This window comes from Acinetobacter sp. TR11 (assembly GCF_027105035.1).
Taxonomy (GTDB): Bacteria; Pseudomonadota; Gammaproteobacteria; order Pseudomonadales; family Moraxellaceae; genus Acinetobacter.
In genome coordinates, this window is record NZ_CP114256.1 from 632,667 (window position 1) to 748,009 (window position 115,343).

The 115,343-nt window shown below is 38.6% G+C and carries 102 protein-coding genes, 4 tRNA genes and 4 pseudogenes (2 of these 110 cut by a window edge); 78 read left to right on the forward strand and 32 right to left on the reverse strand.

The annotated features are described in order from the left end of the window. The 6 genes from tsaB to O1450_RS03060 all read left to right on the forward strand — a co-directional run. Positions 1 to 214, forward strand: the 3' end of a protein-coding gene (gene tsaB, locus O1450_RS03035) for a tRNA (adenosine(37)-N6)-threonylcarbamoyltransferase complex dimerization subunit type 1 TsaB (protein ID WP_269229649.1). The gene continues 485 nt to the left of window position 1, outside the view; 214 of the gene's 699 nt are visible here — the last part of the coding sequence; the start codon falls outside the window, past its left edge; its stop codon occupies positions 212 to 214. A gap of 8 nt (positions 215 to 222) precedes the next feature. Next, a complete protein-coding gene (locus O1450_RS03040) occupies positions 223 to 1,044 on the forward strand; it encodes an undecaprenyl-diphosphate phosphatase (RefSeq protein WP_087536804.1) in 822 nt (273 codons plus the stop codon). Continuing rightward, entirely contained in the window at positions 1,044 to 1,853 is an 810-nt protein-coding gene (locus O1450_RS03045; protein WP_269229650.1) for a class I SAM-dependent methyltransferase, read from the forward strand. The genes O1450_RS03040 and O1450_RS03045 overlap by 1 nt, the downstream gene beginning before the upstream one ends. A 202-nt stretch (positions 1,854 to 2,055) precedes the next feature. Continuing rightward, entirely contained in the window at positions 2,056 to 3,501 is a 1,446-nt protein-coding gene (locus O1450_RS03050) for a C13 family peptidase (protein WP_269229651.1), read from the forward strand. After that, positions 3,470 to 4,309, forward strand: coding sequence for an S-formylglutathione hydrolase (gene fghA, locus O1450_RS03055; protein WP_269229652.1), 840 nt, complete (start codon positions 3,470 to 3,472; stop codon positions 4,307 to 4,309). The genes O1450_RS03050 and fghA overlap by 32 nt, the downstream gene beginning before the upstream one ends. Before the next feature lie 135 nt (positions 4,310 to 4,444). Further along, positions 4,445 to 4,867 (forward strand): hypothetical protein, encoded by a 423-nt coding sequence (locus O1450_RS03060; protein ID WP_269229653.1) that lies wholly within the window; start codon positions 4,445 to 4,447, stop codon positions 4,865 to 4,867. 199 nt (positions 4,868 to 5,066) lie between these two features. Here O1450_RS03060 and O1450_RS03065 read toward each other — a convergent pair whose 3' ends face one another. Then, positions 5,067 to 5,342, reverse strand: a complete 276-nt coding sequence (locus tag O1450_RS03065) for a DUF2218 domain-containing protein (RefSeq protein WP_269229654.1) — start codon at positions 5,340 to 5,342, stop codon at positions 5,067 to 5,069. Positions 5,343 to 5,525: 183 nt separating this feature from the next. Between O1450_RS03065 and rpe the strand changes: the two genes are divergently transcribed. The 17 genes from rpe to O1450_RS03150 all read left to right on the forward strand — a co-directional run bounded on the left by rpe (position 5,526) and on the right by O1450_RS03150 (position 18,604). After that, entirely contained in the window at positions 5,526 to 6,212 is a 687-nt protein-coding gene (gene rpe / locus O1450_RS03070) for a ribulose-phosphate 3-epimerase (RefSeq protein ID WP_269229655.1), read from the forward strand. Positions 6,213 to 6,577: 365 nt separating this feature from the next. Further along, the gene (locus O1450_RS03075) at positions 6,578 to 6,997 is read left to right on the forward strand and encodes a hypothetical protein (RefSeq protein WP_269229656.1); all 420 of its coding nucleotides are present in this window, start codon (positions 6,578 to 6,580) and stop codon (positions 6,995 to 6,997) included. A 68-nt stretch (positions 6,998 to 7,065) separates the two neighbouring features. Continuing rightward, entirely contained in the window at positions 7,066 to 8,946 is a 1,881-nt protein-coding gene (locus O1450_RS03080; protein WP_269229657.1) for a copper resistance system multicopper oxidase, read from the forward strand. Next, the gene (locus O1450_RS03085) at positions 8,933 to 9,829 is read left to right on the forward strand and encodes a copper resistance protein B (protein ID WP_269229658.1); all 897 of its coding nucleotides are present in this window, start codon (positions 8,933 to 8,935) and stop codon (positions 9,827 to 9,829) included. Before O1450_RS03080 ends, O1450_RS03085 begins: the two co-directional genes overlap by 14 nt. 82 nt (positions 9,830 to 9,911) lie before the next feature. Beyond that, positions 9,912 to 10,415, forward strand: coding sequence for a cobalt transporter (locus O1450_RS03090; RefSeq protein ID WP_269229659.1), 504 nt, complete (start codon positions 9,912 to 9,914; stop codon positions 10,413 to 10,415). 2 nt (positions 10,416 to 10,417) lie between these two features. Continuing rightward, the gene (locus tag O1450_RS03095; RefSeq protein ID WP_269229660.1) at positions 10,418 to 10,963 is read left to right on the forward strand and encodes a hypothetical protein; all 546 of its coding nucleotides are present in this window, start codon (positions 10,418 to 10,420) and stop codon (positions 10,961 to 10,963) included. A gap of 172 nt (positions 10,964 to 11,135) precedes the next feature. Continuing rightward, on the forward strand, positions 11,136 to 11,453 hold the full coding sequence (locus tag O1450_RS03100) for a DMT family transporter (RefSeq protein ID WP_004663797.1): 318 nt from the start codon (positions 11,136 to 11,138) through the stop codon (positions 11,451 to 11,453). An 18-nt stretch (positions 11,454 to 11,471) separates the two neighbouring features. Further along, the gene (locus tag O1450_RS03105; RefSeq protein ID WP_269229661.1) at positions 11,472 to 11,954 is read left to right on the forward strand and encodes a methylated-DNA--[protein]-cysteine S-methyltransferase; all 483 of its coding nucleotides are present in this window, start codon (positions 11,472 to 11,474) and stop codon (positions 11,952 to 11,954) included. A gap of 343 nt (positions 11,955 to 12,297) precedes the next feature. Next, a complete protein-coding gene (argJ, locus tag O1450_RS03110) occupies positions 12,298 to 13,518 on the forward strand; it encodes a bifunctional glutamate N-acetyltransferase/amino-acid acetyltransferase ArgJ (RefSeq protein WP_269229662.1) in 1,221 nt (406 codons plus the stop codon). 143 nt (positions 13,519 to 13,661) lie between these two features. Then, complete coding sequence (gene nadA, locus O1450_RS03115; protein ID WP_005218157.1) at positions 13,662 to 14,726, forward strand: quinolinate synthase NadA; 1,065 nt, start codon at positions 13,662 to 13,664, stop codon at positions 14,724 to 14,726. 143 nt (positions 14,727 to 14,869) lie between these two features. Then, positions 14,870 to 14,946: transfer RNA gene (locus O1450_RS03120), tRNA-Pro, on the forward strand. A gap of 68 nt (positions 14,947 to 15,014) precedes the next feature. Continuing rightward, positions 15,015 to 15,091, forward strand: a tRNA-Arg gene (locus O1450_RS03125). 36 nt (positions 15,092 to 15,127) lie between these two features. After that, positions 15,128 to 15,203, forward strand: a tRNA-His gene (locus O1450_RS03130). 4 nt (positions 15,204 to 15,207) lie between these two features. Further along, a tRNA-Pro gene (locus tag O1450_RS03135) sits at positions 15,208 to 15,284 on the forward strand. A gap of 313 nt (positions 15,285 to 15,597) precedes the next feature. Continuing rightward, on the forward strand, positions 15,598 to 16,065 hold the full coding sequence (locus O1450_RS03140) for a DMT family transporter (protein WP_269229663.1): 468 nt from the start codon (positions 15,598 to 15,600) through the stop codon (positions 16,063 to 16,065). Positions 16,066 to 16,178: 113 nt separating this feature from the next. Continuing rightward, a complete protein-coding gene (locus O1450_RS03145) occupies positions 16,179 to 16,814 on the forward strand; it encodes a nuclease-related domain-containing protein (protein WP_269229664.1) in 636 nt (211 codons plus the stop codon). A gap of 185 nt (positions 16,815 to 16,999) precedes the next feature. Then, positions 17,000 to 18,604, forward strand: a complete 1,605-nt coding sequence (locus O1450_RS03150) for a GMC family oxidoreductase (protein WP_269229665.1) — start codon at positions 17,000 to 17,002, stop codon at positions 18,602 to 18,604. Positions 18,605 to 18,627: 23 nt separating this feature from the next. On the opposite strand, the gene ntrR is transcribed toward O1450_RS03150, so the two are convergent. From ntrR to O1450_RS03165, 3 genes are all read right to left on the reverse strand, one after another. Further along, positions 18,628 to 19,383, reverse strand: a complete 756-nt coding sequence (gene ntrR / locus O1450_RS03155) for an ADPR responsive transcriptional repressor NtrR (protein WP_269229666.1) — start codon at positions 19,381 to 19,383, stop codon at positions 18,628 to 18,630. Positions 19,384 to 19,574: 191 nt separating this feature from the next. Then, complete coding sequence (locus tag O1450_RS03160; RefSeq protein ID WP_269229667.1) at positions 19,575 to 21,062, reverse strand: nicotinate phosphoribosyltransferase; 1,488 nt, start codon at positions 21,060 to 21,062, stop codon at positions 19,575 to 19,577. A gap of 25 nt (positions 21,063 to 21,087) precedes the next feature. Beyond that, positions 21,088 to 21,966 (reverse strand): phosphoribosyltransferase family protein, encoded by an 879-nt coding sequence (locus O1450_RS03165; protein ID WP_269229668.1) that lies wholly within the window; start codon positions 21,964 to 21,966, stop codon positions 21,088 to 21,090. A gap of 342 nt (positions 21,967 to 22,308) precedes the next feature. On the opposite strand from O1450_RS03165, the gene O1450_RS03170 reads away from it, so the two are divergent. The 3 genes from O1450_RS03170 (at position 22,309) to O1450_RS03180 (ending at position 26,631) form a co-directional block, all read left to right on the forward strand. Beyond that, positions 22,309 to 23,481, forward strand: a complete 1,173-nt coding sequence (locus tag O1450_RS03170; RefSeq protein WP_269229669.1) for a zinc-binding dehydrogenase — start codon at positions 22,309 to 22,311, stop codon at positions 23,479 to 23,481. A gap of 165 nt (positions 23,482 to 23,646) precedes the next feature. Then, positions 23,647 to 24,630: an alpha/beta hydrolase gene (locus tag O1450_RS03175; RefSeq protein ID WP_269229670.1), complete on the forward strand. Its 984-nt coding sequence runs from the start codon at positions 23,647 to 23,649 to the stop codon at positions 24,628 to 24,630. Positions 24,631 to 24,987: 357 nt separating this feature from the next. Beyond that, entirely contained in the window at positions 24,988 to 26,631 is a 1,644-nt protein-coding gene (locus tag O1450_RS03180) for a WD40/YVTN/BNR-like repeat-containing protein (protein WP_269229671.1), read from the forward strand. Positions 26,632 to 26,710: 79 nt separating this feature from the next. Here the strand turns inward: O1450_RS03180 and O1450_RS03185 are convergent, their stop codons facing one another. The 4 genes from O1450_RS03185 to O1450_RS03200 all read right to left on the reverse strand — a co-directional run bounded on the left by O1450_RS03185 (position 26,711) and on the right by O1450_RS03200 (position 31,721). Next, entirely contained in the window at positions 26,711 to 27,994 is a 1,284-nt protein-coding gene (locus O1450_RS03185; protein WP_269229672.1) for a ribonucleotide-diphosphate reductase subunit beta, read from the reverse strand. Positions 27,995 to 28,102: 108 nt separating this feature from the next. Further along, positions 28,103 to 28,339 carry a CRISPR-associated protein Cas2 gene (locus tag O1450_RS03190; protein WP_178882861.1) on the reverse strand — a complete coding sequence of 79 codons (237 nt, stop codon included), beginning with the start codon at positions 28,337 to 28,339 and terminating at the stop codon, positions 28,103 to 28,105. Between the two features lie 347 nt (positions 28,340 to 28,686). After that, on the reverse strand, positions 28,687 to 28,815 hold the full coding sequence (locus O1450_RS03195) for a preprotein translocase subunit YajC (RefSeq protein ID WP_420001948.1): 129 nt from the start codon (positions 28,813 to 28,815) through the stop codon (positions 28,687 to 28,689). A gap of 71 nt (positions 28,816 to 28,886) precedes the next feature. Next, positions 28,887 to 31,721 (reverse strand): ribonucleoside-diphosphate reductase subunit alpha, encoded by a 2,835-nt coding sequence (locus O1450_RS03200; RefSeq protein WP_269229673.1) that lies wholly within the window; start codon positions 31,719 to 31,721, stop codon positions 28,887 to 28,889. A 545-nt stretch (positions 31,722 to 32,266) separates the two neighbouring features. On the opposite strand from O1450_RS03200, the gene bfmR reads away from it, so the two are divergent. Both bfmR and bfmS read left to right on the forward strand, forming a co-directional pair. Then, positions 32,267 to 32,983 carry a response regulator transcription factor BfmR gene (bfmR, locus tag O1450_RS03205; protein ID WP_004655457.1) on the forward strand — a complete coding sequence of 239 codons (717 nt, stop codon included), beginning with the start codon at positions 32,267 to 32,269 and terminating at the stop codon, positions 32,981 to 32,983. Positions 32,984 to 33,023: 40 nt separating this feature from the next. Beyond that, complete coding sequence (gene bfmS / locus O1450_RS03210; RefSeq protein ID WP_269229674.1) at positions 33,024 to 34,664, forward strand: sensor histidine kinase BfmS; 1,641 nt, start codon at positions 33,024 to 33,026, stop codon at positions 34,662 to 34,664. Positions 34,665 to 34,752: 88 nt separating this feature from the next. On the opposite strand, the gene O1450_RS03215 is transcribed toward bfmS, so the two are convergent. Both O1450_RS03215 and O1450_RS03220 read right to left on the reverse strand, forming a co-directional pair. Continuing rightward, positions 34,753 to 35,109 carry a hypothetical protein gene (locus tag O1450_RS03215; RefSeq protein ID WP_213072473.1) on the reverse strand — a complete coding sequence of 119 codons (357 nt, stop codon included), beginning with the start codon at positions 35,107 to 35,109 and terminating at the stop codon, positions 34,753 to 34,755. Positions 35,110 to 35,231: 122 nt separating this feature from the next. After that, positions 35,232 to 35,407 (reverse strand): annotated as a pseudogene (locus O1450_RS03220) (GGDEF domain-containing protein); the annotation flags it as partial. Positions 35,408 to 35,820: 413 nt separating this feature from the next. On the opposite strand from O1450_RS03220, the gene ndhC reads away from it, so the two are divergent. From ndhC to O1450_RS03300, 16 genes are all read left to right on the forward strand, one after another. Continuing rightward, a complete protein-coding gene (gene ndhC, locus O1450_RS03225) occupies positions 35,821 to 36,372 on the forward strand; it encodes an NADH-quinone oxidoreductase subunit A (RefSeq protein ID WP_004663758.1) in 552 nt (183 codons plus the stop codon). Positions 36,373 to 36,378: 6 nt separating this feature from the next. Then, complete coding sequence (locus O1450_RS03230) at positions 36,379 to 37,056, forward strand: NuoB/complex I 20 kDa subunit family protein (RefSeq protein WP_004638049.1); 678 nt, start codon at positions 36,379 to 36,381, stop codon at positions 37,054 to 37,056. An 85-nt stretch (positions 37,057 to 37,141) separates the two neighbouring features. Next, a complete protein-coding gene (nuoC, locus tag O1450_RS03235) occupies positions 37,142 to 38,929 on the forward strand; it encodes an NADH-quinone oxidoreductase subunit C/D (RefSeq protein WP_046740048.1) in 1,788 nt (595 codons plus the stop codon). A gap of 12 nt (positions 38,930 to 38,941) precedes the next feature. Beyond that, complete coding sequence (gene nuoE / locus O1450_RS03240; protein WP_004675093.1) at positions 38,942 to 39,451, forward strand: NADH-quinone oxidoreductase subunit NuoE; 510 nt, start codon at positions 38,942 to 38,944, stop codon at positions 39,449 to 39,451. After that, on the forward strand, positions 39,448 to 40,773 hold the full coding sequence (nuoF, locus tag O1450_RS03245) for an NADH-quinone oxidoreductase subunit NuoF (protein ID WP_269229675.1): 1,326 nt from the start codon (positions 39,448 to 39,450) through the stop codon (positions 40,771 to 40,773). Before nuoE ends, nuoF begins: the two co-directional genes overlap by 4 nt. A gap of 11 nt (positions 40,774 to 40,784) precedes the next feature. Beyond that, positions 40,785 to 43,469: an NADH-quinone oxidoreductase subunit NuoG gene (gene nuoG / locus O1450_RS03250; RefSeq protein ID WP_269229676.1), complete on the forward strand. Its 2,685-nt coding sequence runs from the start codon at positions 40,785 to 40,787 to the stop codon at positions 43,467 to 43,469. Positions 43,470 to 43,472: 3 nt separating this feature from the next. After that, positions 43,473 to 44,489 (forward strand): NADH-quinone oxidoreductase subunit NuoH, encoded by a 1,017-nt coding sequence (nuoH, locus tag O1450_RS03255; protein WP_004663752.1) that lies wholly within the window; start codon positions 43,473 to 43,475, stop codon positions 44,487 to 44,489. 18 nt (positions 44,490 to 44,507) lie between these two features. Then, positions 44,508 to 45,050 (forward strand): NADH-quinone oxidoreductase subunit NuoI, encoded by a 543-nt coding sequence (gene nuoI, locus O1450_RS03260; protein WP_269229677.1) that lies wholly within the window; start codon positions 44,508 to 44,510, stop codon positions 45,048 to 45,050. Further along, positions 45,050 to 45,568, forward strand: coding sequence for an NADH-quinone oxidoreductase subunit J (gene nuoJ, locus O1450_RS03265; RefSeq protein ID WP_269230403.1), 519 nt, complete (start codon positions 45,050 to 45,052; stop codon positions 45,566 to 45,568). The genes nuoI and nuoJ overlap by 1 nt, the downstream gene beginning before the upstream one ends. Next, complete coding sequence (nuoK, locus tag O1450_RS03270; protein WP_004638057.1) at positions 45,568 to 45,876, forward strand: NADH-quinone oxidoreductase subunit NuoK; 309 nt, start codon at positions 45,568 to 45,570, stop codon at positions 45,874 to 45,876. Before nuoJ ends, nuoK begins: the two co-directional genes overlap by 1 nt. Beyond that, the gene (gene nuoL / locus O1450_RS03275) at positions 45,873 to 47,768 is read left to right on the forward strand and encodes an NADH-quinone oxidoreductase subunit L (protein WP_269229678.1); all 1,896 of its coding nucleotides are present in this window, start codon (positions 45,873 to 45,875) and stop codon (positions 47,766 to 47,768) included. Before nuoK ends, nuoL begins: the two co-directional genes overlap by 4 nt. A gap of 1 nt (position 47,769) precedes the next feature. Continuing rightward, positions 47,770 to 49,368: an NADH-quinone oxidoreductase subunit M gene (nuoM, locus tag O1450_RS03280; RefSeq protein WP_269229679.1), complete on the forward strand. Its 1,599-nt coding sequence runs from the start codon at positions 47,770 to 47,772 to the stop codon at positions 49,366 to 49,368. A gap of 3 nt (positions 49,369 to 49,371) precedes the next feature. Further along, complete coding sequence (gene nuoN / locus O1450_RS03285) at positions 49,372 to 50,868, forward strand: NADH-quinone oxidoreductase subunit NuoN (protein ID WP_269229680.1); 1,497 nt, start codon at positions 49,372 to 49,374, stop codon at positions 50,866 to 50,868. 107 nt (positions 50,869 to 50,975) lie between these two features. Continuing rightward, positions 50,976 to 51,611, forward strand: coding sequence for a uracil phosphoribosyltransferase (gene upp / locus O1450_RS03290; RefSeq protein WP_269229681.1), 636 nt, complete (start codon positions 50,976 to 50,978; stop codon positions 51,609 to 51,611). A gap of 117 nt (positions 51,612 to 51,728) precedes the next feature. Then, complete coding sequence (locus O1450_RS03295) at positions 51,729 to 52,022, forward strand: cold-shock protein (protein ID WP_241337006.1); 294 nt, start codon at positions 51,729 to 51,731, stop codon at positions 52,020 to 52,022. Positions 52,023 to 52,209: 187 nt separating this feature from the next. Further along, positions 52,210 to 52,917: an excalibur calcium-binding domain-containing protein gene (locus O1450_RS03300; protein WP_269229682.1), complete on the forward strand. Its 708-nt coding sequence runs from the start codon at positions 52,210 to 52,212 to the stop codon at positions 52,915 to 52,917. A 13-nt stretch (positions 52,918 to 52,930) separates the two neighbouring features. Here O1450_RS03300 and gigC read toward each other — a convergent pair whose 3' ends face one another. After that, the gene (gene gigC, locus O1450_RS03305) at positions 52,931 to 53,815 is read right to left on the reverse strand and encodes a LysR family transcriptional regulator GigC (protein WP_269229683.1); all 885 of its coding nucleotides are present in this window, start codon (positions 53,813 to 53,815) and stop codon (positions 52,931 to 52,933) included. An 84-nt stretch (positions 53,816 to 53,899) separates the two neighbouring features. On the opposite strand from gigC, the gene O1450_RS03310 reads away from it, so the two are divergent. Continuing rightward, positions 53,900 to 54,661 carry a ferredoxin--NADP reductase gene (locus O1450_RS03310; RefSeq protein WP_269229684.1) on the forward strand — a complete coding sequence of 254 codons (762 nt, stop codon included), beginning with the start codon at positions 53,900 to 53,902 and terminating at the stop codon, positions 54,659 to 54,661. A gap of 20 nt (positions 54,662 to 54,681) precedes the next feature. Here O1450_RS03310 and O1450_RS03315 read toward each other — a convergent pair whose 3' ends face one another. Beyond that, a complete protein-coding gene (locus O1450_RS03315; RefSeq protein ID WP_016652946.1) occupies positions 54,682 to 55,104 on the reverse strand; it encodes a hypothetical protein in 423 nt (140 codons plus the stop codon). Between the two features lie 206 nt (positions 55,105 to 55,310). On the opposite strand from O1450_RS03315, the gene O1450_RS03320 reads away from it, so the two are divergent. The 3 genes from O1450_RS03320 to O1450_RS03330 all read left to right on the forward strand — a co-directional run bounded on the left by O1450_RS03320 (position 55,311) and on the right by O1450_RS03330 (position 57,732). Continuing rightward, positions 55,311 to 55,511 carry a hypothetical protein gene (locus tag O1450_RS03320; RefSeq protein WP_269230404.1) on the forward strand — a complete coding sequence of 67 codons (201 nt, stop codon included), beginning with the start codon at positions 55,311 to 55,313 and terminating at the stop codon, positions 55,509 to 55,511. A gap of 222 nt (positions 55,512 to 55,733) precedes the next feature. Then, positions 55,734 to 57,296: a mechanosensitive ion channel gene (locus O1450_RS03325; protein WP_269229685.1), complete on the forward strand. Its 1,563-nt coding sequence runs from the start codon at positions 55,734 to 55,736 to the stop codon at positions 57,294 to 57,296. A 256-nt stretch (positions 57,297 to 57,552) separates the two neighbouring features. After that, the gene (locus O1450_RS03330; RefSeq protein ID WP_004663725.1) at positions 57,553 to 57,732 is read left to right on the forward strand and encodes a hypothetical protein; all 180 of its coding nucleotides are present in this window, start codon (positions 57,553 to 57,555) and stop codon (positions 57,730 to 57,732) included. A gap of 35 nt (positions 57,733 to 57,767) precedes the next feature. On the opposite strand, the gene O1450_RS03335 is transcribed toward O1450_RS03330, so the two are convergent. Beyond that, positions 57,768 to 58,964 (reverse strand): NAD(P)/FAD-dependent oxidoreductase, encoded by a 1,197-nt coding sequence (locus tag O1450_RS03335; protein ID WP_269229686.1) that lies wholly within the window; start codon positions 58,962 to 58,964, stop codon positions 57,768 to 57,770. A gap of 380 nt (positions 58,965 to 59,344) precedes the next feature. Here O1450_RS03335 and O1450_RS03340 point away from each other — a divergent pair, with 380 nt between their 5' ends. Continuing rightward, the gene (locus O1450_RS03340) at positions 59,345 to 63,448 is read left to right on the forward strand and encodes a beta strand repeat-containing protein (RefSeq protein WP_269229687.1); all 4,104 of its coding nucleotides are present in this window, start codon (positions 59,345 to 59,347) and stop codon (positions 63,446 to 63,448) included. Between the two features lie 39 nt (positions 63,449 to 63,487). Here O1450_RS03340 and O1450_RS03345 read toward each other — a convergent pair whose 3' ends face one another. Further along, positions 63,488 to 64,357 carry a 1-aminocyclopropane-1-carboxylate deaminase/D-cysteine desulfhydrase gene (locus O1450_RS03345; RefSeq protein WP_269229688.1) on the reverse strand — a complete coding sequence of 290 codons (870 nt, stop codon included), beginning with the start codon at positions 64,355 to 64,357 and terminating at the stop codon, positions 63,488 to 63,490. 301 nt (positions 64,358 to 64,658) lie between these two features. On the opposite strand from O1450_RS03345, the gene O1450_RS03350 reads away from it, so the two are divergent. Continuing rightward, positions 64,659 to 65,336 carry a DUF1345 domain-containing protein gene (locus tag O1450_RS03350; RefSeq protein WP_269229689.1) on the forward strand — a complete coding sequence of 226 codons (678 nt, stop codon included), beginning with the start codon at positions 64,659 to 64,661 and terminating at the stop codon, positions 65,334 to 65,336. A 100-nt stretch (positions 65,337 to 65,436) separates the two neighbouring features. Next, positions 65,437 to 66,195 carry a class I SAM-dependent methyltransferase gene (locus tag O1450_RS03355; RefSeq protein ID WP_269229690.1) on the forward strand — a complete coding sequence of 253 codons (759 nt, stop codon included), beginning with the start codon at positions 65,437 to 65,439 and terminating at the stop codon, positions 66,193 to 66,195. 46 nt (positions 66,196 to 66,241) lie between these two features. Here O1450_RS03355 and O1450_RS03360 read toward each other — a convergent pair whose 3' ends face one another. Beyond that, on the reverse strand, positions 66,242 to 67,864 hold the full coding sequence (locus tag O1450_RS03360; RefSeq protein ID WP_269229691.1) for an oleate hydratase: 1,623 nt from the start codon (positions 67,862 to 67,864) through the stop codon (positions 66,242 to 66,244). 354 nt (positions 67,865 to 68,218) lie between these two features. Here O1450_RS03360 and O1450_RS03365 point away from each other — a divergent pair, with 354 nt between their 5' ends. Then, positions 68,219 to 68,842 carry a LysE family translocator gene (locus tag O1450_RS03365; protein ID WP_269229692.1) on the forward strand — a complete coding sequence of 208 codons (624 nt, stop codon included), beginning with the start codon at positions 68,219 to 68,221 and terminating at the stop codon, positions 68,840 to 68,842. Between the two features lie 50 nt (positions 68,843 to 68,892). Here the strand turns inward: O1450_RS03365 and O1450_RS03370 are convergent. After that, positions 68,893 to 68,991, reverse strand: a pseudogene (locus O1450_RS03370) (MBL fold metallo-hydrolase); the annotation flags it as partial. A 112-nt stretch (positions 68,992 to 69,103) separates the two neighbouring features. Between O1450_RS03370 and O1450_RS03375 the strand changes: the two are divergent. Beyond that, complete coding sequence (locus O1450_RS03375; RefSeq protein ID WP_269229693.1) at positions 69,104 to 70,855, forward strand: hypothetical protein; 1,752 nt, start codon at positions 69,104 to 69,106, stop codon at positions 70,853 to 70,855. 107 nt (positions 70,856 to 70,962) lie between these two features. On the opposite strand, the gene metG is transcribed toward O1450_RS03375, so the two are convergent. Continuing rightward, complete coding sequence (metG, locus tag O1450_RS03380) at positions 70,963 to 73,020, reverse strand: methionine--tRNA ligase (protein WP_269229694.1); 2,058 nt, start codon at positions 73,018 to 73,020, stop codon at positions 70,963 to 70,965. Positions 73,021 to 73,222: 202 nt separating this feature from the next. On the opposite strand from metG, the gene O1450_RS03385 reads away from it, so the two are divergent. Further along, entirely contained in the window at positions 73,223 to 73,675 is a 453-nt protein-coding gene (locus tag O1450_RS03385) for a hypothetical protein (RefSeq protein WP_269229695.1), read from the forward strand. Here the strand turns inward: O1450_RS03385 and O1450_RS03390 are convergent, their stop codons facing one another. Beyond that, positions 73,676 to 74,134, reverse strand: coding sequence for a hypothetical protein (locus tag O1450_RS03390; RefSeq protein ID WP_269229696.1), 459 nt, complete (start codon positions 74,132 to 74,134; stop codon positions 73,676 to 73,678). It abuts the gene before it with no gap. Between the two features lie 72 nt (positions 74,135 to 74,206). Further along, positions 74,207 to 74,704: a hypothetical protein gene (locus O1450_RS03395; RefSeq protein ID WP_269229697.1), complete on the reverse strand. Its 498-nt coding sequence runs from the start codon at positions 74,702 to 74,704 to the stop codon at positions 74,207 to 74,209. A 107-nt stretch (positions 74,705 to 74,811) separates the two neighbouring features. Here O1450_RS03395 and O1450_RS03400 point away from each other — a divergent pair. The 3 genes and pseudogenes from O1450_RS03400 (at position 74,812) to apbC (ending at position 77,466) form a co-directional block, all read left to right on the forward strand. Then, positions 74,812 to 75,306, forward strand: a pseudogene (locus O1450_RS03400) (GNAT family N-acetyltransferase). Positions 75,307 to 75,538: 232 nt separating this feature from the next. Further along, positions 75,539 to 76,075, forward strand: coding sequence for a hypothetical protein (locus O1450_RS03405; RefSeq protein WP_269229698.1), 537 nt, complete (start codon positions 75,539 to 75,541; stop codon positions 76,073 to 76,075). A 161-nt stretch (positions 76,076 to 76,236) separates the two neighbouring features. Beyond that, on the forward strand, positions 76,237 to 77,466 hold the full coding sequence (gene apbC, locus O1450_RS03410) for an iron-sulfur cluster carrier protein ApbC (RefSeq protein ID WP_269229699.1): 1,230 nt from the start codon (positions 76,237 to 76,239) through the stop codon (positions 77,464 to 77,466). An 18-nt stretch (positions 77,467 to 77,484) separates the two neighbouring features. On the opposite strand, the gene O1450_RS03415 is transcribed toward apbC, so the two are convergent. Continuing rightward, entirely contained in the window at positions 77,485 to 78,057 is a 573-nt protein-coding gene (locus O1450_RS03415; RefSeq protein ID WP_269229700.1) for a DUF2062 domain-containing protein, read from the reverse strand. Between the two features lie 311 nt (positions 78,058 to 78,368). Here O1450_RS03415 and O1450_RS03420 point away from each other — a divergent pair, with 311 nt between their 5' ends. The 8 genes from O1450_RS03420 (at position 78,369) to O1450_RS03455 (ending at position 90,292) form a co-directional block, all read left to right on the forward strand. Next, positions 78,369 to 78,962, forward strand: a complete 594-nt coding sequence (locus tag O1450_RS03420; protein ID WP_269229701.1) for a LysE family translocator — start codon at positions 78,369 to 78,371, stop codon at positions 78,960 to 78,962. Between the two features lie 114 nt (positions 78,963 to 79,076). Then, positions 79,077 to 79,646, forward strand: a complete 570-nt coding sequence (dcd, locus tag O1450_RS03425) for a dCTP deaminase (RefSeq protein WP_004663684.1) — start codon at positions 79,077 to 79,079, stop codon at positions 79,644 to 79,646. Positions 79,647 to 79,903: 257 nt separating this feature from the next. Beyond that, a complete protein-coding gene (locus tag O1450_RS03430; protein WP_269229702.1) occupies positions 79,904 to 81,343 on the forward strand; it encodes a hypothetical protein in 1,440 nt (479 codons plus the stop codon). A 353-nt stretch (positions 81,344 to 81,696) separates the two neighbouring features. Next, the gene (locus O1450_RS03435) at positions 81,697 to 83,103 is read left to right on the forward strand and encodes a hypothetical protein (RefSeq protein WP_269229703.1); all 1,407 of its coding nucleotides are present in this window, start codon (positions 81,697 to 81,699) and stop codon (positions 83,101 to 83,103) included. A 241-nt stretch (positions 83,104 to 83,344) separates the two neighbouring features. After that, on the forward strand, positions 83,345 to 85,699 hold the full coding sequence (locus tag O1450_RS03440; RefSeq protein WP_269229704.1) for a hypothetical protein: 2,355 nt from the start codon (positions 83,345 to 83,347) through the stop codon (positions 85,697 to 85,699). 14 nt (positions 85,700 to 85,713) lie between these two features. Beyond that, positions 85,714 to 86,493, forward strand: coding sequence for a DUF6160 family protein (locus tag O1450_RS03445; protein WP_269229705.1), 780 nt, complete (start codon positions 85,714 to 85,716; stop codon positions 86,491 to 86,493). Between the two features lie 35 nt (positions 86,494 to 86,528). Further along, a complete protein-coding gene (locus tag O1450_RS03450; RefSeq protein WP_269229706.1) occupies positions 86,529 to 89,135 on the forward strand; it encodes a DUF6160 family protein in 2,607 nt (868 codons plus the stop codon). A 107-nt stretch (positions 89,136 to 89,242) separates the two neighbouring features. Then, positions 89,243 to 90,292 carry a DUF6160 family protein gene (locus tag O1450_RS03455; RefSeq protein WP_269229707.1) on the forward strand — a complete coding sequence of 350 codons (1,050 nt, stop codon included), beginning with the start codon at positions 89,243 to 89,245 and terminating at the stop codon, positions 90,290 to 90,292. Positions 90,293 to 90,337: 45 nt separating this feature from the next. Here O1450_RS03455 and O1450_RS03460 read toward each other — a convergent pair whose 3' ends face one another. The 3 genes from O1450_RS03460 to O1450_RS03470 all read right to left on the reverse strand — a co-directional run bounded on the left by O1450_RS03460 (position 90,338) and on the right by O1450_RS03470 (position 92,672). Beyond that, positions 90,338 to 91,261, reverse strand: a complete 924-nt coding sequence (locus O1450_RS03460; protein ID WP_269229708.1) for a tRNA-dihydrouridine synthase — start codon at positions 91,259 to 91,261, stop codon at positions 90,338 to 90,340. A gap of 78 nt (positions 91,262 to 91,339) precedes the next feature. Next, on the reverse strand, positions 91,340 to 91,831 hold the full coding sequence (locus O1450_RS03465; protein WP_087536746.1) for a hypothetical protein: 492 nt from the start codon (positions 91,829 to 91,831) through the stop codon (positions 91,340 to 91,342). Between the two features lie 31 nt (positions 91,832 to 91,862). After that, the gene (locus O1450_RS03470) at positions 91,863 to 92,672 is read right to left on the reverse strand and encodes a cytochrome C assembly family protein (protein ID WP_046740082.1); all 810 of its coding nucleotides are present in this window, start codon (positions 92,670 to 92,672) and stop codon (positions 91,863 to 91,865) included. Positions 92,673 to 92,819: 147 nt separating this feature from the next. On the opposite strand from O1450_RS03470, the gene ffh reads away from it, so the two are divergent. Continuing rightward, positions 92,820 to 94,226: a signal recognition particle protein gene (gene ffh, locus O1450_RS03475; RefSeq protein WP_004663664.1), complete on the forward strand. Its 1,407-nt coding sequence runs from the start codon at positions 92,820 to 92,822 to the stop codon at positions 94,224 to 94,226. A gap of 157 nt (positions 94,227 to 94,383) precedes the next feature. Then, positions 94,384 to 94,936: pseudogene (locus O1450_RS03480) on the forward strand (RBBP9/YdeN family alpha/beta hydrolase). Between the two features lie 5 nt (positions 94,937 to 94,941). Here the strand turns inward: O1450_RS03480 and O1450_RS03485 are convergent. Then, positions 94,942 to 95,685, reverse strand: coding sequence for a pantothenate kinase (locus tag O1450_RS03485; RefSeq protein WP_269229709.1), 744 nt, complete (start codon positions 95,683 to 95,685; stop codon positions 94,942 to 94,944). A gap of 14 nt (positions 95,686 to 95,699) precedes the next feature. After that, a complete protein-coding gene (locus O1450_RS03490) occupies positions 95,700 to 96,452 on the reverse strand; it encodes a biotin--[acetyl-CoA-carboxylase] ligase (RefSeq protein ID WP_269229710.1) in 753 nt (250 codons plus the stop codon). Positions 96,453 to 96,481: 29 nt separating this feature from the next. Here O1450_RS03490 and O1450_RS03495 point away from each other — a divergent pair, with 29 nt between their 5' ends. Further along, entirely contained in the window at positions 96,482 to 97,285 is an 804-nt protein-coding gene (locus O1450_RS03495; RefSeq protein ID WP_269229711.1) for a sulfite exporter TauE/SafE family protein, read from the forward strand. Between the two features lie 81 nt (positions 97,286 to 97,366). Here the strand turns inward: O1450_RS03495 and O1450_RS03500 are convergent, their stop codons facing one another. From O1450_RS03500 to O1450_RS03520, 5 genes are all read right to left on the reverse strand, one after another. Then, entirely contained in the window at positions 97,367 to 97,789 is a 423-nt protein-coding gene (locus O1450_RS03500) for a roadblock/LC7 domain-containing protein (protein ID WP_269229712.1), read from the reverse strand. Between the two features lie 14 nt (positions 97,790 to 97,803). Next, the gene (locus O1450_RS03505; RefSeq protein ID WP_269229713.1) at positions 97,804 to 98,346 is read right to left on the reverse strand and encodes a GTP-binding protein; all 543 of its coding nucleotides are present in this window, start codon (positions 98,344 to 98,346) and stop codon (positions 97,804 to 97,806) included. Positions 98,347 to 98,355: 9 nt separating this feature from the next. Beyond that, a complete protein-coding gene (locus O1450_RS03510) occupies positions 98,356 to 99,327 on the reverse strand; it encodes a hypothetical protein (RefSeq protein WP_269230405.1) in 972 nt (323 codons plus the stop codon). A 47-nt stretch (positions 99,328 to 99,374) separates the two neighbouring features. Then, positions 99,375 to 100,403: an IS701 family transposase gene (locus O1450_RS03515; protein WP_269230406.1), complete on the reverse strand. Its 1,029-nt coding sequence runs from the start codon at positions 100,401 to 100,403 to the stop codon at positions 99,375 to 99,377. Between the two features lie 115 nt (positions 100,404 to 100,518). Then, positions 100,519 to 100,878: a roadblock/LC7 domain-containing protein gene (locus O1450_RS03520; protein ID WP_269229714.1), complete on the reverse strand. Its 360-nt coding sequence runs from the start codon at positions 100,876 to 100,878 to the stop codon at positions 100,519 to 100,521. Positions 100,879 to 101,394: 516 nt separating this feature from the next. Between O1450_RS03520 and O1450_RS03525 the strand changes: the two genes are divergently transcribed. The 5 genes from O1450_RS03525 (at position 101,395) to O1450_RS03545 (ending at position 109,219) form a co-directional block, all read left to right on the forward strand. After that, complete coding sequence (locus tag O1450_RS03525; protein WP_269229715.1) at positions 101,395 to 102,090, forward strand: GntR family transcriptional regulator; 696 nt, start codon at positions 101,395 to 101,397, stop codon at positions 102,088 to 102,090. 10 nt (positions 102,091 to 102,100) lie between these two features. Next, positions 102,101 to 105,610, forward strand: a complete 3,510-nt coding sequence (gene smc / locus O1450_RS03530) for a chromosome segregation protein SMC (protein ID WP_269229716.1) — start codon at positions 102,101 to 102,103, stop codon at positions 105,608 to 105,610. A 1-nt stretch (position 105,611) separates the two neighbouring features. Further along, positions 105,612 to 106,598 (forward strand): cell division protein ZipA C-terminal FtsZ-binding domain-containing protein, encoded by a 987-nt coding sequence (locus O1450_RS03535; RefSeq protein WP_269229717.1) that lies wholly within the window; start codon positions 105,612 to 105,614, stop codon positions 106,596 to 106,598. Positions 106,599 to 106,670: 72 nt separating this feature from the next. Beyond that, positions 106,671 to 108,704: an NAD-dependent DNA ligase LigA gene (gene ligA, locus O1450_RS03540; RefSeq protein WP_269229718.1), complete on the forward strand. Its 2,034-nt coding sequence runs from the start codon at positions 106,671 to 106,673 to the stop codon at positions 108,702 to 108,704. After that, the gene (locus tag O1450_RS03545) at positions 108,701 to 109,219 is read left to right on the forward strand and encodes a DUF6155 family protein (protein ID WP_269229719.1); all 519 of its coding nucleotides are present in this window, start codon (positions 108,701 to 108,703) and stop codon (positions 109,217 to 109,219) included. Before ligA ends, O1450_RS03545 begins: the two co-directional genes overlap by 4 nt. Before the next feature lie 61 nt (positions 109,220 to 109,280). Here the strand turns inward: O1450_RS03545 and O1450_RS03550 are convergent, their stop codons facing one another. After that, positions 109,281 to 110,336: an SDR family oxidoreductase gene (locus O1450_RS03550; RefSeq protein ID WP_269229720.1), complete on the reverse strand. Its 1,056-nt coding sequence runs from the start codon at positions 110,334 to 110,336 to the stop codon at positions 109,281 to 109,283. Positions 110,337 to 110,689: 353 nt separating this feature from the next. Between O1450_RS03550 and ftn the strand changes: the two genes are divergently transcribed. Then, positions 110,690 to 111,154, forward strand: coding sequence for a heteropolymeric bacterioferritin subunit Ftn (gene ftn, locus O1450_RS03555; RefSeq protein ID WP_005056633.1), 465 nt, complete (start codon positions 110,690 to 110,692; stop codon positions 111,152 to 111,154). A gap of 52 nt (positions 111,155 to 111,206) precedes the next feature. On the opposite strand, the gene O1450_RS03560 is transcribed toward ftn, so the two are convergent. Further along, positions 111,207 to 111,785, reverse strand: coding sequence for a peroxiredoxin (locus O1450_RS03560; protein ID WP_269230407.1), 579 nt, complete (start codon positions 111,783 to 111,785; stop codon positions 111,207 to 111,209). Positions 111,786 to 111,917: 132 nt separating this feature from the next. Here O1450_RS03560 and O1450_RS03565 point away from each other — a divergent pair, with 132 nt between their 5' ends. The 4 genes from O1450_RS03565 to O1450_RS03580 all read left to right on the forward strand — a co-directional run. Continuing rightward, positions 111,918 to 112,247: a DUF6176 family protein gene (locus tag O1450_RS03565; RefSeq protein ID WP_269229721.1), complete on the forward strand. Its 330-nt coding sequence runs from the start codon at positions 111,918 to 111,920 to the stop codon at positions 112,245 to 112,247. A 42-nt stretch (positions 112,248 to 112,289) separates the two neighbouring features. Then, entirely contained in the window at positions 112,290 to 113,012 is a 723-nt protein-coding gene (locus O1450_RS03570; protein WP_442865389.1) for a hydrolase, read from the forward strand. A 311-nt stretch (positions 113,013 to 113,323) separates the two neighbouring features. Beyond that, positions 113,324 to 114,634 carry an adenosylmethionine--8-amino-7-oxononanoate transaminase gene (gene bioA, locus O1450_RS03575; protein WP_269229722.1) on the forward strand — a complete coding sequence of 437 codons (1,311 nt, stop codon included), beginning with the start codon at positions 113,324 to 113,326 and terminating at the stop codon, positions 114,632 to 114,634. Next, positions 114,621 to 115,343, forward strand: partial view of an 8-amino-7-oxononanoate synthase gene (locus O1450_RS03580; RefSeq protein WP_269229723.1) — the 5' portion only. 432 nt of this gene lie beyond the right edge of the window; only the first 723 of its 1,155 coding nucleotides appear in the window; the start codon lies at positions 114,621 to 114,623; the stop codon falls past the right edge of the window. Before bioA ends, O1450_RS03580 begins: the two co-directional genes overlap by 14 nt.

Genomic DNA, 115,343 nt, shown 5'->3' on the forward strand with positions numbered 1-115,343 from the left:
TTCAGAATTGATTAAGCCAAGTCAAATAGACTCGCAAGAGGCTTCCATTCTAAAAACGTCTGCAACAGAAATTCGAGCAACTGCGCAGGATATTGCAACCATTGCGCGAATTTATGCTGTACAAAAAAAATGGGTTGATGCTGAGCATGCACTACCTGTGTATTTACGTGATGATGCATGGAAAAAAATTCCAGAACAAAGTAAAGCGAATTAAGGTTAATTATGGATCTTTTATTGCTATTTAAAGCAGCAATTATGGGGTTGGTAGAAGGGATTACTGAATTTCTACCAATCTCAAGTACAGGACATCTGATTCTAGCTGGGCAGTTGCTAGATTTTTGGACGCTTGAAAAGCGAGAAATGTTTGCTGTTGCAGTACAAATTGGTGCAATTGCAGCGGTAATCTATGAATATTGGGGCAAGCTGTGGGGCGCATTAATCGGAGCACTCACAGGTCAAGAACAAGGTCGCCGTTTAAGCCTGAATTTAATTATTGCTTCTATTCCAATTGTGATTATTGGCTTGACCTTTGGCGATGTGGTAAAGGCTTATTTGTTTAATGCAGTTACGGTCGCAATTGCGCTCATTGTTGGTGGTTTCATTATTTTATGGGCTGAACGCCGTCAGCATAAAATTATAAGTCCTGAAGTCGAGGATTTGACCTTCAAGCAAGCAACGCTGATTGGTTTGATTCAATGTTTTGCTTTAATTCCAGGGACTTCACGTTCTGGTTCAACCATTATCGGCTCATTATTTTTAGGTATTTCACGTAAAGCAGCGGCTGAATTTTCATTCTTCCTTGGTATTCCTGTATTGATGGGTGCAGGCTTACTGGATATGTATAAAATGCGTCATGAATTACATAGTAATGATATGGCCATTTTAGCAGTTGGAATTATTGTTGCCTTTGTTTCAGCTTTAATTGTGATTCGTGCATTAATTCGTTATGTCTCTAAGCATGATTTCACCGCTTTTGCTTACTACCGTATAGTCTTTGGTTTATTTATTTTGGCGACATGGTGGACAGGTTGGGTGCATTGGTAATGCAGATGATCTGTTGGTATCAGACGGAGTATGCGGAGCAATTTCAAAAACTTCAAGCTCGTTTAGCGAGTTTGGATGTCGAACTAAAAGGTCAAATCGTTGAAAAAGTGAATGCACGTTTCCTTCGTCTGAATCCAGACATGGCCTTGGTTTTAGATGAGGATGGACTCAGTCTCGCTGCGAATGGGATGAAAATGCAACCGGATTGGCGTGCTGAGATTCCTCGTTTAAAGCGCGCTAGTCTGAAATCGGAAATGATTGCAAGAGCATGTCAATTAGGTGAAAAACCTAGCTTAATTGATGCAACCGCAGGCTTAGGTCATGATAGTTTATTGATGGCTTATCTCGGTGCTAATGTCCGTTTGGTTGAACGTCATCCGATCCTATTTGTGTTATTGGAATATACGAAAACTCAAGCGGAACACGATCCATTTTTGCAGTCTGTTATGCCACGGATTCAACTGATTTATGCTGATTCAACTGATTATTTAAATGGATTAAACCAGCGAGATGAACAGATCGATGTCGTTTATTTAGATCCGATGTTCCCACAGCGAGATCAAAACCACCAAGCACAGAAGAAACAGGCGCAGGTCAAAAAGCAAATGCAATTATTGCATATGTTATTACCTGAAGATGGTGAAATGGATTTAGGTGATGAATTACTGCATCTTGCCAGTAAAATCGCTAAGCGCGTTATTGTAAAACGACCCCGACATGCTGTTTATTTGGCTGATCAAGCTCCAGATCATCAATGGCTAGGTGATGCTTGTCGTTTTGATGCATATTTTCCCAAAAGTTCAACTTAACTTTTATCCAAGTGATTGTTTAGCTTAGGTGAATGCTCGGTAAAGATTTGTGATATAGTGCAAAAGCATGATTGATAAAAAATTCTTGTCGAGCTTAAATGAAGGAAAGACATTGTTCCTTTTAGGAAAAGTCATATTCATTTTATAAAAGATAGACCTATTCTCAATCTAAGCTTGAAAAGAGAAATACCCGAAGAACTTTATGATCGACCTCAAACCCTCCATTAATATCTGGCATGATTTTAAAAGTAACCAAATTGCTGGAATGTGGTTGTTCCTTGGGTCTAGACGTTCCTTACAGATTGTTCATCCATCAATTACGCAGCTCATTATTTGGGGTATTTTAGGTGGTTGTACCAACTCACTTTATAGCTGGTTGGTGGCAGGGCAAATTGGTGAGTTCAACCCTCAAGGTTTGATTGGTTATGCACTTTGGCCTTTTATTGCCTTAATTGTGGGGATTTTCCTTTCGCAACGCATGAATCAAGCCCGTTTAATGCTTGTACCCGCATTATTATGGTTAGTGCTTGATACCAATATCCTATTATTACAGTGCTTGATCCAATATTTAGGTTCAAATGGCTATCTAAATTTCATTCCCGATTCAATCTATAATGGTTTCTTACCGCCATTATTTGTTGGGCTATTTGTTTGGCAAAGTTTGGCTGTGATCTGGGTATTTTCACGGGCATTAAATTGGCCGTGGTGGGAGCGTGCTTTAGTTTTTATTGCGACTATTGCAACAATGGTGGTTTGGCAGCTTTCGGTAAAAGATCAACCGATTTGGAAAGTTGAAGAAACACCACCAAGTTTTGCTGAAGATGCTTTTTATGCGCAAAGCCATGTGTTGGACAAAGCTTTAGATCAAATCCAATATGGTGATATTGCGAAAAGCCATTGGTATTTTATGGGCGTAGCTGGGGATAGCTACGCTGATGTTTTCAAATCTGAAATTGAACGCATTAGAGAGCAATTTGATACTCGTTTTGGAACGTTTGGACGTTCCATTATGTTGATTAACAATCCTGCGACACGTTTAGATGTTCCAATTGCATCTAAAACCAGTATTGAATTAGCGTTGCGTCGGATTGGTCAGCAGATGAACCGTGATAGCGATGTATTATTTCTTTATATGACATCCCACGGTGAGCGTAATCATTTTGAAATCGAAAATGCACCATTAGAATTAGGGCAAGTCGATCCGAAATGGCTACGTGAAACGCTTGATAAATCAGGGATTCGTTGGCGAGTGATTGTAATTTCAGCTTGTTATTCAGGAAGTTTTATTCCAGCGTTACAGTCGCCTGAAACTTTAATTATTACTGCTTCAGCAGCAGATAAAACCTCTTTTGGTTGTAATAATGAAGCGGATTACACTTATTTTGGTCGTGCTTTCTTTGATTTGGCGATGCGTGAACAATCCTCAATGAAAAAAGCATTTGATCAGTCTAAACAAACTGTGACACAGTGGGAAACTGCGCAAGGATTTGAACCATCTGAACCGCAATGGGCCATTGGTCGTAACATGGAATTGATGTTGCCACAACTTGAGCCGTATTTATTCCCAACACAAAATATCACAACAACAGACATTACAAAAACACAGGATAATCAACATGCAGCTACTGCAAAAAAATCGTTGTTTTGAGGGTGAACAGCGTATTTATCAACTGGAATCACAGCATCTTAAAGGTCTAACCAAAGTTGGAGTGTATTTACCTCCTGCTGCTTTAGAAGGAAAGCCTTGTTCAGCATTATTCTATCTTGCAGGTTTGACTTGTACTGAAGACACCTTTGCGATTAAAGCACATGCACAGCGCATGGCTGCTCGACTGAGTCTGATTTTAATTAGCCCTGATACTTCTCCACGTGGAGAGGGCGTTGCACAGGGTGATCATTGGGATATTGGTCAGGGTGCAGGCTTTTATATCAATGCCATTCAACAACCTTGGGCTGAACATTACCAAATGGAGTCTTATTTGGTTGATGAACTCTACGCACATGTTTTACAAGCATTTCCAATTATCGAAAGTCAGATTGGAATTTTTGGACATTCAATGGGTGGACATGGTGCATTAACCTTGGCATTTAAATACCCAGAGCAATTTAAATCGGTTTCAGCTTTTGCTCCGATTTGCGCGCCAAGTATTTGTCCGTGGGGAGAAAAGGCATTTAGTCACTATTTAGGTACAGATCAACAGCAATGGTTAGCACATGATGCAACCGCCTTAGTTCAGCAAAAGGGTGGAATCTTTGAGGAAATTTTAATTGATCAAGGTCTAGAAGATCAGTTTTATGCTCAATTGAATCCTGAAAAGTTTAAGCAAGCTTGCTTGGATGCAGGGCAACATTTAACCCTACGCCAACACAAGGGCTATGATCATGGGTATTACTTTATTCAAAGTTTTATTGATGATCATTTGCAGTTTCATGCGATTCAGTTAGAAAAGCATTAATACTATTTTGTAGTCCATTTGATATGTGGGTTAAATTGTTAGATAGAGTAATGCCACGAAATGAGAAGAAAAATTGTGCAGTATACTTTTAATCATGTGGCAGTTATGCCATATACCTGTAGTTAGGTCTATTCAATGAAGATCATGTGCATACCAATCTTACTTTTTATCTTAGCTACCACACCCGCTTGTGCAACTCAAAGTGCAGACTTCCACACACAGGAAGGCGACTTGCGAGAATCACTCGCTGTTAATATTTTATACCCAAGCCCTGCCATAGCATTAGCCGCTCTCAGAGCAAAACCTAACGTTACTACCGAAGAAAATGAGGAATGGTTTATTCTGAATGACAAGGCTGAGAATTCGCTTTGGAGCATTACAAAACCTAGCCATTTCGCACACCCAACGGCTGTCCTACGCCACACCTATGAGAAAGATGGGCGAATATTTATGGGTATGGACGTAAAGTGTGGGAACTCTAAGGAAAACTGCGATCGCGTTGTGCAGCAATTCATCGAGCTCAATAATAAGATTTATGACCAGTTCAATGTAAAATAGGTCTAACAAGTCGTTTTAAGATGGATACTTCAGCGTACCGCCTTAACTTCAACGTTATGGCTTATTGATAAAGATATGACATCAGATATTTTCGAAAAATTAGATAGATTTCGGATTGAAAATGATCACTTACAGCTCCATATCCATACAATTCAATTCGAAAAAGTAATGAATTAAAAAAGAAGCTCTTTCGAGCTTCTTAATGATGTTGCCACTCAACAATAAACTCCTGCTGAGCCATACGATTTAAATGGTCAATCACCACTTGTTCTAGATTTTCGACGTTGTCTTGTTGGTTTTCAATCATCACATTTAACGATTGCTCATGTGGTGTAAGCGTCACCGTTGCAGTCGGCATAAAAATTTTTGAATACTGCTCAGTCTCTGATACTTCAAATTTATGCTTCCAGTGATTGAGTAAGCGCTTACTAATTCGTTTTGCTTCATCTGTTGTAATTTGTGTCGTACTATTCATTTTTTAACTTCATATTCTGATTTCACCATTAAAAATAGCAAAATCATATGCAGTTAAAAACAGTATTCATGCAACGTGCTGTTGCAAGTTTGCAATGCTGTAATAATGACTTTGTAACAAACCTAAGTGCGATGAATTTGCTATAATCTCCAGATTATTTTCTTAGAGTTTGCCAGGTCATCCATGTCCAAGCCTTATTTAATTGCTCCTTCGATTTTATCTGCTGATTTTGCACGTTTAGGTGAAGATGTAGAAAAGGTTCTAGCTGCGGGTGCAGACGTTGTGCATTTTGATGTGATGGATAACCATTATGTACCAAACCTTACTTTTGGTGCGGGCATCTGTAAAGCATTAAAAAGCTATGGAATTAAAGCACCGATTGATGTGCATCTGATGGTTTCTCCAGTTGATCGTATGATCGGTGATTTCTTGGAAGCAGGTGCAGACATTATTACGTTCCATCCAGAAGCAACAGATCATATTGATCGTTCTTTACAACTGATTAAGGCAGGTGGTGCAAAAGCGGGTTTAGTGTTTAACCCAGCAACGCCGTTACATTATCTGGATTATGTTTTGGATAAGGTTGATCAAATCCTGTTAATGAGCGTAAACCCTGGTTTCGGTGGGCAAAAATTTATTCCAATGACCTTGGAAAAATTGCGTCAAGCGCGTCAAATTATTGATGCGAGTGGTCGTGATATTCGTTTAGAAGTTGATGGCGGTGTTGGTCCTGCAAATATCCGTGAGATTGCTGAAGCAGGCGCCGATATGTTTGTTGCAGGTTCAGCGATTTTTGGTCAACCTGACTATAAAACTGTAATTGATCAAATGCGTGCAGAATTAGCTCAAGTTGGTGCAAAAGAAATTTAGTGTTTTCATACTATTTTTCACATAAGGTTGTGGATAACTTTGTTTATAACTGAGTGGATAACCGTGTTGATAAGCAAGTGGATAAGATGTTGTTAAAATAAACAAAATGATTTAAGTTGTTTATATTCTCAACAAAAATATCAAAAAAGGACAAATTTTTGTCCTTTTTTTGTGCATTAAGTCCTTTATTTTGCTTTATTTTTGTTCATAACGTATTTTATTCTTTTCGCTTGATAAATCGGCAATCCTGTTGCTTAAATGCATGGAATTAGCATAAGTTGAACATAAAGTAGATTGTGCATAAGATAGAAAGAAATTATGCTAAGTAAATCGAATTCATTTGATGATTGATCAAAGGATATTTAGTGCAACTTCATAAAAAATACAAGCATCTATGGTTTGTATTCCTGATGATATTTTTCATCGGGGGAAGCGGTGCGTCTATTGCAGCAGTCCAAACGATTCAACTTGATCAAAAGATGCCTACAGCGCAAGTGATGCCATGTCATGATCAACAAATGACACGTCAGCATCATCAAATGGATATATCGCATGATGTAACCAATGTCGTTAAATGCCATGATGGTCAAATGCAAGATCAGCAACATTGCCCTGATTGTAATAATATTTCGCATTGTCAAACGATTAATTTTGCACTCGATCAACAAATTCCAAGCCTGTCTGTCTTACCTTTTTTTGAGCTAAACACATATAAAAATACAGCGTATCAAGCTCGTCATCTTGCAGGTCATTGGCAAGAAATTTTACGTCCTCCTAGAACCTAATCTGTCTTAGAAGCTCTTTTTCGCTTCAACGAGCGATTTAAAAATAGTTCACAGATTAGGAAAATATTATGTCCTCAAAAATATATGCTGGTGTCATTGCTGGCTTAAGTCTAATTTTTGCGCCTTATAGTTTGGCTGCAATAAAAGAATATCATCTGAACATTAATCAAGGAATGGTGAATGTCACTGGAAAACCTGTCAAACGTATTACGGTAAATGGCAAATTTATTGCACCGTTATTAGAGTTTGAGGAAGGGGATGAAGCGGTCATTCATGTGCATAATCAACTCACAGATCAAGATACGTCATTACATTGGCATGGATTACTTTTGCCCGGATTGATGGACGGTGTGCCTGGTTTTAATGGCTTTAAAAGTATTAAGCCGAATGGCAGTTTTGAGTATCGTTTTAAAGTTCGTCAAAACGGAACTTATTGGTATCACGCGCATAGTAAAGGACAGGAACAAGATGGCCTATATGGCCCTTTGGTAATTTATCCGAAAGGTAAACAACCTGTCGCGGCACATGAGAAAGCTGAGCGTGATTATGTGGTGATGTTGTCTGATTTCCATGAAACAGAAAGTGACAAGATCATGGCAAATTTGAAGAAGTCGGCTGAGTATTATCAAAACCAACGTGAAACAGTGGGCGATGTCTGGAAGCAGGTGAAACAAGACGGTTTAAAAGCAACTTGGAAAGATCGTTCGATGTGGAATCAGATGAGGATGCTTAAAACAGATTTATCTGATGTCACTGGCTATACTTTCTTAGTGAATGGGCAAACACCACAACAAAATTGGACTGCTATTTTTAACACCGATGAAAAGATTCGTTTGCGATTTATTAATGCTTCAGCGATGTCTTTTTTTGATGTACGTATTCCAAACTTAAAAATGACTGTGGTTAGTGCAGATGGTCAGCCAGTGAAACCTGTTCCTGTGGATGAGTTTCGTATTGGTACTGCAGAAACTTATGATGTATTGGTTGAACCTGAACAAGCGCATTATCAAATTGAGGCAGAGTCAATAGATCGTTCTGGTTTTGCAATTGGGTCATTGCAGAATGAACAGGTGAGCAATCCAACCTCAGTGCAAATCCCAAAATCACGGCCACGTGCTTTATTAAGTATGGAAGATATGGGCATGGATCATGGCGCGCATGATCAAATGAATATGCCGAATATGGATCATAAGCAATCACAAGTACCACATGAAAAAGTGACACCTGTACCAACATCAGAGATCACGATGGATCATCGTTCACATGCTCAAATGGGCATGTCGCAGATGGATCACACTGGACATGGTCAGATGGATATGAGCAAGATGGATCACAGTGCTCATACGCAGATGCCGATGGGGCATAGCCAGCATCAAGCGGCTGCATCTTCTATAAAAGGAAGTATTGATCATGTACAGGGTTGGGCGAATGCAGCAACGCCAGTAAACCAAAAAGCCTTAAATTATGCTGATTTGAAGTCACTGCAACCACAACCTGAAAGCTATAGTCGTCCAGCAGAGCGAGAATTGGTGATTCGTTTAGGTGGAACCATGGAGCGTTATATTTGGACGATTGATGGTAAGAAATTTAGTGATCCTGACTTCAAGCCTTTAACCGTGCGTTATGGTGAGCGTATCCGTCTCAAATTTGTGAATGAAAGTATGATGGCGCATCCAATGCATTTACATGGCATGTTTATGCAGTTGGAGAATGGTCAGGCACCGCAGGATATGCCAAATAAACATACGGTGATCGTGCCGCCGGGCAAAACTGTTACAGCTCTACTTACTGCTGATGAGCTAGGCGAATGGGCGATTCATTGTCATCTGTTGTACCACATGAGTGCGGGCATGATGAGTAAATTGATTGTCGCAAATGTCGATGACAGCAAAGTTTCACAAACTACGCCTGTTCAACCTACCCAAGGAGCGAGCCATGCACATCACTAAGCAAGCTTCTACGATGAAACGCTATACACAATTATTGGCAATGGGAGGCATGATTTCTTCTTTGAGTGTATTTGCATCTGCGCATGAGGGTCATGATCAAATGATGAAAATGGATCAGTCGGTACAACAGAATATATTGATGGAGACATCATCTCCTATTGATCATTCAGGACATCAACCTGAATTAAATCAAGTACCATCTGATATTCAACATGATGCACACGATCATCACCGTGAACACGGTGGACAAATTTATCAAGCCACAACGATTAAAAATGCGTGGGTCGTTGATGATGGTCGAGGCAGTGCCAGTACTGAGCTAAAAACATGGGTGGGAGGTGATAAAAATAAAATATTTATCAAAGCTCATATAGAAAAAGCGGAATCTGAGCAAACTCAAGCCGAAGCGATGCTGTTATATAGTCGTCATATTGCTGACTTTTGGGATGTCCAAGCAGGTGTTCGTTATCAATATCAACCTGAACAAAAGCATGATAAAAATCAATGGGACACGGTATTGGGATTACATGGTCTAGCGCCGTATTTCTTTGAAACAGAAGCCTATCTTTATGCAGGTCAAAACCAACGCTGGCAACTGAGTTTGGAAACAACACGCGATGTATTATTTACGCAAAAGTTGATTGCTCAACCTTATTTGAATGCAGATGTAATATTCAATGATGAGTCGAATTATGCAGCTAAATCTGGATTATCTAAACTTCAGATAGGCCTGCAAACGCGTTATGAAATCAGTAAAAAAATAATGCCATTTATTGATATTGCGTACACATATAATAAAGGTTTGAAACAAACCGAATTGCAATCGGCTACAGACAGTAAAAAAGGTTGGCTATATGGTTTGGGACTTACGTTAAAGTTCTGATCCTTTGTCTAAAAGGTCACTATCCTGAGATACTGTTGGTTTATACTAGCAGTATCTTTTTTGAGTCATTCATGGTGCATAAATGGCTTTAGAACAACAAGACAATTTAATAACTGATAAAGCAAATGAATCTCTAAGTCGGAGAGAAAAAACACAAAATTTGATAACTCAATTTGACGCTGTTCCACGTGATGGCAGTATGAAAGTCAGTTTTTATTATATTCCACACATGAGTAGTTTGGTGGAAGTACAACGTATTCGAAAAGCATTATTACCATTTGCAGAAATCTTAGTTGAACATAGTATTGATTTGGACACACGTCATCTAACTTTATATCATCATTGTGGAATGGATGAGGTGACAATTGCTCTAATCCGCTTGAGCTTGGGAGCGGAGTTACAACAAACTTTGTCACACTATGAACCTTTAGAAATGAATACTTTGAATACAGATACTGCAACTTTACAGGAGCACAAAGTTGAGTCACAGGATAATTATTTAAGTGTTTTAGGTCATTTTTTAATTTCATGCTTAAATCATTTAAAGCAATGGATAAAATGCTTACAGAGAAAGAAGGATAATTAAGCATGCCAAGATGGATGTATGGCGTACTAGGATTGGCTATCGCATGGGTGGTTTGGACACAGGTATTAAAACCAGCGCCAAATATTAGTCAAATGACCACTCAACAAGGCGTACAGATTAATGCATTGGAGCGTTATGAAGGTGCATTTCGTGTGCTTTCTAGAGAAGACTACAATTTAGGGCGTGAAGCTGAATTTTCGCCAATGGATATTGCTGTTGGCTGGGGAGATATGGCAAATCCGCAGATCTATAAACAAATTGATGTATCACAAAGTAATCGTTGGTATCACTGGCGTATAGATCATCAACCGCCTATTTCTTTGAGAGAAATCGAAACGCATAGTGCCAATATGCACCTGGTTCCCGCCAATGCTTATGTCGCATCTCAAATGAAAAAAATTAAAAAAGATGATTTAGTCTATTTAAAGGGTTCTTTAATCGAAATACAGGCGAAAGATGGCTGGCATTGGAAAAGCTCTTTATCCCGTGAAGATACAGGAAACGGGGCATGTGAGCTAATGCAGGTCGATCAGATTTCATGGCAGTAGATCTTAACCTTAGATAAAGCGTTTAATTTTTAAAATACTATATTGGAATCCATACATAACCTTTCACATAATCTCGAAATTTTACAGTACACTGCTTTTCCTAAGAGGACGACCTCACTTCAAAAGCATCACGTTGGGACGACCCAACTCTTGTTAAGGTTGGGTGTAAAAAATGGCATGGGCAATTTTAATTTTGGCAGGTATTTTTGAAATTATTTGGGCATATTCAATGAAGATGTCTGAGGGTTTTACCAAGCTAACGCCAAGTATCGTGACCATCATTTTTATGATTTTAAGTGTCGTATTATTGTCAATTGCAATGCGATCGTTGCCTTTGGGTACAGCCTATACGGTTTGGACTGGGATAGGTGCGATTGGATCGTTTATTGTTGGCATCATGGTTTTAAATGAACCAATGACCGCAATGCGAATGATTGCTGCAATATTAATTGTATCTGGACTAATGTTGATGAAATTGTCATCAAATTAATGGCTTAAGGAGAGGGTAATGCAACTGGTGTATATGTATATGGATTCTCCTGTGGGTGTATTAAAACTGGTTGCTCATGATCATGCATTGGTCGCCGTGATGTGGGACAATGAAGACCATAAACGAGTACGACTCGCCGAACTGATAGAGGATCGTCAACATCCGATGTTACTTCGAGTTAAAAAACAATTAGAAGAATATTTCGCAGGTCAGCGTCAGCAATTTGATTTACCTTTGGACTTTCAAGGCACAGATTTTCAACAACAAGTTTGGAAGGCTTTGTTGACCATTCCTTATGGTGAGAAGCGTAGTTATAAAGACATTGCAGTTCAGATTGGTAATGAAAAAGCGGTACGTGCTGTTGGGGCTGCCAATGGTAAGAATCCGATTTCGATTATTGCGCCGTGTCATCGGGTGATTGGTTCGAGTGGTGCTTTGGTTGGTTTTGCGGGTGGTTTGGATAAGAAGCAGATTTTACTGAGTTTAGAACAACAAATTTAGTTTTCAAAATGTAGATCGTTTGAGTGTTCACTTATCAAGAGTTAGCACAGCCATTTAGTTGAAGCATAACTTTATATGCATTGTGTATAGGCATTCTTTTACTTTTCAAAGATGAAAAGTAACAAAAATCTTTTGTTGGACAGAGGGCACATCCATGTAGCCCCTGTCCAACGGGCGGCATCCATGCCACCTCACAATAGTGACTGCTGCATGAATATCTTATTAAAATCAGACAATGAAAGTACTTTTATTTTATAAATGATCCATGTCGTTAATACTCGATTTTAATCGCCTTTTGGAATAAGCTTAAGCCTTTCATAACAAGTTGAATGGAAGTTTAAAAATGGCTGTTGGTGACGTAACAATGCCACTTATGCATGTGGTGCAGGGTGTAAAAATTGGCTCAACTGAGGCGTATGTACGTTATCCAAATCGACGAGATCTAGTCATTTTTGAATTTGCTGAAGGCTCAAACGTTGCTGGGGTGTTTACCCAAAGTGCCTTTGCTGCTGCGCCTGTTCAATTGAGTAAAAAGCATTTAGCAGAAAATACACCACGTTACTTGATTATCAACACAGGCAATGCCAATGCGGCAACAGGCACAGTCGGTTATAAAAATGCAGAAGCTACTTGTGCCAAGTTGGCTGAGTTAACTGGTGTTCATGCCAATCAGATTTTACCGTTTTCAACGGGTGTTATCGGTGAGCAATTACCAATTGAACGTTTAGTACAAGGTATTCAACCTGCACTCAATGATTTAAATGCTGATCGTTGGGCGGATGCTGCATCAGGCATTATGACCACAGATACTACGCCTAAAGGTGCTTCTGAGCAGTTTGAACTTGATGGCGTGATTTATACCATGACAGGTATCAGTAAAGGCGCAGGTATGATTCGCCCGAACATGGCGACCATGCTCAGCTTTGTTGCAACAGATGCGCCGATTTCAAAAGCATCTGTACAGCAGCTTTTGCAGACTACAGTTGAGCATTCATTTAACCGTATTACCATTGATGGTGATACCTCAACCAATGATTCTTGTATCTTTGTCGCAACTGGATTAGCAGGTGGTGTTGAGATTCAGAGCCAAGATGATGCACGTTATCAACAGGTACTTGATGTGCTTGCACGTATTATGAACCGTTTAGCGCAATTGATTGTGCGTGATGGTGAAGGTGCGACCAAGTTCATTACTGTACAGGTTGATGGTGGAGCAAACACGCAAGAGTGTTGTGATGTTGCTTATAGTGTTGCCGAGTCGCCGTTAATTAAAACTGCTTTATTCGCTTCAGATCCAAACTGGGGGCGCATTGTGATGGCAATCGGTAAGGCAGGTGTACCCAACCTCGATAGTAGTAAAGTACAAGTTTGGTTAGGTGATGTACAGATTTGCTTAGATGGTGGTGCAAACCCAGATTATACTGAAGAAGCAGGTGCAGCCGTCATGGCTGAAAAGGAAATTAGCATTCGTATTGACCTCGGTCGTGGTACAGCTAAAGACACGGTTTATACCTGTGACTTTTCTTATGACTATGTCAAAATTAATGCCGATTATCGTTCATAAATTTGCGTTATAATAAAGCCTCCACAGTGAGGCTTTTTTTATAAGCTGGTATGTGGATAGTGTGATATTAATTAAATGCTCACCAAGATACCCACGTTATAAGTTTGCAGCGATGCAAGCACGCAGGATAGAGAAGACGCTTTATGAATGATGCGAATTTAATTGCGAACGAAGCCAAAAATATTGTGCAGGCGCATTTAGATCGTTTGGGCGAGCCAAAGGACAATAGCCTTAGCCCAGAAGTGAAACAAGAAAAGTTTGCCCAAATTGCAGCTGAGTTGAAAAAGCGAAATGCAGTGCTTGTGGCTCACTATTACTGTGATCCTGAAGTGCAAGAGCTTGCCGAACTGACAGGGGGATGTGTTTCTGATTCGTTGGAAATGGCGCGCTTTGGTCGTGATCATCCTGCAACAACCCTTGTGGTGGCAGGCGTAAAGTTTATGGGCGAAACCTCTAAAATTTTATCACCTGAAAAAACAGTGTTGATGCCAACTTTAGAAGCAACCTGTTCACTTGATTTGGGTTGTCCTGTAGATGAGTTTTCAGCATTCTGTGATCAGCATCCTGATCATACCGTGGTGGTGTATGCCAATACCTCGGCGGCTGTAAAAGCACGTGCCGATTGGGTGGTGACTTCAAGTTGCGCAGTTGAGATCATTGAACATTTAGATAGTTTGGGCGAAAAAATTATTTGGGCACCTGATCAACATTTAGGTCGCTATATTCAAAAGAAAACGGGCGCTGAAATGTTGTTGTGGGATGGTGCATGTATCGTGCATGAAGAATTCCGTGCCCGTGGTATTGCGCAAATGAAAGCGCTTTATCCAGATGCAGCGGTTTTAGTTCATCCAGAGTCACCTGAATCTGTGGTGGATATTGCTGATGCGGTGGGAAGTACCTCGCAATTGATTAAAGCAGCTCAGACCTTGCCGCACAAACAAATGATCGTGGCAACGGATCGTGGCATTTTCTATAAAATGCAACAAGCAGCGCCTGATAAAGAATTATTTGAAGCACCAACCGCAGGCGAGGGGGCAACTTGTCGTTCATGTGCACATTGCCCTTGGATGGCGATGAATGAACTTGATGGTATTTTGCATGTATTACAACATGCTGATCAAGAAATACACGTTGATCCAGCCCTTGCTGAACGCGCGAAATTACCCTTAGATCGAATGTTGAACTTTAGTGCTTCTTTGAAACGCTAAAACGTTTGAAAATGCTTGTTAAATATACATTTGATAAGGATTTATTCTTTTTTTGAAAAATAGGTGTTGACGTTCTAGAGCGTCGCGCCTAGAATGCACACCGTACCGCACGATGTGCGATACGCTAAAAGCTGAAAAGAAATCGGAGCATAGCACAGCCTGGTAGTGCACCTGGTTTGGGACCAGGGGGTCGTAGGTTCGAATCCTACTGCTCCGACCATTTAAAATATGTTGAAAAACATAGTTTTAAATATCGGCGAAGTATCGTGATAGTATTATCATCGTTATGCGCCTGTAGCTCAGTTGGATAGAGCATCCGCCTTCTAAGCGGATGGTCACAGGTTCGAATCCTGTCAGGCGCGCCATTTGGCAGCTTGGTATATAGAATCAAAGTTTTGATGGTGGATGTAGCTCAGTTGGTAGAGCCCCGGATTGTGATTCCGGTTGTCGCGGGTTCGAATCCCGTCATTCACCCCAATTTCGGAGCATAGCACAGCCTGGTAGTGCACCTGGTTTGGGACCAGGGGGTCGTAGGTTCGAATCCTACTGCTCCGACCATCATCTTAAAGATGAGATAAAATACCGCTAAACAGCGGTTTTTTTACGTCTGGATTTTTATATCTTATTTTATTAAATAACTAAAAATTATTTATTCTTCTGAAATTATTTCTATCTCCAAGCTTTGATTATTTAATCAAAAGCATTTGAGTCACAATTGAACTATAGAATGCTTGATGCAGTATTTGTTTTTATAAGATAGTTTGAAGTAAGAGTTACTCAATCATTATGTTGAATATCTAAAAGTATGATCATAACTTTCTCAATCAAATTAGTTCATGAAAATTAGAAACCTAAAAATGAGAGTTGATGAATGCAAAATATTCATTATGTTTTGATTAGTATATTAGGTGGGCTAGTTGTTCCACTACAACTGGCAGTGATTAATGCCTTTCGTCATAGTAGTGGTGCAAGCCAAATACAATCTACCTTCTTTCTTTATATCGGTGGTGCAATTGCCTCGTTTGTTATTGCATTATGGATGGATGGAACGGTGAAACCACCATTTTATCAAAATACATCTTGGTGGATGTGGTTATCAGGTTTCTTGGGTTCACTTTATATTCTGTGTATGTTTGTCGCAGCACCACATATCGGTGCAACCAATACACTATTATGGATATTTTTAGGGCAAATGATTTTTGCTACCTTAATTGATCATAGTGGTTTATTAGGGATGCAAATAAAGAAAATAGATACTTTCAAATTATTTGGATTACTTTTTATTTTTATTGGTGGGTTGATTATGCTATTTGGCGAATATAGAGGTACGATCAAATAAAACATTACGGATTAGTTATTAACTCAGTTTTTATAATAATGTTTTATAAATATATTGTATATTTGATGCTGTTAATTTTTAATTTCTGAAAAATAAAATATTCATGGGGAAGTATGTTCTTTTATATTATTTTAATTCTTCTTATGCTTGCTGTAGTTACATATCTCAAATCACCGAATTTCAAGGGGAAAGTTGGTGAGTTTATGGTTTCTGAGCATGTTGCTAAGTATTTAAGTGCTGAATACGTATTACTCAATAATTGTACTCTACCTGATCAGAAAGACGGGACGACTCAAATTGATCATATTTTAATAAGCCCTTATGGTGTTTTCATCGTTGAAACTAAAAACTACACGGGATGGATTTTTGGAAATGCTCGCCAGAAGCAGTGGACACAAAAAATTTATAAGAAAAGTTATAAATTTCAAAACCCACTACATCAAAACTACAAGCATATTAAAGTATTGGAAATGGTTTTAAGTGATGTTGTTGATCCGCAGTATTTGCATTCTATTGTTGTATTTACAGCTCGAAGCGAATTTAAAACAGATATGCCTGAAAATGTCTTTCGTAGTAAAGCTTGGATTGAATACGTAAAACGTTTTGATCAACAGGTGATTAGTCCGATGAAGTTAAAAAGAATAAAATCTCGAATTGAAAAAGAAGTATTAGAGCCTTCTTGGAAGACAAATCGTTTACATGTTGAGCATTTAAAGCAAAAGCAAATAGAAAAGAAATCCACTGTATAAGTGACTGTAGAAATTGATGATTTAACTCAATCGTATTGCCAGATTTGGCTATTGTACTTTGCCCCATATCCAGTTACTTTTTATGAGGAATAATCAAGTCTGTTAGACAAGTAAACGAATATTTAGATGTGAATTTGAGCATAATCTTTTCGCATTTTGAAAGAATGAAAATAACAGGGATAGAAATGACACAAGCAGCTTTTGATTTTGTAATTATTGGTGGTGGCTCAGCAGGTTGTGTACTTGCAGGTCGGCTTTCAGAAAATCCAAATATATCAGTTTGTTTACTTGAGGCTGGTGGTGATGGCAATAGCTGGTTGGTGAATACACCATCAGCAGCAGTGATCAGTATTCCAACCAAGATTAATAACTGGGCTTTAGAAACCATTCCACAAAAAGGGCTGAATGGACGTAGAGGCTATCAACCTCGTGGAAAATGCTTAGGTGGCAGTTCTGCGATCAATGCAATGGTCTATATTCGTGGTCATCATAGTGATTATGATCATTGGGCTGCTTTAGGCAATACAGGATGGTCTTATCAGGATGTGTTGCCATACTTTATAAAATCAGAACATAACGAGCGCATTCGTAATGAATATCATGGCCAACATGGTCCACTCAATGTTAGTGAATTACGTTCGGACAATCCGTATCAGAAAACCTTTGTTGAAGCTGCGAAGCAGGTCAATTATCCACTTAATGATGACTTTAATGGCGCAGAACAAGAAGGGCTCGGTGTTTATCAGGTCACACAAAAAAATGGTGAACGTTGGAGCGCAGCACGTGGTTATCTGTTTCCTTATTTAGGTAAGCGACCAAATTTACATGTAGTTACCCAAGCTAAAGTTTCACGTATTGTGATTGAAAATGGTCATGCTGTTGGGGTGGAGTATAGCCATAAAGGACAGACAATTGTTGTTAGCGCCAATAAAGAAGTTTTACTGTCTGCGGGTGCTTTCCAATCACCACAAGTCTTGATGTTGTCGGGGATTGGCCCACGTCAAGAACTGGAAAAACATGATATCCCTGTAATTAAAGATTTGGCGGGTGTGGGTGAAAACCTGCACGATCATCCTGACTTTATTTTTGCTTATAAAACCAAGCAAATTGATGGAACTTTCGGGGTTTCGGTTGGGGGGAGTTTAGATTTAGTTAAGCAGATTGGTCGTTATCGTAAAGAACGCCGTGGTTTGATCACGACCAATTATGCCGAATGTGGTGGTTTTCTGAAAAGCCGTCCTGAATTAGATAAGCCGAATTTACAATTGCACTTTGTGATTGCAGTAGTAGATAACCATGCTCGCACGATGCATGCAGGTCATGGTATTTCATGTCATGTGTGTTTATTGAATCCGCGTGCGCGTGGTTCAGTCAAACTCAGTGGTAAAAATGTGGATGATCCATTATTGATTGATTTTAAATTCTTAGAGGATGAACAAGATCTTCAGGATATGGTCGATGGCTATAAGGTCACACAGAAGTTAATGAATGCACCTGCTTTAAGTGAAAAAATTAAAGAAGATATGTTTACAGCGAATGTGCAGTCTGATGATGAAATTCGTGAGATTTTGCGCCAACGTGTTGACACGGTCTATCACCCTGTTGGCAGTTGTAAAATGGGTGTAGATGAGATGGCTGTGGTTGATCCAGAGCTGAAAGTATATGGTATTCAGGGTTTACGTGTGATTGATGCGTCGATTATGCCAACAGTGGTGAATGGTAATACCAATGCTCCAGCGATCATGATTGCTGAAAAAGCAGTGGATATGATCCGTGAAACTTGGAAGTGAGTATATGGAGCTAAGGTTTTGCCTTAGCTCTTTTTATTTTCAGTCGGATGACGTGGTGTTTCTAACATACGTGGAAAAGTGAAATGATAATTGTCGAGTGCATAACGAAACAGTTGGGCATGGCGTTTGCCGACAATCTTTTGCTGTCCTGTTTCCTCAACTGCTCCCGCTTCTTGCATACGACGTCTAAATGATTTCTTTTCTAATGTATGACCTAAAATAATTTCATAAATTGTTTGTAATTCGGTCAGGGTAAATAATTCAGGCATGAGACTAGCAGGTAAGGCTGTATAGCGGGTTTTGTTACAAAGACGATCAAATGCTAACTGTAGTAAGTCTTTATGATCGAAAGCTAAATCAAGTTTCAAGGCTTCATTTATAGAAAGCCACTCACTCTTTTCTGTTGTTATACTTTGTTGGATTTGAAATTTATTGAAATCAATTAGGGCAAAATATAGCGAAGTGATTGACCAACCACGTGCATCACGATGCTGATTGCCGATGGTCTCAACTTGTTCAAGATAAGGGGAGTGAATCCCTGTTTTTTCAAGCAGTTTACGGTGAGCTGTTGCCATTAAGTTGGGATCGGTTTTTAAATCGACAAAGCCGCCAGGCAGTGCCCATTTCCCTTTTTCGGGGAAGTTGGAGCGTTGAATCATTAAAACCTGTAATTGACCTTTTGCCACAGAAAAAATTGCCATATCGACCGTAAACAGGGGGGTGTCGTAATCTGTTTTTTTATAGTGGGCAAGGTATTCCTTTTCGGAGGTATAGGTCATTTGGCGTTGTCTCATGGATGAGTGAATCAAGTATAAAGGTTTTTTATAGATTTGAATGAGCTGATGGTACATCCTGAGTGAAGTTCAATGTATCACTTCGAACTTCGTGCAAGATCGTTAATTGGGCGGCATCCTTGCCGCCTGTCATGATGTAGCGTAGTAAATTTAAAATTAGCAGTCTTGATATCTTTTTAGACCAATCTCTCCCGGATTTGATCAAGTGAGCATTCTCTTAGCAATTGACCATTTTCAAATACGGTTTGCAGTGCACCCATCTTCTCCTGTTCAAAACTTTGTTGATCAAATAACTCAAAACCATTCTCAGTCTGTTCAACCCGTAATAGACCTTTGGCTGATTTTTTTACACCTGAATCCGTTACAGGGTCTTTAAACAGTTCACGACCGATGCCATTGACCTGCCCCCAAGTAGCTTTTACAGCAAAACCAAAAGTATCTCGAGTTAAATAGTTGTAGGTATAACTGCCGATACCAAAGACTAGATTATTCGAAGCAAAGCCTTTGGCCTCCAAACCTTTTAAAATATTTTGCGCACGTTCTAGGGTAATCGAGTCACCATAAATCAAGCCAACCCGTTCATTCAATACCTTATAGCCTTGAGCGGTTTCTGTGCCGCCGAAAATTTCCCATAAACATTGCACTGCACCTTTATAAGCGGGACTATTTAGCTCTGCATCAGGATCGCCACAGATAATTTTCACGGGATCACCTGAATCGGGACGGAACACTACTTTAGCAAGACCGAGGGCATTCGGTTGACGTTTTAAAATCTCCGCTTTTAATTCGACACTAAACTCGGTAATCACACGCCAGAAATCCCAAGTATCTGAAACGATACTGACGATACCTGTAGGATAAAGCTCACAGATCAAACGTCTAAAGGTCTCGATTTCACTTTCTTCACTGCCCATACACATCACACTGTGTTCTGTTGCCGGTACTGAAACACCCACTACACCTGTTGCATTGTAATATTCTTCGGCATAGTCAATCGAAGCGACTGAATCTGTCCCAATAAAGCTAGTTAAGTGTCCGACTCCCGATTGAGCTGCATCATAGATGCCGCTCATGCCGCGGCTACTGAAATCATGTCCTTGAACTGGGATGAAATCTAAAGGCGCGCCCGTTTTTTCTGCATATTGTGTTAATAAACGCTTGTATTCATAAGCGATGGTTGCAGTGGTACAACTTTTCCAAAGCTCGGCACTGAGCACGGTTTCAATATAGTTGGTTAACCAAAAGAAGTTTGAATCAGTGTTGATAATGGTCAATACAGGCACTTTGATATTGACTCGGCTACCTTCTTGCAATGCTTTAATTTTTAAGGGTAAATAACCTAAATCATGCAAGGCTTCAATGTGTTCAACAGGCACAGCTCCGTCACCTAGAGAATTGTCCATACGACGTTTATAGGCCGCGACGACTTTGGCTTTGGGTTGATTAAAGAAGCCCTCGTTCCAAGTTTCAATCAAAAAATGTTTAACGAAACCTTGCAGACCAAAGAACACAATCTTGTCATCAAAATCAGGCAGCATTTTGGCTAAACGCGATGAGCGAGGCGTAAAGTTGGCATAGACGTATTCAGTTCCCACTGGATACTGACGACGGTGGTCTGCTTTATAGAAATCAATTGCATTGAGTGGGTTTATTTTAATACTCATTTTTATACTCCTCGTGCTTTTAATCTTAGTTTTGAAAGTTAATGATATTGAGTTTGGTGGGTTCTACTTGAACCAAGCTGCTACTCGTAAACACTTGATCAATCAGTCCATCGAATACGGTTAAACCTTTGCTAAAAATGCCATGCGTGACATATAAAATAATGTTTTGGCAATTTAGGCTGCGCAGTTGTTTGGCAATACCAATAAAGGTTGCACCGCCATCACAAATATCATCGGTGATCACGGCTGTTTTTCCTGTCAAATCAGGGCTATCCACCGCAGTTGTTCTAATTTTTCCAGTGCTTGGATCGCGTTTCTTTTCACAGTGAATCACTTCAATGGCTTGTTGGCGTTGCGGATTGATGCCGTTTGCAATCGCTTGGGTGCGTTGTGTTGCGCCTGCATCGGGGCAGACCAAAATCGTATTGTCGGCGGTTAAGATCTGCATCAATGCTTCACTTTGTTGAATAATCTGAATTGGTTCGATATTGATCACCTGTTGGAAGCGGGTATTTTTGCGTAATAGTTCTAGGGTCACTTGACTATGACAATCCCACACCACAATTTTTTGACGCTGTCCTGCAAATTTTTCTGTATTGCTATTCAATAATTTAGTCATTAAGTCTAGTGAAAAGGCTTGACCTTGTGTACAGATGCGGTCTTGACGTGCATAAGGAAAATAAGGGATTTCTATCGAAAGGCGCGAGCCTTGTTCAAGTATTACATTTTCCAATAGCAGATAATCCATCACGTCTGCACTGTTATTCAGTGAGGCTTTGATCTGCGTGTTTTCTTGCAGCTGATCTAATACATTTTGTTTGAGTTGAATATGACGTTCACCACCTGAAAACTGCAAAAACTCGATGGGAACATTCGCTTGAGCTGTCTTAAGTTGAATCGTCATTTTTTAACTTCTCATTTATAGTGGCTTAAAGCCAGTAAATATATATTGTCATAAAGACACTATTAAATACAAGTGCTAAATTTGATCATTTTAATGAAAATAGGAAAGTAATTTAGAAAAATAGACTCATCTATTTGAACTTAAAAGAGAATGATTTTTAACCTTTTTCATTGGGTGATTTATAAAGCTGACCTTATTCTTCTTTGATATTGATCTTTAGGTCATAGATTCTGACAATACACTTTGTCAAAATTAAAAATGAAATGCGTTAGCCAAACTGTTTTAATCAATAAAAAGTCAGAAAAGCTAACAAATGCAATAAAACAATAAGGAAAGCATCCTATGAAATCTCTGATTTGTCATAACGCTGAGTTAAAGCTAGAAGACAGTCTTCAATTAGTGCCTGCAAAAGGGCAAGTCTTACTTGAAGTGGTACGTTGTGGAATTTGTGGCTCGGATTTACATATGCAGCATCACTGTGACCATATGCATGATTTGGCAGCACGTGTAGGTTTTAATGGAGTTGCAAAATCTTCTGATAAATTAGTCTTAGGTCATGAGTTTTGCGGCAAGGTCTTAGACTATGGCCCAAAAACACGTCGTAAACTGAAAGCGGATAGTTTGGTTTGTGCGATGCCATTGTTAAATGTTGACCCGCAAGGTTATGTTCCGACGGGACTGTCGCCAAGTGCTTCGGGAGGTTATGCAGAACAAGTCTTGGTGCAATCCAGTCTGATGTTTGAAGTGCCCAATGGTTTAGACGCAGACAGTGCAGCGTTGACTGAGCCAATGGCAGTTGCTTTACATGCAGTACGTCGTAGTCGCATCAAGAAAAATGAACCAGCAATCGTGATTGGTTGTGGTCCAGTCGGTTTGGGTGTGATTATTATGCTCAAAGCGGCAGGCGTCAAAACCGTAGTTGCTAGTGATTTTTCACCGAATCGCCGTCGTTTAGCTGAGCAGTGTGGTGCAGATATCTTGATTGATCCTAAACAGCAATCTCCATTTAGTAGTTGGAAAGAGCTTGGCTTATTGGGCAATGTATCTGAAGCAATTAATATGGGGATGGGCATTTTTGATAAGGTGCAGACATTCTCATTGCCGTGGGTGAATGCTATGCGAGTGGGTGACAAACTCGGTTTATTACCTAAACGTCCCGTGATTTTTGAATGCGTGGGTGTGGCTGGCATCATGCAGCAAATTTTGGAGGGTGCGCCATTGTTCTCACGTATTGTGGGTGTTGGTGTCTGTATGCAAAGCGATAAAATTGAGCCTGCATTGGCAATTAATAAAGAATTGGAAATCCAGTATGTACTGGGCTATACACCGCTTGAGTTCCGTGACACCTTACATATGATTGCGGAAGGCAAAGTGGATTGTTCACCACTCATCACTGGTGTGGTGGGCTTGGAAGGTGTAGGGAATGCCTTTGATGCCTTACGCGATCCAGAGCAACATGCCAAAATTCTAATTGATCCAAAACGTGCTGGTTCAGAGATTCAGCTATTGGGTTGATGATGTGAATTGATACATCTATTTCGTTGTTATTATGGAGATAGATGATTAGGTCATGGATAAAATTAGGCAAGCATTACGATTGCCTAATTTTATAATCACGTTTATATCTATGTATATTATGTCTTGTTGTTTTAGATACGAGACTGAATCATGGAAATGATGATGAGAAAAATAATAATTTTAGCTGCATTGTTTTTAGTCTTGTTATTGAGTGTATGTTTATTTAGTCCAAAGCCAACTTTATGGTTGTTGCAACATAGTTTATTTGGCATTTCTCAAGACGATCGTCCTAAGCAATATCTCGATAAAAATGTACAAGTCTTTAAAGATTTACGCTATCCATCACGATATCAGAAGAATCAGTTTGATTTTTATGCGCCAAATCATCCTTTACAGTATAAACCTTTGATTATTTGGGTTCATGGTGGTGGTTTTATTGGTGGGGATAAGTTTGAAGTTAAGGAATATGCAACTCGTTTAGCATACAAGGGTTATTATGTGATGGTACTGAATTATGATTTAGTTCCTTCTGCTAAATATCCAGAGCCTGTGATTCAAGTCTCGGAGGCAATCAGATATATCAATACAAGCTTTGCAAATACACATCATTTGAATAGCTCTAATCTATTTATTGCAGGTGATTCGGCTGGCGCTCAGATTGCATTACAGTTTTTACTTGTACAGCACAATCCTCAATATGCTGCATTACTCAAAATACCTGCTATTTTAGAACCACAACAGATTCGTGGATCACTGTTGTATTGTGGACCTTATGATTTAAAAGATATGGTGCAGCAAGCAAATTCATCAATTACACAATTTGTATTCAAGCGTGTAGGGTGGGCTTATTTACAGGATAAAAATTGGTTGGTTAATCCAGATGATATGGGGCTAACGGCTTCTGATTATTTGACTGTAAACTTACCCGCAATCTATTTGACCGATGGAAATACAGCATCTTTTGAACAACAAGCTCGGCAACTTGCTATAGAACTTAAAAAGCGTTCAGTTCCGACGACGACCAGATTTTTTGATCAGGCAACTTATCCGACAGGTCATGAATATCAATTTTTACTAAAAACTCTACCTGCTCAGCTCACCTTCAAAGATACATTGCATTTCTTAGAGGAAAATCGAACTAGGTAAGTTGTTTTGATTTATAGAAGTACTCATAAGTATTTCTAAGACTTTTTATTCAGTTTATGTTCTTTAAGAATTGAATTTTTCCTATTTTGGGAATGTGGAAGAATCTTTAAATGATGGTTAGATTTAAATATAAAATAGATAAGAGTTTTTAGATAGTGAAATTAATGTTTTAATTTTACTTTTAAATAGAGGTTTTTTAGTGTGTTTAATTTTTTTATTATATAGTTTAAACCAATTTTATTGTTTTGTTTGTGGTTTGTTATTCATAAATCTAGTAATGTTTGGCTTTATTAGGTAGAGGAGAATCGGTTCTCTTCTTTTGTATTTTTAGTTTCTAATATTGAAATGATGACGTAAATGAATAAATTTGATTTGATATTAAAAAGCAGCATTGCTTTGGTTATCTGTTTGGTATTACAAGCATGTGCGACAACGCCACAATCAAGAGCAGTGAATGGACATGCAAAAAATGTATTTCAACCAAACAAACAGGAAGAAAAATTATACCCTATTGTTTTAAGCATTGGCTTTAATACTGGAATGAATTTTCCAACATTGTTAGTGGAAAGTCTTTCAGAACAAACAATGATTCAGAAAAAAAATAAGGTATATGAAATTAACGTGATAAATGCTGACGTTTCGCGCTCTACCTTGATTTATAGCGGAAAACTACCTGCTGGAGAATATCGTATTGTGGAATTAGATAAGTCTATTGCAGGTACTTTAAATTTTATTAATTTAATAGGTGAAAATAAAGTTGATCGAATCGGTACTTTTAAAGTAACAGAAGATACAACAACTGATCTTGGACGTATGTTATTGACGCATGCAAATGATGCTTATGTTTTTTCAAGGTCTGAAAACCATCCATCCAATAAAAATTTAATAAATAAATTTGGAGATAAGTATCTTCAGGCAATTTATAAAGATAAAGTTCTAATGGGTTGGACTCAACCAATTACAGAGATAGAAAAGAAATTTGGTAATGAAAATAAATTATTACCATTTGGGATGCAATGTTTTAAGGAAACACCAGACAATAGAGTGGTTGCAGCAAGTAAAATTGGTTCTGTTTTTTCTTTTTCCTTAGTTGATGACATTAAAGATAGAAAAGAAAAAGCTAAAATACTTCATAGTGAAGATGGTTTGGCTTTTGATTGTATAACAGTCAAAGAGGGTGCTGATTTTGATTTTTTAGCCTATGGTGAAATGAATGGGCTGTATAAACATCAAAAAGGTAGTGATGCACTGAGTCCTATTGATACGGGTAATTTGCCGATAGGAATTATCCTTTCTGTTTTTGGAAATGATAAAGCGGGATGGTTTATAGAGCATTTTGTACAAAGTTCTACAGGTCTTTATATTTCAATATATCAAAGTGATCAGTTAGAAAAAGGATACTGGAAAGAGGTTGTTAAAAAACAAATTATTGAAATGCCAAATTTTAAAATGTTTTGGACATGGGAAGATAAAACAGGGTTTGGTTATGCACATATGAATGGTGACCTCCATTATTATAACTATAAGACAAAAGAATGGCAGCATAGTAAAACACCAGATAAGAAAATTATTAGACAGTTCACGTCTAATCCTGATCAGACGCTTAGCGTATTACTTGGTTTAGGGGATCATCCCTTTATTACAAAAGATCATGGTTTAACATGGCAAAAATTAGAAATACCATTTTCTATTAATTACGCAGCCCCGAAATTCTCTACGCAAGGAGATATATATGCTATTGATGGAGGTTTTTTGCGCTCTACAAAGTTAGCTGTGAGTCAAGATAATGGAAAAACTTGGGAAAATTATACGAATGTGCTGGCGCCTGCTTTTATAACTGTATTGGATTCTGGGAGGCTTTTGAGTGCTTATGCTTGGAATGATTATGCCGTTGTCAAATTTTCTGAAGATAAAGGTAAGACATGGAAGGGAATTTATAGTACTTATAATAAGAAATTAAAAGAACTTGAAGAGCAGCAGAAAGCTTTAAACAAAAAGTAAGCTAATGATTTAATTTAAATTAGTAATAAAAAAACCGCCATAAAAGGCGGTTTTTTTATTACTTAGCTAATAAGTCTGTTTACCAGCTTAACGCTCCGCCCGTTTGGTAATCCGTAACGCGCGTTTCAAAAAAGTTCTTCTCTTTACGCAAGTCCATCATCTCAGACATCCACGCAAAAGGATTGGTTACACCTGCAAACTGTTCAGGTAAACCAAGTTGAGATAAACGACGGTTACAGATGAACTTCAAATACTCTTCCATCATTGCCGCATTCATACCCAATACACCACGTGGCATTGTGTCACGTGCATATTCGATTTCAAGCATTGTGCCTTCAAGAATCATCTGAATCACTTCTTGTTGGAACTCAGCCGTCCATAAGTGTGGGTTTTCAATCTTGATTTGGTTGATCATGTCGATACCAAAGTTCAAGTGCATTGATTCATCACGCAAGATGTATTGGAATTGCTCAGCAACACCGTTCATCTTATTACGGCGACCCATACTCAAGATTTGAGTAAAACCACAGTAGAAGAAAATACCTTCAAGAACACAATAGAATGCAATCAAGTTACGCAGTAAACGTTGATCGTTTTCAGGTGTACCTGTATGGAAATTAGGATCGGTTAACGATTGAGTGTACTTCAAACCCCATGATGCTTTACGTGCAACACTTGGAATCTCACGGTACATGTTGAAGACTTCGCCTTCATCCATACCTAAAGATTCAATACAGTACTGATACGCATGTGTATGAATCGCTTCTTCAAATGCTTGACGCAAAATATATTGGCGGCATTCAGGGTTTGTAATATGGCGGTAGATTGCTAATACCAAGTTGTTTGCAACCAACGAATCTGCAGTTGAGAAGAAACCTAAAGAACGCATTACAATTGTACGCTCATCTTCTGTTAAGCCATTTTCAGACTTCCAAAGCGCGATGTCATGGTTCATGTTGACTTCTTGCGGCATCCAGTGGTTTGCACACCCGTCAAGATACTTTTGCCAAGCCCACTCGTATTTAAATGGAACAAGCTGGTTTAAGTCTGCACGACAGTTGATCATAGCTTTATCATCAACTTGTACGCGCTGTGCACCCATTTCAAGCTCTTCTAAGCCTGGTGCAACATCAAGGTTTTCTAAGGCTTGAGATGCTCGAGCCAACGAATCGGTTGGATTTGTTGATCTGATGGTACTGGTTCCAGTGGGTTGTGCAACTGCCACGCGCGGCGATGGTTGCTCTGAATCAGATACCACTTGCGTATTAACCGTTTTTTGCGAGTCGAGGGGCGCAGACTTGTGTTCAGGTGTAGTCGGTTTTTGCGAATCATCTTCAAAATCGTCCCAACTTAAGATGGACATGGGATTCTCCTAGTTGTAAGGAATGAACCCCCTGAAACAGTAGAATGATTATAATCTTTCTACTGTTTCAAAATCATTTATTACTGCTAATAAATGATAAGGGGTCTTTTACTCCTTCAAAATATTTAACAAATTTTGGTCGATTGGAAATACCGCAAGACGATCTTTTTGGTCGACGCAATGCCTAAAATCTTTCATGATTTCATCTGGCGATTTAGGAGTTTTTAATAACCAAATCGACTTCTGTAATCTTTCATGCTCATATTGTTCAAGAGTTTGATAAATCTTAGAATAACTAGAGCGAGGTTTGTTATATAGGTCGTAGCTTAAACACATGAAATTCATGCAAATTTTCCTTCAAATTGAGATTGTGAGTGCAAATTTTTGGTTGCATTTTTAATGCTCCTAAAAACAAAGCGTTAGTTAATTGAGGAGAATTAACAGTTGACTCAAGACTCAAAGTGAACGAATATTCGCTTACTTTCTTTGCGGAAAGTCTTCAGGCAACCGTATTCTTGGTTTTCTGAGTTTAATGGAGGGGATACGCCAATATCCCCAACATTTTCTCAAATTTTTCTAAATATCAAATTATTACTTCGCTTTTAGCTTTCATAATCATCAATTTAGATTTGATCTTGTATTTCTACATAATCAAAAGAAGTAATTCATCTGCTAAAAGCTATAGAATAAAACTACTTATTTTGATTACGCTGCTGTTTCCGAATGGCTAAAAATGCATAGACCATTGGTACATAAAAGAAAATAAAGGCAAAGATTAAAACACCTAGTCCTAACATGTAGTTATGGCTAATATTCAACATAATCTTTGCCTCTTTCCTTTAAATCTTAAATAAACCCTACTTTATTTAAGAAGGGTTTCTCCAAGATCTAATTACTGACAAGCTTCACAATCTGGATTGTCGATTGAACAAGCCATTGGTACAGGAGCTGCTGTTGTGAAACCATCTTCTTCAACTTGAGCTTCAGGTTTTTTCTCTTCAACTGCTTGAGCCGCAACGATAGGTGCTTCAATTGTCGCTGGTTTTACTGCATTCAGTGCACCCGTGTTAATTGTTGATTTCTCAGCAGATGTTGCACCTAAAGCTCGGAGGTAATACGTGGTTTTAAGACCGCGTAACCATGCCATCTTATACGTGATGTCAAGTTTCTTACCATTCGCGCCAGCGATGTAAAGGTTCAATGACTGTGCTTGATCGATCCACTTTTGACGACGAGATGCAGCATCTACGATCCAACGTGTATCCACTTCAAACGCAGTTGCGAAGATTGCTTTTAATTCTTCAGGAATACGCGCAATCTTTTGTACTGAGCCTTCGAAGTGTTTCAGGTCATTCACCATCACAGTATCCCACAGACCACGTTCTTTTAATGCACGAACAAGGTAAGGGTTGATCACAGTAAATTCACCAGAAAGGTTAGATTTCACATATAAGTTTTGGAATGTTGGCTCAATGGACTGAGACACGCCACAAATATTTGAAATGGTTGCAGTTGGTGCAATTGCCATCACATTCGAGTTACGCATACCGTCTTTTTGAACTTTAGTACGTAAGCTATCCCAATCTAAACGTTGAGTACGATCAACTTCAAACATACGCTCTGGACGAGATTTCGCAACGATTTCTAAAGAATCGATTGGTAGGATACCTTGATCCCACAATGAACCTTTGAATGTTGAATAAGCACCACGTTCGATTGCTAAGTTACTCGATGTTTCGATTGCATAATAGCTGATCACTTCCATTGATTCATCAGCAAAATCGACTGCTGCATCTGAACCATAAGCGATGCCCATTTCATAAAGTGCATCTTGGAAGCCCATGATACCCATACCCACAGGGCGGTGCTTCATGTTCGAGTTTTTCGCTTGTGGTACAGCGTAGTAGTTAATGTCGATGACGTTATCGAGCATACGTACTGCAGTTTTAATAGTGCGTGCTAATTTTTCACGGTCTAACACACCACCTTGAACGTGTTGCACAAGGTTGATTGAACCCAAGTTACACACCGCAATTTCATCTTGGTTAGTATTGAGGGTAATTTCAGTACATAAGTTAGATGAGTGCACTACGCCAACGTGTTGTTGTGGTGAACGTAAGTTACATACGTCTTTGAATGTGATCCACGGATGACCTGTTTCGAATAACATCGAAAGCATTTTGCGCCATAAGTCTTTGGCACGGACTTTCTTGTGCAGCATGTTTTCTTGTTTTGCTACAGCTTCGTAGTGTGCATAACGCTCAGCAAATTCAGCACCCGTTAAATCATGCAAGTCTGGTGTTTCAGAAGGTGTGAATAGTGTCCATTCAGCATCTTCAAATACACGTTGCATAAATAAATCAGGAACCCAGTTTGCTGTGTTCATGTCATGTGTACGGCGACGATCATCACCTGTGTTTTTACGTAGCTCTAGGAATTCTTCAACATCCAAGTGCCAAGTTTCGAGGTATGCACAAACTGCACCTTTACGCTTACCACCTTGGTTTACCGCAACAGCGGTATCGTTTGCAACTTTCAGGAATGGAACAACACCTTGTGATTTACCGTTTGTGCCTTTGATATACGAGTTCAAAGCACGCACAGGTGTCCAGTCATTACCTAAACCACCCGCCCATTTTGAGAGCATCGCGTTGTCACGCATTGCACCATAAATGTCATATAGGTCATCACCAATTGTTGTTAAATAACAGCTTGATAGTTGTGGGCGTAATGTACCTGAGTTAAACAGGGTTGGCGTAGATGCCATGTAATCGAAGCTGGATAATAAGTTATAGAACTCGATTGCACGCTCTTCTTTATTTTCTTCATTGAGTGCGAGACCCATTGAAACACGCATAAAGAATAATTGTGGTAATTCAAAACGTACGCCATTTGAATGAATGAAGTAACGATCGAATAACGTTTGTAGGCCTAGATAGGTAAATTGATTTGAGCGTTCAGGTTGAATCGCTGCTGATAATTTAGCAAGGTCAAAATTAAGAAGATCAGCAGAAAGAAGATCAAGCTCGATCCCTTTCTTCAAGAAAGGTTCTAAAGCATCATTCTCAGATGTATCTGTAGATAGACCTAAGAACTCTAAACCTGTGCTCACTAACTCATTACGTAATAATCGTGCAGTCACATACGTATAGTTTGGCTCTTGCTCGATACGAGTACGTGTCGCCATCATCATGGTTGTTGCGATGTCGCTTTCTTTTACACCGTTGTATAAGTTTTTAACGGTTTCATCAACGATCGCTTGAACATCAATCCCTTCCAAACCGTCACTTGCTGTTTCGATTGTCGCTGTAAGTGCACCGAGGTCTAATGGTTGGAGCTGTCCATGAGCATCAGTGATTTGAAGGGTAGGATGATGGTTCGCACCTGCTTGCTGACGAGCAGTGGCACGTTGTTCACGATAAATCACATAAGCACGTGCAACTTTTTGCTCGCCTGTACGCATCAGTGCTAATTCAACTTGGTCTTGAATTTCTTCGATATGAATCGTACCGCCAGAAGGTAAACGACGATTAAACGTATTGAGTACCATCTCTGTTAATTGAGTGATACGGTCATGGATGCGACTAGAGTCAGCACCTTGTTGACCTTCAACAGCTAAAAAGGCTTTCCCGATCGCAACAGAAATCTTCTCGGCATTAAAAGACGCGATTTCACCAGTGCGCTTAATTACCTGAATTTGACCAGGAGTAGAAGTGATGATGCTCATGTCAGCATAGCTCCATTATCATCTATTTTTATGTTCATAGACCGTTTGAATCGAGCAAAATGTATGCCACGATGTTTGAGGGATAAACACAATACTTAGTGGTTAAAGTTTATTTTCAACACAAGATACGGGATTTTTTACAGCAGATCAATCCTTGACATTTTGGTAATTTTTTTTTCATGTCTTAACTGCTGAATTCACAGGCACATAGCATAACAAAGCCATTAAAAAAGGCTTATAGATAACTCTGTGGATAAGTCAAAAAACAAACACTTAAATTATTTTGGGTGAAGAAAGAAACAGATTGTTTAACATTGGCACAAAATCTATACTAAAAATTCATTCTGTCGGAAAAAGCAGATGGAATTAAAAAATATATTAAAATTCATAATTTTAATAAAAATATAACAAAAGTGCTTAACCGTGTATCAGTTTGGTGAACGCCTACTTGTTTACAATGTAAACGTGTGTATATTGCAAAACATAAACCAATGTATCTGTCAGATTTTTATAGATAGATTCACTCTAATTGTAGGGGTATACAAATGAGCCAAGAAGAAAAGTTACCAAAAATTTTGATCGTTGAAGATGACGAACGTTTAGCTCGCTTAACACAAGAGTATTTGATTCGTAACGGTCTAGAAGTTGGGGTCGAAACAGATGGTAATCGTGCGATTCGCCGTATTATCAGTGAGCAACCAGATTTAGTTGTCTTGGATGTGATGTTACCAGGTGCAGATGGTTTAACCGTTTGTCGAGAAGTTCGTCCACATTACCATCAACCGATCTTGATGTTAACCGCACGTACAGAAGATATGGATCAGGTACTTGGTTTAGAAATGGGTGCAGATGACTATGTTGCTAAACCCGTTCAACCACGTGTTTTATTAGCTCGTATTCGTGCTTTATTACGTCGTACTGATAAAACAGTTGAAGACGAAGTTGCTCAACGTATCGAGTTCGATGATCTCGTGATTGATAACGGTGGCCGTTCAGTGACTTTAAACGGTGAGCTGGTTGATTTTACGAGCGCTGAATATGACTTATTGTGGTTGCTAGCTTCAAACGCAGGACGCATCTTATCTCGTGAAGATATTTTTGAGCGTCTCCGTGGTATTGAATACGATGGTCAAGACCGTTCGATCGATGTGCGTATTTCACGTATTCGTCCAAAAATTGGTGATGATCCAGAAAATCCAAAACGTATCAAAACTGTGCGTAGCAAAGGTTATTTATTCGTTAAAGAAACTAACGGGATATAATTTGCATCTTGCTTTAAATTAGCTTGGATTTATTTCCCTTATGGTAAGTCGAGTACTAAAAAACAGCATTTTCTTGCGAATTTATGCTGGATTAGTGGTTTTAGTTGTTGTTGTTGCCGCATTTTGTTATTTGCTGGTACAGGTCATCAACTATCAACGCGCGCAAGAATATCGTGAATATCTGACGGATGGTATTTCATATGTCATCAGTGAGGGGGTATCTCGACAGCCTCAAAAACAACAAAAGCTAGATTGGATTTCTGATGCTTCCGATTTATTAGAACTTCCAATCTACTATGTTGATGCAGCACGTGTAGAGCTTTCTCGTACTGAGAAAAAGCGGATTGCTGAGCAGAAATCAGTGGTTCGTTATGATGCCAATAATGGTGTGGGTTATATCATTATTGGTCTGAAAGATGATGCGAAACATTATCTTTATATCAAAGTGGATAAGCTCGGCGAGCGCCAAATGAAGGCATTGCCAATTTTTGTACTGGATTATTTGATTTTTTATCCGGGGCAAGAGCGTGAATATTTAGAAAGAATTAAAAAACATTTTTACTATCCGATTACGATTGCCAATATTAAAGATATTAATCTAGATTCAGAGCAAATCGGTCGTTTACGTCAAGACCAAAGTATTCTGTTATATAAGGATAGTGCAACTGTACGTGGTACAACGATTTCAATTGTTTCTCCAATGCCAAACCATCCTGCACAAGTTCTTATCTTAGGTCCAGTTCCAATGTTTAATTGGATGCCTTTTCAGCTTTCAGCAGGTATTACCTTATTTAGCTTATTCTTATTAAGTCTAGGTGTTTACGGTTTAATTCTACTGCTTGAGCGGAAAATTCGTCAGGTTCGTCATGCCCTGAATAAAATGAAATCGGGTGACCTGTCATTACGTGTTCCGATTGAAGGCACAGATGAAATGGCAAATTTAGCATCAAGTTATAATAATATGTCAGACCATATCCAGCGGTTGATTGAGGCGCAACGGGAATTAATGCGCGCAGTGTCGCATGAACTCAGAACGCCTGTGGCGCGTATCCGCTTTGGTATGGAGATGCTGGCAGAAGAGGATGACTATAGTTACCGTATTCAGCAGGTGGAGATGATTGATAAGGATATTGAGGCACTCAATACCCTGATTGATGAGATCATGACCTATGCCAAACTGGAGCAGGGCACACCATCACTTGATTTTGAAGACCTTGTGCTGGTTGAGGTGCTGGATCAGGTCGCAATGGAGACCGAGGCGCTCAAAACCCAGAAAGAAATTGAACTGATTGCTCCACCTCTGGCATTACGTGTTGATGCTGAACGTCGCTATTTGCATCGTGTGGTACAAAACTTGGTTGGAAATGCCGTTCGTTATTGCGATCATAAAGTTCGAATTAGTGGTGGTGTTCGTGCTGATGGTAAGGCATATGTCTGTGTAGAGGACGATGGGCCGGGCATTCCAGAGCAAGAGCGCGCACGTATTTTTGAAGCCTTTGCTCGTTTGGATGATAGTCGTACACGCGCATCAGGTGGGTATGGTTTGGGTTTATCAATCGTGAGTCGTATCGCGTATTGGTTCGGTGGAGATATTATGGTAGACCAAAGCCCTAACTTAGGTGGCGCACGTTTTACCATGACATGGCCAGCGAAGCGTTATAAACAAAACATAAAAAAATAGTTTTAGTTCATTTAAGCTTGTATGAAGAATATAAGAAAGCCAAAGCATCAAGCTTTGGCTTTAATTTTTCATGAAGCATAAATATTGCTTATTCATGAATAGATGAATCAGGCTCGATTAATGGATGACCAGACCTTAAGCCATTCAGTGCATCTATATTAAAATCCAAAAGTAAGGAATTATTTTTTACGTCTATTTTATAACTTTTAATCAATGGTTGATCGCCACTTAATGTTTCAACTTTATAGCTATCAGCAATGTTTAGAATACTTTCAAGATTGGTTGTTGTTGCAGCAAAGTCTTCTCTAAAGACTTCATAGATATCTCTTAGGTCGAAAATTGCATTATCAGCATCAGGGTGTTTTCGAATATAACTTTCAATGTGCCGCATCAGCAGTTGTGAAAAAAAGAAATAATCTGAGTCATGTGTATATTCTAAATGCATATTTTTCTCCTTGTTTGCTACTTTTAGAATATCGATCTCTCAGCCAAATAGTGTATAAAGTTAATTAAAGCATGTAGCTGAATTGCAAAATATTATGTCGAAATGACAACCTGATTTCGGCCCTATCTTTTTGCGTGGTAAAGCGCATTGTCCGCCTGCTTGAATAAATGCTCAATCGGCTGGTGATTTTCGGGCGTGCAAATGCACAGGCCAATGCTAAGCTGAATGAAAAATGCTGCTATTGATCAATTGAAATAGGAGTTTGGCTCATGTGTCGGCGAATCTGTTCGGCACAGGCATGAACAGCCTCCATGCTGACACTTTTCTTTGGGGGAAATTAGGTCGGGCTATTATATAAATTTTGTTTAAATTTTCAGCACAAATTTGTATCAATGCAATGATTTAGTTCATGCTGCAATATTTTTGAGCATTGATGACAAGTTGCGGATATTTTTGGCGCAAGAATAAAGAAAAAAATGATTAACATTGGTTAGTCGATTTGATAATTCGATTTTTAAGGGTGAATTTGTAGCGATCTAGGTCGTATCAGGAAATTAATCAACAAAATCATCCTAAAGACTAAAGCGCTTCAACTAGCATGAGAAATTAGAAATCAGGTACAATTGGCGGGATTAATTTTGTGTTTGGTGTATTTGAAGGCCAATACATACATTCTTTGTTAAAAATAGGCCTGCCAGGAGTTATCCCCGCATGAGTGCCATTACTCCATACGATTGGGCGATTATCGCCTTCGTGATCGGCGTTACATTTCTTTGCGTTTTTATGCTTACAGTTCCCTTACTCCTCGGGGGTAAAGCATGGGGGCGTGCGAAGCAAGAGCAGTTTGAATCAGGTGTAGTTGGTGCGGGCGGTGCTCGTATCCGCTTGTCAGCCAAATTCTATTTAGTTGCAATTTTCTTCGTTGTCTTTGACTTGGAAGCTCTTTACCTCTACGCATGGTCGACATCAGTTCGTGAAGTAGGTTGGTTTGGATTTACCACGGTCGTTATTTTTGTTGTCGATCTTTTGATCGCTTTGGTTTATGCAATTTCTGTAGGCGCGCTGAATTGGGCACCTGTAGATCGTCGTAAATCTGCTGGTGTGACAACAAAAATTGGTTCACCGAATATGAATATTGCTGACATTACTCGATTCAATAATATTGAAGAGCTTGTTGTCGATCCTACTGGTCATATTCCAGCACAGTCTTCTGGTCGTGTTAAGTCTAAAACACCGACTACATCATCATTTGAACAGGAGTAAGTCGGGATGAAATATACTTTAACCCGTGCGAATCCAGATGCCGATCAGTATCCATTACAAGATCGTCAAATCGTAACTGATCCTCTTGAGGAAGAAGTGAATAAAAGTGTGATGATGACACGTCTTGAAGATGTGTTGCATACCGCAGTGAACTGGGGGCGTAAAAACTCTTTATGGCCTTTTAACTTCGGTACATCATGCTGTTATGTTGAATATGCGACGACTTTAACTGGTGTACATGACTTATCTCGTTTTGGTGCTGAGGTTATTCGTGCTTCACCACGTCAAGCAGATTTAATGATTGTTGCAGGAACCTGCTTTGTCAAAATGGCACCTGTAATTCAACGTTTGTATGAACAAATGCTTGAGCCTAAATGGGTCATCTCTATGGGTGCTTGTGCGAACTCTGGTGGTATGTACGACATCTATTCTGTAGTACAAGGTGTCGATAAAATTATTCCTGTTGATGTGTACATCCCAGGTTGCCCACCTCGTCCAGAAGCATTGATCCAAGCATTGATGTTACTTCAAGACCAAATTCAACTAGAGCGCCGTCCACTTTCAGCGGTGATTGGTGATGATCTTCAGCCTGTGTATAAGCCAAAGATGATGCCAGAACGCGATCGTAAAAATGCGGAACGTATTGCGGTGAAAAATTTACGCTCTATGGATGAAATTAAATAATTTGAACGATGAATTGTGATATGTCTGAAGAGACATGATCATCGGGAAAATTGCCAGAATTTGTATTAAATAGGAAGCCAAGCCAATGGCTGAAACTGACATTGCTATGCCAGAGTCAACGCAAGTTGATTCACGCCCAGCATTTGCAATCGTAGAAGAGCTCAAAACCAAATTTGGTGAGAACTTCTATGTGCAGGCGACTTTTGAAGAGTTTCCAACAGTCTGGGTTGAGCGCGCACGCGTGCAAGAAGTCCTTATGTTCCTCCGTAAAGTGGAACGTCCTTATGTAATGCTGTTTGACTTATCTGCGGTTGATGAGCGTTTACGTGTTCACCGTGATGGTTTACCAGCATCAGATTTTACTGTGTTTTATCACTTGTTATCGCTTGAGCGTAATAGTGATATTCGTATTAAAGTTGCATTAAATGAAAATGATTTAAGCATCCCAACCGCAACCAATATTTGGCCAAATGCCAACTGGTACGAGCGTGAAGCTTACGATATGTTTGGTATTGATTTCGCAGGGCATCCTATGCTCCGTCGTATCTTATTGCCAACCTATTGGGAAGGTCATCCATTACGTAAAGAATATTCTGCACGTGCGACAGAATATACGCCGTATATGCAGAATCAAGCGAAACAGGATTTTGAACAAGAACACCTACGCTTTGTGCCTGAAGACTGGGGTTTAAAACGCGGCAATGCTGATGAAGACTTCATGTTCTTGAACTTAGGTCCTAACCATCCATCTGCGCACGGTGCGTTCCGTGTGGTATTGCAGTTGGACGGTGAAGAAGTGAAAGATTGCGTACCTGATATTGGTTATCACCACCGTGGTGTGGAAAAGATGGCTGAACGTCAAACATGGCATTCATTCATTCCGTATACGGATCGTGTTGACTACTTAGGTGGTTGTGCGCAAAACATGCCATATGTGATGGCGGTTGAACAGCTTGCTGGTATTAAAGTACCTGAGCGTGCGCAAGTGATTCGTGTGATGTTGAACGAATTATTCCGTATCAATAACCACTTATTATTCTGTGGTACAGCGATTCAGGATGCGGGTGGTATGACCCCTGTATTCTATATGTTCGCAGACCGTCAAAAAGTCTATGACATCGTTGAAGCGATCACGGGTTACCGTATGCATCCAGCATGGTTCCGTATCGGTGGTACGGCACATGACCTTCCAAACAACTGGCAAAAACTTGTTAAAGAATTGCTAGAGTGGATGCCAAAACGTTTGAACGAGTACTACACTGCGGCACTTAAAAACTCAGTATTTATTGGTCGTACCCGCAATGTTGCGCAATACGATGCTAAATCTGCGTTGGCTTGGGGTGTGACGGGTACTGGTTTACGTGCGACAGGTATTGATTTTGACGTTCGTAAATATCGTCCATACAGTGGTTATGAAAACTTCGACTTTGATATTCCAGTGGAATATGAAGGCGATGCATATGCACGTGTTTTGGTTCACTTCCGTGAAATTACTGAGTCGTTGAAAATTATTCAACAGTGCTTGGACAACATGCCATCTGGTCCTTATAAAGCGGATCATCCACTGGCTGTTCCACCACCAAAAGATAAGACATTACAAGATATTGAAACCTTGATTACGCACTTCTTGAGTGTATCTTGGGGTCCTGTCATGCCTGCAGGTGAGTCATCATTTATGACTGAAGTGGTGAAAGGTGCGAGTACTTATTACTTGACTTCAGATAAGTCAACGATGAGTTACCGTACTCGTATTCGTACACCGACCTTCACACATTTGCAGCAAATGCCTTCTGTGATTAATGGCAGTTTGGTTTCTGACTTGATCATTTATTTGGCGACCATTGACGTGGTTATGGCTGACGTGGATCGCTAGGGTTAAACGATTATGATGATTTTGACTGATAAAAAACCTCGTGTGAATGTTGAAGGGATTTTGACTGCTGAAGAAATCCATGACATTGAACACCATATTGATCACTATCCATATCCACGTGCGGCATCATTGGATGCATTAAAATGCGTACAACGTCGTAATGGCTGGGTAGATGATGCTCAAATGAATGCAATTGCGCAATTGTTGACAATCAGTGTGGCGGATTTAGAGGGTGTAGCAACATTCTATAACCGTATTTATCGCCAACCTGTAGGTCGTCATGTGATTTTGTTATGTGACTCAATTGCATGCTTCTTGATGGGTGCAGAAACTTTAGCAGAAGCATTTCAGCGAGAGTTAGGCATCCAGTATGGACAAACCACAGCAGATGGTCGTTTCACCTTGCTCCCAATTTGCTGTTTAGGCAACTGTGATAAAGGTCCAACGTTAATGATTGATGAAGATACTCACGGTTTAGTGGATGTGTCATCAGTTAAACAGTTATTGGAGAAGTATGTATGAATACTGAACCAAAACCAATTTATGGCGACGGTAATCCAGAAACTCATCCACTCACTTGGCGTTTGAGTAAGCAAGAACACGTTCGTGCTGCTGATGAATACGAAGCTTTAGAAGGTTATGCAGGCTTCAAAAAAGCGCTCAGCATGCCACCAAAAGATGTACTTGACGTGATTAAAGCTGCGACAGTTAAAGGTCGTGGTGGTGCAGGTTTCCCAGCAGGAATTAAATGGTCGTTGATGGCACCGAATGATGGTGGTCCGCGCTATTTAATTTGTAATGCTGATGAAATGGAACCAGGTACCTTTAAAGACCGTTTGTTGATGGAAAAACTTCCACATCAATTGATCGAAGGGATGTTGATCGCAGGTTATACCCTTGAAGCAACGCATGGTTATATCTTCATTCGTGGTGAATACATCGAAGCAGCTCAATACTTAAATGAAGCATTAGAGCAAGTTCGTGCCAAAGGTTACTTGGGTGAAAACATCCTCGGTACTGGTTGGAACTTTGAGATGTACGTTCACACGGGTGCAGGGCGTTATATTTGTGGTGAAGAAACTGCATTAATTAACTCGCTTGAAGGTCGTCGTGCCAATCCGCGTACTAAGCCGCCATTCCCACAAGTTGCAGGGGCATGGGGTCGTCCAACGATTGTCAACAACGTCGAAACCTACAATAACTTGCCAGCAATCATGTTGCGTGGGCCAGAGTGGTATATCAACCTTTCTGCACATAAGTCTAAAGATCCAGGTACGAAGATTTATGGTGCATCAGGTAAGGTGAAATTCCCAGGACTTTGGGAACTTCCTTTTGGTACAACAGCGCGTGAAGTGATTGAAGAACATGCGGGTGGTATGCGTGATGGTCTCACTTTAAAAGCATGGTTACCAGGTGGTGCTTCGACTGACTTTTTAGCAGCTGAGCACATTGACTTGCCAATGGACGCTGAAAGCATCATGAAAGCAGGTTCACGTTTAGGAACATGTTTGTTGATGGTGGTGGATGAAACCCAATGTATGGTCTCTGCAACGCGTAACTTAGAAGAGTTCTTTGCACGTGAATCATGTGGTTTCTGTACACCGTGCCGTGATGGTTTACCTTGGGCAGTCAAAGCGCTGAAAGCACTCGAAACAGGTACAGGTAAGAAAGAAGATATCGATCATTTACAAGAACTGACGCGTAAATTATGGATCGGTAAAACTTTCTGTGCTCATGCACCGGGTGCGATGGAGCCGCTTATGGGCGCATTAAAATATTTCCGCCATGAGTTTGAAGCAAAGGTTAAAACCCATGCTCCTGCTCTTGACGTAGAACAAGCTTAAGGAATTCGACTATGGCTACAATTCATGTCGATGGAAAATCGTATGAAGTCAATGGCTCTGAAAACTTGCTACAAGCATGTCTCAGCCTTGGTATCGACATCCCGTATTTTTGTTGGCACCCATCCTTAGGTTCTGTTGGTTCTTGTCGTCAATGTGCTGTTACGCAATATAATAATGCGGAAGATACACGTGGGCGCTTAGTCATGTCTTGTATGACACCAGCTGCCGACAATACCTTTATTTCTATTGAAGACAAAGAAGCAACAGATTTTCGTGCATCAATCGTCGAATTCTTAATGACCAACCACCCACATGACTGTCCAGTCTGTGAAGAAGGTGGTCACTGTCATTTACAAGATATGACGGTGATGACGCAACACGATCGTCGTCGCTATCGCTTCACGAAGCGTACCCATCATAACCAAGAGTTGGGTTCGTTTATTGCACATGAAATGAACCGCTGTATCGCGTGCTATCGTTGTGTGCGTTACTACAAAGATTATGCGGGTGGTACAGACTTTGGTGTCTATGCCAATGCATCACGTGTTTATTTCGGTCGTCCAGAATCAGGAACTTTAGAGTCTGAATTTTCTGGTAACTTGACTGAAGTCTGTCCGACTGGTGTATTCACGGATAAGACGCATTCAGCACGTTATAACCGTAAGTGGGACATGCAATATGCACCAAGCGTATGCCAAGGCTGTTCTTCAGGTTGTAACATCTCACCAGGTGAGCGTTATGGCGAAATCCGTCGTGTTGAAAACCGCTTCAATGGCTCAGTAAATCAATACTTCCTGTGTGATAAAGGTCGTTTTGGTACGGGTTATGTCAATCGTGAAGATCGTCCACGTCAACCACAGTTCCGTAATGGTGATGCTGTTACAACAGTGAGTGTGGATCAAGCACTTGATCAAGTAATTGCTCAACTAAAAGGCAAAAAAGTATTAGGTGTTGGTTCGCCACGCGCAAGCTTGGAATCAAACTATGCGCTACGTCAATTGGTTGGACAAGACAATTATTCAACTGGATTGTCTCAAAAAGAGCAAAATCTGGTTGAATTAGCTGCATCAATCATGCAAACACAGGGTATTTACAACCCGAACATGCGTGAAATTGAAAGCTACGATGCGGTATTGATCTTGGGTGAAGACTTAACCCAAACTGCGCCACGTATGGCTTTATCAGTTCGCCAAGCAGCGAAAAATAAAGCCAAAGAAATGGCAGCTAAAACGCGTACACCAGATTGGTTGGCAGAGCCTGTACAACGTATTGGTCAAGATGCTAAATCTCCAATCTATATTCTTGCTGCAACGCAAACACGTTTAGCGGATGTGGCAACGGGTGAAGTAGTTGCATCGCCAAATGATATCGCACGTTTAGGTTTCGCGGTTGCGGCTGCTGTTAAAGGCGAAGCGCTTTCTGGTTTAGCTGATGATGCAAAAGCATTTGCACAAACGATTGCAGACACCTTGAAAGCAGCGAAAAAGCCTTTGATCATTTCTGGTACGAGTTTACAAGATCCTGCGATTATCGAAGCGGCTGCACAGGTTGCACAAAACTTAGGTGAACATGCAGGTTTATCATTGACTGTTCCTGAAGTGAACTCAATGGGCTTGGCATTATTCGGTGGTTTAAGTTTAGAACAAGCTTTTGCACAAGACTATGATGCCGTAGTTGTGGTTGAAAATGACCTCACTCGTCGTTTGCCAGTTGCTCAAGTAAAAGCTGCGCTTGATAAAGCTCAAACTGTGATCGTATTGGATCACAGTGAAACGCCAACCTTGAAACTTGCGGATATCGTGCTTTCTGCGGCAAGTTTTGCTGAAGGTGACGGGACTGTCGTGAGCCAAGAAGGTCGTGCGCAGCGTTTCTATCAAGTCTATGACCCAAGCTACTACAAGCCTGAATATGCGATCAAAGAATCATGGCGTTGGTTACATGCTGTTGAGACAGGTCTTAAAGGTAAAGCAGTCGATTGGACATTGCTTGATGATGTAATTGATGACATCGTGAAAAATGTGCCTGTACTTGAAGCGATTCAAGATGTTGCGCCAGATGCAGGTTATCGTGTTCATGGTTTGAAAATTGCACGAGAGCCACGTCGTTACTCAGGTCGTACTGCAATGCGTGCGCCGTTATCGATTCACGAGCCAAAACAACCAACTGATCCAGATTCAGCATTAACTTTCTCGATGGAAGGTTATGTGGGTAATCAGACAGCATCGTCTTTAGTACCTTTCGCATGGGCTGCGGGTTGGAACTCGCCACAAGCGTGGAACAAGTACCAAGATGAAGTCGGTGGTCACTTAAAAGGTGGTGATTCGGGTGTGCGTTTATTCGATCGCTTAGCAAAACGTCCTGCACGTAGCTATGTTGCACCGACTGCCGTGGTTGTGAATCCTGAAAGCTTCCGTCTTGTGCCAATGCACCATATTTTTGGTTCTGGTGAATTCACGATTAAAACACCAGCAATGGAATCACGTATTCCTGAAGCGATGTTTGCCGTGGGTGAACAAGATGCGACGCGCTTAAATGTTCAAGATGGTCAACGTATTACCGTGAAAGCAGGCGAAACGAGCATCAGCTTACCTGTACAAGTCATCGAATATTTACCAACAGGCTATATTGGTTATCCAATTGGTCTAGCACCAACCGTTTCATTGGCAGAGCCTGTGTCTGTGGCAGTAGGAGTGTAATTCATGAATCAAGAAATTATACGTCAAACGCCACTTTGGGCTGAGAACTGGCCAATCGCTTATTCAGTGATTCAAGCAGTTGTGATCCTGTTGGTAGTGGTTTTGGTTGCTGCGTTAATGTCATTTATTGAGCGTCGTCTCTTGGCATTATGGCAAGACCGTTATGGTCCAAACCGTGTCGGTCCGGGTGGTATGTTCCAGATCGTTGCCGACATGCTCAAGATCATGTTCAAAGAAGACTGGACACCAAAGTTTGCCGACAAGCTGACTTTTCGTTTAGCACCAGCAGTTGCGATGGCAACTGCGGTACTTTCGTTTATGGTCATCCCAGTAAGTCCTACACTGGGCGTTGCGGATATGAGTATCGGTCTATTGTTCTTTATGGCAATGGCGGGTATTGCAGTTTATGCAGTGCTATTTGGTGGTTGGGCGTCTAACAACAAATACTCGTTACTCGGTGGTCTTCGTTCTGCTGCTCAAACTATTTCTTATGAAGTGTTCTTGGGTATCTCATTGATGGGTGTGGTTGCGATTGCAGGCTCATTCAATCTACGTGAAATCGTTGAAGCTCAACGTGATGTTTGGTTTGTTATTCCACAATTCATTGGTTTCATTATCTTTGTTATTGCTGGTGTTGCAGTGACGCATCGTCATCCATTTGACCAACCAGAAGCTGAGCAAGAATTGGCGGAAGGTTATCATGTTGAATATGGTGGGATGAAGTGGGGGATGTTCTTCGTTGCGGAATACGTCAACGTGGTTTTAATCTCTGCACTGATCGTAACGTTATTCTTCGGCGGATGGCTTGCACCATTTAACTTAGAAATTCCATTTGTTCCACCAGTTTTTTGGTTCGTGATTAAAACAGCATTCTTTGTAATGATGTTTGTATTGGCGCGTGGTTCTTTAATGCGTCCACGTTATGACCAAGTGATGAACTTTGGTTGGAAAGTTTGTTTGCCATTGGCGTTGGTCAACTTGTTAGTGACTGGTGCTGTGATTCTGATGAATCAGGCCTAGGACAGCAGGGAGTACAAAATGTATAAAATTCTAGCTGGATTTGGAACGATTGTCCGTTCGTTGTGGATGGTGTTTAGCCATGTAACACGTAAACGTGACACGATTTTATATCCAGAAGTACCAGCTGAACAAATTGTGCCTCCACGCTTTCGTGGTCGCATCATCTTGACGCGTGATCCAGATGGTGAAGAGCGTTGTGTGGCATGTAACCTTTGTGCGGTTGCATGTCCTGTTGGCTGTATTTCATTACAAAAAGCGGAAAAAGAAGATGGACGTTGGTATCCAGAATTTTTCCGTATTAACTTTTCACGCTGCATTTTCTGCGGTATGTGTGAAGAAGCTTGTCCTACAACTGCAATTCAGATGACTCCAGATTTTGAACTTGCTGAATATGTACGCCAAGACTTGGTTTATGAAAAAGAAAACTTATTGATTTCTGGCCCAGGCAAATATCCTGACTATAACTTCTACCGTGTTACTGGTATGGCAGTAAATGGTAAGGAAAAAGGTCAAGCACAAAAAGAAAGTGCACCAGTTGATGTACGGAGCTTATTACCATGATGTGGCCATTTTATTTGATGGCACTTGTGGCCATCGTATCGACAATTCGTGTTGTGACAAATACGAATCCCGTACATGCTCTTTTAAGCTTAATCGTTTCTTTACTTGCTGTTGCTGGTATTTTCATGATCGTGGGTGCGCCTTTTGCTGGTGCACTTGAGATTATTGTTTATGCTGGTGCGATCATGGTCTTGTTCGTCTTTGTGGTCATGATGTTGAACCTTGGACAAGATACGGTTGAACAAGAACGTAAATGGTTGAGTTCTGATGCATGGGCATATCCTGCATTAATGAGTTTCTTATTGGGCTTGGTTTTGGTTTGGATGTTGGGTGGAGAATACACCACGATTTCTGCACCATTAGGTACAGAAATTGTAGGTCCTAAAGCAGTCGGTCAAGCATTATTTACTCACTATCTATTATTGGTAGAAGTTGCCGCGATGTTATTGCTTGCAGCCTTAGTTGCTGCATATCACCTTGGCAAACGTGAACCAAGTGCAGAAGAGGATAAAGAATAATGGGACACATCCCTTTAGAACATGGTTTGATTGTTGCAACCATCCTTTTTGCACTGGGTTTTTACGGTGTAATGGTGCGACGCAACCTATTATTTATGCTAATGAGCCTTGAAGTGATGATGAATGCTGCTGCATTGGCATTTGTTTTGGCAGGTAGTGTTTGGGCTCAACCAGATGGACAAGTGATGTTCATTTTGATCCTAACGCTTGCTGCGGCAGAGGCGTGTATTGGTCTTGCGATCGTCCTTCAGTTTTATCATCGCTTCCATCACTTGGATGTGGATGCTGCTAGTGAGATGCGCGGATGAGTACATTATATTTAACCGTTTTATTTCCGCTCATTGGTTTTATCCTGTTAGCGGCAGGGCGTAACAAACTGTCTGAAAATGTGGCTGCCATTATTGGTGTCGGTTCAGTGGGTTTATCTGCGCTATTTGCTTTAATCGCGGGTCTTGCATTTACCAGCAGTGGCCAATCCGTTTTTGTCCAACACTTATGGACGTGGTTCAGTGTTGGCGGTTTTGAGCCAGGTATTAGCTTGCACCTCGATGGTTTGTCATTATTGATGACAGGTATGATCACAGGTGTTGGTTTCCTGATTCACATCTTTGCATCATGGTATATGCGTGGTGAAGAAGATTACGCACGTTTCTTCTCTTATTTCAACCTGTTTGTTGCCAGCATGTTGTTGTTGGTACTCGGCGATAACTTGGCGTTATTGTTCTTAGGTTGGGAAGGCGTAGGTCTGTGTTCATACCTCTTGATTGGTTTCTACTACTCAAACCCTGCAAATGGTTGGGCAGCAATCAAAGCATTCACCGTAACACGTGTGGGTGACGTTTTCTTACTCATCGCATTGTTCTTGCTCTATCAACAGTTTGGTACGTTAAATACACAGTACATTGTTGAACATGCGGCGACTGTGATGACACAAAGCTCATCATTGTCGATTTGGACAGCATTGATGTTGTTCTTGGGTGCGGCAGGTAAATCAGCGCAAATTCCATTACAAACTTGGTTAGCTGATGCGATGGCTGGTCCTACACCAGTATCTGCATTGATCCACGCTGCAACGATGGTTACAGCGGGTGTGTACTTATGCTGCCGTATGTTCTCTGTGATGGAAATGGCACCAGAAGTAATGCAGTTCATCTCGATTACAGGTGCAGTAACCTTACTTGTAGCTGGTTTTGCTGCATTGGTTCAAACCGATATCAAACGTATCTTGGCTTACTCAACCATGAGTCAGCTCGGTTATATGTTTATGGCTGTGGGTGCTGAGGCGTATCAAGCTGGTTTATTCCACATGCTTGCTCACGCATTCTTCAAAGCGTTATTGTTCCTTTCTTCAGGTGCAGTGATTCTTGCATGTCATCACGAACAAAACATTTTCAAAATGGGTGGATTACGTAAAAAGATTCCATTCGTATTTTGGTGTTTCGTCATCGGTGGTGGCGCATTGGCTGCACTTCCAATCGTAACTGTTGGTTTCTTCTCTAAAGATGCCATCTTAGGTGCAGTATATGCACAGTCTACAATTGCAAATATTCCACTTTACAATACGTTGTATTGGGTGGGTGTAGCGGGTGCTTTCTTAACTTCAATTTATACGTTCCGTCTAATTTGGGTTGTATTCTTTGGCGAAGAAAAAACCCATGCACATGCCATTCATGGCGTGACTTACTGGGCACCGCTTGCAATTCTTGCGACCTTATCAACAGGTATTGGTTATTTCTTACAAGCACCTGTTGCAAAATTATTGACTGCTGCAAGTATTCCAAGCTTTGTTGTTCCTGAAGCTTTAGAAGAAGCGGTTGCACATGCAGAACATTTAGCAAGTGGTGTTGCCCTTGTTGGTTTAGCTGTGGGTATCTTCTTGTTTGCTTTTGCATACGGTGCAGTAAAAGCTTTTGCTCAAACACCTTTGGGTTCAGGTCTAGCGCACATTTGCCGTACAGCATTTGGTTTCGATGCTTTGTATGACATCGTATTTGTAAAACCTTATTTATTGATTGCGAAAATTTTAGGTCGTGATCCAGTTGACGGTTTATGGTTAGTGCTCCCTGCAATTGTGAAGGGTGGTAATAGCTTTACAAGTTCGCGTCAAACAGGTTCATTGCGTGAATACGCATCAAGCATGTCACTCGGTGTAGTGGTGTTATTGATGATCTTGATCGTAGTTCAGGTTGTGGGGAAATAAAATGGAAAACAATTTAATTTTACCCGCACTGATTTTAGTTCCTTTCATTGCTGGTTTTATTTGTTGGTTGGTTGATAAATTTGACCAACACTTACCGCGTTGGATTGCCTTGATTGGTATGCTCATTACCTTTGGTTTGGGTATTGCACTATGGCAAACTGGTACATATAGCTACGAGTTGGGCGGTAAAGTCCCAACTTGGGCGGCTGAATTCCATCTCCCATGGATTCAGACTTTAGGGATTAGCATTCACTTGGCTGTGGATGGTTTATCTCTACTCATGGTTTTACTTACAGCGTTACTTGGTGTGCTTGCTGTTGGTTGTTCATGGGGTGAAATTCAAAAGAATGTTGGTTTCTTCCACTTAAACCTCCTTTGGAGTTTAGGTGGGGTTATCGGTGTATTCCTTGCAATTGACTTATTCTTGTTCTTCTTCTTTTGGGAGATGATGCTTGTACCAATCTATTTCTTGATTGCGTTATGGGGACACTCAGGATCAAATGGTCGTTCACGTGTTTATGCTGCAACTAAATTCTTCTTATATACACAAATTGCTGGTTTAATCATGTTAATCGGTATCTTAGGCTTAGTGGTCTATGGATATATGATGACAGGTATGATTGGTTTTGATTACAGCTACTTATTGGCTGTTGCAAACCACTTACCACCAGAAGTTGCATATGCACTTATGTTGTGTTTCTTTGTTGGTTTTGCAGTTAAATTACCTGTATTCCCATTACACGGTTGGTTACCTGATGCGCATGCACAAGCACCAACAGCGGGTTCTGTGGACTTAGCGGGTATTTTGATTAAGACAGCAGCGTACGGTCTACTTCGTTTCGTGATTCCATTCTTCCCAGCAGCGTCAGCTCAGTTTGCTGATATTGCAATCATTTTGGGTCTGATTGGTATTTTCTACGGTGCATTCTTAGCGTACCAACAAACAGACATGAAACGTCTGCTTGCGTATACGTCTATTTCACACATGGGTTTCATTTTACTTGCAATCTATGCAGGTAATATTCTGACTTTCCAAGGTCTGATGATCATGATGTTGGCACATGGTTTGTCATCTGCTGCATTGTTCATTATGTCGGGTCAAGTGTATGAACGTTTACATACCCGTGATTTACGTTTAATGGGTGGTCTTCGTGGGCAATTGCAATATTTACCATTCTTCTTGATGTTCTTTGTTGCAGCACTTGTCGGTGTACCTGGTCTAGGTAACTTTATTGGTGAATTCTTAATTCTTATGGGTTCATTCAAAGCTTATCCTGCATTCACAATCATTGCTGCTGTAAGTTTGGTATTTGCAGGTCTCTACGGTTTGATTTTGATTCACAAAGCGTTATTTGGTGAGCCAAATCCAGAACAAAAGCAACACTATACAAGCCCACTGAAAGACTTATCAGTACGTGAAGTGAGCATTTTGATGATCTGTGTGATTGGTTTACTTTGGTTAGGGCTTTACCCACAAACATTCTTGGATATGTCTCATTCAAGCATGCAGTGGTTAGTCAATAGTTATATGCCAGTACAAGAAGTTGTTGAAACTGTTCAACAGGCTGCAACTCAACTTGAACAAGTGGAGATGCGATAAACCATGAACTTCACACTTTCTTTTTCTGAGCTTATGCCGCTTGTCCCAGTGATGATTGTGGCATTGACCTCTGTTGTTGTGATGTTATTAATTGCGATTAAACGCAATCATAATCTTGTCGCAACAACGACGGTGGTCGGTTTAAACCTTTCTGCAATTTTTATTGCATACACCATGTTTAGTGGACACTTTGTTCCTGCGAACGTGATGGGCATGTTTATGGTTGATCCATTTACCATGCTCTACCAATTCCTGATTTTGATTGCTGCTTTGGCTTGTAGCACGCTTTCACATGCCTACATTGAAACGTATAAAGATAATCGTGAAGAACTTTATATCTTGTTACTTTGTTCTGTAGCAGGTGCAATGCTATTGGTTGCAAGTTCTCATTACGCTGCTTTCTTTATTAGCTTAGAGTTAATGTCAATTCCTGTGTATGGTATGTTGGCTTACACGCATCAACGTAGCCAATCTTTAGAAGCGGGAATTAAGTATCTTGTACTTTCAGCAACTGCATCTGCGATGTTGTTGATGGGTATGGCATATATCTATGCATATACAGGCTCATTGTCATTCTATGATTCTGTTCAAGCATTGATGACTGCGATCAAGCAACCAATGGTGCTATTAGGTTTAGGTCTCATTATCTTTGCTGTTGCATTTAAGCTTTCACTTGCACCATTCCATAAATGGACGCCTGATGTGTATGCAGGTGCACCAGCACCTATGGCGACATTCTTAGCAACGGCTGCCAAAGTTGCAACGATTGGTTTATTTGTACGTTACTTATTAAGTTCTGGTGCAATCTTAGTTGAATCAATAGTGACTGTTTTGACAGTCATTGCTGTGTTATCAATTTTGGTCGGTAACTTACTTGCAGTACGTCAAGTGAACTTAAAACGCATCCTTGGTTATTCATCAATTGCACACTTTGGTTACTTGTTGATTGCTTTGATTAGTATGACTTATGCAAGTTTAGGCAGTGTAACGGTTTATGTGATTACTTATGTATTTACAACAATCGGTGCATTTGGTGCAGTTGCGTTAATGTCTAGTCCATATAACAACGTTGATGAAGCACAAAGTCTTGCAGACTACCGTGGTTTGTTCTGGCGTCGTCCGATCTTGACTGCAACATTGACCGTGATGATGTTGTCATTAGCAGGGATTCCATTAACTGCAGGTTTTATTGGTAAATTCCTTGTGGTAATGGCTGCTGTAACAACTCAACATTGGTTCTTGGCTGCAATGGTCGTTGTAGGAAGTGGTATTGGCTTATATTACTACTTACGCGTGATGATCGTCATGTATATGACACCACCAGAAACACCTCGTATTGATGCTGACGCACATTGGGGAACTAAAGTTGGTGGTATCATGGTACTCGGTGCTGCATTGCTTGTATTATTACTCGGTATCTACCCAGATCCAATGATCAATTTGGCATTGAAGTCAGAAATTCTTTCTCCATTGCATTTCATGTTGTCTCAACAACAATAATGATTTGATTTGTACAAAAAAGCCTCCAAAAATTGGGGGCTTTTTTTAATGAATAGTAAAAAACAATCTATAATAGCTCTAGATTAATATTAGTTAGGTACTTACTCGTGTCGATTCAAGAAATTCGCCATCCGCTTATTCGTCATAAACTTGGTTTATTACGCCGTTCAGACATTAGCACAAAGAACTTCCGTGAATTGGCTCAAGAAGTCACGATGCTACTGACTTATGAAGCGACTAAGGATCTACCTGTTGTGGATCATGAAATTGATGGATGGGCAGGTAAAGTCTCAACTCAGCGTATCGCAGGCAAGAAAATTACCATTGTTCCTATCTTGCGTGCGGGTATTGGTATGCTTGAAGGCGTTCTTAGCCTGATTCCAAGTGCGAAAGTCAGTGTATTGGGTTTAGAACGTGATGAGGTGACTTTAGAGGTTCGTACTTACTATAAAAAATTAGTACCTGATGTTGCGAATCGCTTAGCGATGATTATTGATCCAATGCTGGCAACAGGTAACTCTTTAATTGCTGCAATTGATGTACTCAAGGCAAGTGGCTGTAAAGATATTCGTGTGATGATCTTGGTGGCTGCACCTGAAGGTATTGCAAAAGTAGAGGCTGCACATCCAGATGTTCGTATTTATACGGCTTCAATTGACCAAGGTCTAAATAAAGATGGTTATATCGTGCCTGGTTTAGGCGATGCTGGCGACAAAATATTTGGTAGTGTGCAGAAAGATTAATTTTTGAAAATATGCTTAAAAAAGAGACTTAATCCAACCGTATAGATTTTAGGGGAGGATTTAGAGTCTCTTTTTTTATATACTGAATGATAGTATTTGCAAAATTGGATGAATGTCATGAAGAAAGAATTTTATCAGGGAAAAGTTAAACAATATAATCCAGACAAAGGGTATGGTTTTATTGCAACGGCTGAAGGAGAGATCTTTTTTCATATTTCAGATTTTCCAGCAGCGGAAGGTGAGCCTAAACGCAATGAAAAAGTAAAATTTGTAGCTCTAGAAAATGCTGGCAAATTTAAAGCAGTCCAAATTGAACGTGTAGATCCGAATCCTGCAAAAACTAAAAAAAATAAAATATTGGCTCATAATGAATCGATAACGAGTGAGCTATTGTCAAACTTTCGACGTTAGGATAATGCATAATGAATAGCCCATCAGCAAATAAAAATATTTGCTTTTGCGTGATCGCCGTCCAACAGGGCAGCGTTATCTTTTGTGATGATGTCAAATTTGATATATTGCGCGGTGAATTTTGGGGGTAATGTGATGCTAAAAACTGGAACAATTAAAAAATATAATAAAGAGTGGGGTTTCCGTTATGCAAAGTGATATTGATATTGTAATTACTCAAAGTAAGGCTTTGGAAGCATTGCTGGAGCAAAAATTTGGAGCTACTGGGCGTGGTTTACATGAAAAATTGACTAGCATTGAATATCAGCTTGAAACTGGGCTAGTGAAGAATATACGTTGGATAGCCACTATGCGTAATAAAGTGGTACATGAAAATTTCCAATTAACCAATCAAAATGACTTTTTAATAAGTTGTCAGCGTGCTTTAGAGGGTTTGCAAAACACCCAAAATACTTTAAGAATTGTGGGAAATATCCAAGAAATTAATACTGTACGTGTAAATTCCTCATCACGAAATTCATATAATACAACTTCTGAACGAATTGTATCTCGTTCAAGACGAAAATCTAAACAAGAGCATGAATCAGGAGGGGTGTTTGGGACACTCATCACTGTCGTTATTTTGGGCGTAATCGGCTATTTGGTGTATGGTTTTATTCAAGGCTCTTTGCATCGTAATGAATTGGCAAATCAGCCTATCATCCAAAAAATGCTAAAAATCGCCAATACTCAAGCAGTAAATAGCAACACCAATCATTTTCAATGTGATGGTCGAAAACATTGTTCTCAAATGCGATCACTTGAAGAGGCACGTTGGTTTGTAAGAAATTGTCCAGATACAGAAATGGATAGTGATCATGACGGTAAGCCATGTGAAAATGATTCACGTTGGTAAAAAAAGATCAGGCTTAAACCTGATCTTCACAGAAATGTAAAAAGGCTTTGAGTCCAGGACCTTGATATTTTTGACGATGTACTAGCATATAAAGAGGGCGAGTCAGTTGCCAATAAGGTGTATCTAAAATAACAAGCTGTCCTTTCTCTTGAAGTGGCTCAATCGCTAGCCTTGAAACACAAGACATACCGAGACCACCCGCCACAATTTTTAAAATTGCTTCATTATGACCGAGAGTTAAACGGATATTGGCATCAGGTAAATCCTGCAAAATTGCATTGTCAAACACTTCACGTGTGCCTGAACCTTCTTCACGTAAAATCCATTCGACATGATCGAAATCTGCTGGTGTGATCGGGCGATCTAACTTTGCAAGAGGGTGATCAGGTGCACAGCAAACAGCGAGTTCGTCATCTTTCCAATGAATACATTGTAATTGGGGTAAGTGGCAAGAGCCTTCGATTAAAGCCAAATCCAGTTGAAATTGATTCACTGCTTCAATCATTTGGCGAGTATTTCCCACCTGTAACTGTAAATGTGCTTGAGGGTGATGTTGTAAGAATTCCGCCATGAGATCAGGCATCAAATAATCACTGATCGTTAAGGTTGCACCTAAACGTAAATCAATACTTTGAAGCTCACCCTTAGCGGCTTGTTCAAATGATTCACAGCGACCTAAGATTTCTAAAGCTTGAGGCAGTAAAAAACGTCCCAAGTCATTGAGTTGTAAACGCTTGCCTAAACGGTCGAATAAAGGCGCACCTAAACCATCTTCTAAATCAGCTAAAGCCATACTTGCCGCACTTTGTGTGAGTCGGACAGCATCACTCGCTTTGGTTACAGTTCCTTCCTGAGCAACCGCCACGAAAACAGCCAATTGGCGTAAGGTCATGCGCATGTTAAATAGCCTTAATGTTTTGAGTATCCATCAATTATTCGATCATGCTAACATGAGCCTACTGTTTCGTGCCACGTTCAAATCATGTCAATTGAAAAATTTAGCGTAGAAAAAGTTCTATCTGTTCATCGTTGGGCTCACAATCTTTTTAGTTTCACCATGACTCGACCTGCTCATTTTAAATTTACAGCAGGGCAGTTTGCGCGAATTGGTTTAATGGTTGATGGTGAGTTAGTTGTAAGAGCTTATTCTGTTGTTTCTTCGCCCTTTGATGAAACTTTAGAATTCTTTTCGATTGTTGTTCCCGATGGTGCATTTACGTCAAATTTGCAACATCTTAAAGTTGGTGATGAACTTTATTTAGATAAAATATCTTATGGTTATTTGACTTTGGCAAGGTATCAACAACCTTTACCGCAAGATCTTTGGCTATTGGGGACTGGTACTGGACTTGCACCATTTCTATGCATGTTACAAGACTTTGAAACTTGGAATAAATATAAACATATTCATCTGGTTTATAGCGTTCGCACAGAGTCCGAGTTGGCTTATGTGGAACGTATTGAAGAAATCGCAGCATCATTTGGTGAAGGGCATTCTGGATTTAAATTCATTCCGATTATTACCCGTGATCCCAAAGCCGCATTACATGATCGACTCCCAATTTTAATTGGTAATGGTGAATTAGAAAAAGCAGCAGGATTAGCTTTGAACCCTGCAAGTAGTCATGTGATGTTGTGTGGTAATCCTCAGATGGTTGAGGATACCAAAGAAGCACTCAAAAAACGTGGTTTAACCATGAATCGTCGTGGTGAAGGTAATATTGCAGTAGAGAATTATTGGTAGTCGTATGGTATGGATATGTCTTAATGTACAAACATATCCATAAATTCACGGATTTCTTGAATGGCAGTATCGACATCGGTATTTAGCCATGTTGGTTCAAAAATACCAATATAATGTTCTAAACGGTCTTGAGGAACAACAAGGCGAACAGGGCAATCTTCTTCGAGTAGACGCCAAGGTAAAATAGGCACTTCATTGTCTAAAAAAGGTTGTACATTTCGAATATCGATAATCATTGCATTTACACAATCAGGTAAAGGCATGACGGAGAATTCTTCAGTACGACGACGGAAGTATTCTAAATCTCCCCACTTTAAGATATAGCTTGGCTTATTAAACTCAATAATTCCTATTAAATGTTCATCACGTGTGTGATGTAAAAAACATTGATGAGTAACATCCGTGTCTAAATCAAGAGAAACACTTTGTTGACTATAGGACATAAAGCAAAACATGTGAGAAACGAAGCCGACTAGTATAGCTTATTTTTAGCGTATTCTAAAACCGACTATATTTTAAACAAAAAATTAAATAAAAAAAGTAGAGTTCTGCAAACACAGCAACGATAGTCCGAAGCTTTTTCACACAATGCAACATTGAGTATTGCTAAGATAAAAGCCTAACAAATAAAAGAATGAGGGCTGCTATGATGCATGATTTTAGTAAACCACAACCTCATGTGGCAAGTAAGGAAGAAATTGCACGTAAAAGGAAATTACCAGTCTATATGTTATTAATAGTTGGAATTTTTCTGATAGCGTTGCTTGTATTTATGATCGCCGATCATTCAGCAAATCCAACTGCTCAAGTGATGATGTCAAATCTGCAGTCTGTAATTCTGAATGCTTAAATGGCGTTGACCAAAACAATTTATCTAAAAGCTCATTAGCGTGAACTAATGAGCTTTTTTGCAAAATTATGAGTGCTTTTTGTTGTATTAGTGATGCTGTCGATTGATTGAAAAATCGACAAAAACTAAGGTGATAAACATTCATAGTTTGTGTGTTTCAACATAGAACAGTGATGGGTGATTTATATCAAGATTTAAAAATACAATATAAGGATAACTCGCATGAATGAATTTTTTAATGATCCCTCACATCGAGGGGGATTTGATGCCATGTATTACTGGGATCAGTTTCATCCAATTTTTGCAGCAATCGTGATCTTACTAGTGGGTTGGATTATTGCCTTAGTCATTGCCGCAGGTGTAAAGCGGCTATTGCAAAAGCTTGATACCAATCACAAGTTATCTTCGGCAACTGGTCATACACCCAATATTGAAAACTTGGTTTCCAAATTGGTGTTTTGGTTTATCATGATTCTCGCTGTGGTTGGCTCACTCAATGTTTTAAATATTAGTGGTGTAAGTGACCCGTTTAGCAATATGGTAGGACGAGTACTTACTTATATACCAAACTTATTTGCAGCCGTTGCAGTAGGATTTATTGGTTGGATTGTGGCCCGTTTAGTACGTGCTGGATTGACCAACGTATTATCTAGAACAGAATTAGATGAGAAGCTAAGCAGTGAAGTTGGTGTTAATGCTTTAAGTAGTAATATCGCAGAAATTTTTTACTGGTTGGTTTTATTACTATTTTTACCAATTGTGCTGTCTATTTTAGGTTTAACAGGACTGCTGATTCCTGTACAAAACATGGTAAACGAAGCGATTGCTTATCTGCCTAATTTGTTTATTGCGGGTGTGATCATTTTTGTAGGTTATATTCTCGCCAAGATTGTGCGCGGTATTGTCGAGGGATTAGGTAATAGCTTGGGACTACAAACTCAAGCTGAAAAAGTAGGATTATTTAAAAACTCAAATGTATCGAAATTTTTAGGCTCATTTGTGTTTGCAATTATTGTCATCACAGCGTTGATTGTGGCATTTGAAGCTTTAGGAATCCAAGCGATTTCTCAACCCGCAACAGCGATGTTGAATGAAATTATGTATGCAATCCCACAAATTATTGCAGCTGGTTTAATTCTAATCGTTGCCTATATTGTTTCTCGTTTTGTTGGACGTTTAGTCGCTGAACTGATTTCAGGGGCGGGAATTGATGAAATTCCAATGAAGCTTGATTTGCAACGATTCCTTGGGCAAACCCGTGTTTCTGATGTGATTGGCTACTTAATCATTTTCTTTACCATGCTGTTTGCTGTTTCAGAAGCTGCGAATCGACTTGGATTAGAGCAAGTCAGTGTACTGATTGCGATGTTTATTCAGTTTGGTGCAAGTATTTTACTTGGTGCTGTAATTTTAGTTATTGGATTTTGGCTCGCGAATGTTGTGGCGAATGTGGTTCAACGCGGTGAATACAATAGTTCACGTTGGTTAGCAAACCTAGTTCGTATTTTAATTATGGGCTTAGTGATTGCGATGGGCTTAAAGGCAATGGGTATTGCGGATTCAATTGTGAATTTGGCTTTTGGTTTGACGCTTGGTTCAGTTGCAGTTGCTTTTGCCTTGGCATTTGGTTTAGGTGGTCGTCAACCTGCAGAACGCTTATTGACAGATTTATTAGATAAGGCAAAGAATGAAGCTAAGCAACCAAATCCGTTACATAAAGAAATCACACCAAGCCCTTCGGTACCACCAATAACACCACCGACTCCACCTTATTCAGATGAATAGTAAAAAAAATCTTTGATTTTTTGAACCAATTCGACCACTCTAAGCAGGGTGGTCGTTTTGTTTGTATAAGCATTATTGAGTTTTTATCTATATCGTGATTAGGGCATATTTTAGAAAAACGAGACCTAAAACTGAGTTTTAGAGTACATATAACTGTAGTTTAATCGGATTAATCAAAAATTTGACCTGAAAAGCAATTCATTTATAGATAAAGTATCAATAGTCTCTAAATAAAAATTCTATAGAGGAGAGTGAAATGAAGAGGCCAAATCGCGTATTTGCACCGATTATAATTGCAGGTATTACTGTAGGTTTTTTGGCGAGTGCGTACAAATTTGTTGTTGCGAAATCAAATACAGCCAAAGAAAAACCAATTGAAAATACTCAAAAAGTATCTTCTACAGAAGCCGCTAACTCTTCAGATCATCATGCTTAGTGTTATTTAGCAATCGGCTTAATGTGTTAAGTGAACTAAACAAATTGAGCCGCGGCTTGAGCCGAAGACCATGCCCATTGGAAGTTATACCCTCCCAAATGACCTGTTACATCGAGTACTTCACCGATAAAATATAAGCCTTTCTGCTTTTTACTTTCCATGGTTTTTGAAGAAACTTCGCTGGTATCTACACCACCTAATGTGACTTCAGCAGTACGATATCCTTCAGTTCCAGATGGCTTAACAGAAAAGGCGTGCAATTGATCAGCAATTTGCTCTAGTTGTAAATCGCTAAAATTGCCAATCGCAGTTTCACTTTGTTCCGCCCAAATTAGTTGTTGTAGCTCAAGCACGATACTTTTCGCCGTGAATTCACTGAGCAAAGTTCTGAGTAGAACTTTGGGCTGCAACTTTTTCTTTTCCTTGAAGAATTGAACTAAATCCTGGCTCGGGAAAAAATCAATTTTAAAGCTTTCACCCACATGCCAATAATTTGAGAGCTGTAATGAACTTGGTCCACTTAAGCCTCGATGAGTAAACAACAAAGCTTCAGTAAATTGATGACGATCATTCACCAGTGTTGCATCTAAAGCATTACCACTTAAGCGTGCTGTGACTTCTTTAAAATGGTCCGAAAAGGTGAAGGGGACTAGACCCGCACGTGTTGGAAACACATGATGACCAAATTGTTGTGCCAGTTCATAACCGAAACCAGAGCCTCCTAGTGTTGGAATAGATAAGCCACCAGTCGCGACAACGAGAGATTCACAGTGATAAGTGCCTTGATTGGTTTCAATGATAAAACCTGAATCTGTTTGTGCTGTTATGCTTTGTATTTCGCAATGGGTCTGAATCTGAACGCGTTTCGCTTTATTGCATTCTGCAAGTAAAAGTTGAAGGATTTCTTTTGCGCCTTTGATTGTAAAGAGCTGACCGTGTTTACGTTCTTCATATTCAATACCATATTCGCAGACCAAACCAATAAAATCCCAGTTGGTGTAACGAGTGAGCGCTGAAATAACAAAGTGTGGATTTTCAGAAATATAATTTGATGGTTCAACATCTAGGTTAGTGAAGTTACACTTGCCACCACCAGACATTAGAATTTTTTTACCTACTTTATTGGCTTTTTCTAATACGACAACGGAACGTCCACGTTTACCAGCCTCTGCAGCCAACATCAAGCCTGATGCACCTGCACCTAAAACAACAACATCAACTTGATGAACCATGAGGATTACTCGGTAGACGAAAAGCGAGCGATTATAAAAGATTTAAGCGAAGTTTAGTACGCACAATTCACAATGCCCAAATTATTTGTAATCGATATGAAGATCTCTGTGGTTTACATTATTGGATACAAAAAATGTACAGTTTTTTTAAAAATAATCTTTAACGTAATAAAAAATGAGCATGTGCTGATGTAAAATAAAATTAAAATTTCAGTCTCTATTTGATATTAAATTTTGATATTTTTCAGATAATTTTGTTGTTTCTTGCGGCGGCCTGATGTTGTGGGGATGAATATGTAGAGGCATTCTCTCTGTTTTTTTAATAGCACTCTATAGCCAGTCAAAGCTAAAAATTTAATTTGGGGGGCGCTATGTTGGGCATGAATACTTTTCACTTATTTAATATGATGAAATTGCGATGCGATTATCTCCTAAATCTATTTGTTGTCACTTTATTCTGTCTATCCAGTGTTTCTCTTGCGAACGCAGCTTATCAGCGTGGATATTTAAATTTAGGTTTTGAAACGCCGACCATTGCGACAGGAAGTAACGTTTGCCGTGTCTATATTAGTAGCACACGTGTCCCAGGCTGGCTGACCACACATCCTTATGGTAATGAAGCTGTTAGTGGGACTTGTTCGATTTCTACCAATGGCTCAGGACAATTGATGGAAATGTGGGCTGGGTCAAGAAATATTGACGGTAACAATACCACGCTAACGAATACGATTAAAGCGCGAGAAGGCAATCAATTTGTAGAGTTGAATGCAGATGCTGTTTCGACCGTGTCTCAGAATATTTGCTTGGTTAATGGTGAGTCGGTATCTTGGAAATTTAGCCACAATGGTCGTAATACCACAGACGATACCATGTTATTACGAGCTGGCTCTCAGACCATTGCAACGGTATCGACAAGCAAAACAGGTGACGGTCAGGTCACGAGTTGTGCATCTGGGACATGCTCGGTGTCAAGTGGTTCGGGTTCAGGAGTTGGAGCTACAACAGGTTCCACCATTAAACGTTGGGCAGATTATAGTGGAACTTTTACTTACACAGGCGCAACGAGCCAAGTACCGATGGGATTTCAGTCCACTTCTGGAACGGGCTCAAGCGGAAACTTTTTAGATGCGATACAAATTATTGTAAAACCCATTATTGAATTTAGTTCAGCCAATTATGTTGTACCTGAAAATGGTGGCACAGTGCAGCCGCTTAAGGTTATTGTGGTCGGTGATGTACCGAGTGGGGGTATTTCATTAGTCTTTAATGTGAATGATGGCACAGCTCAATTGGGTGTCGATTATAAAATTAATGGTGGAGTTGCAAACACTTTCACCAAGACGATACCACAAGGTAATTACGGTGCGGGGACCCCTTATGTTCTTGAGGTTCCGGTCGAAATTCTTAATGATTTAGTGAATGAAGTTGACGATACATTTAATGTAACCATCAATCAAAGTAACGATTTTCATATTATGTCATCAAATGATTGCGGAGCATCTGGTAATGGTGTCGCAAACTATGTGATTAGTGATGATGATCAACCCACAGATATGGACTTAAAAGTTGAGAAGAAACAAAGAATAGGGACATCTGGGTCATTCTTATCTAATGCATTGATTATGAATGTTGGTGATACCATTCAGTATCAGTTGGTCATTAGTAATAATGGTGAAAATGCTGTGAGTGATACCAGCCGAGCTAGTTTTACCGATTCAGTACCAAGTAATTTCAATACACTTTCTATACTCAGCACAACGAAAGCAAATGGTGCGATCACTTGTAGTGCAAGCTTTACAGGCAATAATTTAAGTGGGCAGTTTAGTGGTCCCAAAGGTGCAACTTGTACGCTTATTATTCAAGCTAGAGCAAATAGCGCAGGGATTATTACCAATACTGCGACAGTGAGTGTACCGTCTGCCAATACTGACATTTACCCATCAGATAACAGCAGTAGTGTACAAGTTTCAATTGCAAAAGCTCTAATTACCTTAACCAAATCTACGATTGGTGGGCTTGGAACATTTGGCTTTGCATTAACAGGTACAAGCCAAACGTCGGGAACAATCACAACACAGACTCAAGGTGATGAATATCAAGTTGATGGTGATACAACATTAACAGGCATACAGCCTTTTGTGGTGACAGGAACAGGTAATGTCACGATTAATGAAAATAGTTTACCGACGGGAGGAGGCTGGAGCATAACTGGAGCAAGTTGCCGTAATAGTGCAGGCAATGCTGTTGGTAGTCAGTCTGGTTCGACCTATACACTTACAGCGACTGATATCACCAATAACCCCAATTTAAACTGTAACTTTGTGAATACTAAAATTCCAACGGTAAAGATTCAGAAAATTTCTCAGGGAGGAACGGGAACATTCGGTTTTGCGAATACTAATTTATCTAGTAGTTCCAGTAATGTTGCGACAAGTTTACAAGGATCACCCAATATTGGAACGGGAATATCGCCTGTTTTAACGGTAGTGAGTAATGCAACAGATGTTGTTATTAGAGAGTCATCAATTGCGACGGGTTATGCACTAAAATCTGCAAGTTGTACTGATTCAAATAGTTTTATTACAGGAAACATTGGTACATTTGGTAATTTTAGTACCGATAGAATCAGGATTCCGTACACCTATTTAATTACTGGTGGTGCTGACATTACCTGTACTTTTATTAATAGTAAGCCTAGTTTGGTTATTAAAAAAATTAGCCGTGGTGGGGTAGGTAAGTTTGATTTCACAGGTAATAATGGGATTGCCAATCACTCGATTACCACAACTATCCAAGATACGGAAACGGTTGGTGAGACCCAGTATTTTACCAGTCCTAACCCTTCAACAGATGCGGTGATTACTGAATCGAGTATGCCAACAGGTTTCCGTTTAACCAATGCTGTTTGTACAGGATTGCCAACTAGCTCTGTAACGCCGAATTATGTCAATGGGACAGTCACACTTAATAAAAGTGGAATTGTCTCAGGTGCAGATATCATCTGTACGTTAACTAATACGCTGACCACATTAACGATTGTTAAAAAATGGGAAAATGCCATAGCGGGTGATAGTGTAATCGTCAATAGTGTTGGTTTTGATACCAATGCGACCACAGCAGTTTCGGTTGCTGATCAGACAGGCGAAAATACCACGACGGGAACACCTGTGATTCTGATGCCAAATATGGTCGGAAAAACGGGCACAATTTTTGAGGCATTTAGCAAAGGTGATGTAGCAGATTATAATAGTACCTTGATTTGTACAGGCAATAACACAGCTTTAAATGGTAATAAATTAACGATTCACAGTGATGATGCAGCAATTGTTTGTACATTAACCAACAGCCGAAAAAAACTGGTTTTAATTACGGGGCGTGTGTTTAATGATAATGGGGGTAATATCAATAACAGTATTACAAATGCCTATAATGCACTTCAAGATGCCAATGAATCAGGTATTGCAGGCAGTAGCCTGAAGCTCGCAAATTGCTCTGGGGTAGAACTTAATGTTGTGACCATCAGTAATAGTAATGGCGATTATAGTTTTAAAGTAGAAGACAGTGTTTTAACGAATCCATTTTGTATTGTGCAAACAAATTTGCCTGAATATAGCTCGGTGAGTGGTTCGAGTCCAACCGGAAGTTATAACCGAAGTACGGATACGATTTCCCACCCTAAAACAACCGCAACCAGTTATCCAAATAATAATTTTGGTGATGCAAATCTGAATATCGTACTGACTGAAGACGGGCAACACACCATAGCTTCTGGAGAGGTCACAGATTATCCACATCGTCTCAATTCACAAGCTCCAGTACAAATTACTCAGTTCAATCAGTTATCTACCCAACAACCCAACAGTGGTAATGACCAAGTTTGGCAAGCTTTGGTTTATAAAGATACGAACTGTAATGGGAATGTGGATACTGGTGCAACCATATTTAATCCAACCGTAGCGAATCCATATACATTACAACCCAATGTAGATTTTTGTTTGGTTCAACGTGTTCATTCACCTACAAATGTCATGGCAGGCGCACAGCATGTTTCGACCTTAGAGGCAAGTTATAGTGTGATCTTGGCAAATCCAACACAGACAATTACGGGTCAATCAACTAAACGACAAGATGTCACATTGATTGGTAAAGCGGGTCTTAGCTTAACTAAAAAGGTACGCGCAGTTGCCAGTTGTCCTTCAACGTCGGCTGATCAAAACCAATTTGCTGTAACGAATCAAGCAAATAAGGTCGACTATTTAGAGTATGAAATCACCTATAAAAATAATAGTACCAAGATGCTGAATAATGTGAAAATTAAGGATAGTTTACCTATAGCCACCAGTTTCGGTAGTATGAGTTGCAATTCAACACCGAATGGTAATACTTGTAATATCAATCATGTCGGAGATGCATTAGAGTGGAATTTAACTGGCGTATTAAATCCCGCAGCGACAGGAACCGTGAGGTTTTGTGTAAATCAATAACATCAATCTAGGTTGAATGATAAAAATGATTTTGGTGATTTATGTTTGAAAACGGCCTTGTAGCCCACCTGTATGAATCGCCAAAATTCGTGTATTTGCTGGAAAGTGGTTCTGTTGAATTAAATCAAACAGTCCCATCATCATCTTAGCGGTATATACCTGTTCCAATGGAATTGTATATTGCTGTTCAAATTGCTGCATAAATTGTAAAAGCTCCTGACTCGTTTTGGCATAACCCCCACAACAATAGGCATCGGTTAATGTCCAATTGTTTTTAGTGGTCCACTGTTGAATATCGTGTTGTAAAAAATCACCTTTCAACGCCGAAAAGCCTAAAACCTGCTGTTGTTCTGAACTGCTTTCAATCAGTCCTGCAATTGTTCCACCAGTTCCAACGGCACAGCAAATCACATCATAATTTTCTCTATCTTCAGATGTGAGAATTTCTTGAGTACCCTGAATTGCAAGTGTATTTGTTCCACCTTCTGGAATTATAAAGGCTTGAGGATATTGCCCTTGTAATTGCTGTAAATACTCCGATTCATGACGCAGACGATATTCAGCTCGACTGACAAAATGAAGCTGCATCCCGAAGTCCTGCGCCGTTTGTAGCGTTGGATTCAAATCTTGTGTGCTAAGTTCTTCTCCGCGAATGATGCCAATACTTTGAAAACCAACGAGCTGTGCTGCATAAGCTGTTGCTGCAATATGGTTGGAATAAGCCCCACCAAAGGTGAGAATTTGACGTAAACCTTGTTGTTGGGCTGCGGAAAAATTGTATTTGAGTTTGAAGAACTTATTGCCTGAAATCTGTGGATGAATCAGGTCAAGGCGTTTAATTGTCAGTTGAATTGAGCAAGGAAGTGCTAATGTTTGATAAGGTGTATCAAAGGCAATGTGATCAAACATTTGAGATCATTAAAAATAAATTGAATCCTATTGTAAGTGTATTCGATTGTGAAAGTCAGTATTGGAATGGCTAAATTACTTTATGCATGATTCGATTTAGTCCAATCTAATTCGCTTATGTTTTAACTACTTTCCGATAACATTTGCCGTAGATGAATTTAAAAAGTTTAAGTGTCTATCACTTGGCTCATGCTTTGTGTGGTTTAGGTAAAATCTAGGCAATAAGGTACTTTGATATAAGATTACAGTGTTAAATATAAGCCTAAATTGATTGTGAATAAAAAATAGCAGCAGGTGAAAGATGCAGGGCTTTATACAGCGTTTTGCGAGAGGGATTAAACATCGACCATACCTATCTGCAACCTTTAGTTTAGGTCTCGTGATTTATGCAGTTTTGCATTTCTTCACCCATTGGCAATGGGCAACTTGTTTACAAATAGGCTGGAATATTGCCATTTGGTTATATTTATTCCTGACCCTAAAAATGATGTGGCACTTAGATGCAGTGCATATTTTACAACGAGCCAAACAACAAGATGCAGGCAAATGGGCCATTCTAAATGTTGTGTTGATTGCGATTGTGATTTGTTTTATTTCGATTGTAGTGCAATTGAGTCATGTCCCAAAAGATCAGGCTTTTTTAAAAGGATTTCTGATTTTATTGACCATCGGGACTATTTTTTCAACATGGCTGCTACTACATACTTTATTTGCGATTCACTACGCGCATGATTATTATCTTGCCAAAAGTCAGCAAAAGAATCCGGGTTTAGATTTTCCAAAAACTGATCAACCTGATTATCTCGATTTTATTTATTTTAGTTATATTATCGGCACTTCTGCACAAACGGCAGATGTTTCGATTACCAGTTCTGAATTGAGACATCTGAATATTTTTCATTGCGTTTTGGCTTTTATTTTTAATACCATGATTTTAGCCATCGCCATTAATGTAGCAGCCAGTTTAATTGGATTATAATTGATAACTTATTTTTATTAATTTTATTAAAATACATCATTTTTATTTTTGATTAGTGTCGTCTATTTTAAAAGATAGATGACATCGCAAGGATAAAAACATGACCACTCAGCATCAAGTTAATCAACAGCAATACAAAGATAAATCGCAAGCTTATTTAAACAGTCAAGTGCATGCACAAGGCGTCGAATTTCAGAAGATGCAACAACTCATCCAATCTCATCAATTTCAAAAAGTCTTAGATTTGGGCTGTGGCGGTGGGCATGTGACTTATCAGGTGGCAGCATTGGTTGATGAAGTAGTTGCCTATGATTTAACGCCGTCAATGGTTGAGCTTGTATCGACTCAAGCCAAACAAAGAGGTTTTGAAAACGTGATTGCCCAACAAGGTGCAGCGGAAAAATTGCCTTTTATAGATCAACGTTTTGACTGTGTCATCACGCGTTATTCAGCGCATCATTGGCACAGTGTTGCTCAGGCAATGCATGAAATTTATCGTGTATTAACTCAAGGCTGCAAAGTTATTATTGTTGATATTTTAGGAAATTCAAATCCAGCGATTGATAGCTTTTTTCAGACTATTGAAATGATTCGAGATCCGAGTCATGTCAGAAATTATAGTTTGCAGGAATGGATGTATTTCGCGGAATCTACAGGCTTTAAAGTTGAAACCTTTGCAAAGCAACGTTTGGATTTAGATTTCCAAAGTTGGACAGAACGTATGCAAACGCCTGAATATGCCATTACCACCATACGTGATTTACAAAGCAAAGCATCAGAGTTGGTGCAACGATATTATCAAATCAAAGCTGATGGTTCTTTTAGCAGTGATGTTGCTTATATCGTTTTATCAAAATAAGTTGAAAAACCATAGGGCAGCAAGCCGCCCCATGGTTATTTAAAACTTAGTGAAAAACTGCTTCCAAAGCATTTAAGCCAACTTTAGGATCAAGTAAACCATTGTAAATCTCTGGAATTTCACGTTCGACACCTAAGAGTTGATAAATGGCAATCATGGCACAACGTACTGAATATTCCACAGTGAAAACTACATCATCTTCAAGCTCTACGAATTGACCTAAGAAAGCAAAGTTGACCGCATTTTCTGGAATCACCAATGGGCGATCACCTGCTTTACGACATGCAAATAGGGCAGAGGCATAAGGCATCATTACTGTGCTAATGTCGGTATGTGCCAACACATGATCCAAGATATCATCGAAACCAAATTGATGAATCAACTCAATTAAAATCTCTTGACCTGTGGCTTCGCTCATCGGTTTTTTAATGTAATCACCGATATGGTCAATTTCAAAACCATAGCCCCATAAGGTGAATTTACCTTCTGGTAAGTCAGCAAAATGCGGTTGTGCAGGAACGACCACAGACAAATGCCAACCAGATTCAAACCAAGTCATCAATGCACCTGTACCGGGTTCATTTCCCGTGTAATCAATGATCCGTTTTAGCAGTACATCATCATGCATAGTGAGCGTAAAAGATTTCCATTTATGCTCATCAATGTTGCCATAGAAGGTCATTGGGCGACCAAAATCAGGGGCTTTTTGAGCCAATGTTTCCCACAAACGCCAGCCATGATCTTGTCGGTCACGAATCAGCTCAGGAACATCGAATTTATCGCCATAGCGTGAATCAGCCGTAATCGAACCTAAAGTAAAGAGCGCAAGATCATGCTCACCCAGTTGAATTTGTTCAGTGCCTTCTGGAATGTTGACATAAAGTTGAGTCGCTTTACGTTCCTTCGTTTGGGTATCTTCGACAAAGTCCGCATCTGTGACATAACTACCAAAACGAACATCAACGCCTTGTTCCACCAACCAACGTTGTAAGGGATGAATCATTGAATCATATTGATTGTATTTGGTTCGTTTTACGCCTGCTAAGGTATGGATGCGCGGTAATTCTTGAATGAAACGTAAAAAATAACGGCGTAATTCTGCTGCGCTGTGCCATTTTTGAAAGGCAAACGTAGTTCGCCACATCCGCCAAAAGTTGCTTTGGAAAAATGCATCATCAAAAAATTCATCAATACGGCGGCTACCGATACGATCTTCTTTTAATGCCAGTAGACGTAACATTTGAGCGCGGTTGAGCGTTGATAATCCCAATTTTTGAGCTTCTGCAATAATATGATTTGAGTCAATCAAACGTGCTTGAGCATTGGTTTTGACTTGTTCATTGAACTCACGGCATTCTTCACGGACAGAAATGTCTGGGTTTTCTAATGATGGAATGCTTGAAAATAAATCCCAAGTACAGAGATAAGTCTCATCGGTCAGCATACGTCCACCACGTGTGACCCATGCTTGATTTGGATTGAGTGGATTATGCCCACCATCCATCGAACCACCTGAAACATTCAGTTCTTCTAAAATATGGATATGTTCGGCTGGCACTTTAGCATCACGAATCGCAAAAGCAGCCGCGGCCATACCTGCAATCCCGCCGCCAACAATCCAAAGATGTGATTTAGAGCGATCTAATGTTTTAAGTCTTATATTTTGCATCTGATGTGCCTCGTTTGTAGTTCTAAAGAAAATTAAAGACATAATTTTATTATGGGATTGTATGTTTTAAAAATATATGAAAGTTCTGCTAAAATTCGATGATAAATTTTTATCATAAAAATACTTTAATAGAAAAAATGGATGCACAATAAAATTTTAGTATTCATATGCTATGTTTTAACTGTTTGATATTGAAATTAAATTGAGTTTTTACTCTATTTTTAGTTTTTTACTAAATATCAAATTGCTTGAAAAATCCTTAAATTTATAAACAGAAATCAAAAAAATTATATCTTCTATTATGGTTTTTTAAGTAAAATAATAGTTGAAAATTACTTTAATTCAGAGGCTCACTTGGAATCATTATTGATTTTAGGCTCTATTACTTTGGCATTAATGTTAGGTGCTATTAGTCCTGGCCCTACATTTATTTATGTCGCCAAAAACTCAATTGCGATTTCTCGTAAACATGGCTTATTTACTGCGCTTGGTACAGGCACGGGGGCAGCATTATTTGGTTTGCTTGCAGTGATGGGGCTACAAGCAATTTTGTTGGCTGTGCCTTCTGCCTATATCGCTTTGAAAGTTTTTGGTGGTCTGTACTTACTTTGGCTGGCGTATAAAATTATTAAACATGCCAAAGAACCCATGGAAGCCATGAATGGTACTGTGAAGACCATGAGCTATGCACAGGCTTTTCGTTTAGGGCTGATTACCCAGCTTAGTAATCCGAAAATAGCGATTATCCTTGCCAGTATTTTTACTGCGTTATTACCGAAAGAAATCCCAAGGTATTTTTATGTGGTGTTGCCGATGCTGTGCTTCTTTATTGATGCCGGTTGGTATTCTCTGGTTGCGGTGGCATTGTCTGCGGAAAAACCACGCCGTGTATATTTAAAGTTTAAGAAAGTATTTGATCGTGTTGCAGGTGGGGTAATGACCTTGCTTGGGTTGAAGTTGATCTTTGGGATGAAGTGATTATTTTAGTTGTCGCTACTTTTTGATATGTCATGTACTTACTGTTACAGGATGTCTTTAAACAAGCTTGGTGACATAAAGTTTGTACCATTGAGTAGAGCGGTTATTTGCATATTCTAGATCTGATATTGATAGTAACTTAAGATTTTTTAATTTATATTACTGAAAGTTAAGAGAAGAAAGAGTTATTTGAAATACTTTCATAAAAATTTTATTAAAACTATAATAGTAGATTTTTACTCTATTTAATTAGGAGGGGATATGCTCTTTAAAAGTACAAAAACATGGCATCAAAATGCTAACTTAAATCTAGTTTTATTTTTAGGTCAAAGGTTGGATGAGTTGTTCTTTGATTATACATTAGATACTTATAAACCGCCTGCTTTAAATCCGACATTTATTTGTCGAGAGGCACTATCATTAATTAATGAAATAGAAAATGAGACTTTAGATAGGAATAATTTAAGTCATGTTTTAGAAGAGCTAGAATGGGCACTTCGAAGTGATTTGGTTGTAAAAGAGTTGCTTTTATTGGATGTAGATAATTTCATTTTGAAAGGTGATGAAGTTAAATTAAGTGATTTGAAATTAAAATTAGAAGTTCTTGGGAAAATATTAAATCCTGTAGATTATTTTAATTTATGTTGTACCTCACTTTTTCATGAGATATCTAATTCAGGTTCGAAGAAAAAAATTAGTAAATTAGCAACTTTACTAGCATCATTATTAATAAATGTTGGAGTCTCTAAGCAACATATTTATGAGAAAACTAAAGAGTTTTTCTTCAGTGATCGAGAGATTCAGAATTTTAGTGAACTACATGTTTTTTTTGAAAGTATTTCTTTAACACATCATAATTTTGAAATATTTTTTTTGGTTTCAAATGAAATATTAATGATAAAAAATACTCTAAACGGATTTGATATTAAAATAAGAAAAGAATTGCCAGTTAAATTTCGGTCATTTGCTATAGAACAAAATCTAAAAAGAAGTAGAAATGAGGTATGGGCACAAGTAGACTCTATAGAAACATACGATAGACATACAGCTAGACGATCAGCAGAAAATAGATTGGAAATGGTTAGTGATTTATTCTCATTATATTCACATAAAACAAAAATTAAATGGAGATCTGATGCTATAATTACACAATGTTGTGAAGATATTAATAGAGTAATTAAAGTTGCCAAGAGTCCGATGGATAAGTGTTTTGATGAAAAACCTCATATAGCTTCTAAAAAATTAAACTTTTTTTTACAGAATATTAGTTTGAAACGTGATGCAATTATTAAATTTAATCGAGTTGTAGATTTGCATTCAACAGCGTTAGGTAGTGACTTACCAGAGAATCAGTTAATTAATATTTGGATTGCAATAGAAACTTTAATTCCATCTACTATCCATGGTGGAGGAAAAGTTAAAAAAATATGTAATGCTTTAGAACCCATCTTGTTAAAAAATTATATTCAACGTCTGATAGTTAATTTGGTTAAAGATCTTATAAAGTGGGGGCGTAGTAAATTAACTAATATTTTGAAAAAAATTGATAATTATAAGACAAAAAAATTGACTAGGTTAGTGTTGGAATTAATATGTTTGGAGAAAAATGAAAGTTTAAGAAGTGATTTATATAAAGAATTAGGAAATTTTCACCTTCTTAGGTATAGATGTTTTGAAATTTATGAATTATTTAAAAAGCCAGAAAATATTGTAGCTAGAATTGCTTTGCATGAAAAGAAAATTAGATGGCAGTTAAGACGAATTTATCGAACCAGAAATTTAATTGTACATAGTGGCAATACTCTACCTTATATTGACACTTTGATAGAGAACTCCCATGATTATTTAGACCAAGCAATTAATGCAGTAATTGAATATTCATGTGGGAATCTAAGTGCAAATACATTAGAACAAATATTTGAAATGGCAAAATTAGATTATGAGTTTTATTTTAAAGAGCTTAATAAAATTGAAAAATTCGACGAAAATAATATTAATATATTTTTAGACTGATATAATAACTTTATTGTTTTTTAATTCTATAGATAAAAGTGGATTATCTTTAAGTCAAAAGAAAAGCCCCTACAACGTAGAGGCTTTTTTCATCTAAGATCTAAATCTTAAGACACTTTATCACCCGCTTTAGCACCAGATTCAGGTGAAATCACCCAAACACCTTCGCCATTACCTGCGGCAAGTACCATACCGTTAGAAATACCAAAACGCATTTTGCGAGGTGCAAGGTTTGCCACCATCACTACTAATTTGCCTTTTAAATCTTCTGGCTGATAGAACTCACGAATACCACTAAATACATTACGTGGTTCAGCTTCACCTACATTTAAAGTGAGTTGAAGCAGTTTATCCGAACCTTCGACCGTTGCAGCTTCTAAAACTTCAGCTACACGGAGATCAACTTTCATAAAGTCTTCAATACCAATAATTTCAGCTTCACCTACTTTAGGTTCAGGCTTTTTCTCGGCTTTCTTCTCTTTTTTCTTTTCCACTTTTGGCGCTTCTGCCGCAGCAGCTAAAGAATCTTTCGATGCATCCACCATTGAAGCAACTGCTTTAGGATCAACACGCTGCATAAGCGGTTGAAATTGAGAAATTTTGTGTGCAACGAGGATTTGCTGACGTGATGCAAAGTCAAAGCTTTCAAGTTGTAGAAAAGACTGAACTTGAGACGCAAGTGTTGGCAATATAGGCGATAAGTAAACGGCAAGCTGACGGAATAAGTTAATACCAACCGAGCAAACATCATGAACTTGTTGTTCTTGACCTTCTTGCTTCGCAAGCGCCCACGGTTTTTTCTCATCAATATATTGGTTTGCTTTGTCTGCAAGCGCCATGATTTCACGAACTGCCGCAGAGAATTCACGTGCTTCATAAGCTTGCGCAATTGAATCGCCCGCATCAATAAAGCTTTGAACCAGTTCAGGCTCAGCACAAGTGTTGGAAAGTGTATTATTGAAATTGCTGTTAATGAATTTTGCACAACGGCTGGCAATATTCACGACTTTACCCACAAGGTCAGAGTTTACCTTTTGAACGAAGTCATCCAAATTCAAATCTGAATCTTCAACTTTGTCAGAAAGCTTAGAAGCAAAGTAATAACGTAAATATTCAGGATTCAAGTGCTGTAAATAAGTTTCAGCTTTAATGAATGTGCCGCGAGACTTCGACATCTTCTGACCATTTACTGTCAAGAAACCATTCACGAATAAACCTGATGGGGTACGGTAGTTTGCACCTTCAAGCATTGCAGGCCAGAACAGCGCGTGGAAATAAACGATGTCTTTACCAATGAAGTGATAAACTTCTTTATCGCTATCTTTTTTCCAAAAGTCATCAAAGCTTAAATCAGGACGTTTGGTTTTGATGTAGTTTTCAAAACTCGACATATAACCAATCGGTGCATCGACCCAAACATAGAAATATTTGTTTGGCGCATCTGGAATTTCAAAACCGAAATAAGGCGCATCACGCGAAATATCCCAATCCGATAAACCTGCTTCAAACCATTCATCTAACTTATTAGCAATTGAAACAGGAAGGCGACCTTGGTCACGCGTCCATTTCTGTAGGTATTCTGAGAAATTCGGAAGTTTAAAGAAATAGTGATCTGACGATTTCTCAACTGGTGTTGCACCACTCAATGTTGAGCGAGGGTTCAATAATTCAGTTGCATTGTACGTTGTACCGCATACTTCACAGGCATCACCGTATTGATCTTCTGACTTACATTTTGGGCATGTGCCTTTAATGAAACGATCAGAGAGGAACATGCCTTTTTCAGGATCAAAAAGCTGATTGACAGGTCGAATTGCGATATTGCCTGCTTCACGGTTCTTAATATAAATTTCTTCTGAACGCGCTTTGTTCTCATCGCTATTGGTTGAATCATAGTGATCGAAATGTACGCCAAAACCATCAAAATCACGAATGTGTTCTTTCTGAACATTGGCGATTTGTGCTTCAGGGCTGATGCCATTCGCTTCAGCACGTAACATGATCGCTGTACCATGAGCATCATCCGCACAAACGTAAGTCACGTCATGACCCATTGCACGCATCGCACGAACCCAAATATCTGCTTGGATATAACCGAGTAAGTGACCCATATGGATAGGACCATTGGCATAAGGAAGGGCATTGGTGACTAAAATTTTACGCACGGATATTGTTCTCTCATTCGTATTTGCAAGGCAGATGATTTTACATGACTTAACACTGACTTGCACAAGGGAATCGGTGAAATCTTTTTAGCCTGATGGGAAATCATTATTTTTAAACTTCATACAAGCTTCACTTTGGCTTCAACCAAAACACATTTCATTTGTTAAGAATAAGTACAATCTCAAAAATAGAGGAATAGAAATGAGGTCTTGGTCTTTAGTCTGCGCATCACTCTCAGCCAGTTTAGTTTCTGTTTTTAGTTCTGTGCTTCCATTTTGCCTGTTCTTAAATTTTCGACAGAATCACCTGATTCATGTAGTAAGTGATGGAATGGAAGTCATGATGTATCTGACCCCAATCCTTCTCATTTTGGCTTTTATGTTTTATTTGATTGTTTTTGCTGTATTGAAATTACCCATGCAGATTTTTGATTTATTGCAGTTTTTAAAAATAAGCCTGATCATTTTAATTGCTTGGACATTCCTCGTTGCAATGATTCTATTCGAAGATCAGGTCAATCAGATTGATTTTTCAACTTTAAAGATCAGTGTTTTGATATATTTCATCATGCTGCCGATTCTGGCGTTAGGATGTATGAGTGCGAATAGTTGTTATTTCGTCATAGATAGCAACGCATATAAAAAGGCTCTTTAGTTAACACTTTTTAATTAAGTGAATTGTTTGCCCTTCGTCATAGAAGTAAAGCTCATAATGCTTGAGTTTGTTGTGACTACCATTAGTGATGAAAGAACCTGAACAGGGTACTTTCCATTGATTATCAGTATTTTCAGTCAGTCCAATCCAAGCATGTCCACTAAATGTGAATGTATGCTCATCTTTCATTTTAAATTGATCAAAATAGATTGCATCACACCAAAATGTATTATTAATAGAATCTACTTTGGAAAATTTCCAGCAACTTAAAAAAGCAATTAGTGATTCTAAACCTTCATGTTGTTTATAAGTATTGAATTGAAGGATAGTTTGGGCGATACCGCGCTCTATAGCCAAGACTCTACGTTGAATTCTTCTTTTGCTGGAATAAACATATTTTGACCACTTTAAGTATCTTTCCTCTTCTTGTTTTTCCTGTGTAACTTCTTCTTTATTCATATTCGATTTTGGATAGTTTTATCTGTTAATTTTTGATCATGGAGTTTTGAAAAAAGTATGTATCCCAAAGGATTACATACTTTGCATCTGCTTAACGGTCACACTTTGCTTGGAGTGCTTTCTTAAAGAGATGATTTTCCCTTTAGACAAGAAATGAATGTGGTAGCTCTTTAAGCTATTGGTTTTTGGGTCAACTGTGATTTCAGCAAAGAGTGGTGTTTGCCAAAGTTCATCACTTCCTAACGTACCTAACCACGCTTGAGCTTTGATCACAGCCGTAAATTCATTTTTGATTTCTAAATTACTAATACTTAGTTCGCTACACCAATGAACGGTCTTTGGAAATTCAACTTTTGAAAATTTCCAACAAATTGAAAGTGCCAAGCTTGTTGCAATTCTAGCATAATCGTTGCTTTCATTATGAATGACAGGAAGTAATTGTTCTGCCAAATCACCTTCAAAAGAATCAATCATGTTTTGGATTCTTTTTTTACTCGACAGGATATAGTTCAAACGTTTTTGTTGGGCTTGAAGTTCATGTTGAATTTCTAAAAGTTCATTTTCATTCATAGATAAAGCTTTATCAATAAAGTTAGGATTACGATAATGCAAAAGTATATCTGATCTAATTGTTTATATTGTGAATAGTTTTTAATTGAAATTTGATGGTTGTAAAAATGATCGAAACACCCAGACTGATTTTACGTCAATGGTTAGAAACAGATTATTCAAGTTTTGCAGAGATGAGCGCTAATCCAGAGGTAATGAAGTATTTTCCAAAAATACTTAATCGATCAGAAAGTGATGCTTATATTGATAAATTAAAAGCAATCATTCAAAAACAAGGTTAGGGTTTTTGGGCAGTGGAATTAAAAGAAACCCAACAATTTATTGGTTTTGTGGGTTTACATGATCAACCCACACAATTTTCCTTTTCACCTTGCGTTGAAATTGGTTGGCGCTTAGATCACGCTTTTTGGGGGAGGGGTTATGCGCCAGAAGCGGCAAATGCTGCCTTAGCTTTTGCTTTTGATCAGTTGAAACTAGAAAAAGTTGTATCTTTTACCACACTAGATAATAAAAAATCTCAAAAGGTGATGGAGAAGATAAAAATGAGAAAGATCACTGAATTTCAACATCCTGCTTTAGATCTCAATCATCCATTAAGCTAGCATGTGCTGTATGAAATATCTAAACAGGAGTTTAAAGGGTAAAACTGCTGTTATTCTTTTATATGATTTTTATATCTAAAAATTCAAAAGGTTACCGAACAGAAATGATTTGAATCTTCCTGTATCCCATTTGTTTCAATTTGCATCAATTTCTCTAAATATCCGCAGAATCTTGTATAACTGTAACTGAAAGCAACAGTAATTTATGACGATATAACAAGAGGAACAAGACATGAGTAATGACAAAATTGATCAGTTAAAAGAGTTCGCATCAAAAGACTTGGAGCAAACTAAAACAGATTTACAGCAAGCCAAAGACAAAGTCAGCGAACTTGGAAATGACATCAAGCAAAAAGGTCAGGAAACTGTCGAAGACGTTAAAAACTTTGCAGCTAAAGATCTTGATCAAACGAAAGCTGATCTGCAACAAGCAAAAGATAAAGCGAATGAGTTGAAGCAAAAGGGTGAGCAAGCTTTAGATGATTTAAAAACAAATGCAACGGATCAGTATGATGAGGGTAAAGCTGCTTTATCTGCTAAAGCAGATGAGCTGAAAGAAAAATTGGCAGATACTCAGCATGCAGCCAAAGAGAAATTAGATCATTTAAAAGAAGAAGCAAGCCATAAGTTAGAAGATGCCAAAGCAAAAGCTGCTGAATTAAAAGATGAAGCAGCTGCTAAGCTTGAAGATCTAAAAGCTCAAGCGAGCCATAAACTGGATGATTTAAAGAAAGCTGCAACAGATACATTAAATAAATTCAAAGGTTAATCTTTTGATGACTATTTAAGATTCACGCTTATACTCAGAGAAGAAAACACGTTCATAAAAAATGAGCAATTATCTTCTCTGGGATGAGCGTCCAATCTTCAATACTGCTAAACTAGCCAAACTCAGTGATATATTGATCATCTGTTTTTGGAGTAAACAAAATGTCGTGGCTTTCTTCCTTAAAATCTGTTTTTTCACCAGCACAAGAAGTGAAGGAAGATGAAATTCAAACTGTTTTACAAAATTATGTGCTGCCACATTCTGAAAATGCATTAAAAGATCGTATCAGCCAAGTGAATGTACAAGGTCGAATTTTACAACTCACGATTAATACTTTTCCTCAAGAAAAAGATCACTTACAACAGATTCACGATGAACTCGCTGAAGCTCTGGAAAAATGCGGTATCCAAGAGTTAAATTTACATATTATTCAACAAAAACATGCAGCGCATGGTGAAGCAGGTCATAGCTGCTCATCGAAGCCAAAAGCAGAAAATAGCAATTTACCACCTGTAATGGATGCTTCTCCTAAAGCGGAAGTCGATCCCAATAATCCACCGATTCAAAAAGCTGCACCACAACAACGCGATGTGACTGCACATCCACGTATTCAAAATGTAATATTGGTATCATCAGGTAAAGGTGGCGTTGGTAAATCAACCACCACAGTGAACCTTGCACTTGCTTTACAACAACTTGGTTTAAAGGTTGGTGTTTTAGACGCGGATATTTATGGACCTAGTATTCCAACCATGTTGGGGAATGCGGGACGTACTCCACAAATTGAAAATGAAAATTTTGTGCCTTTAGATGCGTATGGCATGGCTGTGCTTTCAATCGGACATTTGATTGGTGCGCACAATACCCCTGTGGCTTGGCGTGGTCCTAAAGCGACTGGTGCATTGATGCAACTTTTTAATCAAACACTTTGGCCAGATTTAGATGTGTTAGTGATTGATATGCCACCTGGTACAGGTGATATTCAATTGACTTTGGCACAACGCATTCCAGTAACAGGCGCGGTGATTGTCACGACCCCTCAAAATGTTGCACTTATGGATGCGGTAAAAGGAATCGAACTCTTTAACAGAGTAAATATTCCTGTACTTGGTGTTATTGAAAATATGTCGACACATATTTGCTCTAATTGTGGGCATGAAGAACAGATCTTTGGGATAGGTGGAGGAGATCAATTGTCTGAGCAATATGATATTCCTTTATTAGGACGTTTACCTTTAGACGCAAAAATTCGTGAACATGCAGATAATGGTAAACCAAGTGTGATTGCTCAGGATGCAGCGGCAGAGAGCTACCTCAATATTGCACAAGCTGTATTAAAACAAATGGATAAATTGCCAAAACGTCAGCGTGATGAAAATCGTATTTTCTAAATTTGAAAAGCCTCTAATTTAGAGGCTTTTTTTAATTTCATTATTTGATGGCAGAGCTTGTTTTCTTTTTTTCCAAGCATTCACTACGCTCCAGCGCCAAAGTAAATGTGTAATGAAATAAAAACTAATCGCGAATAATACCGCTTCAATGACAAGTCCTGACACTAAAATCTTTGCAAGGCTGAAATCAATATGGCCATGACCAAAATTCTTAAGCCAATTCAAAATTTGATGTAAAACACCCAATAACATGTCCGTATTGATCATATGTACATGATAAATTTTAGTTCCAAACCAAAAACCTAAATAGAGAATTGGAACGACAGTGAGCGGATTGGTTAACCAAGCCATACATAGGCCAATAGGCAAGTTTACTTCAAACCATAACACAGTCAAAATAATGAATAGGCTATGAAAAGGGACAGGTAATATTCCCCAAAATGTTCCAATAAACATGGCTTTCGCGATAGAACGACGGTTCACATACCAAAGCAAAGGATTTAAGGTGCGTTCACCAAAAATTCTCATAAATTTTAGACGAGCGACTTTCTCTGATGAAGGCAGCCACTTATTAAAAAATTTCTTAGGCATAAGCGAAGAAGTACATTGAAAGAAAAAGTGAACGAATGTATATAAAATAACATTATTTACTTATTGAAAACTTAAAATAGAACCAAAGTTTATCTTGTTAAAAAATAAGAATACTTAGAATACGTTATATGTGTTGTATTTTAGCGTATGTTTTTACTCATGTGACTCTTGAGTAGAGTGTACTTGTAATTAATAAAATATAGATAAAACATTTATTTAAATAGGCTCTCGTCATAAGTGCTTACAGTTAAAATTTTGCTATCAACTGGCAACTATATTAATCTAAATTTATCTTGTAGTGAGGTCATTCAATGATTTCATGGTTTTTTATTGGTTTAGTGATAACTATTTTGCTCACTCCTGGTCCAACCAATACTTTACTTGCTTCCTCTGGTATTCAGGTGGGATTGCGTAAATCTCTATTGCTGATTCCTGCAGAAGCAATTGGTTATATTCTTGCGATCAGTGCATGGGGAATGTTGATTGGTAAAGTCTCAGCGACATTACCTTTATTACCAACATTTTTAAAACTATTAAGTGCAGGGTATATTATTTTCCTTGCGATTAAATTATGGCGTACAGCAAATCAAGAAGTGATCTTAAATCAACCTACAATAAGACCTAGAGAATTGTTGTTTGCAACACTATTAAATCCTAAAGCTTTATTATTTGCCTCAGCAATTTTTCCAACAACAGCATGGCAAGCGCAAGAAATCTATGTTGCGCATATGAGTAGCTTTGTTGCACTCATTCTTCCAATTGCACTATTTTGGATTTCGGTTGGCGCTGTGTTGGCAACCAATAAAGTAAAATGGTTGTCTCAATCTAACTTACAGCGCACAGCATCAGTTGTACTGATCAGCTTTGCCATTCCTATTAGCTATTCAGCTCTAATCAATCTCTAATTCTAATTTTCTGCTGCCTTGAACCACCTAGGTAGCAGGGTTCTGTTGTTTTCATTAATGTCGTTTTACGTTAAAGTATTCGCCAATTATTAACTTAGATTTTGGATAAAAGTCATGGCAATAAAATCTGATCGTTGGATTCGTGAAATGAGCGAAAAACACGGCATGATTGAACCTTATGCAGAGAATCAAGTCCGTTTCGATGAAAACGGAGAAAAGTTGATTTCTTATGGGGTGTCTAGCTATGGCTATGACGTCCGTTGCGCACGTGAATTTAAAGTTTTTACCAATGTTCACTCTGCAATTGTTGATCCGAAAAATTTTGATGATAGAAGTTTTATCGATATCGAATCAGATGTTTGTATTATTCCACCGAACTCATTTGCTCTCGCACGTACGATTGAATATTTCCGTATTCCACGAAATGTGCTAACCGTATGTTTAGGTAAATCGACTTATGCCCGTTGCGGTATTATCGTGAATGTAACGCCACTAGAGCCTGAGTGGGAAGGTCACGTTACGCTTGAGTTTTCAAATACAACGAATCTCCCAGCACGTATTTATGCGGGCGAAGGTGTTGCACAAATGTTGTTCTTTGAAAGTGATGAAGTTTGTGAAACATCTTATAAAGACCGTGGTGGTAAATACCAAGGTCAAACAGGTGTAACTTTACCAAAAACCTAATCTGTTTCAATTTTTTTATTAAGACACTGTGTTGAATACACGGTGTTTTTTTTGACTAAAAATATTGAATATCAACTTCAGATGAACGGTACTGATAATAAAATTAAAACACTATACTATTCTGTATATTTATAATGTTTGGTCTAATTTTGAACATTTAGTAAACAATGTTTTTTAATGAAAATTAAATATAGATTGTTATAACTATATTTAATTTTGAAAAACAGGTGAATAAAAATAAAGGTAGGGATATTTATATGAGGCAACTTAAGTGTATTCAGTTTATGGTAATGGCTTTAGGGGGACTCTTTTTAAGTGATGCGTATGCTAATTCTTCTAAATTATATAGTTTAACTGATACGGAAATGTCTGAGACTACAGGTCAGTCATTGATGAGTTTGACCTATATTTCTCCTAAAGATGCTCTCAATGTGGAATCTCAACGTACAGGGATAACCGATCCTAGTAATGGAGGAATTGGTTTCTATAAGTTGGGATTGGAGGGTACGTTGGAGTTGAATCTTAATATTAAAAAACTTCAATTAGGTTGTGGTGGGATCAATGGTTCTGCAAGTAGTACCAATACTGGATGTGATATTGATATTGATTATCTAAGTTTGAGTGGATTAGGGAATTCTGCTACATCAAATACTGATAGTGCTTCAGATCGAAATGCACGTGCAGGTTCATCTGCATTATTAACAAATCCATTCATTCAGTTTGCTATAAAAAATCCAAATAGTGCTGCAACTCGTCAGGTTGTGGGACTTAATTTAAGTGCTGAAAAAGCTCTGGGATTAATAACTTTTGGTTTAGAAAATGGTCCAGCTAAAAGTGGAATTAATTCATTAAGTGGTTATATGCAAATTGCCACGACTACAGGTATTGCAAATGTTAATGGTTTTGGCTCAAGTCTAGTGTCAGGTGAGAGTGCTAAAGGTTCATTAAAACAATCTAATGGATATGACCCAATTTCAGGTGAAGTATGTTGTACATTGTTTGGTACGGGTAATATTCCTTTTACAACGACAGCCTATGACTTAAATCTACGAGATAGGGTTAGTGGAAGTAATGTCTTGAAAGGTGATTTGGTTTTAGAACAGCAAGCAATTACTGGAAAACGTATTACTAATGCACCATTAACAGCCACAGCAAAAGTTCGTGATATATCTTTAACTGGAACAATTGATGCAACGGCAAGAGCTTTAGGTTTTATTAATGTTCCATTAACAGGTAAAAATGTGACTGGTACGATCCAAAATTTAATGGTTGATGTAGCGATTAATGAGGATTTAGGTTATTTCCATAAGGCTAGTCTCAATGGCACAGCAGCTTCGCTATCGTTGCAATCTCAAGATATCCAATGGACTAATAATGTTTCAGTTTCGCAAAAAGGTTGGTGGTTAGAATTTTCAAATCCAATTGACATTGGATTTATTGAACCAGCACTCAATGTTGATATTCCTAAAGCCACACTTAATGAAGCGTTTAGACAAGTGAGTAATTATTTGAAATCAGATGAAGGTCGAATTTTTTGCGGAAACAATTTAGCCAGTAATTGTCTATTTGGTGGTGATATTCCTGTTGGTACAGTCAATTTAATTAACGCGACACGCCCTCAAATGGGATTAACAAATTTAGAGTTGGCAACTCAAAAATTTACGCCTAACTGTTATGGCACGCTAAAATTTTGCTAATTGTATAACAACTCTAGTAAGCAGTTTCGGCTGCTTTTTTATTTTTCATTTATCAGAAAAATGTAACATTTAGCCAGTTTGTTTTGCATTTGTGTAATTTATCAGCATAATGTAATCTTAAATGTCATAGGTAGAGCCTATGCTTTAAGTGATGCTAGGAAGCACATCGGTATTTAAGAGATTAAATCGCCTATAAAAAAAATGTGGTGCGGAGCATCGTTATCAGCAAAGTCAAGTCAAGAAGACAAGAGTTTGTACAGTATTCACGAAAACAGAGTTTAGTGAATTGGGATGATTTTTTTAAATTGATAAAAATCATATTTGTACGGATATTTTAACATGGAGTTCGGTTTATGCGGCAGTATAAATTCTTTTATTATGCAATTTTTTTTGCTCTGACTAGCCTATGTTTTAATTCAGCATATGCCGAATCTTCGACACTCAAAACTCTGAGTGATAGTGAGTTGTCGGCTGCTACTGGTCAGGCTTTGATGAGTCTGACGTATATTTCGCCTAAAGATACTGCAAATTTAGAATCTCAACGTACAGGCATTACAGATCCAAGTAATGGTGGTATTGGGTTTTATAAATTAGGGCTTGAGGCTCTCTTAGAACTGAACGTAAATATCAAAAGATTGCAACTGGGCTGTGGTGGCGTAAATGGCGCAGGTGCTTGTGATATTGATATTGATAACGTAAGTTTATCTGGTTTAGGTAATTCGGCAACTTCGAATACAGATAGTGCAACAGATCGAAATGCACGAGTAGGTTCTTCTGCTCAACTAACTAACCCTTTCATTCAATTCGCTATTAAAAATCCAAATAGTGCAGCTACTCGTGAAGTTGTGGGGCTGAATTTAAGTGCAGAGAAAGCATTTGGTTTGATTACTTTTGGTAATGAAAATAGTGCGACACCGAATGGTATTAACTCTTTAAGTGGTTATATGCAAGTTGCTACAACTACAGGTACAGCGTTAGTAAATGGTTATGGCTCAAGTTTAGTCAGTGGTGAGGCTGCACTAGGGCAACTAAAACAATCTGACGGTTATAATGCGATTAGTGGTAAAGCATGTTGTATTTTCTTTGGTGGTACTTTGGACTTTACAACTACAAGTTATAATTTAAATTTAAGAGATAAAGCAACAGGTAGTAATATTTTAAAGGGTGATTTAGTACTACCTCAACAAGTAATTACAGGTAAACGAATTAGTACTGCACCTTTAACTGCAACAGCATTGGTCCGTGATATTGATTTGTCAGGTAATATTGTTGCAGTTGCAGCTGGCATTATTAATTTGAACAAGCAAACGAGTGGAACAATTAAAAATCTAACAGTTGATGTCGCAATTCAAGAAGGTTTAGGTTTTTTCCATAAAGCTAGTTTAAATGGAACAGCGGCATCATTGTCTCTTCAATCTCAAGATATTCAATGGACAAATAACGTATCGGTTTCACAGAAGGGTTGGTGGTTAGAGTTCTCAAATCCGATCGATATTGGTAAAATTGACCCTACTCTTAAAGTAAATATTCCTAAAGCAACTTTAAATGCAGTGATGGATCAGGTTAGTGATTATTTAACTAATGTACAGCCAGTGGATTGTGGTGCAATTTTTGCTATTAACTGTTTGGCAGGGAGTACAATTCCTGTAGGAACAGTGGATTTAGTAAATGCAGCACATGCAAGTATGACATTGATTGATTTGCAATTGGCGAAACAAGATTTTACTCCGAACTGTTATGGGACGTTGAAATTTTGCTAAGCCCAAAAAATTTAATAAGCAGCTTCGGCTGCTTTTTTATTTTCATTTATCGGAAAAATGTAACATTTAGCCAGTTTGTTTTGCATTTGTGTAATTAATCGGCATAATGGAATGTGAAATAACATAGGTCGACCTATGATTTGAGTGATGCTTGGAAGCACTTCTCTGGTTTAAGAGATTTAAATCACTTGTATAGGATAAAAATAATGTGGTGCGGAGCATCGTTAACAGGAAGGTCAAGATGACTACAGTTCGTACGGTATCATTTCAAAAAACTGTTTTAGCGAGTCTAATTGGTTTTTGCATAAGCCAATCTGCTTTTGCATTACAAGAACTTTCAGATGATGGTTTAAGTCAAACTACGGGTGAGGGAATTGCATTACTACCACAAGACTCTTATTTTGTGTTCCGTGGTGCGGGTGCTAATGAAACTCAGGCTGATATCCTAGATCCTACAAAACGTATAAATGATACAGGATATATTCACTATCTGCCTGTAGGTGGTCTTACTTCTACCGTTCAAGATACGAATAAAGATGGAAATGTAAACTCTGCTGATCACTCGGTGGGTAAAGCAGACCTTTATTTGTATGGTTTAGCAATTTCTAGAAATGCAAATAATGATTCAAATAGCCGTCTAGACTCAGGATTAACCAGTGGTATTGCAAATGCTGCTATTCGAAGTTGGGGCACAGCGACTAACCCTTGGTTGTTTAAAGCAACGACAGCAAAGAATGTTCCAAATTTTAGTGCAAATACTTGTACGGGTAGTACTGATTTATCTTGCCAAATTACCTATCTTAATTTAGAAGCACCATTATATGAAACTACACGGCCAACGACAGCTGCAAATGGATTAGATGCTTATAACTTAAAATTGGCATTATGGGCGGATGCTTTTATTCGTGATCAGAGTAAAGCTGAAGGGAATGCTGATCAATTTAAGCTGGGTGAGTTATTTAGCACAACACATACACCAAGAACAGAAGAGGCTGAAAGAGCCAATAGACTTCGACTGCAAGCTGTTTGGAATGGTTTTAGTATCAATGGTAGCAATTTGCAAATGTTTCAGACATTAAAAGGTGCGACAGATGCAGGTGGTTTGAGTTACTTTTATAACAATACCTTTGGTATGTCTGGTATTTTGCGTTTTAATAGTGGTGATGCAAGTGGTCTAAGAGCGGGCATTACAAGACCTACCGTTAGTCGATCACAGACGACAACATTGCGTTACTCTACTCAGGATTTGAATTACGTTGACTCAGGTACTGAACCTACGGATGCAACATTTAATGGTCGAATTTATCAATTAAGAACTAAAGATACGACTGATTCGATTGGTGCTTGGAGCTTTACTATGCCCACAGTCAATAGTGTACTTCGTTTTAGTACACAAGAATGTGGTGCGGGTAACCTAAATGGCTGCACGACGGGTACGGCACAAGGTTTATTGGCTAGTCCTGGCATTAGCGGAAGTGGTACAACAACAGCGCCGAACTTTTCACCAAATGAAGGATTGTTTATGTACAATCCTAATATTAACTTAGTTCTAGGCTCTTTATATCAGCCAGTTATTTTAGGCTCTGATGGTAAAAACTTTAGTTTGGAAATTACCAGAATTCCAAATAAAGAAGAAATCTATAAGAAAATTTATACCGATTACACTGGGTTAGATGCAAGCTATTTAGGTTCAACATGTAACGTTTATCAATGTGGTACAAGTGAATTAACAGGTTATCAAGGGGGATCTCCTCGTGATGATTATTCAGCGACAGCATTAACAAATAAAAAATTAGCGACTCATAGTAGTATCAGTATTGGAACAGTCGAGACTCCTGATGGTGGAAAGACGCTCCAAGCTTTTAAAGGTAATGCTACTCAAGATGCAATTGGTATTTCATTTGGTTTAATACCAACAGGAACGACAAATATTGCTGCTAAAACAAATACATATTATCAACTTGAGGCACGCCTTCGTACCTATTATACGCCGAATGGTTGTGTGGCAGGTGGGGCAGGGACTCCAGATTGTACAAACAATACGACGAGTACTACAGCGAACCAACAAAACCGATGGACCTATGCAACGGGCTTGAATAGCACTGGTGCAGCTGCAAATCCTTATGGTGTGAATATTAACTCAAGTAGCTGGCGAAATTTCACATCATTCAGAGCGTATTTTGATTGGGCGACAGACACTGGTCGTTGTACGAATGGAACGGCAACATCAAATACCTGTTTTAATTTCGCAATGACTGGCGGTGCTTCGAATGGTAGTGGCGAAGCGGGGTGGGTTGATGTACAAAGTTTTGATGTGGCTGAAATTGCTGCTTTAGGAGCTGCGGGATATAACCCAACTATTGCACACACAGCTTACACAGCAGGTACAAACACTGCCCGTCAGATTACCATACCTGCTTGGGCAGCTTTACCAACATGGAATGCTAATCAGGGAACTGGGGCGAATTATAGTGGTACGAAGTGGACTTCTAATCCTGCACCCTCGACGCCAAATATTGGTTTGAATAATATGGGATCAGCCGTAATTGATGGTTTACTGATCCAGCATATGAAAATAACAACAGCTGGACTATAAACAGGAGCTTTGCCATGAAAAAAATGAGTTTATTTTTATTGCTTGCAGCAGCTAGTCTATCTCATGCGGAATTACAAGTTTTAGATAATCAAGCTTTACAAGCAGTAGAAGGGCAAGCTGGGGCTGATTTATCTTTAAAGTTATCCTTAAATCAAAATGTAATGTCGAATGCTGATTTACAGGATTCAACGAAATCCCCGACATTTAACTGTACTAATTTGGAATATTGTCGTTTGGCGATTTCATTTAATAAGCGCTTTGTACAAAAAAATGTAGGCGATACTGATGATTTATGGACAAAAGCAGCAAGTGATCCTGATAGTGCAGTCAAAGGTAGAAAATTGTGGTTGGTCATGAAAGGCATTCAAGGGACTGCAAATATTCAAAAGCTAGGATTGGATGGTGTTGATCTAGTTTATAAAAATGATAGTGGTGTCGATAAAATTAAACCTGCTATTCAGTTGAGTTTTGATGCTTCTAAACCGATCCAGATTCGTAACTTTGGTTTTAACGCATTGTCTATTGAACAAGATAAAGTGCTCTCATATTACGATAATACTGGTAACTTAATTGAAGACACAAGCACGACTGCAAGTGATTATGGGTATTTAAAAACCTCTACTTATGCTGCTAAAGGACAAAGTACGGGTACGGTTGCTAGTGGCGCTACGACTGCAAATAACTATGATACGGGTCGAGAAACTGGTTTTATGGGTATGCAGATGAATGGGAATCTTGCATTGCAAGGTAAAGTTATGATGTTTGGTTGTGATGGCAGCCACCCTCGTTGCTAATATCATTACTCTATTGATTCACAAGGATTTAAGTGATGAAAAAAAATAACCAAAGTCACAAAACAACTTGTTTTACAATGACAACATTAGCGATGAGTTTAATGTTGGCTAGTCACTCTGCATTTGCTTTACAAAGCTTGAATGATAGTGATTTACGTAATGTAAATGGTCAAGATGGTGTGCAGATAGCAACGACTTATGATGCTGTCGATGTTCAACAATTTTATTGGGAAGATGATGCAGGTCGAGGCAGTAATGGTGCGACCAATACAAAGTTAAGAGCGATAGCTGAAGGCTTTAAAATTAGACAAAGTAGCGCTTCTGCCTTAGCTCTTGGTACAAATTATAAAATTAATATTGGTAGTGATGCTGGAAAGTCAGGCCTTGATTTGGATTTATCGAGTAATCCTTCACTAATTACTGTTGATGCTTTTAAGATTTGTGATACCGAAGCTACTGCTCGTTGTAGTGAGCCAGTGGGAACGTTAGGTATTCAAACAAGTTCTGCAATTGGTCTTAATTTCAAAACTAGAGATGGTTTATTTAGTAAAACGAGTCAATCTAGTTTAGTTTTAGGTTTAAAAAATATTAACCTTTATTTAGGTCAGGTAGATGTTAATAATCAACTTAACCAACTAATACTTAAGAACCTTAATTTTAACTTTTTAGGTAAAGGGGTTATGTATGTTGACGATAAAGAAGGTTTAAGAATCCAAACAAATTCTGTTGGTACAGCTAATGCCTTAACAACAGATAAACCAAGTTCAACTTTAGGATATGTTGATTTTACTAGAGTCGAAGATAGTGGTAGTGCTGCAATCACAGCACAGTCATATAAAAATAGCTCTAATAAGGCGACAAATGCTGGTTTGAACTTAGAGTTTATGACCAATAAAAACGTAACAAATACTGATAATAATACACGTTACGCAGTAACGTCAGATACAAAAAGTCCAACAGGTGCAGTCGGTTTAATTCGAGTTGGTGCTAGTGGTCGTATGGTTAATGGATCATTGCAAGTTCGCGGTCTTGAAAGTGCAGGACGCTCAAATCCGACAATCGCAGCTGGTCAATATGGTAACCCAAATAATACAAATATTCTGGGTACAGCTAATAATGGCGCGGGAGCAAGTGCCTTGGGCGGTAACATTATGGGTAACTCAGGCATAGCATTTCGCATGAAAGCCGACTTCACTACTGATACTGATATGATGTTAGACACTAACATGGACGGAACGTTGAGTAGTGCTGAAAAGTCAAATGCAACAACTTTGGAAATTGGTGGTGCGGGTTTAAATACATACGGCTTTGAATTTGGTAATTTGACAGGACTTCAGTCTGGGTCTCGTGGATCATTTGATAGCGGTAATATATATATAAATCTTGTAGATTCAAAATCAGTTGTCTTACCTGCTAACTATACCTTCCAAACTAGTCGTTTTGGCGGTACAAGCGGTAACTTTTTAACCAATGCAGCTGATTATACCCAGAATATTCATACTGGTACTGGAAATACTAACCCATACAGTATATTACTTGCTATACGTGGCGCAGAATTCCAAGCGATTTCACGCCGTGGTCGTTTTACAAATAGTGCAACCTATAATCCTGCATCTGGTTATCAAGCTATTACAGAGCATGATGGTTCAAATTCTACAACCAATCAACTAAACTCTTGGGGCTTGGCGTTACCTTTTTATAATTTAAATGCAAATATGGCGTTGTATGGTACTAAAACAGATGCCTCTAGTGTTTATAGCTATGCTCTGAATGGTACTAAAACTGCTGTAGGCACTGGGCAAACACCTCGATTAGGTTTTTCTCTCGCAATGAGTACAGATGGTATTGATAGGAATGGTAGTTTCGTTGCTCAAGGAAATAAAACAACATCAATTTTAGTTATTGATGGTGGTGATAATGATAATAATGCTGGTAATGGTATTCAGCCAGCTAACTATTATATGGGATTAAGAAACGTTGATATGCTTCTAAAAGGGGCTGGAACGATTGGTGTTGAAAAAGGTAGTTTTAACGTTAGCCTTAAAGATATGTTAATTGTTATGTCAGCAGAACTTGCGGCTGGGTATTTACCTGGTTCAACATATAAAATATGTGCTCAAAATGCGGGTGCGGTTGGTTGTGCAAGTGGTAGTTCAGCTCCAACCAATAACTTTGCTTTAAAAGATGATGTCTTGCTAGGGCTAAAATTAAGAGTAGGGGGGAATATGGATTTTTCTCTTATTCCTAATAACGAATATAAAAGTGATGGTAGTGGTAATAGTTTAAATATCGTAGGTGATTTTGAATTAACAGGTTCAAATAACACAATTCAAATTAGTGATCCGGTAGATGGTTCAACTTTAGGATTAGATAATTTGACCGGTAAAATGTCTTTTAATAATGCAATTGTTGTTGGTCGAGATACTTCTGGAGAAGGAATGGTTGGATTCAACACAGGTTTAACTTTTAACCCGTCTGGTACAAATGGGATTGGCACTGATGCTGATAAAATTGCAGGTGTATTTAGAGCAAGAGATATCAACTTGTATCCGCCTACAAGCGGTGCTGGTGCTCGACTTGGAGAAATGGTACTAACGGGCGGACGTTTAAGCAGCCAGCTAGGTATCATTCCAAGAAACTAATATATTTGGGTATATTATTTAACTACATCGCTTAAAATATTGTACTTGAATAATATTGTGCTAGAATTGTGAGCATAAATTAGCCACTTGTCTTAAGGATTAGGACAATGAAGAAAAAGAAATTTATAGGATGCTTGTTTTTATTAAGCCCTTATGCAATAGCTATGCAGCCTATGGATGATCAAAGTCTTGCATCCGCGGTTGGGCAAGATGGTATTAATATTTCAATCAATAATTCTAAAGTTGAATTCAATCAAATAGGTATTATTGATACTGATGGTTTATCTAATGGTTCTTATACTTCTCCAGATTATGTAAATCGTGCAGGTTTAGTGATTGCAGGAGTAGCAGGACAAACACCACTTACTGCATCTAAACCTAATCCAGTTGCAATCGTAGGTATTGATGCTAGTAATGCTGATACTGCTCTTCCAACAATAAATGTTGTTATGGATACGGATAAAGGGGTTGGTACTAAAGGTGCTTTCGCAAATATTGGCTTATCTTTTAGTGGAAACTACACAGGGTTTCGTATAAAACCTTTTTCTATCTACACAGCTGATACCAACAATTTATCAAGTATTAGTGGTAGCACGTATACGAGAAAATCAATTTTTGATGTAACTACAGCTATTAAGCTTCAGTCAGGTGTAAAAGAATTATTACGTGTAAAAGATAATTTTGATATTAAATTTCTATCATCTAATAAACCAACAATGAATATTCAGTTAGGCGCATCGCCTCAAGGTAAAATGATTCTTTTTGGTGGTGCTATCGATTCAATTTGTGGTATAGGTACAGGTTGTAATATGATGCTTGTTTCTGATTATACGACCTCAGGTGATCCAACAACGACACCAATTGGCGCTAGTTTTGATTTTCAGTTTAAAGCAACGAATAGTGTTACTGGTTTCCGTTTAAATGGTTTTTATGCCGGAATTGAAGGGCCTACAAGTACTGAAGTTGGTGGAATTGTTTTTGGTAATCCAAATAAAACGGATGACTTTAATTTAAGCTTAAATAACATCAAATTAGGAAATACGATCGCAAGCCCTGATCCTAATGTATTTAATGGATTGCAAAATAATTCAATTGGTAATATTGGAATGACTGGTGCATCAATCACTAATTTAAAAATGAAAATTAGTGGGATGTAATTTATTGATTATAAAAGAGAAATAGGGATGTAAATTCCCTATTTTTTATTTTATATGATTAAGAATTAACTCCAACTGTTTCTCTTTTTTTACTTTTGTCCAGAGCTCTTGAGCCTCTGGATAGGCTTTCGTCATCATACCTAACCATTGCTTATAACGTCCGATCATTCCAATTTCAGTTTTGTACTGACCACTTAAAAAACGTTGCTGGAGTTGCACTAACTCTGGCCAAGAAAGGATAGCTTGATCACTATTCTCTCGAATACATAAGGTGAGATCTGGTGTAGTCACAGCACCTCGACCAATCATAATATCATGGCAATCTGACTGCGCTATACACGCTTTGGCATCAGTATTATTCCAAATCTCACCATTCGCAATCACATTGATGTCTAAAGCTTCGACGATTGGCTGAATTTTTTCCCAATAGGCAGGTGGGGTATAGCCATCTGCTTTAGTACGCGCATGTACGGTAAGCCAATTTGCGCCAGCATCTTCTATCGCATGTGCATTATCTAAAGTGTGGTTTTCATCTAGATAGCCCAGACGCATTTTAGCTGAAACTGGTATATGTGCAGGTACAGCATCACGAACAGCTTTAACTAAGAGATGTACGGTTTCAGGTTCATCCAATAGAACAGAACCGCCACGATGACGATTAACAGTTTTAGCGGGGCAACCAAAGTTAAGATCAATTGCTGGAGCACCGAGTTCAACAACTTTCGCTGCGTTTGCTGCTAACATTTCTGGATTATTGCCAAGAAATTGAACATGAACTGGTGTGCCAGCCGCAGTTTTACCTGAGTTTTTGAGTTCAGGACAAAAACTATAATAAATATGATCTGGAAGAATACTATCGGTAATACGAATAAACTCGGTTACGCACCAATCAAAACTGCCGACATGAGTGAGCACATCACGCATGATTGGATCAGTTAGACCTTCCATTGGAGCGAGCACAAGTTTCACGATGATTATTACCTAATGAAGCGAATACTGCGTTATACGCATTTTCAGATAGGCTGTCTACTAATGTTGGAAAAGTGTTTAAACAGATTTAATTGAAAAATTAACCCATAAGTTGTCATCATCAAAATTTTCAACAAAAAGTTTAATTTTTTGTTGAGGGTACATATTTGATGCACCTAGAACAGATTTACAATCGTTGTAGTCAACGAAACCAAAAAATTCTTCATTATATTGAACGATTACTCCTTGAGGATAAAAACAAACAATTTCGGTTTCGATCATTTCCCCGATTTTGAATTTGTTTTTTAATTCGTTCCACCGCTTTAAATATTTAGATATCGACTGATCCCAGAAATTTAAAAATTCTTCTTTTTTTATTGGAGTCAACATATCTAAGCTTTCGGAGAAATTACCTTCGGGTAAGAAGAAATTAGTTTGCTCTATGCTTAAATTTGTATTTATACATTCTGATGAGTTAACAAATATCGACTTTAAACAATAATATTCCTGATCAAATTCATATAAAGTTATCTCCCCATCTGTATCTATATATTTGTAATATGAATACAAAGTTATTCCTCAAATGGCTAAGTGGTGTTGTTCAACGTCCCAGAATCATTTCTAAAACAAACTTACTACCGATAAAACCAATTGCAAGTAAGATAAAACCTGTAATGGTAAAGCGAATTGCTTTGCGTCCGCGCCAACCGAATTTGTAATGGCCAATTAAAAGCGCACCATATAAAAACCATGAAATAATACTAAAAGCGGTTTTATGAGCAAGATGTTGAGCAAAGAAGTTATCAATTGTAAAAAAGCCAAAGAGAAGTGCAGCAGTGAGTAAGCCAAAACCTGTGATAATTAAATCAAAGAGTACCGATTCCATCACTTGGAATGGTGGAAGTAAGTTAACCCAAATTCGTCTTTTTTGTTTCTTCTTAAGTTCTCTATCTTGAAACCAAAGCAATACGGAATGAATAGTTGCCATTAGTAAAACAGCATAAGCTGATAAAGAGAGGATGATATGAAGATCTAAACCTAAGCTATGTTGTTCAATGACTTGGTTTGGTTGACTAAAAGCATATCCTAAAATTAAACCAATTGCGGCAACAGGAGTGCCAATTAAATTTAATGGCAAGATTGGTCGAATTAAACTTAAAATTAAACTGAGTGCTAGCATCAGCCCCGAAGTGAATGACATCAGGTTAAATACATCATAATTCACGCCAATTGGTGTCATCATATCTTGATAGAGCACAGTACTATGCAGTAGTAGCCCTAGACCAATCATAATCGAATAACACCAAAGATTTGGAGTACGTTTTGACATCAAACGTATAAACAAATACCAAAAAGAACTGGTATAAGCTACAAGTGCCAAAATTGTGTAAACCAAGGGGAGACTGATCATGTCAAACCTTTTTCAGGGGGTTGAATAATATTCACTATATAAGATGTAAATTCGCTTCGAACTACAGTATCCTATAGCATCTTACGCATAAATTTTCTATTTTAAGAAAGATTTTTTTGCAACTAGCCATTTTAAGCGGATTTCGCAATGTTTGATACCTTAACAGAACGACTCACACAGAGTTTAAGAAATGTTACTGGCTCAGGGCAGCTGACCGAAGACAATATTAAAGATACCTTACGTGAAGTACGTATGGCACTTCTTGAAGCCGATGTGGCATTACCTGTAACTCGTGAATTTATCGCGAAGGTTAAGGAAGAAGCTCTCGGTCAAGAAGTCATGACTCAGCTTTCTCCAGGTCAGGCATTTGTAAAAATTGTCTATGATGAACTCACCAAAATGATGGGTGAGGCAAATGAGACTCTAGATTTAAGTGCAAAGCCACCTGTCGTGGTTTTACTTGCAGGTTTGCAAGGTGCGGGTAAAACAACAACTGCCGCAAAATTAGCGCGTTTTCTGAAAGAGCGCCAAAAGAAAAAAGTAATGACAGTTTCTGCTGACGTTTATCGTCCAGCCGCAATCAAGCAGTTAGAAACAGTATCGAATGAAGTTGGCGTGGGTTTCATTCCATCAGAAGCATCTGAAAAGCCAATTGATATTGTTAATCGTGCGATTGAACAAGCTAAAATCCAGTTTGCTGATGTTTTAATTGTCGATACCGCAGGACGTCTGCATGTCGATGAAGACATGATGGATGAGATTAAAGAATTACATGCTGCAGTTAAGCCAACAGAGACTCTGTTTGTTGTCGATGCAATGACGGGTCAGGATGCTGCTAATACAGCAAAAGCGTTTAACGATGCTCTGGCTTTGACTGGTGTTATTCTCACTAAAACTGATGGTGATGCACGTGGTGGTGCTGCGCTTTCTGTTCGTGCGATTACAGGTAAACCGATCAAGTTCTTGGGTATCGGTGAAAAACTAGATGCACTTGAGCCATTCCATCCAGATCGTGTTGCACAACGTATCTTGGGTATGGGTGACGTACTTTCTTTAGTCGAAGAAGTTGAACGCAAAATCGACAAAGAAAAAGCCGAAAAAATGGCGAAGAAATTGCAGAAAGGCGGAACCTTCAACTTTGAAGATATGCTGATGCAATTTGAGCAAATGAGCAAGATGGGCGGGATGATGGGCTTCTTGGATAAGTTGCCTGGCATGAGTAACTCTGGTATTCAAGATGCGATTGCACAAGCAAATCCTGAAAAGCAAGTGAAAAAAATGGAAGCGATTATTCAATCGATGACCATTAAAGAACGCCGTAACCCAGATTTGATGAATCCAAGCCGTAAAAAACGTATTGCTGCGGGTTGTGGTATGGATGTTGCTGAAGTGAATAAATTAATTAAGCAACAAGCTCAAATGGCGAAAATGATGAAGAAATTTGCGAATCCGTCAGGAATGAGCAAAATGTTGAAGTCATTAGGTAATATGCAAAAACAATTTGGTGGCGGTAACATGGGACCTTTATTTGGTAGTAATGAACCAAAGAAATAACCTAAAGCTACTTAAAAAAGGCGCAAATTGCGCCTTTTTTGTTAAATCTCACTTGTGCATCTAAGTATCAATTTAATACAGAAAATCAATATGAAAATAAACGAATAAGGGGTAAAATAATTTTAAGTATTTGTTTTATATTTATAAATTTTTGTATATGTTACATAATTCGAACGGTAAGGTATTTATACTACATTGTGAAAATGCAAATCCAGAACAGTATTGGTATTTATGGTTAGAACAACAATTAAAATCTGAAGGAATTGCCGCTGAACGTATATTTCTTGCCGACTCGAATCACCCAGAAGCTGAAAATTTGGCAAACTTGTTTAGAAACACAACTACAAGATTTAAATGAACAGAGTATTGTTGTTGCTCATGGATTGTCTGGTATTGCCGTGGTTCACTTTCTAGCAAAGCGTCTGTAACAAACTCAGTTGAAAGCATGCTTATTTATTGCTGCTTCTAATGAACCTATAGCTAAATTTCCTGAATATGATGAATTTATTCAGCATTCAAATTTTACGAGCGCCGTAATCCGAGCCAATGTTAAAAGACACCTCGTTTTCTTTTCTACGAATGATCCTATTGTCCCAGTGCCTTTGACCTTTAAATTTTCAAATTTACTGAATGCCCAACTGATTGAAGCTGTTCAGGCAGGGCATTTTCGTACTGAAGATGGATATACGATGTTTCCTCAGTTGTTCTAGATACTTCAAACATTGGTTAATGCTGACTTAAGTTGAACGTAATTTTTTAGTCCTTTAAGTAAGAGATCAGATTCAATCAACGGCCGATGATGTTGCAGAAATTTGGCGAATATATCAGCATCTCCACCTGTTAAAATCAGGTGTTTAGGTGATTGTTGCATGATTTGATCAATGGTACTAATTAGACCTAGCAAGATACCGTGATGTACAGCATCAACGGTGTTGTGTCCTGGTTTCAAATTATCGAATGCAGAGTCAGGAATTTTAATACCTTTGGTATTTTGAATGAGTGAATCTCGTTGCAAATATAAATTTGGCAGAATATAACCGCCTAAATGTTGTAACCCTTCTACTAAATCGATGGTCAGCGCTGTACCACAGCCAATCACACAAAAGTTTTGATGAGGTTTTGAAATTGCTAAGACTTGTAACCAACGATCAATCCCGAGTTGACTTGGAACATCATAACCACAACGAAGCCCTGCATAATTAGCATGTACCTGAGCGAAGATAATTGGAATTTCCAAAATATCGAGGATCATTTGAATACGTTGATTATTTTCTGTGTCTAAAACAGATGAAATCCCAACCTGACTTAAATTTTGATGCCTAAAATGTTGAATTAAACCTAACAGTAAATCGGCAGGTGACTGTAAATGTAATTCTGCAGCATGCTCAAGCACTTGATCATTTTCGGTAATCCAATATTTTAAACGGGTATTACCGATATCCAACCATAGACTTTTCATAAAATGATCATTCCTTAAATTGGTGCGAGGCGTAAACGGCCTTGATAGAAGGGTTGAACATGATCGGTTTTAATGAGTACAGCACCATCATTGGAGATGCCTTGAAAGTATCCCTGAATTTTACCTTGGGCATGTTCAAATTCAACGTGTTGATTGAGCCATATTGCATGATGGTTAAAGCGTTCAGCTAAATTATAACTGCCATGTTCAAACCACTGAGAAGCCTGTTGAATCGCAGTGTAGAGCTCAGCAATCAGCATTAAACGATCAGTATGAGCTAAACCGAGCATCGCCAGAGAGGTAATTGGCTGATCCGCATTCTCTACAGGGGGCGTGTTTAAGTTAATGCCTACCCCAACAATCGCATGATGTGCTGAAAGTGGCTCAACCAAAATTCCACCCCATTTACCTTGTGGACTATATAAATCATTGGGCCATTTGACTTGTAGGCTTAAACCTTGCAAGCTCGGCATTTGCAGAATATTTAAAGCAACTTCCAGTGCAAGGCGACCATCTAAGGCAGTCTTAGTGTGAATCAGTGTACTTAAATAAATATTTCCTTCAGGAGATGCCCATTGTCGTTGATGTTGACCTCGACCTTGTGTTTGCTGTGCACTGCAAACTAATCCTGAGCTAATGCCTTTTTGCGCAATTTCACGCATATCATCATTGGTCGATGTTGTCGTGGTTTTGAGCAAGACGATTTCAGGAAATTGATTCTTTGCATTGAGTAATTGCTGAAGCTGGCGAGTTGCTAAATCTTCCATTGTTTTATAAATAGAGTGGTCATGTGTTTATGGAGTTAATCATATATTTGCTGATTGGCGCAATTGCTGGATTTACTGCGGGGTTATTTGGGGTTGGTGGTGGTTTAATTATTGTACCGATTTTATATATTGTCTTTACTCAAATGAATTATGACCCTAATGTCATTATGCATATTGCAGTGGGAACGTCTTTAGCCACGATTATTGTGACTTCAATTAGCTCAGTCACTGCACATCATAAAAAGGGAGCAGTGCTTTGGCAGGTCTTTCGTAATTTAGCACCTGGATTGGTTTTAGGCTCATTTTTAGGTGCAGGCGTAGCTGATCTGATGTCGGGGCAACATTTGCAATTGCTTATTGGTGTTTTTGCAGTTTGGATGGCATACAAGATGTTTAGGGGAGCGCATGCAGTGATTGACCCAAATCGTCATTTACCATCGGCAATATTACAGTTTGCAGCGGGTGGGGGAATTGGTGTTGCTTCTGCGATTTTTGGGATTGGCGGTGGTAGTTTGACCGTACCATTTTTAAATCGTCACGGTGTGGTCATGCAGAAGGCAGTGGCAACTTCTGCTGCATGTGGTTTACCTATTGCGGTAGCAGGTGCAATTGGGTTTATGTGGTTTGGTGCTAGAGAACACATTGATGTACCGAATACTATTGGCTATGTGCATATTTATGCTTTTCTTGGTATTAGTACGATGAGCTTTATCACAGCCAAGTTCGGGGCAAAAGTGGCTCATCGTTTATCAGCAGCGATGTTGAAAAAATGTTTTGCTGGACTACTTGTTGTCGTGGGCTGTTATTTTATTTATAAAGGCCTAGTGACTTAATGTTCTATTTGGTTTAGCTAAATAATCACGATGTTATTCTTATACATCCTTGTTTTATAATTCATTAAATTTAGTTTCAGGTTAAGGAGTATCTGCTTTAACAATTGCAGTACTTGCTTGTTTTAAGCTGTAAAGTAATTGCCCTAGAAGTACATCTTTACTACTCAATGTGACCATAACCATTGGATGATGTGGTGCAGGGATAGAAGTTAAAATAGCTTTACCATTTTCGGCATCAAAAGTAATATTTTGGCAACCATTTAATTGAATTTCATTTAGAAATGCACCAACCATTGCGAGAATAGAGCTACTTACTGCTGCAAGTTTAGCACTATTGTAATTGTCTTTTTTGTGAACAGATGCTAGTTCAAACCCATCGGTTGAACATAACATAACGTAATCAACCCCTCGAATACTCATTAAAATATCATTCGCTTGAATTTTTGCGATCTGCACTAATTCTTTCGAGGCTGTACGTTGGTCAATTTGTGGAAGATTAAACATATAAATGATCTCAATTAGCTCATAGCTTTAAAATTAACTTCTAGGTTTGCAACCAATGATTCAATCATTAGTAAAATATGCTCTTTTTCACGTGCATCAATACAAAATAAAGGATAGTCATATTTGTTTTTAATAAGCCAATCACGGTAAATGGTTGTAGGGCGATTTTTATTCTCATCAATATGCGTAATACCAATAGAAATATTTTTATTATAACTCTTGAATGTATTTAAATAGGATTCTAATTCTTCAAGAGGTGTTTCATTATTATGATCAACTAATATGATCACGCCAAGAGCACCTTTACAAATCAATGGCCAAATGAAATCAAATCTTGCCTGACCTGGTGTTCCATATAAACCAATTTTAGCACCATCATCTAGAGTGATCTCACCATAATCAATGCCTACTGTTGTCTGCATTTTGTTATGTGTTTTAGAATCCGTATTAAATGCTTCAGTAGCAAGTACTGGAATTTCAGAAAGAGATTTTATCGCTTCTGTTTTCCCTGCACCCATACTTCCTGCAAAAACAATTTTGTATTGTTGAAGAATCATAAAATTATCCTAAAGCCCAAATCGGCTTCTCATTTTACCGAAGAATTTATTTAAGAAACCTTGTTGCTCTGTAGCAATAGGCATATCATTATATTGATAACGGCTTTCTGCTGCCGATATAATTTTACCGTTGTTTGAAATAATACAAGCAGATATAAACTGTTGAACGGTTTTAATAGGAAGTTTTAATCGTCTCATAACTTGTGATAACTGAGCACCTTGTATAAAACAGGCTGAAAGTTGCAAAATCATTTTTTGATCTAAATTTTGGCTAGGCTGTGGCCAATAGTCAATTTTATAGTAATCATTCTCGTCTATTATCAAGCCTTGATATTCAGTAGAATACCAAAAAAGATTCCAAATCCAGTCTTTTAAGTTGTATTCAGTTTTTTTAGAAACGAATGTAAAGTGCTCAGTTTTTGCGAGTTCATAATTAAAACTATTATTCGTTTTGATTTGTAATCGAGTTGGTTCAAGCCATACAACCTCTTGGAATGTATCAATAATTGCTAATGTACCGTGATTATCAAATAGATGTAGGTATGTATTTTTTAGTTTCAGCATACTATCTAAAGAGATTGTATTGCTAATATCACTTTTTTGAGGGAGAGTATTAGAAGTTTCATCTGATGGTTCTTTATTCGATATATAGTTTAATAAATGAGATTGAATCCATTTTTGTAATGTTTTTGATTCTTGAAAAGGAGGAAATAAAGTGTTATTTTCTAATATGCTTGAAACAGCTCTATATTCATTTGATATTTTTAAGAATAAAAATTTTCTTTCTTTTATAAGTTGTTGAATACCTTGAGTATCAAAAAATTTCGCATGTATTAGTAGTAAGTCTATATTTTTGTTTGAAATATTCACCCAGTTGATATCAAAATGATTAGGTATTATTTGCCTAAGCTCGATTTTTAGCTCATCTGAAGCCTTTGACGATATGCCAGAAATTGCGATATTGATGCAATGCGCACTCATACTATTACTATCACTCAAATCTTTTAAAATATTGTAGGACTTACGCACTATAAATTTTCCAACTTTTGTGGCAGCAGATAATTCTTGTCTAAAATAAAACCATCAATGAAGCTCTTGATGATTGGTCTAAATAAACTCTTCTGCCACTGATAAATATTCATAAAAATATCATTCCATTGTATTTGTTGTACCTGCACATAAGCCATTAATGATGCAAAAATATGATTGTGAATGAGCTTCATTCGCCTAACCTGAAATTTTTCAATATGACATACCTGTTTAATGACTCGGTGATATTGCTCAATCTTCCAATGACTTGCATGTAAATCTTGAAACCGATCTAATGTTAAATACTCATTAGGATCATAAACAATATAAAACCTCTGCTGTTCTTTGAGCTGAGTCTTAAATAATTGTACAAATCCAAAGTCTTTGAGCCACACTGTTTGACCATTTTCAAATGCAGGTAGTTGCCTAATCTGATGCCAATTCCCTTTTTCAAGGGATACCTTTCGATTACTGTCGATACCAAACATAAATCGAATACCATGATTTCTTATGGTTTTTAGATTTGAAGTTGAAGCATACCAACTATCGCCTGTGACATAAGAAATGTCTGCGCCCCATTGAAGAACATCATTCAACATGTCTAGAAAGTAGTCATTTTTAGTCTTATTTTCAGATTTATCATAGAGCCTAAAATTGATCGGCACATTTTTACCCTGCAAATCTGTCGCATACAGTGTAATGAGATTGATACCTTTCACTGAACGATGATGTTTACCAGACCAGAAAAAACCAACTAAATCCATATGTTGACTATAAGGTTTATCTAATACGGTATCATCCACACTGACAATAAGTTTATTATTATCAATGTATTGCATAGCTTCGTGATATAAATCTTGTGGGCCGTAATTTTCACGCTCCAAGAAACGATTCACACTGTCGTGAGAGATTTGATAGGTATCTGCAAGTTGCGTACAACTTATAGAATGTGGTTCTGTCATAAGAAATCCCATATAGATGGGTAAATTACATTGAGCTGTTGAAGCATGTTTAGTTTGTCTGATCACTTTGATGTTATACAGCTTATTTATCATTTTTTTATACTGTCAATGCGTAAGTCCTATATTGGATTAAATAAATAGATGCTCTTTATATATTTAAAATATATAAAGAGCATAACGATTAAGAAAAATCTAATTCTTTCTCAAAAGTTCTTAATTCATGGCGTGCCATTGCTAAGTTAGATTTAGTACGGTCTAGTACAAGGTAAAGAAATAAATTTCCGTTACTCTCTAAAGGACGGATTAAATGATACGCTTTACCTAAAGTGATAAGAATATCTTCAATGTCGTCATTAAGTTTTAATGAGTTTGCAACACGACGTTTTGCACGAATAACTTCGGTATTACCCGCAGCAGCAAGCTCTAAATCAAGAGTTCCCCCACCTTGGGTGGCTAAGGCTAAACCACTTTCCGTATCTACTAATGCTGCTGCAACAAAACCGTCAATACTTGTTAAACCGTCTAATGAAATTTTAGCCATTCTTTATCTCTTCTCTAATGTTTAAAGGATTGGAAATGCAATTATAGATAGTTTTTCTTATAAAAAATGGATAATTACATCATTTTTTATGCACTTAAATAATACCTGATTATATTAGTTGGGTTTAATATGTGTTTTATTTTGCATAATTTTTTATTTCTGAGACTTATTTTGGTATTTTGCATCGGTTTTATGATTTTGTTTTGTGATTTTTATTGAAAAATAAGTGAATTTTATTGATATTATATGGCTGTTTTTTAATCGAGTCTTAACTAGAGACTATTTTAAAAGTACACTTTTGTAGTATTTTTTATCAAGTTTGAGGATGATGGTCTGAGCGTAAAAAATTAGTCACCTGTCTTAAATTTCAGCAAAATTTTTAGTTTTTTATCTGAGTTGGCTTAAAAAGCAATAAAATTGTTAGACAATGATATAGAATTTATGAGGTAAGATCAGTTAAAACAAAAAGCGCAAATAGCATTGGAACATGCGTATAACAATGAGAGCGAGGGGATTATGAATCTCGAAGAGGCTGATAGTCTTTCTGAACAGATTGCAAAATATATTAGTGAACAAATTATTAGTGGTGAGCTGGTTGAGGGAGAACGTATTCAAGAATTGCGCATTGCGAAGGAATTAGATGTTAGTCGTGGTTCTGTCCGTGAAGCGTTGTTATTGCTAGAACGTACTTATCTGATTGAGATTTTTCCACGCCGTGGTGCGATTGTTTCTGAAATGTCAGCTCAGCAAGTCAAAGCATTATTTGACACCAATGTCATGGTACTTGGGCATATCGTGCAACGGATTAGTGAAACTTGGCGTGCGAATGAGGCTGAACAGTTACAGGCTCTATTGGATCAATTGGTTGAGTTTGTTCGTACAGGGGATATCGAAAAATTTTACGATGCGATCTTTAAATACTTAGCAGAACAGCATGATATGGTGGCAAATCCCTATCTTATGCAATTCTATAAAGAACTTTTGCCTTCGTTACGTCGTAGCTATTTTTTAACCTTGAATACTTCACGTCGTGAGCTGCAAGAATCATTTACCCTGTTTAAACTGGTGATTGATGCTATTTTGATCCGAAAATCACAACAAGCTGCTTTATTTATGGAAGATTTTTGTCGACACTTGCGCAACCTTGTGTTGGAATCTCTGACACGTATGAAACAGATTGAATTGGCTTGGGCTAGACGCTCACGCCGCTAGTTAGGGCAGTATGCGTTTAAGCAGTTTAAAACTTTCAGGCTTTAAATCTTTTGCCGATAGTACCACATTAAATTTTAAGGCAAACCGTACCGCAGTAGTGGGTCCAAACGGTTGTGGTAAGTCGAATGTCATTGATGCAATTCGTTGGGTGATGGGCGAGTCCAATGCACGCCAATTACGTGGTGGCAGCATGCAGGATGTCATCTTTACAGGGACAGTCAAGCGTAAACCTGTCGGTGTTGCAAGTGTCGAACTGCGTTTTGATAATACTTATGGCAAATTAGGCGGGGCTTATAATGCCTATAGCGAACTGGCAGTCCGTCGCCAAGTGACGCGTGAAGGTAAGTCTGAATATTTCTTAAATGGCACGCGTTGTCGCCGTCGTGATATTACCGATATTTTCTTGGGTACAGGTCTAGGGCCTCGTTCTTATGCGGTGATTGAACAGGGTATGATTAACCGTTTAGTCGATGCCAAGCCTGAAGAAATGCGCGTGTTTATTGAGGAAGCCGCAGGGGTATCTCGTTATCAAGCACGTCGTCGTGAAACCTTACAGCACTTAGAACATACTGAACAGAATTTGGCACGTTTAGACGATATTGCGGCTGAACTAAAATCACAACTCAGAACATTAAAACGTCAGTCTGAAGCCGCGATTCAATACAAGACTTTAGAAGGGCAGATCCGTACATTAAAAATTGAGATTCTTTCGTTTCAAGCCAATCAAAGTCAAAAGTTACAACAAGAATATACGGTTGAAATGACGGCGCTGGGTGAAAACTTTAAGTTGGTTCGTTCTGAGTCACAGACCATTGAACACGATCTTGAAGCCACCAGTGCTTTATTCCAACGCTTAATTCAGCAATCTTCACCTTTGCAGCATGAATGGCAACAGGCCGAGAAAAAGTTGTCTGAATTAAAAATGACTTTGGAACAAAAACAGAGTTTATTCCAGCAAAACAGCAGTAGTTTGGTTCAACTTGAACAGCAAAAATTACAAACCAAAGAGCGTTTGCAACTATCCGAATTACAGGTCGAAACTTTAACAACTCAATTTGATGAGCAAAACGAAAGCTTACTTGCCTTAGAGCAGCAAACGCAAACTGCTGAGCAAAATTTTAGCGATGTTCAAGCCCAACATAAGCAAGCACAGCAGCAATTTGAACAACTGAAAACTCAAGTCGATCAGCAACAACAAAAAAAGTTGCAGATGGCTGCACAAATTGAGCAATTGGGTAAGAATGTTCTGCGGATTGAGCAGCAAAAGCAGACTTTGCAAACGCAAAGCACTCAGATTCGTGCTCAGGTTCAGGATGATGAACAGGCGCAGTTAGAACAATTACAGCAGCAACTGCAACAGGAAATAATTGCGTTAGAAACCGCGATTGAGCAATTACAGCAGGGTGTTCAGACACAGCAAGATCAACAACAGTTGCAGAAGGCCGATGTACAGAACTTGAAAACTGAGATTCAGGTTTTATTGGCTGAACAAAAGAATTTAAATCAATTGGTGGCGAAGCAGAGCCCGAAGCATGATCAAAATGCAGCTCGATTGATGCAAAGCCTACGTTTAACTGCTCAAGCTAAAGCGCATGCAAACATTATTGAGAAGTTCTTGGCCAAGTGGTTGCAAGCGCATTTACTGGATGGTGAACAGTCATTTCAGGAAGGTGTGGCTCGACAGTTAAAAACAGAATCTCCCTTGCAGAGCTATAATCGCTCCTCACCTCTTTTAAAAAGAGGGGAACTCCCTCCTTTTATAAAGGAGGGCTGGGGTGGATTTAATGATTATTTAAGTGATTGGATCGAAGCCCCGCAATCTTCACTCTGGTCAAATGTTGCCGTTGCAGAAGATTTAACCACAGCTTTGCGATATCAATTGGATCTCCAGCAAGCACAATCCATTTTAACGCTGGATGGTTATCATGTCGGTGCCGATTGGGTGATTGGTCTGCATTATGATGAAGATAGCCAAACTGCGCAGGGGATGCTTAGCCATCAAGTCCGTTTAGAAGAAATTGAACAGCAGCTTGCGGAGAAGCAAGCACAATTGCTTGAGTTGGAAAATCACTTTTCACAACAGCAGCAAGGGCTGCAACAGCAACAGCACAACTTACAGCAACAGCAGCAAAGTCTGAAACAAAAACAGAAAGAGCAGCAACAGCTTGATGTACAAATTGCCAAACTACAAAGTACGGCACAGGCATTTGTATTACAGCAGATACAATTAGCAGATCAACTTAAACAGCTCGATGTGCAACTTGAAGAAGATGCCATGCAGCGTGATGATTTGGAAATTGATTTACATGCACTTGCACTCAAATTAGAAGCAGTATTACCGAATTATAAGACTTTACAGTTTCAGGTCGAAAATCTGAATGAACAGTTGGATGAGCAACAACAGCAGTTGACGCAACAGCAGCAGCAACGTGAAGCTTTGCGCCGCCAGACCTCGCAAGCCAATCAACAAATTGAGTTGCTCGAAAAAGATATTTCATTTCTGAAAACCCAATATCGACAAATCATTGAACAGATTGAGCAAGCGAAAAAGTTTGTTGATCCGATTCAGCTTGAATTACCGAACTTAGAGTCGCAATTCCAAGAGCAATTTCAGCAAACAGAAAAGCTGCAAAAAAATTGGAATGAGTGGCAACTTGAACTGAATCAAGTCCAAGAGAAACAGCAGCAATTGACAGAACAACGTCATCAAGCACAGCAAAAAGATGAGCAGGTGCGTGAGCAGTTAGAGCAAAAGCGTTTGGCTTGGCAAGCTGCTAAATCAGATCGTGAGCATTATCTGGAACAGCTCAAAGAACTCAATGCCGATGCCTTATCTGATCTCTCGATTGAAATAAAAGATCATCAACAAAAATTAGAAAGAGCATTGCAACAATTTGATAAAATTGGTGCGGTAAACTTGGCAGCTTCACAAGAATATGCAGACGTGTCACAGCGTTTTGATGAGCTGAGTCATCAGATGCAAGATCTACAAAATACGGTTGATCAGCTCAAAGATGCGATGAAAAGTATTGATCAAGAAACACGTAAATTATTTATGACCACCTTTGATCAGGTCAATCAAGAGCTGCAAGTGTTGTTTCCAAAGGTATTTGGTGGCGGTGAAGCGACCTTAAGTCTTGAGGATGATTGGCAGTCTGGGGTGAAATTGATGGCACGTCCACCTGGCAAACGTAATAGTTCTTTGGCACTACTTTCAGGTGGTGAAAAGACTTTAACTGCTTTGGCATTGGTATTTGCGATCTTTAGGTTGAATCCTGCACCTTTCTGTGTATTAGATGAAGTTGATGCACCACTTGATGATGCCAACGTACAGCGGTATTGTAATTTGGTAAAAGAGCTTTCTGAACAAGTGCAATTCATTTACATTACACATAATAAATTGGCGATGACAATGGCAACTGATTTACTGGGAGTGACCATGCCAGAGCCGGGCACATCAAAATTAGTGACTGTCGATTTAGAACAGGCAAAAGAATACGGGTTAGTTTCGGAGTCCTAGTATGGAAATGAATACAATAATAGGCATTGTTATCGCCGTTGTGATTATGCTCGTTGGGTTAGCAATGGTTTTGAGAAAACCAAAAACAGTTGAGCCATCATTAGACGCTGATTTACATATTAATTCTGACAGCAATCAGCCTGTGATCCCGCGTAATGTACGAGAGCAGCTTCTACAAAAAGACACTGTAATCTCAACAACTGAACGGGTTGAACCAAGTTTTAAAGCAGAAACTATTCAAGTAGATATTCAAGCAGCACCAGTACAAACTGTTGCAGAAGAGAAAGCTGAAGAAACGGTAAAAGTTGCGGCTGAGCCTGTCATTCATACTGAAATCAATACAAGCATTGAACGATCAGAAGATCAACCACGAGTAGTGGAGGTATCTGATGATGAAGACTTGTTAGATAAAGCTGATGAAACGAAAGTTGAGCCAGAACTGAGTTTAAATCCAAATATTGCAACTGTTGAAATTGAAGAATTTGATGGTGAGAGTAATATCTTGGATGTGCATTTACATGAACAGCAACGTTATGATGATGAAAGTGCATTAGCAACAGCTGAGCAGATTATTGCGCTGAATGTTTTTCCAAATCCACGCCGTGCGTTGTCGGGCGATAAAGCATTAAAAGTATTGCTGAAATATGGTCTCTGCTTTGGTGAAATGTCGTGTTTCCACCGTTATGAAAATACAGAAGAGCCAAGCACATTGATGTTCTCTGTATTGCGAATGACGGACAATGGTCCTGCTGGCTTTGATTTAGAAAGTTTATCTGGTGAGCAAGTACAAGGTTTAGCATTCTTCCTTGCACTGCCAAATAGCAAAGCTGTGACTGGCTATGACATGATGACCAGTATTGCAGGCTTAATTGCGCGTGAAGTCGATGGCAAAGTCTATGATGAAAATAATTTAGAATTTACGCCACAATTGAAAGAACATTGGCGTCATCATGTGATTGATTACCGTCCAAATCAAGCAACCGTCTAATGAATCTTTTATAATAAATTCAGTAAAAAATTATAGGGCGGTTTTTCCGCCCTTTTATATGGTGAAATTTAAATGGAACACAACTCAGTTATTGAGCAAATGCGTCAGTTAATTCAACTGATTGCAAAACATAACCATGCTTACTATGTGATGGATGAGCCATCCATTTCTGATAGTGAATATGACCATTTATTTCATCAGCTTAAAGCATTAGAACAACAATATCCTGATTTGATTCAGACAGATACGCCGACCAATAAGGTTGGTGGTCAAGCCCTATCAAAGTTTGAAAGCGTGACCCATGCTGTTCCCATGCTGTCATTGGGAAATGTCTTTAATCAAGATGATCTATTTGCTTTTGCTCGCCGTATTGATGAGCGTTTACCGAACCAAAAAGTTCAATATGAAGTTGAACTCAAGCTTGACGGTTTGGCGATTTCACTTTGGTATGAAAATGGTGTACTGGTTCGTGGTGTCACTCGTGGTGATGGTGAGACAGGTGAAGACATTACCCAAAATGTTAAAACCATTCGTAACTTGCCAAAAGTTCTATCGGGTCAGCATCAAGCGATTCCACAATTTTTAGAAGTCCGCGGTGAAGTGTTGATGCCGAAGCAAGGCTTTGAAAAACTCAATGCCGATCAGGAAGCGAAAGGTGATAAGACCTTTGCGAATCCACGTAATGCCGCGGCAGGAAGTTTAAGACAGCTTGACCCAAATATTGCTGCGTCACGTCCATTGGCATTCTATGCTTACGGTATTGCTCAGTGTGAGCCTAGTCATGGTCTCGCAACGATGCATGATAGTTTACATTGGTTAACCAAATTTGGTTTTGAAATCGCTGAGCGTCAATTCTTGTGTGCTTCGATTGAAGAAGTACAACAACGTTATGAACAAATTCAACAAGAACGTCCAGATTTAAAAGTTGAAATTGATGGCATGGTGGTGAAGGTCGATGATCTGAAACAACAACAACAATTGGGTTTTTTGAGTCGTGAACCGCGTTGGGCAACCGCTTATAAATTCCCTGCACAAGCTGCCTTGACCAAAGTTGAAAATATTGATTGGCAAGTCGGACGTACTGGAACACTTACCCCAGTTGCACGTTTAGCACCCGTCTTTGTGGGAGGTGTAACTGTTTCCAATGTGACTCTACATAATATTGGTGAAATTCATCGTTTAGACGTACGCGTTGGCGATACGGTCAGTGTGTACCGTACGGGTGATGTGATTCCGAAAGTTGAAAAAGTTTGGGCTGAATTTAGACCTACTGATGCGGAGATGGTACATCTTCCGACGAATTGCCCTGTATGTGAATCGCCTGTTGTTATGCCAGAAGGTGAAGCACTAGCACGTTGTTCGGGTGGCTTATATTGTGCGGCACAACGTATTGAGGCGATTCGTCACTTTGTATCCCGTAAAGCCTTGGATATTGAAGGTTTGGGAGATCGTTGGGTAGAGTCGTTATTACATCTCGATTTACTCAAAGATGTTGCCGATATTTATCATTTGCATGAGCATCGTGACACCTTATTGACTATCGAGAAAATGGGTGAAAAATCCGTTCAAAACCTGATTGATGCCATCGAAGCGAGTAAGAAAACGACTTTGGCACGTTTTATTTATGGCTTAGGTATTCGTGGTGTAGGTGAAACCACGGCACGTATGTTAGCCAATACCTTCCAAACTTTGGATGTTTTGAAAGCTGCCGATGTTGAAGCACTTAAGAAAACGCCTGATGTCGGTGATATTACAGCGGAGTGGATTGCAGATTTTTTCCAAGCACCGCATAACATTGAAGTACTCGATCGTTTATTGGCAGCGGGGATTCATTGGGATGCACCAACTGCACCAACACGTCAACCCTTGAATGGTGAGAGTTGGGTGGTCACAGGCACACTGGAAACCATGGGACGTGATGAGGCGACACAAAAGTTACAAGCTTTAGGTGCGCGAGTCAGTGGTAGTGTGTCCAGTAAAACCAAATGTGTCGTTGCGGGTGAAAAAGCAGGAAGCAAATTGGATAAAGCACAAAAATTAGAAATTCGAGTGATGAATGAACAAGAGTTTTTAGATTTCTTGGCGCAGTACGGAGGTGTTGAATGAGTATTAAAGCATTTAAAGCCCATCTGGCCACAAAACCTGAAAAAGAATTGCTTCAAGAAATTGTTAAACTATATCAACAGTTTTCAGTAGTCAGAGATTTTTATGATTCACAGATAAGTGCAGAGGGGGCAAATGACGTACTTTCTAAATATAAAAAAATAATTCAAGATGAATTTTTGCCCAAACATGGATTTGGTGATGCAAGGTTATCTGTCGCACGAAAAGCGGTTATGGACTTTAAAAAGCTCAATGGATTAAATATACATCTAGTTGATCTTGCAATCTATTATGTTGAAACTGGAGTAAAATTTACCAACATGTATGGCGATATTAATGAGCCATTTTATAATAGCATGGAGTCAATGTTTGCTCAGGCAATGAAATGGATGAAGCAGCTCAATGTAGAAAGTCAATTTCAACAAAGAGCAACAAAAATTTGTCACGATACAGATGGCATTGGCTGGGGGTTTCATGATGGACTATGTGAAACTTATAGTGATTATTTTGATGATTAATACTTAAAAGTATAAGAAACAAGCCTATTCAAACCGATGTGGTTGAATAGGCTTTTTATTGTTAAATATATTTTTTCACAATGCCATCATCGAGTAATTGCTGGAAATGTTCGCAAACACTGCCACGGATATCTCGATAGTGAATACCTAACTCATTCACACTACGCTGTGAATTAAAGTAGATTGGATAACCCATATTCAGTTTGACAAATTGGCGTGAATGACCAAATACGGGTGCAACTAAAGAGAATGCTGTTTTAGGTACAGTGAAATGTGGGAATGGGTATCTATAACCGAATTTTTGCGTTAAGGCTTTGCCCATTTCGAGCAAACTTAATGTTCCGCCACAAATGATATAGCGACCTTGCGCTTTAGGATTGAGTGCCGCAGCAACATGTGCATCTGCAACATCACGGACATCTACGATTCCATTCCACATTGGCGGTACACCAAATAATGTTGTGCCATTCCCGAACTGTTGTAAAACTTCGATACTGCCAGATTGACTTGCATCAGTGAGTGATGGTCCCATCACCAGTGCAGGGTTGATACAGACAAGACTCCAACGATTTTGTTGCTCGGCCATTTCCCAAGCTTTGCGTTCAGCAGCAACTTTTGAATATGGATAAGGTTGATGGGTTTCACTACTGGTGTTATTCCAATGGTTCTCATCAAATTCATTATTTGCTGTGTTTTGAATTTCAACTGCATCACCATAAGTTGACGCAATACTTGAGGTTAAAACCACACGTTTCACTGATTCTGTACGATTTACACTATCTAAGACATTCTCTGTACCTTTGACTGCAGGTTCAATAATGTCTTTAACCGCATCTTTATAGTTAGTGACAACAAAAGGTGATGCTGTATGAATGACGACTTCACATCCTTGCATGGATTCATCAAAAGAATGTGCTTCGAGTAAATCTGCTTTGAAAAATTGAATTTTTCCAGATGACTTTTCTGCAATATCATATAAATGCTGAATTTTATTTTTCTTTGATGGGTCCCGAACTGTTGCATGAACGTTATAGCCTTGATTGAGCAGTCGTTCGATAATCCAGCCAGCAATATAACCTGTTGCGCCAGTGACTAATATTGGTTTACTTTTGTCCATTGTTATTTCCGCATAATGTTTTTGTGATTGATGTTATTTAACGAATTTTGCTCAAACAAACAACGGCTGAACAGTCATTTTTTTATAATTTATGCTTAAAAGCCGAACTGAATAAGAAGCATTGCGAATCGTTACAAAAATTCAAACAACAGATTTTTCCTAAAATTATGCTTTAGATGGTTTTTGAATCTTATGCAAAGGCTTATTTTACTTGGATAAATTAAGCTAATTAGAACTGTAAATGCGTATGTTTCTCATTTTAATTTGATAAAAATCATAAACTTACACATAATATTTTTGCAATTGCTGTCTAATTTCACCATAATAGACTTATTCGATAGGGAGTAAGTATTATGCGTGGCAATCCAGAAGTCATCGACTATTTAAATATGCTCATTGGCGGTGAATTGGCTGCTCGTGATCAATATTTAATTCATTCAAGAATGTATGAAGATTGGGGCTTAAGTAAAATTTACGAGCGTATTGATCATGAAATGCAAGAAGAAGCTTCACATGCTGATTCAATCATTCGCCGTGTTTTATTTTTGGGTGCTCAACCTAATATGAATCGTGAAGACATCAATGTGGGTACGGATGTTGTAAGTTGTTTAAAAGCTGATTTAGCACTTGAATATCATGTTCGTGAGAAACTTGCGACAGGTATTAAATTGTGTGAAGAAAAAGGCGATTATATTAGCCGTGATATGTTGCGTCAGCAGCTTTCTGACACAGAAGAAGATCATACCTATTGGTTAGAAAAACAATTGCGTTTAATTGAATTAATTGGTTTGCAAAACTATATTCAATCGCAAATTTAAGTTTTTGTGAATTAGAAAAACTCAGCAGATGCTGAGTTTTTTTGTTTAAGCACTATTTTTTAATTTGAGCATCTTTTAAATCTTTTAATACTTGATCAGCATGCGTTTGCGTATTCACACTCGTGTAGTGATACATAATTGCACCTTGAGGATTAATCAAGAAACTCTCACGTTTAGCAATTTTTGTAATCCCGAGGTTTCTAACAATGCCAAATTTTCCAGCAAGTTCGCCTTTTTCATCTGCCAAAATTGGGAACGGTAAACCGAGCTTTTGTGAAAATTTTTGGTGTGATGCAACATCATCTAAGCTAACACCTAAAACTACTGCATTCGACTTTAAGAATTGAGGATAAAGTGATTTAAATTGATTCGCTTCTTGAGTACATCCCGCAGTGTCATCTTTAGGGTAGAAATAAAGTACAATCCATTTGCCTTTATATTGGTTCAAAGTGTGCCATTTGCCACTTTGATCTTGAAGTTTGAAATCTGGCGCAGACTGTCCCACCCATTCTTTTTTTGCGCTATCTTGCTTAGAAAATAAGGTGTTTTGTGCGCTACTTAAACTTGGTGAGCTAAGTAAAATAAGAGAACTACATAGAATAAGAACTTTGGATTTTATCGTAGCCATTATCTTGATCTCAAAGTGTGGTAGACACTTACTTTAGCAAATTTAAAAATTTGATGTGTGAGTAAATTCTTTACAGGGCTTTTGATTGTTTTATATAGTTGAATTTAAATGCAGTATAACTAAAAGGAAAATAGAGTGGATGTCGGTGCAGTGTTAATTAAATTGAAGCAAGACACGCTAGCAAATGTCGATGCTTGGCAGCAAGAAATTGAACAACGTAAAGCAGAAGCGATTCAAACACTTCAAGCAGAAGGAGTAAAAGTTGAATCTTGGTTTCAATTGGAACTAGATGGAAATCATTATCTACTTGCTTATATGCGTGCAAATGATATTGCATATGCTCAGCAAATTGCACGGAACAGCTCTTTTGATATAGATAAGGTTCATAAGCAATTTAAACAAAATTGGGAGTGCGTTATTCCAGCAAAGCTTTTGGTAGATTTGGAAAATAATGACGAGAGCTAATCAGAGTATACTGGCTTTAAGTTTGAAAAACTGGACAAGCGTGTGACCTATAAGATTCTACTCATCACTGGCTGGGGTGGTGGTGCTGAATTATTAAAACCTTTACATGATGCTTTAGAACAAAAGGGATATCTCGTTGAGCGGATTAATATTTTTAATGCTCTCGATAATGAAGTTTTGCAACAGCATGTTGAACTTGCGGTTAAATATGATGTAATTGTCGGGTGGTCGCTTGGTGGTCAGTTGGCAACCTTATTGGTTAATCAAATAGAAAAACAATATGCTAAGCAGAAGCTGTTAATCACTTTGGCTTCGAATCCATGTTTTGTCGCGCAAGATGATTGGACGACAGCCATGCCAGTAGAAACTTTTATGCAGTTTAAACAGTCATTTGAACATGATGCAATTACGACTTTAAAGCGTTTTGGTTTGTTAGTCTGTCAAGGTGCTAGTTCAGCAAAAAAAGATTTCTTAGCTATGCAAAAATTGATTCTTCCTCAACCAATTGCGTTATTGAAGCAAGGTTTAGAATTGTTAAAGCAGTTAAATTTGGTTGATATATGTAAAAAATATCAAGGTAGACAGTTGCATGTCTTTGCAGAGCATGATGCTTTAGTTCCTTACCAAATTGCACAGAATATTCAAGATTTAGCTGCAAAGAATTTATCTATTGTTTCGATTGAAGGCTCTTCACATGGCTTTCCATGCTTTATGGTTGAGCAGACTGTGCAAATAATTGAAGATTGTCTTAAAAAGACCGCTTAATCTGGCTTGAAATGAAAGTTCTCGCAATATATTTTAGATTTTGACAAGTTTAAGATTAAGAGCGATTGAAACTTATTGAATGTTTTTATCATTGTTGAAATTTACTTTGAGTATTCGCTATCGTGGAGGCGACATGGATGTCGCCGTTAGGCTGTGGCATCAAGGACGTGCCATCAGCCTAACAAAAGATTTTTGCTTACTTTTCATCTTTGAAAAGTAAGTCCAGCTGAAGGCTTATCCTGAAATTGGATGAGTACTCGGAATAACACCATGCAGTACATTGTTAAATATTGGATTTATAGAGGTATAGGATGACTGACCTATTTGATTTAGAACATATATGGCATCCCTATACTTCGATGTTAAATCCACTGCCAACTTTTAAAGTCAAACGTGCCTATGGTGCAACGATTGAGTTAGAAGATGGCCGAACTTTAGTGGATGGCATGTCGTCATGGTGGTGTGCGATTCATGGTTATAACCATCCTGAACTGAACCAAGCGGTTTCAGACCAATTGCAGAACATGGCGCATATTATGTTTGGCGGTCTGACCCATGACCCTGCAATTGAATTAGGCAAATTACTATTAAAAATTACGCCGCCGAGTTTAGATAAAATTTTCTATGCAGATTCAGGTTCAGTTGCTGTAGAAGTGGCCTTAAAAATGGCAGTTCAGTACTGGTCTTCAAAGAAGGGGGCTGCACTGAATCAACCTGAGAAAACTAATTTTATTACCACGCGTTCTGGTTATCATGGCGATACATGGAATGCGATGTCTGTCTGTGATCCAGTCACAGGAATGCATCAAATTTTTGGTACAAGTTTACCGAATCGAATTTTTGTACCCGCGCCACAAAGTCGCTTTGATGCAGAATGGGACCCACAAGATATTCAGCAACTCAAACAGCAGATTGAACAGCATCATCACAGCATTGCTGCACTGATTATAGAGCCGATTGTACAGGGTGCAGGCGGAATGCGTTTTTATCATCCTGAATATTTACGTCAGGCCAAGGCGTTATGTGAGCAGTACAATTTGTTGTTGATCTTTGATGAGATTGCCACGGGTTTTGGACGTACAGGCAAAATGTTTGCATGGGAACATGCCCAAGTAGAGCCAGATATCATGTGTATTGGTAAGGGCTTAACAGGCGGTTATATGACACTGTCTGCGACTTTAACGACTAAGCAAGTGGCTGAAACCATTAGTCGTGGTGAAGCAGGTGTGTTTATGCATGGCCCGACTTTTATGGCAAATCCATTGGCTTGTGCAGTTGCGTTAAGAAGTACTCAACTGTTGGTGGAACAGGATTGGCAAGCCAATATTCAACGGATTGAAAAGATTCTGACTGAACAATTAACCGATTTAGCCCAACTTGACCACGTTGCGGATGTACGGGTTTTAGGGGCGATTGGCGTGGTGGAGTTAATCACTAATGTTGATATGAAAACCTTACAGCAACAGTTTGTGGAGCGTGGCATTTGGGTGCGGCCATTTGGGAAATTGGTCTATGTAATGCCGCCGTATGTGATTAGCGATGATGAACTCCATTATTTATTGGCACAGATGAGTGAAGTGGTAAAAAATATGCAAGGAGCGCATAGCAATGTCCTTGCTTGATCATTATGCTGAGCAGCTTGACCACTTTAAACTGCAAGGTAATTTCCGCCAATTTACGTCAAATCAACAGCAGGGACGATGGATCACCATTCAAGATCGAAGCATGTTGAATCTGGCATCCAATGATTATTTAGGCTTAGCCGCTGATTTAAATTTAAGAGAAGAATTTCTTGATACGTTGAAAATTGAACGGGCATTATTTAGTTCATCATCATCAAGATTACTCACAGGCAATTTTGCAGAATATGAGCAATTTGAAAATAGCCTAAGCATAGCCTTTGGTCGTGCCGCTTTACTTTTCAATAGTGGCTACCACATGAATATCGGTATTTTGCCTGCTTTATGTGATAGCAAAACCGTGATTTTGGCGGATAAACTAGTTCATGCCAGTATGATTGATGGTATTCGTCTATCGAATGCTCAATATGTGCGTTATCGTCATAATGATTTGCAGCATTTGGAACAGTTATTGCAAAAGTATCATCAAGATGAGCAAATTGAACGTGTCATTGTGGTGACTGAAAGTATTTTTAGTATGGATGGTGACGAGACGGATTTAGCTGCATTGGCGCAGTTAAAACAACGTTATGTCAAAACCATGTTGTATGTCGATGAAGCACATGCGATTGGGGTTAGGGGGGAGCAAGGTCTAGGCTGTGCTGAGCAATATGGCGTATTGGATCAGATTGATTTCCTTGTTGGGACTTTT

Bases quoted from the DNA above. Each gene is read 5' to 3' on its own strand.
- O1450_RS03430 (WP_269229702.1), top strand. From the start codon at position 79,904: ATGAGGCAACTTAAGTGTATTCAGTTTATGGTAATGGCTTTAGGGGGA.
- O1450_RS03535 (WP_269229717.1), top strand. From the start codon at position 105,612: ATGGAAATGAATACAATAATAGGCATTGTTATCGCCGTTGTGATTATG.
- O1450_RS03040 (WP_087536804.1), top strand. From the start codon at position 223: ATGGATCTTTTATTGCTATTTAAAGCAGCAATTATGGGGTTGGTAGAA.
- nadA (WP_005218157.1), top strand. From the start codon at position 13,662: ATGAATGATGCGAATTTAATTGCGAACGAAGCCAAAAATATTGTGCAG.
- O1450_RS03550 (WP_269229720.1), bottom strand. From the start codon at position 110,336: ATGGACAAAAGTAAACCAATATTAGTCACTGGCGCAACAGGTTATATT.
- O1450_RS03520 (WP_269229714.1), bottom strand. From the start codon at position 100,878: ATGGCTAAAATTTCATTAGACGGTTTAACAAGTATTGACGGTTTTGTT.
- O1450_RS03335 (WP_269229686.1), bottom strand. From the start codon at position 58,964: ATGGTTCATCAAGTTGATGTTGTTGTTTTAGGTGCAGGTGCATCAGGC.
- O1450_RS03330 (WP_004663725.1), top strand. From the start codon at position 57,553: ATGAAGAGGCCAAATCGCGTATTTGCACCGATTATAATTGCAGGTATT.
- nuoI (WP_269229677.1), top strand. From the start codon at position 44,508: ATGTATAAAATTCTAGCTGGATTTGGAACGATTGTCCGTTCGTTGTGG.
- ndhC (WP_004663758.1), top strand. From the start codon at position 35,821: ATGAGTGCCATTACTCCATACGATTGGGCGATTATCGCCTTCGTGATC.
- nuoH (WP_004663752.1), top strand. From the start codon at position 43,473: ATGAATCAAGAAATTATACGTCAAACGCCACTTTGGGCTGAGAACTGG.
- O1450_RS03490 (WP_269229710.1), bottom strand. From the start codon at position 96,452: ATGGAAGATTTAGCAACTCGCCAGCTTCAGCAATTACTCAATGCAAAG.
- O1450_RS03485 (WP_269229709.1), bottom strand. From the start codon at position 95,685: ATGAAAAGTCTATGGTTGGATATCGGTAATACCCGTTTAAAATATTGG.
- O1450_RS03325 (WP_269229685.1), top strand. From the start codon at position 55,734: ATGAATGAATTTTTTAATGATCCCTCACATCGAGGGGGATTTGATGCC.
- O1450_RS03215 (WP_213072473.1), bottom strand. From the start codon at position 35,109: ATGCATTTAGAATATACACATGACTCAGATTATTTCTTTTTTTCACAA.
- O1450_RS03510 (WP_269230405.1), bottom strand. From the start codon at position 99,327: ATGAGTGCGCATTGCATCAATATCGCAATTTCTGGCATATCGTCAAAG.
- O1450_RS03165 (WP_269229668.1), bottom strand. From the start codon at position 21,966: ATGACGATTCAACTTAAGACAGCTCAAGCGAATGTTCCCATCGAGTTT.
- O1450_RS03160 (WP_269229667.1), bottom strand. From the start codon at position 21,062: ATGAGTATTAAAATAAACCCACTCAATGCAATTGATTTCTATAAAGCA.
- nuoG (WP_269229676.1), top strand. From the start codon at position 40,785: ATGGCTACAATTCATGTCGATGGAAAATCGTATGAAGTCAATGGCTCT.
- O1450_RS03470 (WP_046740082.1), bottom strand. From the start codon at position 92,672: ATGATCAGTCTCCCCTTGGTTTACACAATTTTGGCACTTGTAGCTTAT.
- bfmS (WP_269229674.1), top strand. From the start codon at position 33,024: ATGGTAAGTCGAGTACTAAAAAACAGCATTTTCTTGCGAATTTATGCT.
- O1450_RS03345 (WP_269229688.1), bottom strand. From the start codon at position 64,357: ATGTTTGATCACATTGCCTTTGATACACCTTATCAAACATTAGCACTT.
- bfmR (WP_004655457.1), top strand. From the start codon at position 32,267: ATGAGCCAAGAAGAAAAGTTACCAAAAATTTTGATCGTTGAAGATGAC.
- bioA (WP_269229722.1), top strand. From the start codon at position 113,324: ATGACTGACCTATTTGATTTAGAACATATATGGCATCCCTATACTTCG.
- O1450_RS03450 (WP_269229706.1), top strand. From the start codon at position 86,529: ATGAAAAAAAATAACCAAAGTCACAAAACAACTTGTTTTACAATGACA.
- O1450_RS03360 (WP_269229691.1), bottom strand. From the start codon at position 67,864: ATGCAAAATATAAGACTTAAAACATTAGATCGCTCTAAATCACATCTT.
- O1450_RS03495 (WP_269229711.1), top strand. From the start codon at position 96,482: ATGGAGTTAATCATATATTTGCTGATTGGCGCAATTGCTGGATTTACT.
- O1450_RS03140 (WP_269229663.1), top strand. From the start codon at position 15,598: ATGCAAAATATTCATTATGTTTTGATTAGTATATTAGGTGGGCTAGTT.
- apbC (WP_269229699.1), top strand. From the start codon at position 76,237: ATGTCGTGGCTTTCTTCCTTAAAATCTGTTTTTTCACCAGCACAAGAA.
- O1450_RS03405 (WP_269229698.1), top strand. From the start codon at position 75,539: ATGAGTAATGACAAAATTGATCAGTTAAAAGAGTTCGCATCAAAAGAC.
- gigC (WP_269229683.1), bottom strand. From the start codon at position 53,815: ATGCGCATGACCTTACGCCAATTGGCTGTTTTCGTGGCGGTTGCTCAG.
- dcd (WP_004663684.1), top strand. From the start codon at position 79,077: ATGGCAATAAAATCTGATCGTTGGATTCGTGAAATGAGCGAAAAACAC.
- O1450_RS03445 (WP_269229705.1), top strand. From the start codon at position 85,714: ATGAAAAAAATGAGTTTATTTTTATTGCTTGCAGCAGCTAGTCTATCT.
- O1450_RS03390 (WP_269229696.1), bottom strand. From the start codon at position 74,134: ATGAATAAAGAAGAAGTTACACAGGAAAAACAAGAAGAGGAAAGATAC.
- O1450_RS03500 (WP_269229712.1), bottom strand. From the start codon at position 97,789: ATGTTTAATCTTCCACAAATTGACCAACGTACAGCCTCGAAAGAATTA.
- O1450_RS03145 (WP_269229664.1), top strand. From the start codon at position 16,179: ATGTTCTTTTATATTATTTTAATTCTTCTTATGCTTGCTGTAGTTACA.
- O1450_RS03525 (WP_269229715.1), top strand. From the start codon at position 101,395: ATGAATCTCGAAGAGGCTGATAGTCTTTCTGAACAGATTGCAAAATAT.
- O1450_RS03350 (WP_269229689.1), top strand. From the start codon at position 64,659: ATGCAGGGCTTTATACAGCGTTTTGCGAGAGGGATTAAACATCGACCA.
- fghA (WP_269229652.1), top strand. From the start codon at position 3,470: ATGCAGCTACTGCAAAAAAATCGTTGTTTTGAGGGTGAACAGCGTATT.
- nuoL (WP_269229678.1), top strand. From the start codon at position 45,873: ATGAGTACATTATATTTAACCGTTTTATTTCCGCTCATTGGTTTTATC.
- nuoM (WP_269229679.1), top strand. From the start codon at position 47,770: ATGGAAAACAATTTAATTTTACCCGCACTGATTTTAGTTCCTTTCATT.
- O1450_RS03505 (WP_269229713.1), bottom strand. From the start codon at position 98,346: ATGATTCTTCAACAATACAAAATTGTTTTTGCAGGAAGTATGGGTGCA.
- O1450_RS03315 (WP_016652946.1), bottom strand. From the start codon at position 55,104: ATGTCCTATAGTCAACAAAGTGTTTCTCTTGATTTAGACACGGATGTT.
- O1450_RS03190 (WP_178882861.1), bottom strand. From the start codon at position 28,339: ATGAATTTCATGTGTTTAAGCTACGACCTATATAACAAACCTCGCTCT.
- nuoF (WP_269229675.1), top strand. From the start codon at position 39,448: ATGAATACTGAACCAAAACCAATTTATGGCGACGGTAATCCAGAAACT.
- nuoE (WP_004675093.1), top strand. From the start codon at position 38,942: ATGATGATTTTGACTGATAAAAAACCTCGTGTGAATGTTGAAGGGATT.
- nuoN (WP_269229680.1), top strand. From the start codon at position 49,372: ATGAACTTCACACTTTCTTTTTCTGAGCTTATGCCGCTTGTCCCAGTG.
- O1450_RS03195 (WP_420001948.1), bottom strand. From the start codon at position 28,815: ATGTTGAATATTAGCCATAACTACATGTTAGGACTAGGTGTTTTAATC.
- ligA (WP_269229718.1), top strand. From the start codon at position 106,671: ATGGAACACAACTCAGTTATTGAGCAAATGCGTCAGTTAATTCAACTG.
- O1450_RS03180 (WP_269229671.1), top strand. From the start codon at position 24,988: ATGAATAAATTTGATTTGATATTAAAAAGCAGCATTGCTTTGGTTATC.
- O1450_RS03545 (WP_269229719.1), top strand. From the start codon at position 108,701: ATGAGTATTAAAGCATTTAAAGCCCATCTGGCCACAAAACCTGAAAAA.
- nuoJ (WP_269230403.1), top strand. From the start codon at position 45,050: ATGTGGCCATTTTATTTGATGGCACTTGTGGCCATCGTATCGACAATT.
- O1450_RS03050 (WP_269229651.1), top strand. From the start codon at position 2,056: ATGATCGACCTCAAACCCTCCATTAATATCTGGCATGATTTTAAAAGT.
- rpe (WP_269229655.1), top strand. From the start codon at position 5,526: ATGTCCAAGCCTTATTTAATTGCTCCTTCGATTTTATCTGCTGATTTT.
- smc (WP_269229716.1), top strand. From the start codon at position 102,101: ATGCGTTTAAGCAGTTTAAAACTTTCAGGCTTTAAATCTTTTGCCGAT.
- ffh (WP_004663664.1), top strand. From the start codon at position 92,820: ATGTTTGATACCTTAACAGAACGACTCACACAGAGTTTAAGAAATGTT.
- O1450_RS03150 (WP_269229665.1), top strand. From the start codon at position 17,000: ATGACACAAGCAGCTTTTGATTTTGTAATTATTGGTGGTGGCTCAGCA.
- O1450_RS03300 (WP_269229682.1), top strand. From the start codon at position 52,210: ATGCAAAGTGATATTGATATTGTAATTACTCAAAGTAAGGCTTTGGAA.
- O1450_RS03230 (WP_004638049.1), top strand. From the start codon at position 36,379: ATGAAATATACTTTAACCCGTGCGAATCCAGATGCCGATCAGTATCCA.
- O1450_RS03355 (WP_269229690.1), top strand. From the start codon at position 65,437: ATGACCACTCAGCATCAAGTTAATCAACAGCAATACAAAGATAAATCG.
- ftn (WP_005056633.1), top strand. From the start codon at position 110,690: ATGCGTGGCAATCCAGAAGTCATCGACTATTTAAATATGCTCATTGGC.
- O1450_RS03175 (WP_269229670.1), top strand. From the start codon at position 23,647: ATGAGAAAAATAATAATTTTAGCTGCATTGTTTTTAGTCTTGTTATTG.
- O1450_RS03090 (WP_269229659.1), top strand. From the start codon at position 9,912: ATGGCTTTAGAACAACAAGACAATTTAATAACTGATAAAGCAAATGAA.
- O1450_RS03320 (WP_269230404.1), top strand. From the start codon at position 55,311: ATGCATGATTTTAGTAAACCACAACCTCATGTGGCAAGTAAGGAAGAA.
- O1450_RS03440 (WP_269229704.1), top strand. From the start codon at position 83,345: ATGACTACAGTTCGTACGGTATCATTTCAAAAAACTGTTTTAGCGAGT.
- O1450_RS03455 (WP_269229707.1), top strand. From the start codon at position 89,243: ATGAAGAAAAAGAAATTTATAGGATGCTTGTTTTTATTAAGCCCTTAT.
- O1450_RS03415 (WP_269229700.1), bottom strand. From the start codon at position 78,057: ATGCCTAAGAAATTTTTTAATAAGTGGCTGCCTTCATCAGAGAAAGTC.
- argJ (WP_269229662.1), top strand. From the start codon at position 12,298: ATGGCTGTTGGTGACGTAACAATGCCACTTATGCATGTGGTGCAGGGT.
- O1450_RS03045 (WP_269229650.1), top strand. From the start codon at position 1,044: ATGCAGATGATCTGTTGGTATCAGACGGAGTATGCGGAGCAATTTCAA.
- O1450_RS03060 (WP_269229653.1), top strand. From the start codon at position 4,445: ATGAAGATCATGTGCATACCAATCTTACTTTTTATCTTAGCTACCACA.
- nuoC (WP_046740048.1), top strand. From the start codon at position 37,142: ATGGCTGAAACTGACATTGCTATGCCAGAGTCAACGCAAGTTGATTCA.
- O1450_RS03340 (WP_269229687.1), top strand. From the start codon at position 59,345: ATGAATACTTTTCACTTATTTAATATGATGAAATTGCGATGCGATTAT.
- O1450_RS03200 (WP_269229673.1), bottom strand. From the start codon at position 31,721: ATGAGCATCATCACTTCTACTCCTGGTCAAATTCAGGTAATTAAGCGC.
- ntrR (WP_269229666.1), bottom strand. From the start codon at position 19,383: ATGACCTATACCTCCGAAAAGGAATACCTTGCCCACTATAAAAAAACA.
- O1450_RS03170 (WP_269229669.1), top strand. From the start codon at position 22,309: ATGAAATCTCTGATTTGTCATAACGCTGAGTTAAAGCTAGAAGACAGT.
- O1450_RS03420 (WP_269229701.1), top strand. From the start codon at position 78,369: ATGATTTCATGGTTTTTTATTGGTTTAGTGATAACTATTTTGCTCACT.
- O1450_RS03310 (WP_269229684.1), top strand. From the start codon at position 53,900: ATGTCAATTGAAAAATTTAGCGTAGAAAAAGTTCTATCTGTTCATCGT.
- O1450_RS03395 (WP_269229697.1), bottom strand. From the start codon at position 74,704: ATGAATGAAAATGAACTTTTAGAAATTCAACATGAACTTCAAGCCCAA.
- O1450_RS03100 (WP_004663797.1), top strand. From the start codon at position 11,136: ATGGCATGGGCAATTTTAATTTTGGCAGGTATTTTTGAAATTATTTGG.
- O1450_RS03105 (WP_269229661.1), top strand. From the start codon at position 11,472: ATGCAACTGGTGTATATGTATATGGATTCTCCTGTGGGTGTATTAAAA.
- O1450_RS03375 (WP_269229693.1), top strand. From the start codon at position 69,104: ATGCTCTTTAAAAGTACAAAAACATGGCATCAAAATGCTAACTTAAAT.
- O1450_RS03080 (WP_269229657.1), top strand. From the start codon at position 7,066: ATGTCCTCAAAAATATATGCTGGTGTCATTGCTGGCTTAAGTCTAATT.
- O1450_RS03085 (WP_269229658.1), top strand. From the start codon at position 8,933: ATGCACATCACTAAGCAAGCTTCTACGATGAAACGCTATACACAATTA.
- O1450_RS03095 (WP_269229660.1), top strand. From the start codon at position 10,418: ATGCCAAGATGGATGTATGGCGTACTAGGATTGGCTATCGCATGGGTG.
- O1450_RS03065 (WP_269229654.1), bottom strand. From the start codon at position 5,342: ATGAATAGTACGACACAAATTACAACAGATGAAGCAAAACGAATTAGT.
- nuoK (WP_004638057.1), top strand. From the start codon at position 45,568: ATGGGACACATCCCTTTAGAACATGGTTTGATTGTTGCAACCATCCTT.
- O1450_RS03295 (WP_241337006.1), top strand. From the start codon at position 51,729: ATGAAGAAAGAATTTTATCAGGGAAAAGTTAAACAATATAATCCAGAC.
- O1450_RS03185 (WP_269229672.1), bottom strand. From the start codon at position 27,994: ATGTCCATCTTAAGTTGGGACGATTTTGAAGATGATTCGCAAAAACCG.
- O1450_RS03435 (WP_269229703.1), top strand. From the start codon at position 81,697: ATGCGGCAGTATAAATTCTTTTATTATGCAATTTTTTTTGCTCTGACT.
- O1450_RS03385 (WP_269229695.1), top strand. From the start codon at position 73,223: ATGAGGTCTTGGTCTTTAGTCTGCGCATCACTCTCAGCCAGTTTAGTT.